Source organism: Sphingomonas sp. (assembly GCF_965227385.1).
In the GTDB taxonomy this organism is placed as follows: Bacteria; Pseudomonadota; Alphaproteobacteria; order Sphingomonadales; family Sphingomonadaceae; genus Sphingomonas.
On the sequence record NZ_OZ245750.1, the window covers coordinates 3,150,217 to 3,250,000 of the forward strand.

A 99,784-nucleotide genomic window follows, 5' to 3' on the forward strand; every position below is an offset into this window, starting at 1 on the left:
GATCGCGGCGGCCGCTTTCGCTGGCGCGATCACGCTCATCCTGTTGCGCGTGATCAGCCCTGAAGAAGCCTATGCCGGCTTGCGTCCCGAAGTCCTGCTGCTCATCGCCGGTATGGTCGTCGTCGGACTGTCGATCGAGGTGACCGGGCTCGCCGCGTCAGGCACTGAATTGCTCATCGACTTCATACGACCGTTCGGCCCCTGGGTCGCCTTGGCCATTCTGTACGGCGTCACGCTGTTCGCCACCGAATTCCTGTCGAATGCGGCAGTCGCTGTGCTGATCACGCCCGTGGCGGTCGCGTTGGCCGAAAGTCTGGGCGTTGAACCACGCCCATTTCTGGTCGCGGTGATGATGGCAGCCAGCGCGGCGTTCGCTACACCCTTCGGATACCAGACGAATGTTCTCGTCTTTCAGCTTGGCAAGTACAAGTATATGGACTTCGTGCGGGTCGGCGTCCCGCTGAACGTGCTGACTTGGATCGCTGGGGTTGTCGCGATCCCTTACTTTTTCCCGTTCTGAACTCAATCAGACTCCAGCCGGAACCTTCGTACCACGAGCGAGTCCTCCTTTCGTACATCGGAGAAAATCATGAATGTGCAGAGCATATTGCAAACGGCGACTGTCTTACTGTTGCTGACGGCGCTTGGCGGCGTCGCGATGGCGGTACAACGTCTCACGCGCAACCAGAACCCGCCGAACTGGTTGGCGATGGCCCACGGCCTGCTCGCTGCCGCGGCGTTCGGCCTGCTACTGTACGCTTCTTTTCAGGATGACGTTCCAGGTAGCGCCGCGACTGGCATTGTCATCTTGTTGGTTGCTGCGGGAGGCGGCATCGTCATGAACCTGCACTATCATCTTGCCGGCAAGCTGATTCCGCAGTGGCTGTTGCACCTTCACATTCTGCTCGGCGTGGTCGGGACCACGCTTGTGGCATGGGGAGCTTGGGGTGCACCCACATTGTAGCCGTATTGAGCACGACTGACCGCTTCCGCCCCGCTCCCCAACTGATGACCACATGATATCCATGCCCGACCGAGCAGAAATGGCGAAGGATCGCACCGACCTTGCCGAGGATCGGACCGTTCTGGCGCACGAGCGCAGCTTCGCGGGCTGGGTCCGGACGGGAATGGCAGCGGTGGGCATCGGCGTCGGGTTCCACGCGCTATTTGAGTCGCTCAACCCGACATGGGTACCGAAGGCAATCGCAACGGCGTTCCTGCTCATAGCGATTTTCATATTTTTGTCGGCCGAGCGCAGAGCGTGTCGCATCCTGGATAATCTGGATCCGCATAACGTGGCTGTGATCAAGCCGATCAGAATTCGGCTACTGAGCTGGGCGCTGGCCGCTGCTACAGCCGCGCTTGGCGCCGCGCTCTGGTTGTTGGTTCGCGTATGAAGTTCACGGCCTACTGTGAATGCCAGCAAGCAATAGATCAGAAGGTTGTCCCTGCCTGCCCCAGGTCCGGGACAACAAGTCCGGCTGCATCCGCGTGCTGCGCGGTCATGGGTCTACGGCCTATCTAAATACCCCGTTTCCCAGATGTTACCGGTGCCCAGCGGCCGATCGTGCCTGCCCGCCCGGGAGCGCTGTGCTGTCCGGATCTCTCTGCTATTAAATTGCTGTCAACTGTCGACAAACCGATTTAGTCTGTTGTCCGACACTCGATGCTCTGGACAACGCTAATGGCGACCGTACTGCTGACCGACATTGCCTGGCCTGATTGCCAACTGGAAGAGGAGTTGCTTGCCGCTACCGGGCACAAGCTGATCTGGCGAGACACGAACGCGCGATCAGAAGGTCATGTCTTGGCCCTTTGCCGGGAGCATCAACCCGACGCCATTATGACCTGTTGGGCCCCGGTAAGCGAGGCCAGCATTGATTCGGTGCCGAACCTGCGATTGATCCAACGGCTCGGCATCGGCCTCGACAATATCGATGTCGAGGCAGCCACGCGCCACGGCTGCTGGGTTGCAAATGTGCCGGGATATTGCGCGGAGGAGGTCTCGGACCATGCGGTGGCGATGTTGATGTCCCTCGCCCGAGATCTTCCTCGGATCAATGCGAGCGTGCGATCCGGCATTTGGGACCCTGCACTGGTCAAAGCCCGGCGGGTTTGTTCTCTCACCATCGGTCTTTTGGGCTATGGCAGCATTGCGCAAGCCATTGCGCGCAAGCTGAACGGGCTTGGTTGCTCAATTCTTGCGCACAACCGTTCCGGCGTGGTCGCAGGTCCTGCCCGCTATGCTCCTCTCGACGAGATGCTCGCGACTTCAGATGCCGTGATTGTGCTTGCCCCGCTTAATGCAGGCACCCGACATCTTCTAGACGAGGCCGCATTCGCACAGATGCGCACGGGCTCGTTCCTGATCAACGTCAGCCGTGGCGCCATCGTCAGTAACGATGCGTTGATTCGCGCGCTAGCTGATGGGCGCATTGCTGGCGCAGGCCTCGACGTCATCGATGGCGAGCCGGATATTCCGCCTCTCCTGCTTGCTGATCCTCGGGTGATCGTCACGCCGCACGTTGCCTTCTCCTCCGCGGAATCGCTGATCGATATGAAGCTGGCGGTCTGCGAGGAAGTCGCTCGCGTGCTCGGCGGGGAGCCGCCGCGTCAAGCTTGCAACCGATTGCAAGAAACGGCGTACTGACCCGGGCTTCGCCCGGCAGACGCCGGGGCAGGCCGTTAACGAAGAACGGCGATGCGCTTCTCGCACGGGTGACTCGACAATCCCAACTCAGGCGGTATTGTTGACAGTCTGCAATTCAGAGCGGGGGAAAGATGTCGCTATCTGCTAGTCAAGAGGGGCAGCCCCCAGCTCCTACCACATCGGGGCAAGGCACGCCCTATCGCTGGCGCATCTGCGCGCTGATCTTCGTGGCGACGACCATCAACTATGCCGATCGTCAGCTATTGGGCATTCTGAAACCCATCCTCGATACCGAAATCGGCTGGTCAGAACGCGAATATGGCTATGTCGTGCTCGCGTTTCAGGCGGCCTATGCCATCGGCTTGACTGGCTCGGGGTGGCTGCTCGACCGCATCGGCGCGCGGCGCGGTTATGCGCTCGCGACTGGCATCTGGAGCCTCGCGATCGCCGCGCACGCGGTTAGCAGCAGCTTTATCGGCTTCGTTGCAGCGCGTTTCGCGCTGGGAGTCAGCGAGGCAGGCAACTACCCCGCCGCGATCAAGTCCGTGGCCGAACATTTCCCCCAGCATCAGCGCGCCACCGCAACTGGCCTGTTCAACGCGGGATCCAATGTCGGCGCAATGCTGGCGCCGCTGCTTGTGCCGCTTGTGCTGGCGGCGCTCGACTGGCGCTGGGCGTTCCTGTTTGCGGCGATCCCCGGGCTGATCTGGGTTGTTGCATGGCTACTGCTGACCCCACGCGAGCATCGCCCGGAGCGGGCCGCGATGCGCCGTGCGACTCCACTGCGGCACCTGGTCCGCACTCGCGGACTCTGGGCCTACGCCATCGCCAAATTTCTGACCGATCCGGTCTGGTGGTTCTTCCTGTTCTGGCTGCCGGATTTTCTGAACAAGAGCCACGGTCTTCAAGTCAGCCAGCTCGGACTGCCGCTCCTCACTGTCTACCTGCTTGCCGACGTCGGAAGCATCGCGGGCGGCTGGTCCTCATCCGCGCTGATCCAGCGCGGCGTCTCGGTCAACAAGTCTCGCAAATTTGTGATGCTGACCTGCGCCATCCTGATCCTGCCAGTGGCGTGGGCCCCCTCGCTTCAGGGGCTGTGGCCCACCGTATTCCTGGTCAGTCTCGCTGTAGCCGGACACCAGGCCTGGTCAGCCAACCTGCTCACGCTCGTCTCCGACCAGTTTCCGGCGGAGGAAGCGGCTTCAGTGGCGGGATTTGGCGGTACGATCGGCGCGGTCGGCGGGATGGCAATGGCCTGGATGGTCGGGCATTGGCTCGACGCCGAGAGCGGCTATTCGGCGATATTCCTTGCCGCGGCCGGAGCCTATCTCGTCGCGTTCGCGGTCATCCATCTGCTGGTTCCAGTCATTGGCGGACAGGAGCACCGCAGCGCATCCCCGCTCGCGTGAGGACGCGCAACGACATCAATCCAGGGCCAAGCCATGCAAGTCTATGATGACACTCCCTGCCAGCTCGGAGAATCGCCCCTGTGGCATCCCGAGCGAGACGAGCTCCTGTGGGTTGATATCCTCGATCAGCGCCTGTTTGCCTCCAACGGCAATGACCAGCGTAGCTGGCGCTTCGAACGCCCGGTTTCGGCGATCGCATGGGTCGATCGCGAGCGCCTTATCGCCGCCGACTCGAATGAACTCTTCGTGTTCGACCTTGCACGAGCTTCGCGAAAGTCGATCTGCGGCCTTGAGGCCGACAAGGTCTCGACGCGAAGCAATGATGGGCGCGCGGACCCGTGGGGCGGGTTCTGGATCGGCACGATGGGCCTGCAAGCGGAAGTCGGTGCGGGAGCGATGTATCGCTGGTATGGCGGCGAACTTCGCCAGATCGCCCGCGGCCTGACCGTACCGAACGCCACTTGCTTCGATGAAGACCGGCACCGCGCCTATTTCGCCGACACCGTCACACATCGCCTGATGACCGTGCCCATGGACGAGGATGGCTGGCCGACCGCGCAGCCTGAGGTTTTCCTCGACACTTCCAATGAAGGCTTGCTCATGGATGGCGCGATCACCGACCGGGCGGGCAACATTCACATCGCTTGCTGGGACGCGAGCAAACTGATCACCGTTTCGCCCGAAGCGGAAATCGCCGCCGAGTTGTTCGTGCCCGTGCAGCGACCTACTTGCCCCGCCTTTGGCGGCCCAGATGCAGCGCGACTTTATTTGACCAGCGCTGCCGTCGATCTCGATGGTGAACTGGACGGCCTCACCCTTTCCGCCACCGCGAACCTGCCTGGTAAATTCGAGCCGCGCGTTGTGCTCGCAAGCTAGCGACAGACACGATCAAGGCATATCGCCCAGCGCTGCGCAGCTGTCTTGGGCAGCAGGTTTGCGCGCGCCAGTGCATGTCCAGGTGCGTTCACGAACTATGGTCGGGCGATGAGCTGATCAAGTTGCCCCGTTTCGCGCGCTCTGCGGCCATAAACCCACTCGAAGACGGGCGTCGCCATGACGGTGGTGATGATCGCCATCAGCACCAGCATCGAGAACAGCGTCGGTCCGATAATGCCCTGTTGCAGGCCGATGTTGATGATGATCAGCTCCATCAAGCCACGCGAGTTCATCAATGCGCCAATCCCGAGCGCGGTGCGATTGTCCTCGCCCGACAGGCGCGCGGCAGCGTAGCATGCCCCGAACTTGGCCAGAATGGACACGGCAAGGATGCCCAATGCGATCAACAGCAATGGGATCGAATTCACCATGTTAAGTTGGGTATTAAGCCCCGAATACGTGAAAAACATCGGAAGCAGCAGGACCACGGCCAGCGGCTCGACCTTCTTCTTCAACTCCTCGACCAACAGACCGCGCGGCATGCACACGCCGATCAGGAAGCCTCCGAAGATCGCATGGATTCCGATTGCGTCCATCAGAAAGGCCGAAAGGCAGAACAGCAGCATGGTGATGGCGAGGATGTCCGTGGTCATCTCGCCGCGCGCTTGTACCGCACGCTCGAGCGGAATGAGCAGGCGGCGACCAAATTTCAGCATGAAAGTTGTGTAAAGCGCAGCCCCCAGGATCGCGATGACGGCAACGCCCGGGCCGGCGCCGAACGCGGCGAGCACGAGCGCGAGCACGCACCACGATGCTGCGTCATCGAAGGCACCCGCGGTAAGCGTCAGCGTGCCAAGGGAGGAATTCGCCAGCCCGCGCTCGTTGATGATACGGGCGAGCATGGGAAAGGCTGTGAGTGCGATGCATGCACCGAGAAACAGCGTCGCATTCGCTTGCGAAATGCCGGCTGCGAAGAGGCCTGGGATGTTGAGCAGCACCGGTGTTATCAGCGCCGCCAAAAGAAAGGGCGCGACAATGCCGGCTGCGGACACGAACCCGGCGCTTTTCGCCTTGCTCCTGAAATGGTCGAGCCGCAGCGTCAGGCCCACCATGAACATGTAGAGCCCGACACCCAGCTGTGCGCCGACGTAAAGGACAGTACGCGATTCTACTGGGAAGATGGCGTTGTGCAGCTCGGGCAGGAAGAGTCCGAGCAGTGACGGCCCGAGCACGACACCTGCGACCATCTCGCCTACCACTTGGGGCTGTCGCAAGAATGTCTGCCCAAGCCTGCCGACGACGCGGCACGTGAATATGATGACGGCGAGCTGCAGGAAAAATCGGATGCTGAAATCCGTCGGCGTGTAACTTCGCGCGGTCACCATGGCCGGCCCGTGGGGATTCAGCACGTCGGTGAGGACCGCCCATGCATCGCTCAACCAGTCCAGCATCGCTTGCCCCCCACAATATTACAGCCCGCCGCGTGCCCGATTGCACCTTGAATCGTCCCGCTACCCGCGCTGACAAGCCTCACGGTAGACAGAAAGCGCAACGCGACGCTGCTTCCGGCCGGCACCTTGACGGTGCCACAAGGCACGAACGGCATGACCTGTCGCCGGCTGGCGCAGGGCATGAGCGTACAAGCCTTGCGCACCAGCGTTGCGGGACAGGAATGGGCAGCGCGACGATTTGGCAGCGCTCGGGTCCACCCGCCCACGCTAACGCAAGCGATTGCGACCGCCATTCTCCTCCTGATGGATCACGACCGGCCAGCCCGGGAACTGGCCGTCGCGGGCGGCCGGATCGGCAAAGAATCGATAGGCGCTCAGCGTATAGGTGCGCGCCTGCGTGTCGAATTCGATCATGCCAAATCCGCTGCCCTTTTGCTGTGCCTGCGCATAGCGGTTCGCCGCCGTGCCGATGTCGGGATTGGCGACGGCGTAGACATAGACGCGATTGCCGAAGCTGTCCTGATACTCACCGGTCTCGGCAAGGCCATGGGCTGGGCGGTTGCGGACCGGCAGGCCCACCGCATCCGGTCGCCACCAGCGCGGCCACCCGGCCGCGATCGCTGGCGTGCAGAAGGCCCAGCTGCTGTCGCGCTGCGCCTCCACCCCATATTGCGTGAGGGTGCCAAGATGCGTGTCGCCGCAGATATGAAGCGCCTTTGCCGTGCCCATGAGTCGCACTGCCCGGTCGCGCGCTGTACGCGGCCAGCCATTGCTGTCGATGTCATATTTGAGGTAGCGGTCCGGCTCTGGCTGGTGCGTCGAGACCCCCGCGAACACGGACTGGCTAATCACGGCCTTCAGCTTATGGCCACGCCAGTCGCTGGCCCAACGTGCCAGGAATGCTTCCTGCCTGGCGCCCAGAAGCTGGAGGTCATCGCGATCCATTGCGGGATTGATCGATCGGGGATTCTCGCCCTGCCCGGTTTCGCCGACGACGAGCTTCAGACGTTCGGGTCCAGACTTCCATTGCCGGTCGGCGATGATGGCGAAGCCGACGCCGCCATAGACGAGTTCGGTATGATAGACGCTGATGCCTTGTGCGACCGGCGCGGGATCGACTGGATCCGGCAGGTGGGAGACGGTGGTGCGATGGACCGCATTCACCACCCGGGGAGGCTCGATATAGCCCCCCGATCCATCGGATCGCTTGGAAGCAAGCGCCGCTTCGGAGAATGCCGCGCCGCCCTCGCCCCACAAATTGCCCTGGAGCACGTCATGGTCGTCGGGCAGGCAAACGGTCGGCGCATGCCGCATCACGTCGCGGAATGCCCAGCCGAACTGGTAGTATTTGCGCAAATAGTTGAGGATCGCCCGATCGGCAGGCGCCCGGATGACGCCGAAGCCGCCATGATTCTCGTAGATCTGATCGCCGGAGAACAGGACAAGATCGGGCTGGAGTCGAAGGACATTGTTGGCCACCGGCTCATAAGGAAAGGCATAGTCGTTCTGGCAGGTCAGCGCCGCCATGCGCAGCGGGCGCGCGGCGGGCGCCGCGCGGATCGTGCCGGCATATTGATCGGTCTCGACCGCGCCACCGCGCAAGCTCTCGCGATATAGCAGGCGATAGCGCAGATCGCGCCCGGCTTCCCAGTTCGCGATACGGAATGTAGCCACCCAAGCGTCGGGATCGAGCCGAGCCGTTCCCAGCGAGCTCCATTTTCCGCCGCGTTGCACCTGCAGCTCGATATCCTTGCTGTCCTGCGGTCCCATCGGTCCCGTCAGCGCACTCAGCTTGAGGACATAGCCCTCGCCCCCACGCGTGTCGCTCAACGTGTACATCGCCCACAAGATAGGCCCGAACCGCTGCTTGGACGCATGAGCAAAGGCATCCCCTGTCAGCCGCCAGTCACTGAACCGGAACCTGGAACTTGCCTGTGCCTTGTCATCGATCGCGGGGGTGGAGAAGTTGCTCACGACGGCGACGTTGCCGAGCACGCGCGCCGATGCCACTTGAGCGGCGAGCTCGACTGGCGCCATCTTGCCGTCCATTGCCTGGACGGTCAAAGTGAGCGCCACGCCGCCGTCGCGCGGCTCACCGCGCAGCAAGAGCTCAAACTCGCCGCTGCCCATCGTCCTGGGCAGCTTCGCCGACCGATCACCCAGGACGATCCGGTCTTCAAGGATGCCGGCATCCAGCCCCTTTTGAACGAAGCAGTTGCTGCGATATTCGTCGATCTCGCTCCTGATGCCGATCCGGAGCGACGCGCCGCCATTGGCATCGGGCGAGCCCAGGTTGCGCACGCGAATTGCCAGGCTGAAACGGCGTTCGGCGTCGACCAGCTGATGCACGAGCGAATGCACGCTGCGATTGCCCCCGGGCGAGGCACACTCGATCGCGCCATCGGCGATCCGCCAATCCTCCATCGGATTGGCCCAGTAATCGCCCCCGATCCACACGCGATCGTGTCGCGAGGACCAGTTCGACTTGGCCGTGCCCGCCAGCCGCTGGCCTTTGGCCAATGCGCCGATTGTTGCTGCGCCAGGCGTGGCGAGCGCGCTAGCGACTGCGCTGGCAGCCGCGGCTTTCAGGCTGCTTCTGCGGGATACGTTGTCAGGCATGATTTTCTCCAAGGTCGTCCAGCAGTGCGCGACGTTCAGTCGCGCGACCGCGCGGCGGCAGGCAGGCGTCCGACAGGCATGATCCGATTTGCCGCCACGTTGGTACGCCGCTCGCGCGTACCGTCTCGCCAGATCACCTCGACGCTGGCAGCGCGCGCAGACGAGCCCAGACCGAAATGCACCCATTCATTCATGCTTTGGCTATGGACTTCACCCGATGAACCTACATGGCGCAGTTGTTCGCCATGCGGCCCGGCAATGCGCACGATCGCGCCGGCGCCATCTGTTCCTTTGGAAGACGCGCCGACGCGGACGACCAGCCAGTTCCCGGTCGATGCCGTCACGTTTCGGTAAAGATGCCAGCCGCCCAGATCGTCGTCGCCGTTCAACAGGTCGAGCTTGCCGTCCCCATTGAAGTCATGCGCCGCGCCCATGTCGCCATGGCTGTTGCCACCGATGCCCGCAGTGGCACTGGGCATGTCCATGCCGGCAAATCCGCCCTTGCCCTGGTTGAGCAGGATCGAGTCCGCGACGCGGCGGCGCAATCCGCCGAAGTGGTGAAGGAAGAAGTCGGAGCGACCGTCATTGTCGAAATCGCCTGCGACAACGCCCCAATTGTTGCGCGCCGCTGCATCGGGCAAGCGAGCGGAGGCGTCCGTGAAGCGGTCGCCATCATTGCGCAGCAAGAGATCTGCAACGCCCATGTCTTGAGGTTTCCAGTCGGGCTTGATCGACGAGACGCCGGTGACTGACGCTCGAATGTCCCAGGCATGATCGCCTGAGAGGTGCCAGTCGAGACGCCACCGGTCATTGCCGAGATGCGCGAGATACCAGCCATCGCGGTTGCGCTCCGTCGCCCGGCCGCGCGCCTGTTCCGCTGCGATGGTCAACGGCTCGACGGGGGTTTCAACCTGCACGCCCTTCGCGCCCAGGAACAGGGGCAGAACCAGCCCCTGTGTGCGCCGCCAATGCCAGAAATCACGCAATACCACCGGACCGGCAGCGGTGAATTCGATGCCGTCGCTGCCTTTGTTTCCCGAATCGCGAAGATCGAGGCGGCCGCTTGCCGGATCGAAGTCGACAGCATTGTCGGCGATCTCGTAATAGACCTTGCCGCGTGCGAGATAGAGGTCAAAATCGCCGTCATTGTCATAGTCCGCTTCAGCGGCGGCTGTGACATAGGAGATTTGCGCCATCGCCTCGCCAAGCCGCGCGCGGGTCACGTCGCGGAAGCGGAAATTTCCGGCATTCTCCAGGAGCGTGAGCGGAGTGAACAGCACCAGGTCGGGACGGTGATCGCCGTTGAAGTCCGTCACGAGTGCGCGTTCGGCCTCGATCGGTTCGAACTGGCCGTTGGCACGATAGCGAAAGCGACCGCCCAGATTTTCGAACAGCAGGTTGCGCGGACCGGTTTCGCCGGGCAGCTGGCGCGCATTGATCGCGACGATATCGAGATCGCCGTCCGCATCGAGATCGACCCAGCGCACCGATCGCCCCCGTGCGCCATATCCAGTCAGCCCGGCTTGCGCGGTGACGTCGGCATAGCGCCTGCCCTCGAGGCGCAGCAAAATTGGGGGCCTTGGTTGCTTGCCATTGCCCCCGCCAACGGCAACCAGCAGATCGAGGTCGCCATCGCCATCATAGTCGCCGGGCGCCATGCCGTGAATGTCGCGATAGATATCCGGGAGCTCACCCGCGACGAAGCGTCCGTCCGCAGTGCCCCAGAACAATTGAAGGGGATCTTCGTCATGATTTCCGAGCAACAGATCCACATGTCCGTCGCGATCGAGGTCGGCGATGACCGGCCCGCCATATTTCCATCCCGGCGTGGAGCGAAGTCCAGATGCCGCGGTTACCTCTTCAAACCGGATTTGACTTCGCTCGGCTTGCTCGGCTCGCTCGCTCGCCTGCGGCGACGGCGCGGCGGCGACACTCGCCATGATCAGCCAACCCAACATCGTGTCTCTCCCGTTCATGCGCTTTTGCTGGAAAGTGCCTGAGCGCTGTAGATTGTCAACATTTGATATTGGCGGCACCCTTGACACTTTCGTCGACAATTGACAATTGGGGAGGATGGCAGGGGTGACGAGCGCGGGCGCCGCGATGGGCGGTGATCAGGTGGTGGCAGCTGGCGAGGCGGCGCGCATCGTGGCGGTGGAGGCGGTGCTGTACCGTGTGCCGCTGGCCGAGGCGCTGGTCGATGCCGGGCACGGCCTGCACACGCATTTCGAGCTTGTGACCTGTCGCATCGTCTGTGCCGACGGGGTCGAGGGTGTCGGCTACACCTATACCGGCGGCACCGGGGGCGGCGCGATCCGCGCGCTGCTGCGCGAGGATATCGCCCCGCTGCTCAAGGGCGCCGATGCGCATGATGTCGAGGCGCTGGCCGCGCGCATGCGCGCCACGCTACACTATCTCGGTGTTGGCGGCATCTGCGGCTTCGCCATCGCCGCCGCCGACATCGCGTTGTGGGACATTCGCTGCAAGCGGCTCGGCAAGCCGCTCTGGCAGGTCGCCGGCGGCACCGATCCTGCCGTCCGCTGCTATCGCGGCCTCATCGACCTTGGCTATTCCGACGACCAGCTGCTCGAGCGCGTCGCCGCCGAGTTCGCCGCCGGCCATACCGGCATCAAGCTCAAGGTCGGCCGCCCCGACATCGCCACCGACATCCGTCGCGTGCGCGCCGTGCGCGAACTGATCGGCACCGATCGCGCGCTCATGGCCGACGCCAACTATAGCTGGGACGCCCCCGCCGCCATCGCCTTTGCCCGCGGCGTCGAAGACATGAACCTGGCCTGGTTCGAGGAACCCGTCGCCCATGACGACCTCGACGCCTATGCCAGCGTCGCCGCCGCCACCGCCATCCCGCTGGCCTCCGGCGAAAACCTGCGCACCCCGGCCGAGTTCGGCCAGGCCATCGCTCATCACGCCATCGCCGTCCTCCAGCCCGACGCCTCCAATATCGGCGGCATCACCCCTTGGCTCGACGTCGCCCGCCGCGCCGCAGCCGCCGGCAAACCCGTCGCATCGCACGGCATGCACGAACTCCACGTCTCCCTCATGGCCGCCATCCCCAATGCCGCCACCCTCGAAATCCACTCCTTCCCCATCGACGCCTACACCACCAACCCCACCACCGTCACAAACGGCAAAACCGCCGCTCCCAACACCACAGGATCAGGCGTCAGCTTCAATACCCAACGCCTCAAACCACATCAGGTGATCTAATGACCGCGATTGACCGTTTTCGCTGCTTCATCGACGGACGCTGGACTGAAGGCTCGTCCGGCGAATGGATGGAGGTGCTCGACCCCGCCAGCAACCGGCCCTGGGCAGAAGTGCCTGCCTGTTCGACCGCCGATTGCGAGGAGGCGCTCGATGCGGCAACACGCGCACAACCTGCTTGGCAGGCGCTTACGCCCATGCAGCGCGCCGAATATCTCGAGGCGCTGAACGCCAAGCTTGAGGAAAACCGAGAGCATTTCGCGCGGCTGCTCGTCCGCGAGCAGGGCAAGACGCTGCGCGAGGCGCATGGCGAGGTCACCGATACGATCGGCTATATGCGCTATGCCGCGCAGTCGGCGCGCTGGCTGCGTGGGGACATCTGGCCGGCCGATGCGCCCGGCGAGCGGCTTATGACGTTCAAGGTGCCCTATGGCGTCTGCGTCGCGATCTGCGCCTATAACTACCCGCTCGCGCTGATCGGCCGCAAGCTTGGGCCTGCGCTGGTGACGGGCAATACCGTGGTGTTGAAACCGCATGAGGCGACGCCAGTCACCGCAGCCGAGTTTTGTCGCCTTGTCGAAGAGGTCGGCATCCCGGCAGGCGTCGTCAACATGGTTACTGGCGACGGCGCCAGCGTGGGCGCTCCCCTCGTGGCGAGTTCCAAGACGCGGGTCATCACGCTTACGGGCAGCATCGCCGCGGGCCAGCGCGTCGCGCGTCTTGCGGCCGACAATCTCGCGGGGTTGTGCCTCGAGCTGGGAGGCAAGGCGCCCTTCATCGTGCTGGCCGACGCCGATATCGACAAGGCGGCGGAGGCGGCGGCGATCGCACGTTTCGCCAATAGCGGGCAGGTCTGCATCTGCAACGAGACGGTGATGGTGGAAGCATCCGTTGCCGACCAGTTTACCGCCAAGCTGTTGGAAAAGGTGAACACGATCCGCACCGGCAATCCAATGGACAATCCCGACATGGGTCCGCTCGCCACCCGCGCCGCGCGTGATCGCGTGCAGCATCTGGTCGAAAGCGCGGTCGCAGCGGGCGCAGAGCTGCTCGCCGGTGGCAAACAGGGTGCGCCCGAAGGACTTGAGGACGGCAACTGGTTCCAGCCGACCGTGCTCGCCTGTGGCGACGCGTCGCTTCCGCTGATCCGCGAGGAGATCTTCGGGCCGGTCTTGCCGATCATGCGCATCGACGACGCTGAACAGGCAATCGCGCTCGCCAATGCCCGCAATGACGGCCTGTCCGCTTATGTCTGGACCCGCGACAGCAGCAGGATCAACCTTTTCATCGACCGCCTCGAGACCGGCACCGTGTTCGTCAACAAGGGCATTTCGGGATCGTTCCATGGCTACCACAATGGTCACAAGCGCAGCGGCATCGGCGGCGAGGACGGACCTTATGGCCTTGAGAACTATCTGCAGAAGCGTACCGTCTATCTCGGATATTGAGCGCAAAGATGGATCGGCTGATCGCCGTCGACTGGGGCACGACCAACCGACGCATCTATGTGATCGACGAGGGCGTCGTTACGCTTACTGAGCGCGACGCGCTGGGAATTCTCGCGGTTTCCCCTGCTGCCTATCCGGCGCTAATCGAGACGCTGCGAACGCGGCACGGCGATCATCCCGTGCTGCTGGCGGGCATGATCGGATCCAATCGGGGCTGGCGCGACGCGGGCTATGTCGAAGCCCCTTGCGGGATTCCCGAGCTGGCCGGTGCCCTTCGCGCTGCCGGGGACCGCATCTGGATCGTGCCCGGCGTGTCGTGGCAAGCGAATGGATGCGGGGACGTGATGCGCGGTGAGGAGGCGCAGCTGCTGGGCGCCATCGCCGCCGGGTTGGCGCCCGCACGCGCCTTGCTTTGTCAGCCTGGCACGCATTGCAAATGGGCAGAGATGAATGAAGGTCAGATCGCGCATTTCGTGACCTCGATGCCCGGTGAGCTGTTCGCTCTGCTGCGAAACCATTCCCTGCTCAGCGCGCAACTTACGGGCGACGTCACGGAAGGTGAGGCCTTTGCCGAGGGCGTCGAAGACGCCAGGTCGGGACATCTGCTCGCACGCTTGTTCGGCATCCGCGCCGCCGGCGTGCTCGGCCTGCGGAGCGACGCCGATGCTGCCTCCTATGCCAGCGGGCTGCTGATCGGCGCGGACTGCGCCGCCCATGCCGCCGGGCGGACCGTCCATCTGCTCGCCGATGAAAAGCTCGGGCCGCTCTATGCTCGCGCGATCGAACAATGCGGTGGCACAGTCGTCATGATCGACAGTCACGCTGCCTTTGCAGCTGGCGCAAATCGAATTTGGGAGTTGGCACGATGAGGCCTTTTGAAGCAGCATTTGAGCGCATGCCATTGATTGCGATCCTGCGCGGCGTCCAGCCCGAGGACGCGGTGGGGATCGGCGCGGCGCTGATCCATGCAGGCATCACGCTCATCGAAGTCCCGCTCAACTCGCCCCAGCCGTTCGACAGCATTGCGCGCCTGGCCCGGGAATTTGGATCGGACGCCGTCATCGGCGCCGGGACCGTCCTGTCGGTCGATGATGTTGCACGCCTTGCCAATGCGGGCGGGACCCTCGCGGTCAGCCCGAACATGAATCCCGCGGTGATCCAGGCATGCGTGGCGACTGGGATCGTCAGCCTGCCCGGCATCGCGACCGCAAGTGAAGCGTTCGCGGGGCTCGAGGCAGGAGCGGCGGCGCTCAAGCTGTTCCCCGCAGAAGGAAGCTCGCCCGCCTGGCTCAAGGCGCTGCGTGCAGTGCTGCCGTCAACCATACCCGTGCTGCCCGTGGGCGGCATTCAGCCCTATACCATGGATCCGTGGCTGCGCGCCGGGGCAAGCGGCTTTGGACTGGGGTCAGGTCTCTTTCAACCCGGACTGGCGCCAGAGGAGGTGGGCGCGCGCGCAGCCAATTATGTGGAGGCGATGAAGAACGCCACGGTCGCCGCGAATGCCTCGGTCTAGCCGACCAAGCCGACCAAGCGTGCTGCTACCGCCATCGCATCGGGGTGTTTTCGGCAGAGCAGCGCTACGCCACTCCCGTTCCCAGCCCCCTGCTTCGTACCTTTCTTAGGCATCGATGCCTAAGGCCCTTCGACTGAGCGCGGGCGAGTACCGAGCCGAGATTTACCCTGACAATGGCGGCAGCCTCGGCCGGCTGTTCTGGCGCGACGAAGCTCTGCTTCAATCGAGCGCCGACCCCCAGCGCCTGCGTGATCCGAGCAGCGTCGGGATGTTTCCCATGGTGCCATTTGGCGGGCGTGTCGCGGACGCGAAGTTCGACTGGCGCGGTAAATGTCACGCGCTTGCCGCCCACCCTGGAGAAAGTCATGCGGTCCATGGCAATGCCTGGATGGAGCAATGGACGGTTGAAGATGCGGGCCGAACACAGGCGAGGCTGACACTCGAATCCACTTGTGGACCGCTCGCATATCGCGCGGATCAGCACTTCAGTCTGGACACAGACGGTCTTCACGTGTTGCTTGGCGTGACCAGCCTCGCCGACATGCCCCTGCCGTTTGGGCTGGGCTTTCATCCATGGTTTCCACGCCGACCCGGCAACAGAATTCGCTTCAAAGCCCGACGCTTCTGGCTCGAGCGCCCTGGCGGTATTCCATCAGATCCCATTAGCTTGCCGCCTGAGCTCGACTTTGCCGCTGGTGCCGAGCTGCCCTCAACCTGGCGCAACAACATTTATGAAGACTGGTCAAGGGCGCTGCAGATCGATTACCCCGACCGCGGGTTTCACGTCGCATTGACTGCCTCGTCAAATCTCGACTGGCTGATGGTTTATGCCAATCCGGCGCTCGATTTCTTCTGTCTGGAGCCGCAATCACATCTCCCAGACGCGCACAATCGAGATGGAGTGCAGGATCGCTATGGGCTCGTCGTGCTTGACCCCGGCCAATGCATCTCCGGCAGAATTTCAATCCGCGCTGGCGAACTCGCTTAATAGGCCTCGCAGCATCAGGTGCAAAACGCGCGCGAACCTCCAACGCTGCAAGTTCTCAATCAGCCTGATAATCACTGCTGAGGCGAGAGAGATTGCCGCATGAGGCGATCAGCAGATGGGCGCCGAACAGATGCCCTGCCCCATGCAGCTGCTCCAGCCGCTCGCCGCGCAACGAGGCAAGCGCCGTGCGATCGACCTCGTACAGACCCGCCACGTCAAGCACCCTATCATCGGAGCATGCGCCAGCCAGCTCGGCCGGACGGATTAACCGTGCCTCGACCAGCGCGGTGATGAAGGCGGCCGTCGGCCGGGCGGCCTGCATGATCGCCACGAGCAGGTCCCTGGCGCGAGCGAGCGCCGCAGTCCCCTCACCTGCATCGTCGAACAGCCGCTCGCCTTCGTTTTGGCTGACCCGACTGCTGTCAAGGTCGATCGCAACTGCGCCCTCCCCCTCCGCCCGTTCGGCGACAAGGAAGGGCTGCCGGCGAATATGAAGCGGGACATAGCGTGTTCGCCAGCGGTCACCCCGGAGAAACGCATTATGGCCGGCCGAGCGGCCGAGCAACGCGCACAGGCCGAACTGGCCGGTCCCCGGATCCTTGACCAGGAATACCGGAAACTCGACCACTGCCTGTCGCAGTTCATTTGCCGTCAGTGGGACGAGGGGAACATCTTCGCCGAACTGCGCGCCATGCCCCTGCCTTATGCGCAGGCCGCGATGTTCCGCCGGATCCAGGATTGCGATGTTGGACACGGATATCCCTTCAGACTGGTTGCAGGCCATAGCGCGCAATCCTGTCCAGCAGGTCGCGAGTGCTGGGCAGCCGCTGGATCATCGCCGCCGCCTCTTGCTTGTTATGCATGAAAAGCTGCTCGCCGTGGGCGCGCGCTTGCGACGACAGGCCGCGGGGCGGGACGCGCGTCTCGAAGCCCATTCCGTAAAGCACATATTGATAGCTCGCGGCCGGGAACACTTCGACGGCGCGGTCGAAATCGTCATGCCATGGCGGCTGCTCGCGCCACAGGGTCAGGAGTTCGGTCAAGCTTTCGGGAATCGACTCCGTCCTGCGATTGTCGGCCCAGAACGGCTCGGTACGCCGGCTCAACAGATAGTGGAGCTTCAGGAAATCGATGATCCGCGCCCAGCGGTAGGCGAAGGTCGTGTTATAGCGTCGTGCAACCGGGTCCATCGCCGCGCGTGTCGCCGGCATCTGCTCGGCAATGAACTGCGCCGCGATCTCGACCAGCAGGATGGCCGAAGCCTCCAACGGTTCCAGGAAGCCTGCCGACAGTCCCACCGCCACGCAGTTGCGCTCCCAAAAACGCGTGCGATGTCCGGCCTGGAACTCGATCTTGCGCATCGGCAGCGCCTCGGCATCGCCGCCGATCGAATGAACATAAGCGCGCAAGTCTGCGCGCGCTGCATCATCATCGATATGCGCGCTGCTGTAGACATGACCGACGCCACGTCGGCTCTGCAGTCCGATATCCCAGATCCAGCCCGCCCGTTGCGCGGTCGAGAGCGTATGCGGCAGAATGGGGCTATCGGCGGCCGGATAAGGCACCTGCACCGCCAGCGCGCGATCGGCGAACAGCACTTGCGTGCAGGGAATGAAGCCGACGCCGAAGTGCTCGCCCAGCAACAGTGCACGAAATCCGGTGCAGTCGATAAACAGGTCGCCCGCGATCTCGCCGGCCTGCATTGTCAGGACGGCGGCAATATCTCCATTCTCCGCCGACCGAATCCCCGTGACATCGGCGGCGACATGGCGGACGCCAAGAACGCGCGTGCAGTGCTCCTGAAGAAACCGCGAAAACGCCCCGGCATCGAGATGATAGGCGTAGTTCGCCACCGCATCATATTCGGCGGTCGTGATCGCTTTGGGTGCGCGTCCCGCTTCGCACAACGCTTCTTGCGGGCAAACCGCGGCGGCGAAAGAGCCATCGGAAACGCCCGCCAGCCATTGCCTGGCCATATTGGTCTCGAAATAGCCCTGCGGCAGCACCAGCGGGTGGTAATAGGCGTCGCCCCGCGAGCCATCGACCCATCCGACAAATTGCGCCCCTTGCTTGAACGAGGCACTACACTGGTTGAGGAAATCGGTCTCGCGGATGCCCATGCGTTTGAGCGTTCGCCGCATCGTCGGCCAAGTTCCCTCTCCCACGCCGATAATCGGGACATTGGGCGATTCAACCAGGGTGATCTCAAGCGGGCGTTCATCGCTCTCGCGCGTCGCTGCAGCCAAGGTTCCGGCAGTCAGCCACCCGGCCGTACCGCCACCGACGATAACGATCCTCGTCACTGGTTCCATCGCAGCCGCCCCGCCCTGGATTCAAGAAAATGGGCCGGCGCAATGCCGGCCCAGTACGAGGCTACCAGCTGGAGGGGACCGGCTTGGCCTGTGATCTTGGCAACCCGGCGGAACTCAAGGCAGCATTCCGGTCGAGCGGTGATGGATCGTTTGAACACGCGACAGGACAGTTGCGTCATCATCGTAGATTGTCAACACATGACGGCCGCAAGTTCGATTCCGTCGGTGGGTAAGACCGGGATGATAGGCTTACGGCAATCGCTCTGAGGTGCCTCTCTTGAGTGTGCCCCGAACGGCCAGCGGTCCGTAATCGACCGGCGCTGACTGGTTTGGTGACACGCGGCAGGGACTAACGCACATTGGACTTCAATGCGGTGACGGCCGCCGCACCGTTTCCGGCGCGAATCGCGGCGACGATCTGCTCGTGCTCTACGATCGCCTGATCCGGCGAGGCCAATCGGCGATAATTCATCCGCATCCGCATGATGATCGGTTGCCACAGATTCACGAGGTCGTCGCCCCCCGCTTCGTGGACGATCAGACGATGCAAGGCGATGTCGGCTTTCGCGACCTCGGCGAAATTGCCGGCACGCAGCTGCATGGACAGGTCGTGCAGCGCCTCGCCGAGCCGTTGCAGAAACTCGCCTGAGGGATTTTGGGCGACGCGCTGCAGGGCGTAGGTTTCGATGTCGAGCCGTAGCTTGACCAGCATCGTCTGCACCTCGGGCGCGGCGACATCGTTGACCCGGGTGTCGCGGTTCGCCCGGGTGACCAGCAGTCCTTCCTTTGAAAGCTCGAGCAGAACGTCCCGGATCGGACCGCGCGATACGCCAAAGCGCTGGGCGAGCGCTTCCTCGGTCACCTTCTGGTTCGGCGCCAATGCTCCGGCGACAATATCGGCTCGCAAGCGATCGGCGATCTGCTGCCGAATGCCAATGACTTCCATTTGCCCCATTCAGTCCTCCCTGGCGGACAATGCCCGGCCTCAAGGCCGATCGCGCTGTCCGGCAATATCCATTCGATGCGCACGCCGCTGTCGGCGATGCGCGTGGGTCGGATCCTATTTCAGCTGGTCGTCCCGACACAGCTGCACGGCCAGGCCATGGTCGGCGACCAGGTCAGCGCCGGTAATGGCTGCGGCGGCATCGGAAATGAGAAACGCGGCGACATTGCCGATTTCCTCGATCGTGGCGAAGCGTTGATCGGCGTGCATCGCATTGAATCCGCGCTCGAGTTCGGGCGCATCGTCTATGACCTTCTGCACTGCTTCTGTCCGGGTAAGGCCGGGGCTCAGCGTGTTCACCCTGATGCCGCGCTGGCCCAGGCTCCAGCACATCGCACGAGTCATCGCGGCGATGCCGCCCTTGGTGGCTGCGTACATCTCATAGCCCGCGACGCTCGCGACCGAATGGTTCGACGAGATGTTGAGGATGGCGGAGCCGGCCGGCATGACGGGGGCCAGCGCCTGGGTCAGCAGGAAGATCGAACGCACATTGGTCGCCCATAGCCGGTCGAGATCCTCGATCGGAAAGCTCAGCAGATCTCCTTCGATCGTCACGCCGGCATTGTTGATCAAGGCGTCGACCCGGCCGTAACGCTGTCGCGCTTCGCCGGCGAAGGCGGCGATGCTTGCCGGATCGGCGACGTCCAGTTGCATGAATGCAGCATCCCCGCCGCGCCCGGCAAGCTCGGCCGCCTTCTCGTCGCCATTGGCGCTGCGTTGGCCAAAGAAGACGGTCGCACCCTGCGCGCAGCAGGCCTGTGCGATGCCCCAGCCGATGCCAGCGCCGCCGCCGGTCAGAACGACGACCTTGTCCTTGAGTGCAGTGGCGGTCACGCGGGCTCCTTCTTCATGGCTAGGGTCGCAGCAATCTCCTCGATCGATCGGCCCTTGGTTTCAGGCAGCATGCGCCACAGCACGACGAAACCGATCGTCACGCACAGCGCATAGGTGCCGAAAACCGACGCAGCGCCGAAACTGACCAGCTGCCAGGGGAAAAGCTGCTGTACGAAATAATTGATCAGCGCGGTCAACAGCGCGCAGGCAGGGATGGCGACACCCCGCACTCCTGTCGGGAAGATTTCCGCCAGGATAACCCACATGATCGGGCCGATCGAGAATTGGAAGGCGGCGACGAACGCCGCAATGCCAATCAGCACGGCCCACAGATTGATCGAGGTGGCAGCCTTTAGCAGTTCCGCTTCATGACGCTCTGCCACGTCGCGTCCGATTGCGCCGTTCAGCGCCTGCTTGAACGCGACATCATTGTCGAACGTGACCCCCACGACCGGCGCGAGCGACGCGCGGTCGATCTCCACCGGCAGCGCTGCAATGCGCGGCGCCTCCAGCCGATAGGTCGCCGTCGCGAAGGAAAGCGAGCAGGCAAGCAGGCTGACCGCAGCGACCGCCAGCCCGCCCAGCAATATCGTTCGCCGTCCGATGCGGTCGATGAACACCAGCGCGAGCGAAGTGGCGATGATACTGAACACGCCGTTCACGACCGGGACCAGGAACGAAGCGTCCGCGCCCACGCCCGATTGCTCGATCACATAAGGCGCATAGAACATGATGGCGTTGATTCCGGTCGTCGGCTGGACCGCCGCGATGACCAGGCCGATGATTGTCGCACGAATGATCGTGGGCGAAAACATCCGCGCCAGACTCTGCCAAGTGCCTTCGCTGGGCCCGGAATTTCCGGCGCGTTCAGCCTTAACCATTGCCTCGATTTCGGCCACTGAGCGTTCCACCTCGCCTGCAGGGGCGAGTTGACGCATTACAGCAGCGGCCTCTTCTCGCCTGCCCTTGAGCAACAGCCATCGCGGGCTTTCCGGGATCTTCAGCAGGAACAGGATCCACAGGATTGATGGCGGGATCTGTACCGCCAACATCCATTGCCAGGTGTAGCGATCCATGCCGGTGGCGGCCGCGATCGGCGCCCCGTCCGCGACCCAGCCCTGGATGAAATAATTGGCCAGGTAAGCTGCGAACAGGCCGACCACGATGTTGAGCTGGTTCACCGCGACCAGCAATCCCCGCTTCGCAGGCGGCGCAATCTCGCCGACATACATTGAGGAAACCGACAGCGATGCGAAGGCCAGGCCGCCAAGGAAGCGAAATGCGACGAGCTGCCACAATGTCTGCGAGAACACCGCGCCGACCGCCGAGATCAGGTAGAGCCAGCCGATAATCAGCAAGGTCGTGCGCCGGCCCAGCCGATCGCAGACGAACCCCGTCACCATCAGAGCGAAGACGACGCCGAGCCCCGGCGCGCTCACCGCATAGCCGAAGCCGATGGCATCCGCGCCCAGATCGCGCATGACATAGGCCTTGGTGCCCGATACCAGCGCAGCGTCGAGGCCGAAGACGAACCCGCCGAAGCACACCATGATGGCAAGCAGCAGCGCGCGACGATTGGTGTCGACGCCGCCCATCTGCGTGGGCGCCGTTGCGATCGGTCCAGCCATGTCAGTTCCCGTACCGGCGACGATAAAGATCGTAGTTGAAGCGCTTTCCGGCAGCGACCAGCTCCGGATACGGCATGTCGGTGTTGCTTACCCAGCCGACATTGTAATTCTCACCGTCATAGGCGCGCCCGGTCACTGGATCATCGACATATTGAAACCAGTGTGCGCCGACCATCATCGGATTGGCGAGGATCGAGTTCATGTACTGCTCATAGATGCGGCCGCGATCGGTTTGATCCGTCGCAATCACCAGGCCAGGGTGATAGAGGCCAGTGTCCGACGTCGAGCCGATATGGAATTCGCCGATGATCGTGGGCCGGTCGACCTTCTTGAGGAACCCCCAGGTATCCTCGTGGAAATCCTCTCGATAGACGTTGTAGCTCAACACGTCGGAATATTTGATCGCCGCCTGGGTCACTTCCTCGGGCATGCCCCACTCCGCCATACGAACGCCCATGTACATATGGTTGGGCATGACTCGCTTGATTTCATCGCGAACCGTCCGGAAGTAGGTGTCGGCATAGTCCGCGAACAGCCGCGCCAGGTCGGGCACCGCCGCTTCCACGTCCGGGAGGGACGCGCCCGCGCCGAACGCATCCCAGGATGCATATTGGCTCTTCCATGCCGCGTTGAGCGCAGCGATGGTCGGGTATCGGCCGCGCAGCATCTCCACGAAACGCGCCTTGGCCGGGCTGTCGGCAGCAGATTTGGCGAGCGCGTTGATCACGGCTGCATAGCGATTACGATTCGTGTCGACCCGGCCCCAGCTCTTTTCATTGTCGACGAACACACCGACGCACCAGGGCGAACCCTTCACCTCGCGTGCGATCTGTTCGATCGTCAGACGCGCCCGGCGCTTGAACTCGGGATCATACACGTCGGGCAGCGGCGACCAGTAATCGAAGCCCGATGACAATGTCTTGAAGTCGCCGATGATCCAGCCATTGGCGAAATAGGGCATTTTCTGGTTATCGTAGTACATCGGGTCGATCCAGTTCCCGAAGGAGGTCATGCCCCAGTCCTTCATACGATCCAGCGTCACCTGCCGCCACTTGGCCATGTAGTTATCGCCGTAACGGCGCTCGAGATTAGCGCCGTAGAAGCTGTAGATCTCCCCATGCTTCAGCGCGCCCTGATGGAAGGTGCGCCGATACCCGTAGTGCTTGCCAAGCGGCTCGTCATAGGACGGCAACCACTGGAACATTTGCCGGCGGATCGGGGACGCAAGGAACCGCGTGCCGCGAACCTCCGGCGCGACCGGCGCGAAGTCGCGCGAGTCCTCGGGCGTCAGCTCCTCCGGATCGATCTTGCGCACCGACGAGTCCACGAAGTCATAGCCCGTCACCGTCTCGAGATTCGCCATACGAACATTGGCGATGCCGCTCGAGAAGAACAGGTGGCCCTCGGGATCGACCAGCCACCATTTGCCGTCGACCTTCTCGGTGCGGAAGTAGCCGGTGCCGCGCACCTTGGGTCCGCTTGCCCAGCCGCCGAAACGCGATCGATCCGGCGGCCCGTTCGACGCCGCGAGCTGCGCCAGTTCCTTTTGCGCCGCGGCCTTCAGCTCCGCTTCGGAATGGATCTTGATTGGGTATTCCACCTTCGCCGCCTGGCCAAACGGGTCGACGATATCGGTAATGAAGAACGGATCGGTCGGTGGATTGCGGCGGAGGCGGAAATTATCGAAGATAAGGCTGCGAGGCGTCGTCATCGCCTGGGTGCGGATGGTGATGCTGACGATGCGCGACAGGTCGATTTTCTTGCTGCCCGTCCGCCAGAACAATTTCGTCTCATCGCTGGCCCAGCCCGGCGGGACTTCGCGCATCCCACTCTGCACCATCGCTTCGAAGCCCGACAGAACGGCATAGGCGGTCACTGACTTGCCTGCTGGCACCACCGCCATGGTGGTCTGAGACGCGCCGTTCGCATCGGTGATGATCAGAAAAATCTGGGTTGAGATTTTCGCCGGGTTCGCGATGTCGAACGCAAGGTTCACATCGCCCTTCCCGGTAAAATCCCAGGGCGTGGCGGGCTTGAGGACCACATCGTCCTCAGCGCGGGGCTGGAAATCGACTCTGAGGCTTTTGCCGGGCCCGTTGGTGGCCGGGACGATTCGCGCCGAGGCATTCTCGGTTTGTGGCGCGATGCTGCGCGACGATTCGAAATCCTCGATCGTCCGGATCACGGTGTCCTGCGCCAGCGCGGACTGCGCCAGCACGGCAATCGCGCCCGATGCGAACAGCATCATCCTAATCGCTTGACCGCGCATATCTCTCCCCTTCGGCATTAGCTTTGCCAGCTTTTCGCCGCGCTTGCCCGTCATGTCAATTGTCTACAATGGTTTATAGCGCCAACGGATCGCTGCCGGTTCTGCAGCGGCTTGCTAAGCCACTGACAACCTGCCTACTGTCGACAATTGACAGAACGGTCGACAATTGACAATTGGGGAGGATGGCAGGGGTGACGAGCGCGGGCGCCGCGATGGGCGGTGATCAGGTGGTGGCAGCTGGCGAGGCGGCGCGCATCGTGGCGGTGGAGGCGGTGCTGTACCGTGTGCCGCTGGCCGAGGCGCTGGTCGATGCCGGGCACGGCCTGCACACGCATTTCGAGCTTGTGACCTGTCGCATCGTCTGTGCCGACGGGGTCGAGGGTGTCGGCTACACCTATACCGGCGGCACCGGGGGCGGCGCGATCCGCGCGCTGCTGCGCGAGGATATCGCCCCGCTGCTCAAGGGCGCCGATGCGCATGATGTCGAGGCGCTGGCCGCGCGCATGCGCGCCACGCTACACTATCTCGGTGTTGGCGGCATCTGCGGCTTCGCCATCGCCGCCGCCGACATCGCGTTGTGGGACATTCGCTGCAAGCGGCTCGGCAAGCCGCTCTGGCAGGTCGCCGGCGGCACCGATCCTGCCGTCCGCTGCTATCGCGGCCTCATCGACCTTGGCTATTCCGACGACCAGCTGCTCGAGCGCGTCGCCGCCGAGTTCGCCGCCGGCCATACCGGCATCAAGCTCAAGGTCGGCCGCCCCGACATCGCCACCGACATCCGTCGCGTGCGCGCCGTGCGCGAACTGATCGGCACCGATCGCGCGCTCATGGCCGACGCCAACTATAGCTGGGACGCCCCCGCCGCCATCGCCTTTGCCCGCGGCGTCGAAGACATGAACCTGGCCTGGTTCGAGGAACCCGTCGCCCATGACGACCTCGACGCCTATGCCAGCGTCGCCGCCGCCACCGCCATCCCGCTGGCCTCCGGCGAAAACCTGCGCACCCCGGCCGAGTTCGGCCAGGCCATCGCTCATCACGCCATCGCCGTCCTCCAGCCCGACGCCTCCAATATCGGCGGCATCACCCCTTGGCTCGACGTCGCCCGCCGCGCCGCAGCCGCCGGCAAACCCGTCGCATCGCACGGCATGCACGAACTCCACGTCTCCCTCATGGCCGCCATCCCCAATGCCGCCACCCTCGAAATCCACTCCTTCCCCATCGACGCCTACACCACCAACCCCACCACCGTCACAAACGGCAAAACCGCCGCTCCCAACACCACAGGATCAGGCGTCAGCTTCAATACCCAACGCCTCAAACCACATAAAATCGGATAAGCGTCATGCCTCTCAAAAGTGCTGTCTATGTTGAAAAGGGCCGATTCGAACTTGCCGAGGGCAAGCGCCTCGAGCCGCAGGCCGGTGAAGTCACCATCCGCGTCGGCTATGTCGGTCTGTGTGGCACCGACCTTCACGTCTATCACGGAAACATGGACCATCGCGTCTGCCCGCCGGGCGTGATCGGACACGAGATGTCGGGCGTTATCGAAGCCGTAGCCAATGATGTCGAGGGCTTTGCCGCCGGTGAGCGCGTCGTGGTTCGCCCGCTCGACTATTGCGGCGATTGCCCGGCGTGCTCGGCGGGTCATTCGCACATCTGCCACAACCTTAAATTCATGGGCATCGACACCGCCGGTGCCCTGCAATCCTACTGGACGGTGAAGGCGCGCACGCTGCACAAGCTTCCCGCGAATGTCGATCTGCGCCGCGGCGCGCTGGTCGAGCCGCTGGCGGTGGCCTGTCACGATGTCGCGCGTGCGCGCGTCGCGGCAGGCGAGAAGGTCGTGGTTCTGGGCGGCGGGCCTATCGGCCAGTTGATTGCACTGGTTGCGCGCGCACGGGGCGCCGACGTGCTGATATCGGAACCGACCGCCGTGCGGCGGGCCTATGCCGCCAATGCGGGCTTCGCGACCTTCGACCCTGCTACAGGCGACCTTGCCGCGCATGTGATGGACTGGACCGGGACCAAGGGCGCTGACGTTGTTTTCGAGGTCGCGGGTGTTCAAGCCACCGTCAGCGCCATGACCGATATCGCCGCCGTGCGCGGCCGCATCTGCATGGTCGCTATCCATTCAACCAAGCCGCAGGTGGATCTGTTCCGCTTCTTCTGGCGCGAGCTCGAACTGGTGGGCGCCCGTGTGTACGAGGCAGTCGATTTCGATGCCGCAATTGCCCTGATCGCCAGCGGCCAGGTCGATGTCGATGCGCTGATCACATCGGTCCATCCGATCGACCAGGTTCAGGCCGCGTTCGAAACGCTCGACAGCCCCGATCCAGGTATGAAAACATTGCTGGAGTGCGAGGCATGAGCGCCGCTGAACTATTCGACCTGACTGGCCAAGTGGCACTGGTAACCGGTTGCCGCCGCGGCATCGGCATGGCCATGGCCCTGGCGCTTGCCGAAGCAGGAGCGGATATCATCGGCGTATCGGCTTCGCTCGAGCCGGGGGACGAGGTGGCACGCGCAATTCGCGCGGCCGGCCGTGACTTCCAAGGCTATCGCTGCGATTTCGCCGATCGGGCCGCACTCAAGTCGACGATCGCAGCGATCGTGTCGGACCATCCACGCATCGACATATTGGTCAACAATGCCGGCACGATCCTGCGAGCCCCAGCCGCCGAACATCCAGACGAGTTTTGGGACAAGGTGATCGAGGTCAATTTGTCAGCGCAGTTCCTGCTCACGCGTGAGATCGGTCGCGGCATGGTCGAGCGCGGCCATGGCAAGGTCATCTTCACGGCATCGCTGCTGTCATATCAAGGCGGGATAACAGTGCCCGGCTACGCGGCCAGCAAGGGCGGCGTTAAACAGCTGACGATGGCTTTCGCGAATGAATGGGCTTCAAAGGGCGTGAACGTCAACGCGATTGCCCCGGGCTATATCTCGACCGATAATACCGAGGCATTGAGAAACGATCCGGAACGCGCGCAATCGATCCTTTCACGGATACCGGCGGGACGATGGGGCGAGCCCCAGGACTTCAAGGGCCCGACCCTCTTCCTCGCCTCGCGCGCATCCGACTATGTGCACGGCGCGACGCTGCTGGTCGACGGCGGGTGGATGGGCCGCTGATCGAAAGCGCCGCACGGGCCGCGCCACCGCGAGGTTGGTCGCGGCCTCCCCAACTCGAGGAAGCGCTGGCTCGTACAAGCTCTCCTGCGGACATGAAGTGACGCGCCCGTGGAAACGTGGGGCGATCCTATCCCCGCAATGCGGTCCTCCAGCGCCCCGTCGGGATTTGGTTGGTCTATCTGATCAAGGCGGGCACGCCCGGACGCGCGTCATCGACGTCTCGACCTGCCGCACGGCACAGCTCAGTCTTGGGATAGCTCCTGTCGCACCGTCGAATTTGGCGCCGAACCCCGTCCGGGCCTCGAAGTCGCTGCCGACGCGGATCAGGCTGGACGAAGAAGATGGCGCTGCGGATCAATTTAAACGCGGTCCCACGGATGCGAACTCCAGTCCGAGACTTGATCACCAACGCGGTATTGCTCCGGCCAAACTATCAACCAGCTCCGCAGTTGCACCGCCGATGGCGGGCATTGCCAGTGACGTGGCAGTGGCCGTCAATGCCACCCACGTCAGATATGCGGCCCGTCACCGCTCCTTCACGCGCTCAATCAGCAAAACCCAGTCCTTGCCGCCGTCTCCGGGCGCGGGGCCGGTGACCAGCAAATCACGATTTGTCTGATGCTCGGAGCGCGCCTCGGTCGCCTTTTCGATTGATTTGACCATCCCGCCCGTGGTCGGGTCGAACCAGGAGATGCGATATGTCGCATTGTCCACCATGGCGCGCTCCCGGATCGATTTGCCATCATGGGCATAGACGATCATCTTCTCGCCCGGCTCGCCGAACCAGAATGGCTGGCGGGTTCCAGACTGGGTATTGAGCGGTTCCATCGCAAGCACGTCGTTGCCGACGTGCTTGCGAAAGAAGTCCAGCGCGATCTTCGCGTCGTGCCACTTGGTCGCACGCGTGCGGTGGTCCTCGCACAGCAGGTCGCTGCAGCCGCTGGCATAACCGTAATAATATTCGACGCCGTAACCACCGCCGGTCAGTGTTGCCCATAGGACCTGTCCACGCACGGCACGGCGATCGTCATCGAACTTGCGCGGTCCGGTAAGCTTGCCGATGGGATAGTCGGCGTCGATCGGGATGCCGGCATCTCCGCCGCCCTGTTCATCACTGGCGATCACCCATGGGCGCCCCGCCGCGCTTGATCGCAGCGCCCATTCGGCAATCTCTGGCCTCACGTCGGAAAAGTCGGCGAACTGACCTTGCATGGAGATGCCGGTCACCGCTGAACGCTCGCCGAGCAGCGGAAAATACCGGACCTTACGGCCAGGATAGCTGTGGCTGACCCGCAGATGCTGATAGGGATCGAGTTCGGCGATCTTGGCCATCGCGGCGATCTCCTGCGGGGCGGTCTGCGTATTCTCCTCACCGGCATTCCAGTTCAGCGCCAGGAAGTGACCATAGCGGGCGATCATTTGCCGCAGATATGCGACCCGTTCGATGCCCGTATCGCCGCCGTCCATGAAATCGTCGTTCTCAAGCTCCTGCAGCTTGAAATGAAGGAACATCCCACGATCGTTGGCATAGCTGAACACCCTGCCCCATTGATCAAGCTTCGACACGTCGAAACGCAGATGTTCGACGCCCTCGTCCCATTGTTGGCGCGGACCAAGCTCGTTGTATTCGGCGATCGACACCTTCATCCGGTGCGGGAAAACATTCTGGTCGTCGCCGCCCAGGCTGAACGTCAAGAAGGAGAACGCATTCATTCCCTGATCGGCGAGGTATGCAACCGCGCCGAGCAGGTTGCGGCCCTTGCCGTTCCAGCCATATTTAACGATGTCGACACCGGCACCGTCATTGGCATGCGGCGCCCAGCGCTTGCGCATGTTCTGGCGGTTGGGCGTGGCGTCGAAATCGCCGTAGGCCAATGCGTTCTCCGGCGCATCAGTGCCGGCTTTGAAAAACACTTCGCCGGTGGCCGAATATCGCAGATAACGTTGTCCTGTATAGAGGAGGCGGCCGCGGTCGCGCGGATCGACCGACCCGGGAACCGTGGGGGCGATGGCGATCGTGCCGCTTTCGCCATCCAACGTACCTATGGAATCTCCTGCCCCGCCCAGGATGATGTTGGCGCCACGGCGAAACACAATCTTGTAGCGCCAGTCGCCCGAAACGTCGGGGGTAAAGTGCACCCGCCACACGTCCCCACTCTCGCAAGATGTCAGGGCCGCCTTGCCGCAGGCTGCGAAATAGCCGGGCACGCGATAGCGCCGGCTGCCATTGCTGAATTCGACATCAAGTCGATAGTCTGTAAACGGGTTCGGCGTCGCCGTTTCTGCCGATCTTGGGCCCTTGAAGTCCAGCGTTACGGTCCGCCAGACCTGTCGCTCCCCGCTCAGCTTGGGCGTGGCGGTTGCCGGCAACACCATCGCGGCGGCGCTGGCTGCGCCCCACAACCAACGCGCCTTCCATCGTCCTGGCGCGTGACGCATTATTCTCGCTCCATCCACACCGGCGTAGAGCGCCGGCCACTCGACGAACACGGCGCTGGCGCAGCGCAAGAAGGGGGCGGAAATGGCCTTCGCCACCCCGCCCCCTCGAAATATCTGACGCGACTTCGTCAGAACTTCGCGCGCACGCCCAGCGAGTAGCGAGCACCATAGGTTTCGTAATCGATCAGCTGCTCCTTGAAGCGGCCATGGCGTCGGGTCGATTCGTTGGTGATGTTGAGGCCCTCGGCGAACACCGTCAGATTGTCCGTGACGTCGTAGCTCGCGCTGACATCGAACTGGCCATAGGCTTCGGTGAATACCGGCTCGCCCGCTCCGGCAAATCCGAGCAAGAACTTGTCGCGCCAATTGTAGGACACGCGCGCCTGAAGCCCGTTCTTTTCATAGAAGACGACGGCATTGGCCGAGTTGCTGAGGCCGGTCAGCGCGAAGGTGCTGCCCGAGACGTCATAGACATCGTATGAGATGTTTCCATCGACCAGCGTCCCGTTCAGGATCACGCCGAAGCCGGTATCGCCGAACACATGCTGCACGGCCGCTTCGAGACCACGCACCGATGCATCGCGCAGGTTGCCGGTCGAGGAAATGTCGAAGGTGACGACCGGATCGCCAGGCTGCGAGACACAGGCCGGGTTCGGCGCGGACCCGTTCTCGGGGCATCCGGGCCGTGGATTCACGCTTGGGTCGGTGATGGGATTGCCAGCCGCGTTACTGATCGGCCCCGTAAGCCGAACCGCGCCGATGAAGTTGGACACCCACTTCTGGAAGGCGCCGACCGACACATAGCTGCCCGGGCGATAATACCATTCCAGCGAGAAATCCAGATTGTCCGACGCATAGGGTAGCAGACCGGGATTGCCCTGGCTCGCATTGAACGGACCCCCCGGACGCCCTGAAATGGTGGTACCGGGGAACATCGCTGAAATTGAACTGCGGGCGATGGTCTTGCTGAACGCGCCTCGCATCAGGAATTTGTCGAACGGCTCGTAACTGACCGCGAAGTTCGGCAGCCATTGCTCATAGTCAGAGGTAAGCGTCTGCGCCGCCACCGTGCCATCAAAGACGGGCTGCAGCCCCTGCGCGTTGAAGTAGCGGAAGCCGACCAAACCCTCGCGAACTGAAGAGCCTTCGACATTGGTCTTTTCATAGCGAAGTCCCGCATTGGCGCGGATCGGCCGGCCGCCAAGCTCACCCTTCATCGTCAGCGTGAAATAGCCGCCATAGGTTTCCTCCTGCACGCCGTTGAATTGCGGCGGCGTGATGGTGAAAAGATTCTGGGCACGAACAATGTCGAGAAAATCCTCAACTCGATAGATCGGAATCTTCGGGAAGACGTCAGGGTTGACCGAGTCTACGAACTGCAGGTCGAGATTGGTAATGGGCACGTTGACCAGCAAGAACGTCGCATTTGACGCCGTATCGACGGAGTATTTCGTATAATCTGATCCGACCTTGATGGTGATATTGTCGTTAGCCCTCCACTCGGCCGAGCCGCGCAGCTGCTTGATGTTGTTGTCCATCGAGTATCCGCGCTTCTGATACAGATCGGATCCGATGTTTGCCTTGTTGTAGGGATCTCCCCCCGGCAAGCGCGAAGCATCAAAGCTCGCCGCCGGAAGTCCGTCGGTGAACTTGCCGTTCAATGTGACGAGGCTACCCGTGTTGAAGAGGTCGACGATGCTTTCGGACGTCTGGCCATCCGGGTTCGACTTCGACGTCGAATCATGCGCATCGAGTTCAAAGGTCAGGCTATCGCTGACTTCCCATTTCAGATTGACTCCGAGCGAGTCATTTTCACCCTTGTGGTAGAAATCCCACGCCCAATAGTTCAGCGTGTCATTGAACGTAGTGATATCGACCAGCGTGCCATTCTTGTCCGCGACACCACGATCTGGCGCGTCGAACCAATAGCTCATCCGATTCATCTGGGTCGTTTCCTTGAACCGCGACATGGTATAGTCGGCAGTCAGGGTGAGCCCATCGACCGGCTCGGCCTGCAGCGTCGCCTGCGCATTGAAGCGCTGGCGCTGCGTATCCCACAGATCCTGATCAATCGTGAAAGGGGCCCACCAGGACTTCGTCGGGTTGACGCTCGTGTCGATCGCGCTCGTATCGATCTGGACCGCGCGCCCCCCGGTGCGGTTGCGGCGCCAGCCGCCCGAGGTGCCGATCCGGTCCTTGTGCGAGTTGCGCTCCGAATAGGAACCAACAAGGAGGACGCCGACGCGGTTGTCGAGGAAGGTTCCACTCACCAGACCCGAGAGTTCGGGCGTAACTTTCGAATCCTTTTCGACGCTCGTGTCGTAGACCGCCTTGGCGCTCACGGCAGCGCGAAAGCCTGGCTGGTCGAACGGACGCGGGGTGCGAACGTTAATGGTGGCGCCAAGGCCTCCGGAATAGATGTCGGCCTGCCCCGTCTTGTACACCTCAACCGCCGCTACACCTTCGGAGCCAAGCTCACGAAAATTGAAGCTCCGCGAGACGCCTTCAGCCTGAAGCGAAGAGGAGTTCGGCATCTGACGGCCATTCAGCGTGACCAGGTTGAAGCTTGGCCCAAAACCACGAACGGTTACCTGGTTACCTTCGTTGTTCGATCGGTCGATCGATACGCCCGAGATGCGCTGAAGCGACTCGGCAAGGTTCGCGTCGGGAAACTTTCCAATGTCTTCCGCCGTGATCGCGTCCACCACACCGATCGCCTGACGCTTGATCTCGGCGGCACGGGCCAGCGACTGACGGAACCCGGTGACGACAATCTCCGGCTCAACAACATCCGTATCAGCCTGCCCTTCGCCTGCGGTCTGCGCACGCGCGGCGTGAATCGGCATGGTTACGGCCAGCGACAATCCGACTGACGCCAGCAATCGTACATGCAAGTTCCGCATGAAACCTCCCCTTCGGTTATATCTACCCTGCTACCGTTACCTTGCGACGGTCGATTGTCAACAGTCTACTTTCTATCGGGCTGCGGTGTGTCGGTGGCTATGATGAATTCTGAAACGGCCGTGAGCCGCAACTCCCTTGACCGGCCGCCGAGCGGACGGAGGTGACGACAGGAGCATGGATCAGTCAGCAGAACGCCAAGGCCAAGCGCTGCGCGACATGCCGCCCGCAAGTCTCCGGTTCCTAGCGCGGGCCTTGCACGCCGACGCTGTCGACGCCCGAACGCCTGCCATAGCCTCGTCCACCACATTGGCAGGTCGGCCCACCGTCAGCGGTTGGGCCCGGGCCGCGTGACGCGCGGCGGGTTGGGAAGCAGCGCTGGCGGAATAGCAATTCGCTTGTCATCTGCACCCCCAGCGAAGTTGCTGAGGTTATAGGCGTTCTCGCGGCCCCAGTCTGCTTCCACTCGCCCATCGCCTAGCACGATGTTGCCGAGCTTCTCGCGGAACCATTGCGCCAGATCGTCATAGTCCAACGTCGTGGCAAGGTTACGCCGCTCACCCGGATCGACGCGCAGATCGTACAGCGCCAGATCCGCCTTCTTTGGCGCCACATCCAACGCCCAGGTGACATCCCGATTGAGGTTAGGACTCCTCCCTTCCGTTCGGAAATCCCGGGTGCGCATCGAGAAGGCGAAATCCTTCGTCCGCATATACGCCCGGTGACCGTTCACCAGGTTCATTTCGCCTAGGATATAGTCGCGCTTGAGCTTTGGATCGACGAGCGCACGGGCAAGGTCAAACCCGTCGAGATAGGCGAATTCAGGCTTTCCGACATCAACGCCTGCCGCCGCCATGATTGTCGGCGCGAAGTCGACATACTCGACGAATTCCCGGAACACCTTGCCGGCGGGGAACGCTGTTTTGTTGGAGGAAATGACGATCGCCGCGCCATGGATGGATTGGTCCCATGGACCGAATTTCCCCATGATCCCCTGCTCGCCAAGTTGCCAGCCATGATCGCCAATGGTGATGACAACCATATACTCGCGTCCATTGGACTTCGAATATTCGACGAACGAGTCGACTGCCTTGCCGATCAGCGTATCGCCATAGGCGGTGAACGCATAATAGTCTCGTACCGCCTGCAGCTTTTCGCTGTCGGTCAGTCTGTCAGACTTCGCTTCATTATAGGTCTCGACGAGCTGGGGAGGCAGCGCAGAGAGCTCGTCCGTATCGAATTCGGGTAGGCGATAATGTTTGCTCTTGAACCGGTCCCTGAAGCTCTTGGGCGGAAGAACCGGCGTATGCGGGAAATGGAAACCCAGATTGACGAACAGCGGCTTCGTACGGTCCGCGCCCTGCAGCGTCGCACCCCAAGTCGACTTGTAGTCGCGGTTGGCGTTGGCGAGATAATTCTGAAACTCCTCCAAGATCCTGCCGTCGATCGTACGGCCGGCCGGCATTGGATTGACGCCGCCCAAAATCAGGGAAGTATGGATCTGGGTGCGGGCGCGAAGGATGTCGAACTCCTTCTCCACCGCAGCCTTGGTCGCCTCCTCTGCGGCGCTCAGTTCGCGGTCGGCCCAAGAGATCTGATAGGTTTTCGTCCGTCCGTCGGGATAGAATACCGTCTCAGTTCCAGCGCGCCGCAGTAGCACCGAATCGGCCAGACCGTAGCTGCCCTCCGAAGTGAAGTCGCCAATGCCATTGCGCTGCATGTCGCGCGCGAAGTCGAGTTCGAGGTCATAGATCGGCTCCGACTTGTCCTTGGGCGCAATAGAATAGTGCCGCTTGCCGATGACGGCCGTGCCATATCCGGCGCGCCGCACAGCCTGCGAGAAGGCCGGCCGCACGAAATCGGCGGTCTGATGCGTATTCTCCCAGCCATATTTGCCGTTGCGGAAGGGATAACGGCCAGTGAGCATCGAAGTGCGCGAGGGCCCACAGGTCGGCGCTTGATTGAACGCGTTCACGAACAGCACGCCTTGACGGGCCAGCCGATCCAGATTGGGCGATTCGACCGGACCCAGCCTGCTCTCGGCGCGTCCCGTCATCGCACGGTTGAAAGCTGCCACCGAATCAGGGCGCTGATCATCGGTCACAATCCACAATATGTCGGGCTGCGACTGCGGCAGGGTCTGCGCCCGGGCCGCGACGCCGGAAAATGAGACAATCAACGCCCCAAGCCAAACGCCGGCGAGCCGCCCCAAACCTCCCATATGATCTCTCCTGTCGCAGCGCGGGTCCGCATGCCAAGCGCCGGAATAAGCTCAGGCACGATATAGATTGTCAAGTGTCGACATTCTGCTACTTTACAGGGCCGATCGCCCACGATCATCGACACACGGTGCTCGATGCCAAATCAGCTCATTGACGTTTGAAACGGGGAAGAGGACGATGCACTGGTCGCGCTGGAGCATGTTCGATGCGGCTGGCAATATGATCGCTGCACTGGCGATATTGTCCCGTGCCGTTCACGTTGAATGCTCCGCCGCCCTTGGAACACGCTCTGATCCGCACCTTGGCCCCTGGATCGATCCGGCCCGTTGCTCACCCGCGAGCGCCTGCCCAGGCGATTGCTGCGACGCGCAGAGGTTGGCAATGTGATGCCGCGAACTTCACCCCGCCCCCTCCTCTCAACCCGGACCGTTGCGAGTGCGCTCGCGATATCGCTTGCTACAGCAGGCTGCGCCCAGACCGCGACGATGGCGCCACGATCGGCGCACGCCGAGCCATCCGATGCCCGCTATTTCGAGCAGCTGCGCAGTGAACGGATCGCCTCCGATCCGCGCGTAGTCTGGCATCCCGTGGGGCCGGGCTTGGCGGGCTATAATGAGGAACTCTGGCCGCATCCTACCGATCCGAAAGCCATCTTCATCGGCCCGGACATGCATGTCAGCTATGGCAGCTGGGACGGTGGCAAGCGGTGGCACAGCCTCAAGGACGCTGACGGCACCGGCGACGAAATGAAGCGCGTCGTCGATGTCGAATTCTCGCGCCAGCGAGCGGACCTGGGCCATGCGATCGATTGGAACGGCTGGCTCTACCGCACGACCGATCGGGGCCGCACCTGGAAGAAGCTCACGAAACTGACACGCAGCTGGAAGTCGTTCGGCGTCAATCCTTACGACCCTGCCGCTTTTACAAAGGGGTGGTATGACGAACAGCTGGGGACGCGGCTGTCGGAACTGACCGTCGATCCGACCGACGACCGCGTCTGGTACATCGGGCCCGGCAACTTCTGGGACGTCAAGAACAATCACCGGTCTGTGGCCCGGCCGGGTGGCAAACCGGAACGGTATGTCGACTATGGCTACATCCTAAAAAGCGTTGACGGCGGAAGGAGCTGGCAAAGGATCACTGCCGGATTGCCCGCTGACCTGGATGTCGGGCGGATCATCGTCAATCCACAGGCGCCGCAGCGGCTGGCCATGGCGTCGAACAAGGGATTATTCCTAAGCGACGATGGCGGATTGAGGTGGCGCCCAGGGGGCGCGGGCCTGCCAGCCAACTTGCCGCGCGACCTCGCAATTCATCACAACCCGTCGCAAGGCCGCACCCGCCTGTTCCTGGTCGAACAGACCGCCTATGTTCCCAAGGATCGGACGGTTCACGCAGTGGGGGGCATTTTCGTCAGCGACGATTTCGGGCGCAGCTGGCACGATATCAGCGGCAACCTGCCTTTCGACCTCGCGCGAATCGATTATCCGATCGAAGTGGAGCGCTATTACCGCACGATCAGCCATTGGCTCGGCATTTCACAGGCGGATGCACATAAGTCGTTTCCCGAGCTGCCGCAATCGACGCTGCCGGTCTTCAACAGGATCGCCGTGAACCCGCGCAATCCGGACGAGATCTATGTCGCACTCAACAAGAAGCACGATCGAACATTCGGCCCGGGCGAGTTGTGGCGCACCCTTGACGGGGGGAAACACTGGCAGGTGGTCGTGCGCTATGGCGATTACTGGGGCAGCGGCAAGGACGCCGACTATTGGCGCGGCCGTGGCAATCCGAGTTCGGCCAATGTCGAGTTTGCGCACCTGCGCCATGAACTCGCCCGACAGGCTGAGCTGTCAGGAAACCGCCTGTTGGAAGTCGGGCCGGATGGCACGGTCTATGTCAGCATCGACCAGCAAACGCACAAGTCCACCGACAGGGGGGAAAGCTGGCACCAGATCGACGATATCGAGATTGACGGCGAACGAAGCCGCTGGATCGGCCGCGGCAATAGCGACCTGCCGGGTCGGCTGATCATTGTCGACACCGGCATTCCCGGGCGGCGCCTGATGGCAAGCGGCGAGCATGGCATCTGGCAGACTGTCCCGCACACCGCTCCGATCGATCCGGCCACCGTCCTGGTCCAGCAGATCGAGGGGCAGGTGCATCATGGCGGGATGGTTTCCATCGCCACGATGGCAGTGCATCCGCGTGATCCGCACATCATCTATGCATTGTCGTGGCGCCAGGCGCATGCGGGCAAGGTTCGCCGGTCCGTCGACGGCGGCAAGAGCTGGACGAACATCGGCACCTTGCTGGAAGCTGGGCGGGACGAACCAGGCCAGCAGGCCGATTTCGGCAAGGGCCCGCCCGGCATGCTGCCCGAACAGAATTCGCTGACGATTGATCCGGTCGATCCGAACAACATGTACGTGCTGGTCACGCGCAACGCGTTCACCGAAATTTACCGGTCGAACATTCGCGCACCATCGGTCGGCGGTTATGGGTTCATGCGGTCACGCGACGCGGGGCGGAGCTGGGCCGTGAGCAATGCCGGGCTGCCGGCGTCCGTCAGCTTGCGTCGCCTGGCAATGGACCCCGATGACCCGGCAATACTCTATGCGGCGGCAAATGATGTCGAAGGGGGCCTCTATGTCTCGACCGACCGCGGGTCGAACTGGCGGCGCATGGTGCTTCCGCCGGAAATTCGCAGCGTCAACAGCGTGTTTATCGATCGAAGGACCCGCGCGTTCTACATCGCAACTGGGTCTCCCTATGACGGTTCGCTTTCTGAGGGCGGTGCATGGCGCAGCCGCGATCGTGGCAAGACCTGGCACCGCATCTTCTCCGCGCCGTTGGTGACCCAGGTCGAATCTTCGCCACTCGACCCTGACCTTCTGCTTGTTACAGTGTATCGCGAGATGAAGCCGGAGGTCACCTTCCGCAACCCCGGACTCTTCCTGTCCCGCGATGGTGGAAATAGATGGGCAAAGATCAACAACGGTCTAAACAGCCATGAAAAGATTATCGACGCAAAGCCCGATGCGCATGACCGGCGACTGCTCTGGGCCGCCGGTTGGGGAAGCGGCTGGAATGTCGGCGTCATCGGCGAATAGCCCGTGACTGGGAGGCGCCGCCCCGCCCCGTCAGTTGCAGGATGGCGCGGGCACCCGTTCGATCTTCCCCACCAGCACCGTGTAGGCGAAGATCCCGATCAGCGTCACAACGCACATATAGATCAGCGCAGGGGTGAAATTACTGCCCTCGATCAGCAGGCCGATCACCAGCGGCGTCACCACGGCGGATAGGCCACCGATGAAGTTGAACACGCCGCCTACGAGCCCGATATGGTTGCGTGGCGCCAGCAGCGAGATGAAAATCCAGGTAATCGACGCCAGCCCATTGCCGAAAAACGCCAGCGACATGATGACCATGACCTGGAGGTCGGTTTCGGCATAAATCGCACTCACCATGCTGGTCGAAAGGGCGATGCCGATCAGGACCGGTGCCTTGCGTGCCAGCCCCTGGTCGACTCCGCGTCGCACCATCCAGTCGGACAGCGTGCCGGAAAGCAGGATGCCGCAGAACGCCGCCAGGAACGGGGCGGAGGCGATGAAGCCCACCTTAGCGAACTCGATGCCGCGGCTCTCGACGAGATAGGTCGGAAACCAGGTCAGGAAAAAGATCGAGACGGTACCGATGCAGAACTGCCCCAGATATACGCCCCACAGCTTCCGGCTCGACAATGCCACCGACAGTCCGCTGAGCGCCGGCGCCTTCGCCGCCTTTGCAGCGGCCCCACCGTCATGCCGGTCGGCCCAGTCGATCAGCGCGCCGCCCGCTGCCATTGCCCTCCGCTCCGGTTCGGTCAGCCGCGCATCCTGGTCTGGATCGCGATACAGAATGTGCCAGATCCATGCCCACACGATGCCGACCGCGCCACAGGCATAGAATAGGGCTCGCCAGCCGAACTCCGCCTGAAACGCCACGAGCAGCGGCGCGAGAAATGCGAGGCCGAGATATTGGCCGGACGTGTAGAATGCGATCGCTCCCGCCCGTTCGCGTTCGGGAAACCAACTGGTCACCACGCGATTGTTGATCGGATAGGAAGGCGCCTCGAACACGCCGACCAGGACGCGGCACACAACCAGCATGATCATGGTGCCAGCCATCCCCTGAACGATCGTCGCGATTGACCACAGCGTCAGCAAAAGGGGGTACAGCAGGCGCGGCCGAACGCGGTCCGCCAACAGCCCGCCGGGAATCTGGAACAGCGAGTAGGTCCAGGCAAAGGCTGAAAAGACGATCCCCATCTCGATCTTCGTCAGCGACAGGTCGCGCGCCAGGTCGATCGCCGCGATCGAGATGTTGGTCCGGTCGAGATAGTTGATCACGACCGTCACGAACAATGCGACCAGAATGGTGAAGCGACGGCGCGGCATCGTCCTTACCAGTTGGTGTAGGAACCGTCCGGCTTATACCGCCGCGGACATTCCCAGAATGCGAAGCTGCCGGCGCGCACCGCTGCTTCATCGACTTCAAGGCCCAGGCCGGGCGCGGTCGGAATGGCAAAGCGGTTCCTGTCCAACTGCGGCCGATTCGGGAACAGGCGGTCATAATCGGCCGTGCTTCGCCCATAGGGATCGACCTCCTGCCAGGACAGGTTCGGCACCGCCGCCGACATATGGATCGTCGCCATCGTGCATATCGGCCCGAGCGGGTCATGAGGCATGATGTCGATATAGTGCGCTTCCGCCATCGCCGCGATTTTCATCGCCTCGGTAAAGCCCCCGACATTGCAGATGTCGATCCGCGCGAAATTGGTGAGGCCGCTTTCGATATAGGGGAGGAAATCCCATTTCGACGCGAACTCCTCGCCGATCGCAAAGGGCATGTCGGTCATGCTGCGCAGCTGGGTATAGGCCGCCGGGCATTGCTGGCGGATCGGTTCCTCGAGGAAATCAAGCGTACCGCTCGGCATGCGCTGGCAGAAGGACGCCGCTTCGGCCGGTTGCAGGCGATGGTGGAAGTCGATACCCAGCGCAACATCGCTTCCTAAAGCGGCACGCGCTTCGATCAGCGCGTCGGCGGCAATGGCGATCGCCTTGCGCGGATCATAAACGTGCGGGCCAGCGACAGACTCACCGGTGGTCGCGCGAATGCAGTCCCACCCCATGTCCTTGAGCCGCACCATGTCGGCGATCATCGCTTCGCCATGCGCTTCGGTCGTGGTGATGAAACATGGAATATGGTCGCGTTGTGCTCCGCCGAGCAATTGATGTACCGGCACGCCCAGCGCCTTCCCGGCGATATCCCAAAGCGCAATGTCGATCGCGGAGATCGCCGCAGTGATCGTGCGTCCGCCCTCAAAGTAAGCGCCGCGATACATTTCCTGCCACAGCGCGCCAATCCTGCGCGCGTCCTGACCAACCAAAAATTGCTTCAGGTGCTCGACCATCGCTGTGACCGCGAGCTCGCGCCCCGACAGCCCGGACTCGCCCCATCCGGCAATCCCCTCATCGGTCTCAACTTTGACAAGGCAGATGTTGCGGTGATCCGCCCACAAGGGAAACGCCGAGATGTCGGTTATCTTCATTTTTAGCCCCTGCAACTGCGCCGCTCGCGCGCGTAGATCGACAGCCTGGCCGCGGCCCCGAGTCCGGGCCGGCGCCTGCTCATTTTTTCTCGAATCGACGCTGATACAGGCCGTAATTCACGCGCCGGGCGGATTCTGCCATCTCCGGATAGGGAATATCGGTGGTCGTGACCCAGCCGACATTATAGTTCTCGCCATCATAGGAGCGGCCGGTCACATCGTCGTCAATATACTGGAACCAGTGCGCGCCGACCATCATCGGATGATCGATGACGCTGTTGATATACTGCTCATAGATCCGCGCGCGATCCTTCTGGTCCGACGCAGCGATCAGCCCGGGATGATAAAAGGGGGTGTCCGATGTAGCGCCGATATGGAACTCACCGATGATGACCGGCTTGTCATAGGCGTTCAGGAAATCCCATTTGTCAGGATGCATGACTTCCTTGTAGTTATTGAAGCTCAGTACGTCCGAATGCTTTAGCGACGCCTCGATAATCTCTTCGGGCATGCCCCACTGCGCCATGCGTACGCCCATATACATGTGGTTGGGCATGACACGCTTGAGCTCGCTTTGGACGGTGCTGAAATATCTCTCGCCATAATCGCGCATCATCCGCGACAGATCCGGTCGCGCCGCTTCCAGCTGTACCGGAACGGCGCCCGCGCCGAACGCTTCCCAGCTGGCGAACTTCGTGCCCCACACAGCGTTGAGCGCCGCAACCGTCTTGTACTGGTCACGCAGCATCTGCGTGAAGCGTGCCTTGGCCGGGCTCTCGGAGATTTTCTTACTCAGCGCGTCCAGTACCACGCCATATCGCGTCGCTGTCGTGTCGCCGCGGCCCCAGCTCTTTTCATTGTCCACGAACACGCCGACGCACCAAGGCGAATTCTGAACTTCGCGTGCGATCTGCTGGATGGTCAGTCGCGCGCGGCGCACAAAGTTTGGATCATAAACGTCCGGCAGCGGCGACCATACGTCGTCGCCCGACGACAGCGTCTTGAAGTTTCCGATGATCCAGCCATTGGCGAAATAGGGGATGCGACCATTCTGGTAGAAGCTGGGATCCACCCAATTGCCAAATGAGGTCATGCCCCAATCGCGCATCCGGTCAATCGTCACCTTGCGCCAGGTCGCCATGTAATCCTTGCCGTAGCGACGCTCGAGATTGGCCTTGTAGAAGCTGAAGATCTCGCCGTGTTGGACAGCGCCGCGCTTCGTCTCGCGGGCATAGCCATAATGGCTGCCGAGCGGGTCGTCATAGGTCGGCAGCCATTCGAACATCTGCCGCCTGAGCGGAGAGGCGAGAAACCGGCTGGCGCGGTATTTCTTGTCGACCGGAACGATGTCAACCGAATCGTCGGGTGTGAGCTCCTCGGGATCGATGAACCGCACTTCGGGATCGTTGAAATCATACCCCGTGATCGTCCCCATGTTCGCCATACGGATATTGGCCAAGCCGTTCGAAAAGAACAGGTGGCCGTCCGGATCGATCATCCACCATTTTCCGTCGACTTTCTCCGCTCGGAAGAACCCCGTGCCCTTGCGCTTCGGCCCATCGGCCCACCCGCCCCATCTGGACCGGCCTGGAGCCCCTTTTGAGGCCGCCAGCACCGCCATTTCCTGCTGCGCCTTGGCGCGAAGCTCGGCTTCGCTTGAAATCTTGACCGGATACTGTTTCTTCGCGGCTTGACCGAAGCGGTCGACGATATCTGCAAGGAAGAAGGCGTCGGCCGGCGGATTGGCACGCACTCGAATGTTGTCGACGACGATCTCGCGCGCAACCGGGTTGGCCTGGGTGCTGAACTCGATCTGCCGGATCTTCGATGGCTCGAGTGGGCCACCGCTGTGACCGCCGATCAGCTTTTGGTCGGGCGTCTTCCAAGAAGGGGGGATCTCACGAAGGCCAGTTTCCACCTTGGCCTCATATCCCGTCAGCACGGTGTAAAGCGTTTCGGTCTTGCCAGCGCCAATTACGCCGCTGGCGCGCTGGCGCGTGCCGTCATCGGTGATCAGCGTCACGAACAGATGGATCGACACGCCGCTTGGGTTGGTCACGTCGAGCGCCAGGTTGGTATCGCCCATCGCGTTCACCTCCGCAGGGATCGAAAGGGGAACCGTGACCATGTCTTCGTCGCGCGGCTCGAACCGCAAGCGCAGCCCCTTGCGCCCCTGGGTCGCCCCGGCCGCGACAACGATTTCTGCAGAGGCATTGCTGGTCCTGATCGGACCGGTCCGGCCCTCGAAGCCTTCCACCAGGCGCTCGGATGGTGCAGCCGAAGCAGCCGCCACGAATGCAGACGAAACCAATAGCGCAGCAGCGCGGCTGAGCCGACCTATCCCCAGCATTACTCTCTCCAGATTATCATTGTTGGATCGCCTGACCCTTGCATGATCGACTCGCCGTCGTTCGTCAACTGTCTACAATGTCCGAAACCCTAGTCCGCTCACTTTGGTTCGCATGCGCAGCAGGATGTCGTCCGATGTGATGAACAGCGTTGATCCGCCGTCGCCGAAGCAGCAATTTCCGGTCGCCCGTCCGGTACGGATCATCCCCAGCAATTGTGCCTCGGGTGTCAGGATCGCGACGCCCCCCGGCGCTGTTGCAAAGACGACCCCGTTGGAAGCTATCGCCATGCCGTCCGGGGCGCCCGGTGTATTGCCTGCCAAAAAGCGGGACATGTCAAACCAGGTGCTCTGGTCGCGCAGCCACCCCGATCCCGCTCGCGCATAGCGCACGATCCACGGACTGGCTGCGTCGGATACGGAAACGTAAAGGTGCTGGTCGCCCGGCGACAGGCCGATGCCGTTGGGAGCCACCAGCGTACCGTCAATTAGAGCGATCTGTCCCGAGGGGGCGCGACAATAAACGCCGTTTACCGAGCGCATACGCGCAATCGACTTCAGTCCTCCATCGAGGCCGAACGGCGGATCGGTGAAAAACAGCCGCCCATCGCTTGCCATGGCGAGATCATTGGGGCTGTTGAACGCCGCCCCGGCGGCGCCACGCACAACCACATCCGGTGCCGCGGGCCGTCCCAGCGCATATTTGAGGATCGAACGCGTATCCTGGTCGCACACCAGCAGGGCATCTTCACCGGGCAGATAGAGCAGGCCATTGGTTCCCGGGTTTGCACCTGGGCCGGCACCCCCGGCCCCTGCGGGTGATCGCCAGACCGATATGCCGGAGCCTGATTTCCACGACATCATCTTGTTGGGCGGAATGTCGGAAAAATAGAGACGACGGCGCTTCTGGTCCCAGGTCGGTCCCTCGGCCCATTCGAATCCGCGACCGATCACTTCACAGGTCGGTGAGGTTCCAAGGACGGCGTCGAGGCGGCTATCGAGACGCTCAATCCTGTTTTGAGGCTCAGCCTCCACTGCCCGCGAGCCTCCAATCAGTCCGGCAACAAGCCCGCCCGCCGTCATCGCCAGGCATCGCCGGCGCGGTATAACGCTGTTCATTGAGACACTCCTTCTGAATTCAAAAGTTCGGCATGACCGAATGTGGCCCGGAAGGCACCGCGATGAAGCCTAAATCAGAGGCACAGATCTCGGCTCGGTCCGGCTGCTCTACCCCGTTGCTTGCAGCTTAGGCCGTCCATGCGCCACTCACTGGCAAACGAAAGAACGCGTCAGTCCGCGCGAGCATCTGTTGTTTGCATGGAATCAAGCCCACGCCAGGTCTCCGAAGGCGTGCGATAATGGTCCATCCACTCGATATCGGATCGGTCATATTCGCCGCGCAACATCCAGAGCGGTCGCTCCAGCTTCGTTTCCCAGGCAAATAGCTTCCGGAACAGCATCCTCAGGATGTCCGGTCGTCGGCTGGCAAGGTCCCGCTGCTCACCGACATCGCGGCGCAGATCGAACAACTCGGCCGGACGATCCGAATGCCGCAGCAGCTTCCAGTCATCGTCACGGATTGCGGCGCGCGCGCCTCGCTTCCAGAACAATGTCCGATGCGGCCGTCCCGCCTTGTTGCCGGTGAGATAAGGAAGCAGCGATGTCCCATCGAGACCGGGAATGGCAGATGGATCGCCGCCTGCGGCGTCAAGGAAGGTGGGCAGGAGATCGAGCAGGCTGACGGGCTGATGATATACCCGACCCGTCGCCACGCGACCGGGCCATCGCATCAGCATCGGGATCCGCAGCCCGCCTTCCAAAAAGGTAGCCTTGGTGCCGGCCAGCGGATAGTTGACCGAGCCGTTATGGGGCACTTCCCCGCCATTGTCGTTTGCGAACACGACCAGCGTTTCCCCCTCGAGACCGCTTGCCATCAACTCCGTCAAGATTGCGCCGCTTGCCCGATCGAGCGCGAGCATCTGTGCGGCCGCGAGCCTGCGGACGCCAGAAAGGGTCCGAAAGGCTGCGAGGTCTTCGGGTAACGCCTCCATCGGGGTGTGCACGGCGTTGAACGACACGAACAAAAAGAACGGTCGCTCACGATTGCGCCGGATGAACGACACCGCTTCCATCGCCAGAGCATCAGTGAGATACCCTTCATGCTCGCGATAGTTGCCGAAGCCTCGCTCCATTTTGTTCTGAGGCGGTGGCTGAAGGGGATCGGAATAAGGCCAGTAGCTGCGGGATCCTCCGCGAAAGCCGTAGAATTCATCAAAGCCACGTCGCAAGGGATGGTAGCGGTCCGCGTCCCCCTGATGCCATTTGCCCAACAGACCAGTGCGATAACCGCGCGCGCGCAGATGGTCTGCAATCGTACGCTCGGCAAGAGGCAGTCCCATTTCCGCCCCGTCCAGCTTGCTGTTAGCACTCATATAGCCGGGGACATTATTCTCCTCAAAGCCGAAACGCTGCTGATAGCGGCCTGTCAACAGGCCCGCCCGGGACGGTCCACAGGTAGGGTCGGTGACATAGGCTTGGGAAAAGCGCGTGCCCTCGCGCGCCAACCGATCGAGATGCGGCGTGCGCATCGTGCGACTGCCCTGGAACCCGAAGTCACGATATCCTGCATCATCCGCAAACAGCAAGACGATGTTCGGCTTCCGCAGCTTGGTCGCATCCCCGTCCCCCGCCAAGGCCGGAAGCGAACTGCAAAGCCCAAAGCCGACCAGCACACGCAAGCAGCTACGGGCGAACACCAGACCGATCATGTAGCTCTCCCCCAACCACTCTGTTTGCACCGCCGGAACATGTCAACACTCGACAATCGCGACACGTTCGTAGCTATAAGCCTCCCATTCGGGAGGGATGCACGATGGCTTCGAGTTTACGGATCATTTCGAAGGTTGCTGCGACCAAGCTCGCACTCATGCTGACTGCCGGGTGGGCGACTCCGGTCACCCCGCATACAGCCGAAAGTCGGAAGAACGCCGATCAGGCGGTGACCGCCTATGCTGCTATGCGCAATAATCCAATGACGTACCGGGATGAACCGCTCGACATGTCCGAATGGAAACTCGCCTGGGCGGACGAGTTCGACTATCCTGATGCGCAGCTCGACCAGTCATGGATCTCGCGGCAGGGCGAATTCGAAAGCGAATGGGTGAAGGGCCGCCGTTGGCGCAAGAACGCGGTAGTGAAAAACGGCGTGCTCGAACTGCAGAACCACAAATCGGCGTCTGACCCGCATGTCTGGTCCTCGGCAAGCATCTGGACGAAGCGGACGTTCGGGTACGGCTATTACGAGGCGCGGTATAAATATGCCGGCGCCTATGGCACCAACAATTCATTCTGGCTCTGGCCCAAGCTAAAGCCGCCGCCCGGTCAGAAGGCTTGTGAGATCGACATCAACGAGGGGCACTACCCCAATGTGATGAACACCAATATTCACAACTGGACCGACACCTGGCGCGCGCCCGATGGCCGCGAGCAGCATCTGGATAGCCAGCTTCACCACACGCTGCAGGGCAAGCGGGGGCACTCGGTCGTGCTCAAGGCTCCCGTAACCACCCGCAAGATCCGGTTGCGCTCCGACAATCCTGCGTCGATCCATATCGAGGAGTTCCGGGTGCTGGCCCCCTCAGCGCGCTATCCTGCCGCGGACGCACGGCACGATGAGGCCGTGCTGAATCTCGCCCGCATGCCAGGTGCCCGGCTAACGACGGTCGGCACCTTCTATCAGCTGCCGTCCAGAGAGGCCTTCGCTGCCGACGGTCGCCTGGAGACGCGCTGGGTTTCATCCAAGCACGGTCCTAAATGGCTCGAGATCGAGTGGGACGAGGCGCAAATCGTCGGCGCGGTTCAGATCATGAATGGCTGGCCGGCCGGCAATGGCACCTACCGGAATCTGATGACGGACTATACGCTTGAATATTGGGATGACGGCAAATGGGCCGAACTCGACCGGTTCGATGCCGCGACGATCGCGGACCACGCCGCCGAATACCACACCTACGGCTTCGAATGGTCGGAAGATTATTTCAAATGGTATCTCGACGGGAAACTCTATCACACCGAGCGCAATGATGTTTGCTTCAGCGCGATGAACATCCTGCTCAGCATGGCCATTCTCAACCAGGAAATTGCGGGGCCCGTGACCGCCAAGATCGACGGGACCAGCATGAAGGTCGATTATGTCCGCTATTATCGCCGCAAGTCGCCGACCGGGCGGAAGTAAGATCGCGGCGGCACGATCCACCGCTTCGCAGCTGCCGCTCGCCCATACGGTCGCAATGCTTTACAAGGGCCTCGATTGCCGACAGATTGTCGACAGATAACAGCGCGATCAGTCGGCTCGGCGGGAGGGCCCCGTATGGCACCGGATATAAAGAATATCCTCATCCTTGGCGGCGGAACGGCGGGCTGGGCCTGCGCAGCCGTCCTCGCTCAACGGTCGGCGGAGCACGGCGTATCGTTGACCGTCGTCGACGCCGCGGACATTCCGACGATTGGCGTCGGCGAAGCAACTATCCCGACAATCTATGATTTGCTGAACCATGTCGGCATGACCGACAGTGAAGTGGTGAAAGCGGCGCAGGCTACCTTTAAATATGGCATTCAGTTCGAAGGCTGGTCGCGCCCAGGCGAGATCTATATGCACGGTTTTGGCACCACCGGCACGCCGCGGGGCGAGGATGATTTCTTCACTGCATGGCTGGGAGGCGGCGCCTATTTTTCCAGTCGCACGCTCGATGCGTTTACGCCTGCCGTGGCGGCTGCGCGAAAGGGCCGGTTCGCCCGCGTGGCCGAGCGGCCGGCAGGTGCCGCGCAGCATCTCTACTATCCGTTGTGCGAACTGAGCTATGCGCTGCATTTTGACGCGGCGTTGCTGGCGCGCGAGTTGCGGGCCAATGCGCTGCGCAACGGCGTCGTTCACCGCTCCAGCAAGATTGTCGCTGTGGAAACCGGCGAACGCGGCATTGCCGCCTTGCGAACCGGGGACGGCGAGTTGTTCGAGGCGGATTTCTTCATCGATTGCTCCGGGCTGACAGGCGTGCTGAGCCGTGCGGCGCTGGGGGGCACGTTCGAAGACTGGCGCGCCTATCTTCCCTGTGATCGCGCCATCGCCGTCCAGACCGCGCGGAGCACGGCGCCCAATCCCTATACACGGTCGATAGCCCATCGGGCTGGCTGGCGCTGGGAAATTCAGCTGCAATCGCGCACCGGCAATGGCTGCGTCTACAGCTCTGACCATATGAGCGATGATGAAGCGACCGATTTGCTGATGAGCGAAGTCGCGGGCGAACCGATCAATCAGCCGCGACGCATCGACTTTCGAACCGGTCGGCTTGCAGAGCCGTGGGAAGCAAATTGTGTTGCGCTAGGCTTGGCCGCCGGGTTTTTGGAGCCACTGGAATCGACCAGCATCCATCTCATCTCGAAATATGCGCTGCTTCTGGAACAGATGCTGTTCGACAATGCCGGAAAAACCGATGATCGCGGCCGCTTCAACGCGATGTGGCGCGCGGAAACGGAAGAAATTCGCGATTTCCTGTCGGCGCATTATGTCGTCAATCAGCGCGATGAGCCTTTTTGGACCGAGCGACGCGACGCAAAGCGACCCCCGTCGCTCGATCGCAAGTTACAGGCGTTCGCACAGACCGGCTGGTTCGATCTGCCGGACCATGCGCTGTTCGGGCATGACAGCTGGTTTCAGGTGCTGATCGGTCAGGGATTCGCGCTCGATTACCCGCAATTTGCCATTCCACGCGCCGAAGCGCCCGGCCTGCTCCAATTTCTCCAGAATGTCGCGCGGGCGGTTGATGTAGAGACCTCAGCCATTCCGCGTTCGCATCAACAAGTGATCCATAGCCTGGTCGAAGGCGGCTGACGCGCCAGTCCTCACCGAGGCGACGCTGCCGCAAAATCGAGCCCAAGCATTCGCTCGAGCGCCAGGTCCGGATCGGTCGCCGCAGCGCCTTCTTCGGCAGGCAACCCCGCCCGCAACCGCGCAAGCGCGTCCGCCTGCGGCAGGTGGTTGAGCGTGCAGCGTTCGAAGAAATCACGAATCGATGCCGGCGGCACCTTGTCCAGCTGCTCCCTACTGGCGGGAGTCAGCGCAACCCCGCGAGGGTAGATGCCCATCCCGCTCAGTAAATAGAGCCATGAGTTCAGCTTGTAATGACGACCCAGCCCCGTCTCGTGAAGCACCGGGGCTATGTCGCCCCCGCTAAACCAGGTTTCGATCACCGCCTTGAGCCGCGGCGAGATGGCGGACCCGTTCGCGCGACAAGCTCGCCAATAGCCGCTGTCGTCGCGGTTCGACGTCAAATAGTGGGTATGGAGATAATCCTTCACGTTGGCATAGGCGTCCGCGATCTCGTCGTTCAGCTGTGAGGCATAGCGCGCGTTCCCCTGGCCTGCGCGCCAGTAACGAATAAACCGGGCCAGCGTGAGTTGTACCAGCGCCAGCGCGGTGGCTTCCAACGGCTCAAGAAACCCCTGCGCGAGTCCGACCGCCAGCGTATTGCGGTTCCACACCGTCGTCGCTCGCCCGGTGCTGAAGCGCAGCGTGCGCGGGGTCATCGCATTCTCCGCCACGCCCAGATGGGCTGCCAGTTCGCTTGCTGCCTGATCTTCAGAGCGATGGGCGGAACTATAGACATAGCCGTTACCGGTGCGTTCCTGCTGGGGAATGTGCCACACCCATCCGCAGGGAAGCGCGGTTGCGGTGGTGTGGCTGGCCGCCACCGGTACTGGCGGCGTGGCAAAGGTGACCGCCCGGTCGTTGAACAGCGCATCACCATAGGTCTCGTAGGAGATGCCGAGCGCATTCTTCGTAATCACCGAGGCGAATCCGCTACAATCGATGAAGAAATCGGCGGCAATCGTTGCGCCGTCATCCAATTCGATTGCGCTGACATCTCCGCGCTCGTCCCGCCGGACGTGCCGCGCCAGCCCGTCGCGGCAGACGACGCCGCGGGCTTGGGCGCTCGCCTTCATGAATGCTGCCAACCGATTGGCGTCGAAATGATAGCCATATTGCACATCGAACGGAAATGAATGTGGCGGCACCGGACACAGCGCGCGATCCGCCAGATAAGCGGAATAGCAGAAGAGATCGGGGTGAGCGTGGACATCGACCCCGCGCCGCCGCAATTCGGAATTATAAGCAAGCGCTCGGATGTGATCGCGGTCGAACTGGGTCAGAAAGGGATGGAAGTAGCTTTCAAACCCCGGAACCCGCGACCAGTCGTCGAAACGAATGCCGGATTTGAACGTGGCGCCGCAGGTGGGCATCCACGCATGCTCATCGATACCGACCGCATCGAAGAAGCTTTTGAGCGCAGGGGTTGAGCCTTCGCCCACGCCGATCGTTCCTATCGCGGAAGACTCAAGCAGGGTGAGGCTGGCATTGGGAAAGGCGCGCTGGAGCAGGAGCGCCGCCATCCAGCCGGCGGTTCCGCCGCCCAGAATCAGGAAACGGGTTGGCGCCCGCGCTGAAGAATGCACAGCATCCATATCGGCCATCCTACCGCGCGACGCAGACAAAGAAAGGCGCCGCGTTCAGGGGAACGCGGCGCCTAGGCTCAGGGAGAGAGGTGTGATCTCCCGATCAGAATTCCGCCCTCACACCGAAGCGGAAAATCCGGCCGGTGTTATACTCCTGAACAGTGCGGGACTTGGGTGCGCCTTCATAGATTGACCCTTCGTCGAAGTTGACCATCGCGCCAGTTGCATCAGGCAAACGGATGATACGACTGGTGAAATAGGTCCGTACGGGCGCATCCGTGATATTGGCTGCGTCAAAGGTGAAGCTGAACTTGGGCGTTACCTGATAAGCTGCCGAGAAGTCCAACGTGCTGCGGCCTTCCTGCCACAAGGCGCCACCAGAGAAGGATCGCTGAACCAGCGAGTCGCTGCTACCTGCGTAGGCCAGACGAAGCTGATGGCCAGCCTTCTGCCAGTATCCGGTCACGTTGTAGGAGTGCCGGGGCGTCCCGGGAATCGGGAACTTGGAGTCCTGGAACTCGGATTTTGAGAAGGTGTAGTTCGCCGCAATGCCGAGGCCAGACAGCAGGCCCGGCAAGAAGGTGAAGCTCTGCACATATTGGACTTCGGCACCCATCACGCGGGCTGATTCCGAATTCTGCCGTCGCGTAACGTTATATTCGTTACACAACGCCCGACCGTCCCCTCCATAAAGCCAGCTGGTGGCCTGCTGGAGCGTCGCCTCGCCCTGCAAGCGACGTGGCATGCACTGGCTGATATCCGGCACAGCCGAGACATCCGAAGATGGCGTCAGCAAAAGGTCGGTCGTACGGCCCGTCGAGTCGGTAAAATTCAGGCCATCGACTGTCGCCCCATTCGGATCTGCAGCGATCCTTCGCAGATCACCAATAAACCAGCGCTGGTCGACCGTTTCGACCAGATCACTGATGTCCTTGTAGAAGAGATTCGCGGACAGCATTGCATCGCGCTTGAAGTACCATTCGACAGCAATGTCGACGTTGTTTGCCTTTAGCGGATTGAGTTGCGCCGAATAGAGGTCGACCGTCGAGGTCGGGCGGAACTGAGTGGTCCCTTCGAAGACAGATCCTTCGCTCATGCGAAAGCCGGCGCGTAGATCGTCAATCGGCGGGCGCGACATTGTACGATATGCCGAGAAGCGGGCAATAAGCTTGTCCGTTGCCAGGAAGCTGAGATTGAGGCTCGGCAGGAAGACATTGTAATCATATGCATCCGCCGCCGCGATCGACGCACGGCTGCGGTCGGTAAGCGTCCGGCCACCGATCGAGCCGAATTGTTCGGTCGACAGGTCGGAGTAACGGATCAGGTTGCGCTCGAGGAAAGCATTCGGAATGGCGCCTGGCTCAAGCAACGGATCGTAGCAGACCCCGCCAGGAACTGCAGGCGAAGTCCCCTGCCCGTCGATACGAGCCTGTCGATTTCGCGCCTGGAAGTTCGAAAGATTGTAATTCCGGCCATCATTGAAGTCTGTTGGGACTGGCCCAGCACCCGTCCAATATGCCGACGAAGGACCCCGACCCAGCGGCGAAGGTGTTTCGCTCAGCACCGGGCAACGGTTACCCTGGTTCGAATTCCGCAGGGTATTGAGCGCGATCGGATCGATGATCCGGCCTTGCCCCTGGGCGTCGAACGCAAAGTTCGCGCCGGCAAAGCCGGTCGTGTCAAGCTTTGTGCGGACATAGCGCAGACCGATATCGCCCTTCAGGCGGTCCTCGAAATAGGCGAAGTTCGCCTTGATATAAGCTGCGATGTTCCGGAACTCGGCTCCGCGCGTTTGCGTGCGGTCGAGCGTGAAATCACGCTCGCCCGTGGTCACTGCCTGAAGAGCAGCGACAGGATCAAAGGTCGCCCAGCCGTCGCTGATATGATCTCGCTGAACGCCCAGACCGCTCAGCAAATTGTTGGCAGAGGTGGTGCCGCTGGAGAAAATGCCGGCGGAGATCAGCGAGATGGCGGCAGGATCCACAAAGATCGTTTGTCCGGTGAACGGGCTAATCGCCTCGACAAGCTGACTGCTGGCGCGCGGCGTGCCTGACTGGGCATCGACGAACTTCTTGCGCTCCGTATATTTGGCGCCGAATTCGAAACTGTTGATTCCGGCAAAGTCGACATCCCAGTCGAAGTCGGCAAACGCCGCCCGCTGCTCGTCACTCACCCGTGTCACACTGGACTGGATATACGACAGCGTGTGCGAATTGAGGTCGTCCGGATTGAATCCGGTACGGCCAACATTGTCCCACAAATCATTCTGGTCGGCCCGAATGTCGATGATTTGGCCAAGATTGGGGGTGGATGTGCCGCCGACGAGACGGCATGCGCTTCCTGAACAATCATAGCCTGCGGGCTGTAAATAGTCCGCCGGGACATGATGCAGGTTCCATGGGCCGACCACGCGGTTCCGGTTTGCCACCATGTAGATGCTGCGTTCGGGCTTCTGCTCGGACTTGGCCAATGAGGCACCCGCGCTCATTCTCAGCCGGTCTGTAAAGCCATGCTCGAATTCCGCGCTGAATAGATAATTCTCGACGGTGTAGTTATTGACCGAATTCGTGGTGCTGCCAGTCGAGAAGCGGTTCAGATATTGCGAATAGGTTCGAGTATCAGTGTCGAGAAGACGCCAGTTCTGGACCGGATCGGTCCACATCAAGCCATTGTTCAGTCCTGGGTTGGTGACCGGGTCACCAGGATTCTGGACAGTTCCCCCGTAAGGAACGGTGTTCGTGTCGTATACGGATGTACGGTCAAGAAAATTCGGTGTCAGGCCGAGATTCGGCTGCTGCACGCCATCGATGTGACCCCCGAAGTTCGACTGGCTGACGGACACACCCGTCATCTGGCCGCGAAATTTCTGCTGATTATAGGTGCCGTTCAGGGTCAGCGACGTGCGATCGGAGAAGCGCCACTGCATCGACGCGTCCGCACCACGCCTGCTATATTCGTTCTCGTAAATCTCATAACCCGCCGTGGTCGGCGCGAGTCCATAGGCGATGTTGGCATAAGGGCCCCGTCCCGCCGCGACGCCTTCTACGCCGGCGAACGCGCTCGGCCGGTTGAACATCGCCGCCCGCGTCGCCTCTGCTGCAATCGCGTCGGCTGCGCCAAACGCCTTGCCGTTCTGGTCGGTGTAGAAGTTCGTGCCAAAGGCATTGTAGTTGGAAAAAGCCACCTGGTCGCGACGCACCGAAGTTTTTTCGTCATAGGCGGTGACAATAACGCCGAAGCGATCCTCGAAGAAACGCTGCGAGATGGTACCCGAGATCTTGTGATCGAACGACTTGGACAGGCCATTGTAGCGCTGTTGCAAGGAGATGGTCCGCACGTCTCGCTTCAGATCAAGCGGTTTGCGGGTAATCAGGTTGACGACCGCGGAGAGCGACCCCTCCTCGTCATCGGCCGAGGGGGTTTTGACCACTTCTACCTTCGCCAGAATGTCAGCGGAGTAAGCCGAAAGGTCGACACCCTGCGAGAAGCCAGTCGAGCCCAGGGCAACACCGTTGAGCGTGACGACAGTCTGATCCGCGTTCGCACCGCGAACTGAGATCGTGGCCCCCTGGCCATCGACGGTGTTGACGCTGACGCCAGAGATACGATTCAGGGCCTCGGCGATGTTCTGATCGGTCGACTTGCCAATGTCTTCGGCATTGATCGTATCGACGATCTGACCCGAACGACGCTTGTCGTCAATGGACTGATTAATGCTGCCTCGAATACCCGTGACAATGATGTCGCCTTCGCGATCAACCGTCTCGTCGTCCTGGTCGTCGGCGGTCGCGACCGGGCCGGACGGGGCAGGTGCGCTGGTCTGAGCAAAAGCGGCATTCCCATGAATGGCAATCGCCATGGTCAGCGCGGCGGTCGTGTGCAGAAAATCATTTTTGGAAAATCGCATCATTTTCCTCCCCCATTTTATACATTCTGGCCGACAATCTGACAGCAGTCGACGACTCGAATGTCGATTGTCGACGCCATCTAGATCGGGCTCCAGGCTACAGTCAATTATTTTGTCGACAGTCGACAACGCATTGCGAGTAGTTAGTTGGTAGCCTGCGCGCTGCTTTTGACCTTGCGGGCGCAGGGCAGCTGCGTCTCGCTACCCGACGCGCGCGTCGTAACCATGTAAGGGCCGAGATCGACGACCTGCTTTGCGCCGGCAACGTGAAGCGTCAAACGACCTTGCTTGTCGCCAACATCAACCGGCGAGATGCCTTCGACGCAATGAAACCGAATTTCGTCATCAAGCTCCACGCGACCCACCGCAGCGGCCTTGAAGGGTGGCGTCACGCTTCCGACGACGGCGTTGACCCAAGCCGGCTTGCCCGGCTCGCCCGATCGCGCAAAGAAGCCGATCGTCACGATGTCGCCTTTCTTTACCGCCTTCGAGATCGCACCTGTCGCCGAACTGTCCCAGAAGTTCGCACCGGCACGCGGCACCGAAATGCGGACCAATGTGCCGCCCGGTGCCTTTGGTTCGCTCAGCCGACTGACCTTTATGTCACCGTAGCTGCCCCAAACCGGACGTTGTGCATCGCTGATGATCTGTTCACTTGAAGCCTGCGCTGCGACGGCACCCATCAGTGCGACAGCGATTCCAATCGAAAGCTGCATGTTCCTGCTCCCCACTCATCAATGTCAAACGATGCCCGGCCGACCGAGCTGCTCCTCCTATTTCAACGCCTTCTTTCCGAACCGGACAGGATAGAGGCGCCCGTTCATGCGCTTCGCCGCAGCGACCATTTCGGGATAGGGCACGTCCGCGACCGACACGAAGCCGACATTGTAGTTTTCACCGTCATAGGAACGGCCGGTCAGGGGTGAATCGACATATTGGAACCAGTGCGCGCCGACGAACCACGGATTGGCGATCACGGCGTCCATGTACCGCTCATATTGCGCGGCGCGATCTTTCTGGTCGGACGCGAGGATCAGGCCAGGGTGATATAGTCCGGCGTCGCTCGCTCCCATGTGGAATTCACCGATCAAGCTGGGCTTGTCGATCTTCGCAAGGAAGCTCCACGCGCCTTCGTGCGGGATCTCGCGATATTCGTTGTAGCTCATGATGTCGACGAACTCGCTTGCCGCCTCGATGACTTCCGGCGTCATGCCCCAGGTCGCAAAACGCACGCCCATATAGAGGTGCTTGGGCAACACCTCATTGAGCGCGCCATCGACGACACGGAAATATTCGCGCGCATATGCCTTGAGCAGCATCGCATAATCGGCCTGTCGCGCGGCGCCATGCTCCTTCAGCACCACACCCTTGGCCAGCGCGTCCCAGGACGCGATGTCTGCACCCCACGCCGTATTGAGCGCGGCCACGGTGCCATATTTCTTGCGTAACAACTTGACGAACACGGCCTTGGTTGGACTGTCGGAGGCGCTGCGCGATAAGGTGTTGATCACGATGCCATATTGGCCTTGGGGCGTGCCCACGCGGCCCCAGCTCTTCTCATTGTCGATGAAGATGCCGGCGCACCACGGACTGCCCCGCACCTCCGAAGCCACCGACCGTGCGGTGACCCGGGCACGTTCGGCAAAAAGCGGGTCGAAAGGATCGGGTAGCGGTGCCCAATAATCGTCGCCGCTGCTCACCGTCTTGAAATTGCCGATGATCCAGCCGTTGGCAAAATAGGGAAGCTGGGCCGTGGCGTAGTAGCTAGGATCCAGCCAGTTGCCGAACGAGGTGAACCCCCAGTCAATCATGCGCTTGGTCGTCACATCTCGCCAAGCCTTCATATAGGACGCGGGCGAGGTCTGGCCGTATCGCCGCTCCAGGTTGGCGCGGTAGAAGCTATAGGCTTCCCCCTTGTCGAGCGGGCCGGAATGGCCTTCGCGGCGATAGTCGAAATGATCGCCCAGCGGATCGTTATATCTGGGAATCCACTGGAACATTTCGCGCCGCAGCTGGGACGCCACGAAGCGGCCAGGCAATGCCGAATCCGGCACCCGATAGAGGCCGGCGGAATCCTCGGGCGTCACGTCGTTCGCATCGCGCGGCTTCACCGACCCCGGCTTGAAATCATAGCCGGTCATGGTCGTCAGATTGGCCATGCGAATATTGTCGATGCCGGTGGCGAAGTAGAGATATCCCTCGGGATCGACCATCGCCCATTTTCCGTCGACCTTTTCGGTGCGGAAGAAGCCGGTCGCCTCGAGCTTGGGTCCATTTTTCCAGCCGCCGTAGCGCGAGCGGTCAGACAGTGCCGCGCCGCGCAGTTGCGCGACCTCGGCGCGCGCCGCCGCCTGCAGTTGGGCATCAGATTTGACCTTGCCCACAAAGTCGATCTTCGCCGCCTGGCCATAGCGATCAACGATGCCCTTCAGATAGCTGGGATCGGTCGGCGGATTGCGTACGATCCGGACCTTGTCGATCGTGATGCTCCGGTCGCTCGCCAGGCTGATCGATCCGATCTTGAATTCGCGAATGGCCGCCAGATCGAGCTCTTTGCTGCCCCACATCCACGTGAATTTACGCCCGACGCCGCGCCAATAATCGGGATCTTCGCGCAAGCCGGTGTCCGCCTTGAGATCCGGCCCCTTGAGCGGCGCATAATAGGTGCCGCCCCCACCGGCGGGAATGACCGTACTGCGGGTTGCGGCTCGTCCCTCTCCATCGACGATGTCGAGATTGAGCTGAACCGATTCACCGCCGGGATTGCGGATTTCCAACGCGAGGCCAACAACATCCCCGCCGCGCCAGTCCCATGGCTTGGCGGGCCGGAAAGTAAGAGAGGTGTACAGATTCTCACGTGACTGGAGGTTGGCTCTCAGCGCATGCCCCTCAGCGGTCTTCGCAATCGAAACCTGCGCATTGGCAGCTTGGAGCGAGGCGGGCACGATGCCATCCTCGAAATCGAAAATCATATCCTGGGCAGCGGCAGAACCGCTTGAAACAGGGGACTGCGAACTGGCGCCGACCGCCATCGTCGATGTCAACAGCGCCAGAACCGCAATACTGCCTCGCTTCACGCACACTCTCCCGTCACACTCGGCGAGCTTCGCCGATCCAGGCTTACAATGTCGACTGTCGACATTGTGTCAAGTAGTGCGTGCGCTGGAGGTCGATAATTCGATCGTCCACCGATCAGCCAATAAGGCTTATCGGTGGCTCCGGGCGCGCGCGTCCCAATGGGAGATCAGCATAAGAAGCCGCGCATGGCCTGTTGATCGGATGCCTTCACTGGCTCGCACGCATCCGCCGCGGGCAAAAGACAACTGCCAGTTCTCTCCGCTGAATATTGCCGCGAGCGGTGACGACTGCCGGTGCCGACAAGTTGCACGCCGTCAGCGCGATACGCATGTCCCCAGCGAGAGCATGGTTCGCCCCTCAGCCTGTTTTGGCGACCAGGCGATCGTCCGCATGCGCCCAACCCTGCGGCGCGGCCTGCTGGTCAATAGGTCGTCCGCCCGCCTGACATATCAAATGTTGCCGCGGTGGAGAAAGTCGCGCGGTCGGAGACGAGGAAGCATATCATCTCCGCTACCTCGTCTGGCGTACCCGTACGGCCCATCGGGATCTTGGAAACCATGTAGCGGATTTGATCCTCGCTCACGTCATTGAGCATTTCGGTCGCGATAACGGCCGGCGTAATGGTATTCACCGTGATGTTCGTGTCGGCCAATTCCTTGCCAAGCGCCTTGGTCAAGTTGATCACCCCCGCTTTCGAAGCGGAATAGGCCGAGGCATTGGGATTGCCTTCCTTGCCCGCGACCGATGCGATCGTAACGATCCGGCCATAGTTCTGCCGGCGCATATGCGGCACAACCGCACGGCAGCACAGGAACACGCCGCCGAGATTAACGCGCATTACCTGGTCCCACACATCGGGGGGAAAGCTCTCGACCGGGGCATTAACACCGGCGATACCCGCCGCTGTGACCAGGATGTCGATCCCGCCCATCAGTGCCACCGCCCCCTCGGTCACGGCGGCGACCTCGTCCGCATCCGCTACATCCACCGTCTGGGTATGAAGGCTTCCCGTCGGAGCAAGCTTGCGCTCCACTTCCGCCAGCTGCTCGCCGTTGCGATCCCACAGGCTCACAGTTGCTCCGCGCGCCAGCAGCATCCGCGCCGCCACAGCGCCCACGCCGCGCGCCCCGCCCGTGATGACCGCACGCTTGCCCGCAAATTCCCGGCTGCTCATGTTGCTCTCCTGCTGCCGCTCGTCAGGCGAGCGGCTCGACGGTCTGGGCCTGTTCACCCAAGCCTTCGATGCCCAGCGTCACGCAATCACCCGCCTTCAGCCATTGCGGCGGCTTCATACCCGCGCCCACGCCCGGTGGCGTGCCGGTGCAGATCAGATCGCCAGGCTCCAGCCGTGTAAATTCACTCATATATGAAACGACGGTTGCGACGTCGAAGATCATCCTGGACGTACTGCCCGTCTGCTTGCGCTCCCCGTTGACGTCGAGCCACATGGACAGCGACTGCACGTCCTCCACGGCTTGGCGCGTCACCAGATGCGGCCCGACCGGACAGAAGTTCGGGAAGGACTTGCCCTTCACCCACTGACCCTCGCGCTCCATTTGCCAAGCGCGTTCTGACACGTCGTTCACCAGCACATAACCGAACACATATTCGAGCGCAGCGTCGGGCGACACGTTCAGCGCCGCTTTGCCGATCACGATCCCAAGTTCGACTTCCCAGTCGAGCTTGGTCATTTGCGGCGACATCAGGATCGGATCGTTCGGTCCGCAATAGGTGACGGCCGCCTTGTTGAAGAGGATAGGCTCCTTCGGAATCGCCATCCCCGCCTCTGCCGCGTGGTCGCTATAGTTCAGGCCGATGCACCAGATCGTCCCTGGCTGCGCCATCGGCGCGTCGATCCGCCGGCCGGTCAGATCGACCAGCGGCAGCGATGTGATTTCAGTTGCCGCAATCCGCTCGATCAGCGCATCGCCAAGCGTTCCTGGCCCAAGATCGGGCACCAGGGTAGAAATATCCCGGGCGCTGCCGTCAGCATCGAGGATGCAAGGCACGACCCTCCCGTCCCCCATGTCTACCCGAAGAAACCGCATGTATAATTCCTTTCGTTCATCTGCCTCAGGGCCGCTTCGCGCCCCACCAAGTTCCCTCGATCGGACGTCCGCCGACGAACGCGCCCATCCCCGCCTGTCCCTGAAAGCGCAGGCATTCGTTCCATTTCGCCATCCGCTCGGATCGCGCGAACGAGCCGACTTTCAGCTGTCCGGCATCAAGCCCCGCCGCCAGGTGACAGATCGACACATCCTCAGTTTCGCCCGATCGTGCGGAGACCAGCGTGCCAAAGCCCCGCTCCTGAGATGCGCGGAGCGCCTCAATCGTCTCGGTCACCGTGCCGGCCTGATTGACCTTGATGAGCGAAGCGTTGCAGCCGCCCGCGTCTGCTGCAGCCTCGATCAGCCTTGCATTGGTGACGAGATAATCATCGCCGACGATCTGGAGCCGGTCGCCCCAGCGCGCGGTGAAGGCGCGCATGCCTTCCGGGTCGCGCTCCGATGCGGGATCCTCGATCGATACAATGGGATAGCGATCGACCCAATTGCCCAACCGCTCGAGCCACTCACCGCTATCCAGTTCAAGTCCGTCTAGGCCAAGGACGTAGCGGCCGTCGCGCTCGAACTCGGACGCGGCGACATCGAGCGAGATGACGACGCGCTCGCCGGGCACCTCACCTGCCGCCTCGATCGCCTGGACCAGCAGCTCGAGCGCCTCCTCGTTGGTCGAAACCGTCGGCCACCATCCGCCTTCATCCGCGACCCCAACGGCCCCGCCGCGCGCCTCCATGAGCCGGCCGGCAGCGTGATAGACCGCGTTGGTGACTTCCATGACCTCCTCGAGATCGTCTGCGCCGGGCACCATGATCATGAAATCCTGGATATCCACGCGCCGCCCGGCATGCGCGCCCCCGCCAAAGATCTGAATCTCCGGCAGCGGGATGGTGGGCGTCGCGTCGTGCCCGTCGGCCAGGTAACGCCATAGCGGCAAACGGGCGCTGGCCGCAGCGGCGTGCAATATTGCGAGCGAAACCGCGACGATCGCGTTGCCGCCAAGCTCCGTCTTGAGCGGTGTGCCGTCCAGCGCGAGCATGGCCGCATCCACGCCGGCCTGATCCGCCGCGGGCATGCCCCGCAGTCGTGCTGCGATCGGCCCGTTGACGTTGGCGACGGCGCGCGAAACGTCTTTGCCACCGAGGCGCTCGCCCCCATCCCGAAGCTCGATCGCCTCGCGCTCGCCGCGCGACGCGCCGGACGGCGCGATCGCACGCCCGATGCTGCCGTCGGTGAGCGTCACTTCGGCTTCAACGGTCGGGTTGCCGCGCGAATCCCACACGCGGCGACCGAGTATCGATTGGATGGTGCTCATGCGCGTCGCGCCTCCAGTCGGGTAGCGATGTGCTCAATGGTGGCAGCTGGACGGTCGATCAGATCAAGTGCAATGGAGCGGACGGTCTGTTTCGCCTCGGCATGCAGATATTCGACCGGCGATTTGCCATCGACTCGCGCCAACAGCAGCAGTGGGGCCAGATCAGCAACACGCCTCTCCAGCGCCGCCACCGGCTCCCAATCGAGATGCTCGCAATAGCCGTCCCATAGCGCCCGCGCGGCGCGGAGCAGCGCTGCATTGCTGTCGGGAATGTGCACCCACTTCAAGAGCAGGTGGTTGAGGCAGAAGCCGATATCAAACGCGGGATCCCCCATCGTGGCGCATTCGGCGTCGAGCAGCACCGGCACTCCGTCGCGCACTAAAATGTTCTTGGGGCTGACATCCCCATGAATGAGCGCGATCCGACAAACGCGGTATTGTTCAGCCAGCGCCAGCACCCGCGCTTCGAGCTGCGGATATGTTGCGATCAGATGGATGAAATAAGGCTCGACGCGGAGCGCGAAGAAATCCTCTGCCGTGCCGAAACGGTCGGGGTCTAGCACGCGGCCCGCGGATGCGGCGTGGAGGCGACCGAGCAGCCTGCCCGCTTCCCGCGCAATCCCGGAATCGACCCTGCCGGCAACCAGTTCATCTTTCCAGTTGCGAGCGCCTCCGGCAACCATCTCCATCGCAAAGCCCTGTTCGCGCTCACTATGGCCATATAGTCGCGGCACCGAGTCCGGCGCCACAGAGGCCGCAAACTTCAGCCACGCATATTCCGTGCGATTGCGGTGGATGGGCGCCTCCCATCGAGCCGCCACTCGGAGCACTTCGAGGGCGAACTTTGCGCAATATGCCTGACCGTCGACATCGACGCGAAGCACGTCCGACGACACTCCGCCCGTCAGGCATGTTGCGGCAATCACGGCCTGAGGCCCTGCGAGGCCGAGCTCTTGCATCAGTCGCCGGCATCGTTCGATCAGTTCCGGGTGAACCATCCCATATCCATTGTTCACGTGAACAATGGCGCTATTGCGTCTTCGCGAATATCATTGCAAGCAAATAGTTCCCCGTCAGAAAGATCTGCTGTGCCGGCCAAGGTAACTGTCAAGACACTCGCTCGGGAGCTCGGCATTTCGCACATGACGGTATCGCGCGCGATCAACGATCATCCCAATGTCAGCGTCGATATGCGCGAGCGGGTCCTGAAACTGGCGCTCGATCGGGGCTACATCCAGTCGTCCGCCGCCAAGGCGCTGCGCGGGATGAAATCCGGCACGATCGGGCTGCTGCTGCCCAATATCGTCAACGACTTCTACGCCCGGTTCGCCCAGGCCTTTGGCGACCTGTGCGCAGCGCGGCGGCTTAACCTCGTTATTCATCTGACAAGCGAGGACCCGGAACGTGAGCGGCAGGCGCTCGAGCAACTGCGCGGGTTGCACGCCGATGCTGCGATCATTGTTCCCACCCTGGCAGATGAGGGACGGGCAGCGGAAACCTCCGGGGAAACCATACGTCGTCTATACTTGATCCGAAGCCCGGCGGTGCCACGGCCTGCGCAATTCGTAGGTATCGATGATACCGCCGCGATCGACGAAGCGGTGGCGCACCTCGTCCAGCACGGGCATCGCTTGATCGCATTCATCGGTCCGTCCTTGGCGCTGTCGTCGGGACGCGGCCGGCGGGAAGCGTTCGCGCGAGCGATGGCTGCTGCGGGCCTCTCGCCCAGCGATGAGCGCACATTGTCCGGACCTGCCGTCTACGATCACGGTCGGGACAGCGTACGTAAATGTCTGGCACTCGAGGTTCCGCCCACTGCAATCCTGTGCGCCGGCGTTGAGATCGCTCGAGGCGCGCTTGAACAATTGCTGGAGAACGATGTGCTCCTCGGCGAACAACTGGCGTTTATCGGCTATGGGGATCCCGCCGTCTATCGTTGGCTCAATGGCGGCGTCTCGACGATCGGCCTCCCGACCGAAGCCCTCGCGCGATCGACGTTCGAACTGGCCCTCTCAGACGACACGACGACCGAAGCTGCAATTCAGCATCGAGCCAGGCTGATCATCCGCCGCTCATCGGGACCGACCGAACCGAGTCACGTCCCACGCGCTGCCTCGGCGGTGTCATAGACCAGACGGAATCCGACATTGCTGGCGCCCATGCCGCTGTCTCGACCCGTCCGCGCAGCGGGGCGATAGCGCCGGCAATAGTTAGGCGCGCAAAGATAGGACCCGCCCTTGATCACGCGCGACGGCATGCCCGGATTGCCCGGATCATAAGCGTCATTCTCGGATGGGCCCTTCGGATCGCGCGTCGGCCTGGCTGGATCGTGACCTGGCGCATAGAAATCGCTGGTCATTTCCCACGCGTTGCCGACCATGTCATAGAGTCCGAGCGCATTGGGCGCGAAACAGCCAACCGGGGCGAGGCCTTCAAAACCATCGGTCTTTTCATTCGCGACCGGGAAGACGCCCTGCCAGCTATTGGCCTCTGCCGGTTGGGCGATGTAGTCGGGCTGGCCGGCCTTGGCCGCGAACTCCCATTCTGCCTCGGTCGGAATTCGGCCGCCGCGCCAATTGGCAAATGCCGCCATATCGGCATAGGCCAGATGCACCACCGGCTCACTGGGGCGATATTCAGCACCGGTCGGACCGTAAGGCTTGCGCCAGCTTGCGCCCGGCACATATGCCCACCAGTCGCTATAGCGGTTACTGGCGCGCGAAGGTTTGGTGAACACCGCCGACCCTGGCTTCAGCATGTCGGGCGGAATCTGCTCCGCTGGAACCTGGAAAATGTCGGGGTCGACTGGCTTCTCAGCCACCGTCACATATCCAGTTGCAGTTACAAACGTTGCGAAGGCGGCGTTCGTCACCTCGCTGCGGTCGATCCAGAAGGGGCTGACCTCGACCATGCGGACCGGCCCCTCCTCGGCGTAAACACCCGATTGTCCCATCTCGAACTTGCCGCCCGCGACCTCAACCGCGCTAGCCGCCTTTTCGCTGGCGCATCGGCGCGCCAACCCTGAGGTTCTGTCCATCTGCGCGACTGCATTGTCCGGTTCCGCGCCGCCGCACGCCGATAGCGCAGCGAAAGCCGAAACAATCGCCACGCCAGCGACGGCCTTGCCATATGCCGTGCACGTGGCGAATGAGCCTGCGAGCGGGAACGAGCGAACAAAGCCGATCAAAATACTCAACATTTATCCGTCAGCGAGCTGAATCTTACCAACCGCCGTTCCACTGAATGCAAGTTCAAACGCCTGCTCGATCTCACTCAGCGCAAACACTCGTGCGATCAACTTGCCAAAGTCAAACTGTCCACCCGCGATCACCTCAACCGCCTCGCGAAATTCCCGATTGAACTGAAATGATCCAATCAAGCTGATCTCCTTGAGCATGATTCGCTGTAGCTCGGGCGCGGTCGAGCCGGCTTGCAGATTGGACAGGACGACGACTCTACCTTGGCGGCGTACTGACTGAAACCCCTGATTGAGCGCCACGATGCTGCCGCTTGCCTCGATCACGCAATCATAGGCGCTGTCGGCCGGGGGCTCGCCCTCGCCGATGACGAAGCCTTGGCTTGCGCCGATTTCACATCCGCGCTCGACTGCCTCCGAGCGTAGGTCGGAGCAGTGAACGGTCGCTCCGCGCGAGGCTGCCGCGATAACGCTCAGCAACCCCATCGGCCCGCAGCCCAATACGAGCACGCGTGACCCCTCACCCACTTCACCCAGCGTGGCGGCGTGGAGCGAGCAGGCCAGCGGTTCGGCAAAGGAGAGATGCTCAGCCGCCACGGGCGACGAAACCGGGATGCAACATTCCGCCGGAAAGTCGATTACGCTGCGGAAGAATCCATCGACATGTGGATAGGTCAGCGCGGAGCCGGGAAAGCGCTTTGCGGTACAAAGATTTTCGTGCCCGCGACGACACGCATCACATTGGTGGCAGGCGATAATGGGGTTAAGCGCTACCAGCGCGCCGCTGGCTAGGTCGCTCCCATTAGGATCGACGACATGGGCGCTGGCTTCATGACCGAGCGTGACCGGGTTTCGCAGTGGAAAACCGGCATTTCCGAAATGCCTGAAATAATGCATGTCGGTGCCGCAGATGCCGGCGCGCGCGAGCTTCAGCCGCACCCAGCCAGGCGGCGGGGGCATGGCCGGCTCACCCGGCATGACGGTGACTTCGCCGGCGGCGACCAACTGGGTGACTTGGTTTTCCATGTTGCTCCGTTTCAAAATCCGATTGAGAATCCGGCGTCCACGGGCAGTGCCACGCCATTGATATAAACGGCCTCGTCGCTTGCCAGGAAGAAGCAGGCATTGGCGACATCTTCGGCCGATCCGAAGCGGCCCGTGGGGATACGTCCTTCGATCTTTGCACGGCGCGCTGGGTCTTTGGCGAGTACGGCGCGCGTCATGTCGGTTTCGATGAAGCCCGGGCAAACCGCGTTGCAGCGGATGCCATGCTGCGCCGCATCCACGGCGATACTGCGCGTCAGGCCGATCACTGCGGTCTTTGAAGTGACGTACGCGGCAGCGCTTGGCAATGCGATCAGTCCGGCCATCGACGAGATGTTGACGATCGCCCCTCCTCGTTTCCGGTTCAGCTCGACGAACCTCGCGCTCGCCGCGAACGGCGCCATCAAATTGATGGCAATCACCGTCTCCAGTTCATCGGGCTCGACCTGTTCAACGGGCTTCTTGAGATGCACGCCGGCATTGTTGATCAGCACGTCGATCCCGCCGGCATCATCGGCGATCCGGTCGAGAAAGTCGGCGTTGCGCCACTCCGCCAAATCGGCGGCCACGAATGACAGACCCTCGCCGGAACCCAGTCTATCCAGATCGCCACGCGAACGGGCCACGACATGGACCCGATATCCGCCCGCCAGGAACCGGCGCGTCTGCGCCAGCCCCAGACCGCGATTGCCTCCGGTAATAACTGCAACGCGGCTCATGCCCGCACTCCTGAATGATGCCGATAAGCGCGGTCGACCATGGCGCAGAAAGCAACGCCGTCGCCGCTGACGATAAGCGGTGAGATATTCTCGCAGACGGTATCGACGAAGTCCGGGAACCACGACTCGCGCGGGCGTATCCAGGCGGCGTCAATCGTTGCGAAGCCGCCGCCGAAAAATCCTCCGGTGCGCGCGTCGTCGCGACGATGTTCCCAGCAATGCCGATGCGCAGGCTGACCATTGCCGGCGAGATACAGCCCGTTCTGCACCGGCAGCGATGCGGCCCATTTGGCAAAGGCAATCGCCGCCTCAGGATCGCGGCAATGGGCGGAGACGGCCAGCCCCGCTCCGCCCAGGATCGCGCGTCGCACGCCGCCCGGTTCGAAGATCGGCAGGTCGTAATACGCCAGCCGACGCCGCCGCACGCCAGGCACGGCGTAGTTTACATAGCCGAATAGACAGGGCGACTGTTCAAACTCACCGTCCCCGTCCGAAAGCAGCTCAAGTATGTGGATCGGGTTCCAGTTCAGCGCCTCCTCCGGTCCAAGCCGATAAAGCGCATGCAAGATCGCAAAGGCGCGTTCGCCAGCGCGCGAGGTGGCGAATGTCTGGCCGGTGGCCGGCAAGGCGCATCCCAGGCTCGCCAGCAACGTCAGCCACATATCGAACGCATCGACAGGCTTGAGCGGCGTCACGGCGCGCAGCCTGGCTGCATCGTCGGCCAAGAACTCGTGCCAGTATCGCGGCAGCGGCGCAGTGGCATGCTCGATGCGCACCGCCATCTGACAGGCGGCATCGATCGCATAGGCCCAGCGCAAACCTTCCCAGACATAACTCTCCGCCGATCCGCCGATCGACGCGGTCGAATCCGGCTCGGTTTCAGGCAGCGGCAACACGCAGCGTTCGGCCGCCACCGCGCCGATATGGGGATGATCAAGAACGATCAGGTCGTAGCGCTCCGCCAACCGGCGGATCGGATAGTCCGCGAAATCCTGAAGCGAGCGCCGGTCCCATTGGATCGTCGTGCCGTGCTCCCGCAGATAGTCTGTCGAGATCACCACCAGCGGATCATATCCGCGGGGATGATCCCAGGTGATGCCTCGAAGCGTGGTCATAGCGCCGGTTTCACGGCTGACACCAGCGGCGCATCATTGCCCGCGAGTTCGCGACGTAGCGCCTCGCTGTGCGCGCCAAGCGCCGGCGCCGGCGCATGTCCTCGCGGTCGGACTCCGTCAATCGAGATCGGCATGCGGGTCGTCCGGACCGAGGCTGCGTCCACGCTTGGCAGATCCTGAAGCATATCGAGTGCCGCAAACTGCTCCGTTCGCAGGAGTGCGGTCCAGTCCATGACCTCGGCGCACCAGATATCATGCGGCTGCAGCGCGGCAAGCCAGTGCGCCGTGCTGCGCATCACGATTCGCTCGGCGATCCGTCGCTTGATCTGGTCTCGCTCGACCAGGAGCGAGAGATGGTCGCCTTCCCAGGCCGGATCCGGATCGAGATCCAGCAGTGGGGCAAGCCGCTGGAGGGGCGTCATCGCCAGTGCGAGATAACCGTCGCTAGTACGATAAACGCCATAAGGCGGTGGCGCGTTGATATTGCCGTTCGAGGCTTCGGATCGGAAACGCATGGTGTTCTGGTTGGCGAAATATTCGGTGATCATCTCGAACTGAAGGTCGACCAGGCTTTCGAGCAGGCTGGTTTCGACCAGCGCCCCCCGGCCGGTCACGCCGCGCCGCACCAGCGCCGCGAGAATACCTTGGACAGCCATCGCGCCAGTATAGATGTCCCCAACCGCCAAGCCGACCGGTGTCGGCGGCGACGCCTGATCCCCGCTTAGCCACATGATACCGGACCGCGCCTGGGCGAGCAGGTCCTGCCCTGGCAGCTTGGCCCAGGGACCGTCCCTGCCATAGCCCGATATGCTGGCATAAATGACACGGGGATTGATCGCGCGCACCGCCTCATAGCCGATGCCCAGCCGCTCAGCGATGCCCGGGCGATAGTTCTGGATCACGACATCCGCGCGCTCCAGCGCCTGACGCAGGACCGCAAGATCATCAGCCAGCTTCAGATCGAGCGCGAGGCTTTCCTTCCCGCGATTGATCGCTTGGAAAAGGGTCGAAATGCGCTGGTCTCGCGTCTTGTACAGATCGCGACATGGGTCACCTCCGTCGGGGCGCTCCACCTTGATCACCCGCGCACCCAGGTCGAGCAGTCTCAACGCCGCATAGGGGCCGGCCAGAAACTGGCTGAGGTCCACGACCAAAAGCCCGCCCAGCGGCAGATCCGCTTCGCTCATCATCCGCTCCTCCCGTCGGGACTCAGACACCCGGCTCTCGTCAATTTGCATAGGTCGAAGTTATTTGCAAATGCCGAAATTATGGATAGGCTGGTGATATGGAAGAAACCGTCGATCTTCAGATCAGCGGGCGCGTCGCAGAGATCGTTCTGAACCGTCCCGCCAAGCACAACGCGCTGACGCCAGCGATGTACGAGCAGATCGCGGCGCATTGCGCGACTGTGAATCGCGACGATGCGGTGCACGTCGCGATCATCTGCGGGGCCGGCGAGCGTGCGTTCTGCGCAGGATCGGATATTGGCGGGCTGGCCACCTATCGAGACCCCTGGGCGTGGCGCAACCGCAACGACTATATCGCGAGCATCCGCAGTTTGCGCAAACCATGCATCGCCGCGGTAAAGGGCTGGGCATTGGGTGGCGGGCTTGAGATCGCACTCGCCTGCGACCTGCGCGTCGCGGCGCGTTCAGCCACATTTGGCGCGCCGGAAGTCCAGCTCGGCTGGACCGGTGCCGGCGGGGCGGCGCAGCATCTGACCCGGTTGGCAGGGTATGGCAGGGCCATGCGCTATCTCCTCACCGGCGACCGTTTTTCGGCGCAGGAGGCATTTGACATGGGGATGATCGAATGGCTGGTCGAGCCAGGGGAAGAGCTTGAAACAGCGCGGCGCATTGCAGCCGCCATCGCCGGTCATTCGTCGATCGCCACGCAATCGGTGAAGGCGGCCGTTCGTAGCGCGATGGATCATCCGGTCGACCACGGCCTCAGGATCGAAAACGAGCTGATGACGATCTGCTTCGCCATGGCCGCAAAGGATCCCGCTTCCAATTTGTTTGGAGGCGCGCAAGAAGCGGGCGAATGAACGACAAAGCTGTTCCCGCCGCCGCACGCCGCGCACGCGTGCACCGCCCCCGGGGCGAGGCAGGTCCGGCGCAGGTACCCGCGCTCGGCAAAGGACTCGATGTCGTCGAGTTGCTGGCGAGTTCGCCCGATGGACTGGCCATGAATGAAATCGCCGACCGTCTCGGTCGCACCATGGGCGAGATCTACCGCATCGTGCTCTACCTCGCCGATCGTGGCTACGTTCAGCAGGATGTGGCGGGTCGATATGGCCTCACGCTCAGATTGTTCGAGTTGTCACATAGGTTCGAACCGACCGAACGGCTGATTTCACTGGCCCTGCCACTGATGGAGAGCCTTTCTCGCCGCGCCGAACAGTCGTGTCACCTGGCAGTTTTGAACGGTGACTCGATCCTGGTCCTCGCTTCGGTGCCAAGTCCCCGACCTGCGGGGTATTCAGTTCGAACGGGCGCCATATTTCCCGCACTTGCTACCAGTTCTGGCGTCGTGATTGCGGCATTTCTGCCCCAAGACCGTCTGGACCTCCTCGTCAATCCAGCGCCGTCCAATGAAGCCGCAAGCTTCATCGCGCGCGTTGCTGCCGCAAGAAGGCTCGGCTTCGAGACAATTGAGAGCGTCCTGGTGAACGGCGTCATCAACAGCAGCGTCCCGGTATTCGGGCGGGGGGGCATTCTCGCCGCGCTCAGCATGGGATATGTCAATCAGGCGGGCGACTCGATGCCGCTCAAGGACGCCATCGAAGCGATCAGGGACACTGCCGCCCGTATCAGCGCCGCGATGGGCTCGTCTCTCGCACCAAACCCTGGTTGAAACTGATCCTCAGCTAAGGCTCGCTCCCAAGGCATCGCTACCGTCATTTCGGCCTTGAAGCCTGTGGCACCCCGCTCTTGACGTTGTCTATCGCTCAAGCCAACGATGGTTCGCGAACAAATTATGGACAATCGACAATGGCCGATGGCGACAACATGATCATCGCGGTACGGGAGCAAATCGCGGATCGGCTCCGATCAGATATCATTTCAGGCGCACTCGCTCCCAACCAGAAGCTTACCGAGGAGGCGTTGGCTCAGCGGTTTGGTGTCTCCCGCGGCCGCATCCGCGACGTATTGCTGGAGCTTTCCAAGGAAGGGCTTCTCATTACCCGAGCCCATCGGGGAACGATGGTCAATGATATCCCAGCGCCCGACCTTCAGGCGCTGATGATCAAATTGCGACGGCAGATCGAGATCTTTGCCATCAAGCGAGTGATCAAGGATCGGCCAGAAGGATTGTTTGATCAGCTTCAGGCGGCATTTCAGGAATTGACCAAGCGCTTGCGCGAGCATGATTTTGCCGAGGTCACTAAGGCGGACATTGCGTTTCATCGGGTGATCCTCCTCGCCGCCGGCGGCGAGGACCTGGTCAATCTCTGGCAGCCTGTCATCTTGCGCATGCGAATGAACTATCAGCGCATCAGCACGCCGGAACAGGCGATCGCTGAGCATGAAGCGATAATCCATGCCATCCAGACAGGTGATGCCAAGGCAGCCATAGCCGCCATGGAGGGCAACATCCGCTAGTTCGTCCAACCCTGCCTTAGGCGACGCTATTGTCTTGCCAATGACCGGGTGGAAACTGAGTTGTCGAGAACAACGGAGGAAATGGCGCCTCCTGAGTCTGGGAATCGAACTCCGATATTGTTGCTTGCTCTCAAGGCGCTGAGGGGCACCGGTATTTCCAGCACTCCAAAAAAACGAGACCGCCCCTTTCCGCCATTATACTGATCGTATCCACGATAGTCCGTGGGTACGCTTAGCGTCACTCCGTTGAATGTGATGACCGGCTGTAGCGACTTGCCATGCTCGCGACCGACGCCCAGCCGAAGAACGGCCTCCCCATTCGCGCCCGGAGTAACGTTGGGAACCGTGAAATTATGCGTTGATCCGGCGACGATATTCGTCAACACCGTTGACGAACCTACCGTCGCGTAATGCCTGGATTGAGACAGCGTATGCGGCTGCGCCGGCGCGGTGCTGTAGCGAATTCGCAAGACCATCGTCGCTTCGGACCCAAGCACGACGGAACCAGGAACCGAAGCAGACGTGCTCGTACTCAATATCGGGCGACCGTTTGCGTCCGGGTATAGATGCCGTTGCTCGACTTGGGTAACGGTGCTCCCGGCTGGGATCCCAAGAAGCTTGAGATCGACCGTGCGGGGGGTGGACTCAAGGCTGTTGATGATAACGTACAGATCCTTCGCCGCTCCATCGACATAAGCATCGACGAGGAAGTCTCGATCCGCTGCCCAACTCTCCAGCCGCGTACCTTTTACGCCGTTCCATAGCCGGTAAAAATTGACCATCTCGGTGTACACCCAAGTGCCATTGCCGGCGTTTGCCGGGGTACCGTCCTCGAATGCCTGGCGCAGCAGGCGCCAGTTATAGGGTACGCTGGTCCTCCCCCACTCCCCTTTAAGGACTACAAAGGGTATAGCCTTGGCAATTCGGTCCGGCCGCTCCATGAATTGAAGCATCAGCGAATTCATCGCTTTCAGATAGAACCAGTCGCGTTGCGGGGTCCATGCATTCGGCTCCATCTGATGTGCTCGGGCACCATATTCCGAGATCACCAAGGGCTTTAGCTGTCCTCCATATGCCCAGTTCATGGCGTAATCGAGCATGTCGAAGGTGGCCTCGACGTTGCTGCCCTTTCGGTACTGTTTGTAGACGTTTCCGTTCTTTGGAATTCCCTCGAAATCATACAGATGCAGGGATACGAAATCCATGTTTCGGCCAGCCCCACCGAGCCAGGCGCCATCGCGCGCGTTCCAGCGCGCAAACAATGCGGCATTGGAGGGTTCGGCTTCTTCGAAGTCCGGAAAGGCGGGCGTATAGCCGCCAACCTGAACCTGGCGGGCCGTATTCAAAGGCCGAACCTGGTTTCGGACGCCGTCATGATAGCGAAAAACATCATTGTAGGTCGGGCGCGGGTATCCCGCGAGATGGGGAGCCGGATCGTCGATCAAGGTGTATAGCGGCTCGTTGATTGCTTCCACGAACTTGGGCTTGATGATGCCGGCGCCAGCTCCAACCGATCCGCTCTGATTGAAGTAGCGGGCGAGATAGTTGCCGATGAAATGGCCAGTGGATGAACCAAACGGTGCAGCCTGCGTATCGGTGCGGGAAAAGGCCCAACCCTGATTGGCGATGGGATATCCGTTCGGAAAGAACGGCCGTTCTTGAGCGACCAGAACCCAGCTCGCCATGCGCTTTTCGAATTCAGCGCTACCGACCACGGTGCGTTGCGCAGCTGTGTGATAACCATAGGTGCGCGGCAGCGCCGACAAGGATGCCATCGCATTCGCATCAGCATAACCAGGTTGAGAGCCCTGCGGCACCCGAGTGAGTTCATACGCCATCGACCCTGAATCACGGCCGAAATAGACATCCAAGTTTTTCACGAACCCGTTCAGCAGATCCGGAACTTCCTGGGGTTGGTTGAGGCTTTGAGCATTGCCGCCCCACCACTCCAGGTCAGAATTGATCGCGTGAATGTTTATGAACTTCTCGCGTGAAAAGCTGCTGACGCCGCCGACGACGTGGCGAACGTCGGCATTGACGTTTATCGATACGTTCACCGCAAGTGGCGCGGCCTGAGGCGGAGCCGCGACCATGGTCATAACATCTGCCGTCCTGGTCTCGCCGCTACCGGACTCCTCATAACATCCAGCTAGAAGCAGGGCCTGACTCAAGGCCAGGGGCGTGATCCAGAAGCGCACCATTGGCTCTCTCCATACCGATAGCATCAAGGTCGTTATAATTCGGCATTTGTCGACAGTCGACATTTTTAAGTGAGTGCTTCGCGAAGCAATGAAGCGGTTGACCCGCGCTATGCCGCGGTGCAGCAACGGCGCATGGCCAGCACACCGATTGCGAACAATTCCGACATCCGCTTTTTGGGCAAGGTGCTCGGCGACGTCATCCGCGACTATGGCGGCGAGGCGCTGTTCCGGCGGATCGAATATATCCGCGCCGCCTCAGTCGATCGCCATCGCGGGGTCGCCGGGGCGGACAAGATCGACCCCGGCCTCGATCGGCTGAGCCTCGATGAAACGCTCGAGTTCGTGCGCAGCTTCATGCTGTTTTCGATGCTCGCCAACCTCGCCGAAGACCGCCAGGGCATCGCCGCCGAGCCGGGCGCGGACGTCGAACACGCCATCGCCAGGCTTAAGGCGCACGGCATCGGCGCCGATCAGGTCGCGCAGTTGCTGGACAATGCGCTGATCGCGCCGGTCCTCACCGCGCACCCGACCGAAGTGCGCCGCAAGTCGATGATCGACCACCGCAACCGCATTGCCGAACTGATGCGGCTGCGCGACGAGGGCGTCGCCGAAACGCCCGATGGCGATCTGGTCGAGGAAGCGATCCTGCGCCAGGTCGCCTTGCTGTGGCAGACCCGAGTTCTACGGTTCGAGCGACTCTATGTCGCCGACGAAGTCGAAACGGCGCTCAGCTATCTGAGCGACGTGTTCCTCCCCACTTTGCCCGCGCTCTATGCTCGCTGGGACCGCGCGCTGGGCAGCCGCGTGCCGCCCTTCCTCAAGCCCGGCAACTGGATTGGTGGCGACCGCGACGGCAACCCGTTCGTAACCGCCGACTCGCTAAGGCTTACCCTCGCCCGCTCGGCCGAAGCGGTGCTCAGCCACTATCTCGACGCAGTGCATGCGCTCGGCGCCGAGCTGTCGATCTCCAACCATCGCGCCAAGATCGACGCCGCCGTCGCAGCGCTCGCCGACATGAGCGGGGACAATGCTGCCAGCCGTTCTGACGAGCCTTATCGTCGCGCGCTTTCTGGCATTTATGCGCGGCTCGCCGCGACCTACCGCTACCTGACCGGCAAAACGGCGCCGCGTCCGGGCGCGCTCAAGGGTCGGCCCTATCACGATCCTGCGGCTTTCCGCGCCGATCTTGCCACCGTCGCGCACGGCCTCGCCGCGCGTGGCGGCGAATCGCTCGCCTCAAGCGGGGCGCTCGGGCGGCTGATCCGCTCGGTAGATATCTTCGGCTTTCACCTCGCCACGCTCGACTTGCGCCAGAACAGCGCGGTGCACGAACGCGTCATCGCCGAACTGCTGAAGATCGCGGGAGTCGAAGCCGACTATGCCGCGCTGGACGAGGACGCCCGTATCGCCTTACTGCGCCGCGAGCTGGCAAGTCCGCGCCCGCTCGCCAGCCGCTATGCGAGCTATTCCGACGAGACCGCCTCCGAGCTCGCCATCGTCCATGCGGCGGCAGAGGCGCACCAGCGCTACGGTGTCGCCGCGATCCGCCAGTACATCGTGTCGATGGCGCAGTCGGTGTCGGACCTGCTCGAAGTCCATGTGCTGCTTAAGGAGGCCGGGCTCTACATTCCCGGCGACGCCCCCCAAGCGCACATCATGGCAGTGCCGCTGTTTGAGACGATCGGCGACCTCGACGCCGCGCCAGCGATCATGCGCGCCTGGTTCGCGCTGCCCGAGGTGGCGGCAATCGGCCAGGCGCGCGGCCACCAGGAAGTGATGATCGGCTATTCCGATTCGAACAAGGACGGCGGCTATCTCACCTCGACCTGGGGTCTCAGCAAAGGCTCGACCGCGCTGAAACCGGTGTTCGAAGAAGCTGGGATCGGCATGCAGCTGTTCCACGGCCGCGGCGGCGCGGTGGGACGCGGCGGCGGCTCGTCGTTCCAGGCAATTCAGGCGCAACCCGCCGGCACGGTGCAGGGCCGCATCCGCATCACTGAACAAGGTGAGGTGATCGCAGCCAAATACGGCACGCGCGAAAGCGCGGCGACCAATCTCGAGGCGATGGCCTCGGCGACGCTTCTCGCCAGCCTCGAGCCGCAGCGACTGAGCGAAGCCGATGCAAACCGCTTCGAAGCCGCGATGGAACAGCTCTCCGGCACCGCATTCAAGGCCTATCGCGACCTTGTCTACGGCACCGATGGTTTCCGCAGCTTCTTCCGCCAGATGACGCCAATTGCTGAGATTGCCGGGCTAAAGATCGGAAGCCGTCCCGCCAGCCGCAAAAAGTCCGACGCCATCGAGGATTTGCGGGCAATCCCTTGGGTATTCAGCTGGGCCCAAGCCCGGGTCATGCTACCCGGCTGGTTCGGCGTCGGCGAGGCGCTGGCGGCATTTCCCGATCGCGGTCTGCTGCGCGAGATGGCGTCGGATTGGCCGCTGTTTGCCTCGACTCTCGCCAATCTCGAGATGGTGCTCGCCAAGTCGGACATGGGCATCGCCGAACGCTATGCCGAATTGGTCCAGGACCGCAGCTTAGCCGATTCGATTTTTTTCCGCATTCGCGAAGGCTGGCACGTGACGCACGACCAGTTGCTCGACGTCACGGGCCAGGCCCGGCTGCTCGAAAAGCACCCGGCGCTCGAATCGTCGATCCGCCTACGCCTACCCTATATCGAGCCGCTCAACCTGCTCCAGGTCGAGCTGCTTAAGCGCCATCGCGCGGGCGAGTCCGATCCCAAGATCGAGCAGGGCATCTTGCTGTCGATCAACGCAATTGCGACGGGGCTCAGGAACTCGGGTTGAGCGGCACGGGAAAGTCGAGTTCGGCAACAACACCAGATGAGTTCACCGCATCGGCATCGCAGACGAACGCCTGCCCTACCCAATCCGACTGCCACACACTGTCCGTCGGCTCCGTCTTGGTCATACCTAACACTTCGCGGGGATAGCCATCAGGAACGCGATCAGGCGCGCAGCGACGATGAAGTGGACATGCGCCGTTGCTTCCTTAGTCTCGGTGGCCGAACAAATGTTTCAGCGATGCAGCGTATCACCGTCATCCCCGATCAGTTGGAGCAGCCGTTGCTGTCGCGGAAGTCCGCCTCATGCGCATCACACTATGTGCAGGGCCGCTTTCTCGGGGTAGACGACAGTGGCCTGACGCGCTGACCCGGGCATAGCTGAGGAGACATTATGGCTGGCCGTATCGTTTGTTTCGGGGAATTATTGCTTCGTCTCACTGCCCCTGGACGCGAGCTCCTGATGCAGACCGGCAATCTCGATGTGCATGTTGGCGGCGCTGAGGCAAATGTCGGCATCGGCCTCGCCAATCTGGGCCATGCCGTTTCGATGGTCAGCGCGGTACCCGACAATCCGCTTGGCCGGGCGGCGATCCGCTTCGTGCGAGGACAGGGCCTGAATACGCATAATGTACAGTTACGCGACGGGCGGATGGGGCTGTACTTCCTTTCGGCCGGCGCAGGGCTGCGCGCATCGGACATCGTCTATGATCGCGCGGCATCAAGTTTCGCGGCCGCGCCCGCAGACGCATTTGACTGGCGCGCGATTCTAGACGGCGCAGCGATGCTGCATCTGTCGGGCATCACCCCCGCGCTCGGTCCAGCAACCGCACAGGCCGCACTCTCCGCCGCACGCGCTGCTAGAGGACTTGGGGTGCAAGTGAGCTTCGACGGCAACTACCGCGCGCGCTTGTGGGAAACTTGGGACAGCGATCCGCGCGCGGTCCTGACGGAACTGGTCAGCCTCACCGACACAATGTTCGGCAACCATCGAGACATCTCGCTGCTGCTGGGCGAGCAATTCTCAGGTGATGGCCCTAACCGTCGGCGCGAGGCCGCTGAAGCCGCCTTTGCCGCCTTCCCCAACCTACAGCGAATCGCCTCGACCGCGCGGCACATCGATGACACTGACCGTCACCGCATTGCTGCGCGCGTCGATACGCGCGAACGAGGATATCAGACCGAAGATGTGGTTGTGGCCGGCATTGTAGACCGAATTGGTGGGGGCGACGCATATGCCGCGGGAATTCTTCACGGTGTGCTGTCGGGTCAGGATCTGGAGGCGACCGTCGCCACTGGCCTCGCGCTCACCTGTCTCAAACACTCGCTGCCGGGCGACGCGAGCTTGTTCAGCCAAGCGGATATCGCCGCCTTCCTTCAAGGCGCATTAGATGTACGCAGATGACAGGGCCGCGAAGGCTAGCGGCAGCTTAATCCACCGCCCCGGTTGCCTCACCTGAGCACCGGTCGTCTCTAGTGCCATGTAGTATCCCACCATTCCCGATGGCTGGCGCTCCATCCTGCCAGGAAGGTCGGCGGACTCTTGGGCAATCGTTGCACGCGCGTCCGCGATTCGGGCTTGCATGACAAAGTCCGTGTGAGGTTTAATGAATTCCGGAATCCTGAGCAGCTGATAGATCCCGGTGGACCACCGCCAACATCTATGGCTTCATAGCCCTTTCCCAGACAATCTGTTCGCCCGCGCTCTTGCTCCTCGCAGGAGGGGAGCCGGTGCAGCCCTTCAGAGCAGCGGGGATGAAAGATTTTTACGGCGTGAACATCAAATATCTATTGCGGTCGGACTATTAATCTCAAACGAAGTGGTTGGATCCACTTACCTCCCTTCAAAGCCAACACTGTCATGCGGGTATTTGGAGGCAACGACCAACTTCGCTCGATTCAACGTTCGTAGCCGCGCGGATTACTTCGCGGGTCACCAAGTCAGCCCAAGCGTTCAAAGCTTCCCGTCGCTGTTCGAAGAGTTCGGACTTATTGTAGACCCGCATGACCTTCGACCTCGTCGCCGTCGCGACGTGATTCAGTATCCGATCCGCTACATGCGGCGGCACTTGAAGAATTTCGCAGGCATGCGTGTTGAACGTCGTGCGAAAATCGTGGACTACCCAATGCGGCATCGAAGATTCGCTATCTCCGGGTGACTGCTTGATCCGAGCTGCGGCTATCGCGGCGTCGAGCCGTCTTTTTGCCTTGTTGTACCCTGAGATCGGAGTATCTCCAGTTGTAGTGAATACGTAACGAGACTTTGCTGGCCGTTCTCCAGCATTAAGTGCCTCGATGATCAGACCTCGCGCCAAAAGTGAAACAGGGATTCGAAGGGCATTGGCCATCTTGGTTTTGTCGCGTGGCAGGAGCCATACACCTTCCACTTCGGACGACAGGTCGCCCAGCGTGAGATCGTCAAGTGACATGCTGGCAATCTCCTGTCGGCGGTTCGGCAGCACGATCAGCAGTTTGTAGAGCTGCTCAAATGGGTAACCGAGCGTACCAGCCGCCGCCCAGATCTCCCGCAGTTCCTCAAGAGTGTGAAAGCGCTCGCGCTCACGTTCCCGCGAGGGCTTACGGATGGTCGCCACGGGGTTCGCCGGGACATAGCCCGCGTCCACACACCAGTTGAAAAACGCCGAGGCGTAGGCGAGCTTGCGGTTAGCTGAGATCGGTGACTTGATCGCCAACTTCTTCACAAGCGGAAGAATCTCGTCCTTCATTATTGAAACGGGCTTTCGCGAGGCGAACGGCTTGAGCAGGCCTTTCGGTCCATCGAGGGCACGGCGAGTCGCCGCGCCTGTGCGATTCTGATCGAGCACAGAAGTCTGGTAGTCGTCGAGAACGCTGGTAAGTGTCATCCGGCTCATCGCTTCACTTGCCGCCGCGCGACGCTGCTTTCGCTTCTCCTCGTTAGGATCAGTACCTTTCTCCACATCGAGTCTCGCTGCCCGGGCAGCGGTGCGCGCATCGGCGAGTCCCATCGCAGGCCAGGTGCCGAGCTTGATGCGGGACTTCTGCCCATTTTTGAGCCGCACGAGCAACGACCAGCTTGCGGTGCGCTGTCCTGCCCGGAAGCGCAGCCCGGGCTCCCGATCATCGAGTAGTTCGAGCTGCCCAGTGCTGGCTTTTCTGGCTTTAGCGACCAGCGCCTCGAGGGCTACTTTCGTGAGGGTTCCAGTCATTTCGAGCTCGCTATAGGTTCCGTATAGGATCCTTATCGGGCGTGATGGCCCGCGATCCTGTATAGATCGAGTTGGAAGCTGACGGAAGAGACCCTCTGCTTTTATTGAAGGGTATCAGCATGTTACACGACGATCGACCGCCAGTGGTGGACAATGACGGACGTTGATAGACGCGCTGAAAAGCCGTTGGGAGCGCCTCTTAATCAGCGGGTCCTAGGTTCGAGCCCTAGTGCGTCCACCACCGCAAAATCAAAGACTTAGCCCCGCCTCCCGGCACCCGGTTAAGCGGGCCATTCCGCGTCACTTAATCGCCACGTAATCCGCAGGATGAATGTCACGCCGCTTGCGGAGGTGCCACCCTACCCCTGTGCAGTTAGTGCAGTTAGTGCGGTTAGGTCAGGCGTCGTCGGCTGGCAGGTTGCGGGTGCTGAAGCGGCGGATGTAGTCGGCGTCAAAGAGTATGCCCAGCAAGACCGGCCCCCAAAGGGCGACCGCGAAGATCGCGAGCGCCCCGCCGACGCCCTTGTTCATCCCGACCAACCCCGCCACTTCACCGAGGATGACGTAGCTAAATGCGAATATCGTGGGGCCGCAAATTGCGAGAATGAAGAAGGCCGGAAAACCCCGCCGCCAGTTCTCGGCCACTCGACTCAACGAACCGTTTGCCATCGTCGCCTCCCTTGTTGCCGGGTGACGTTACTACGGCTCTACCAGTTCGTCACCAACCCACCACGGAGCGCCCGCTAGGCCGGGAGGTGGAGCCTTCGGACGGGGGCGCGGGGCCTCGCCCAACATCAAAGTCTTCCGAGCCTGTTTGCGGGCATCGCGAATGATCTTTTCCGCCGCGTCCTTCCTCTCTTCCAGCGTCATTGACGGATAATCTGCCAATCCAACAAAGTCCGTCACCTCTTGCCGGAGAATGTCCCCAGCCAAGGTCTGATAGTCGGTGTATTGCTGGGGCGTCAGTTGAACCGTCTTACCCCCTACCTGTAGCTTATCGTTCGGTTTGCTGATCGTGACGCCCATTTCCAGCAGCGCGTTGGCTACCAGATCGTGCTTCCGCTCCGAGACCAACAGCGGGGAAAGCGCGGCGAGACCGCCGCCATTGAAGCCCACTCTCTCCCGGCCAAGCACGTCGCGTCGCGCGGGGAGACCTTCCGACCAAACCGGCACCCTCGACCGGATACGCCCATACCAATCGCTCGCCTCGCGCTCGATAGGATCGTTCATCTTGGCAACAGAGTTGACCGCGCCCGGGACTGCATTGCCCGCCAGCGACCCCAAGAACGATTCGCCGTAGCGCCCCCAGTCGCCCAGCGCTTCCCCAAGGTTCGACACGCCGGAGAGCCAGGTCTTTGAGGACAGATTCTGCATCGCGCTACCCACGAGGATCGCAGCTGTCTTTTCTTTCTCGCGGTCGCTCATGTGCGATTGCAGATCGACATAATCAGCCGCCATTCCCAGCGTGGTCGAGAATGGATCAAGGCGGCGATAGGAATAGTATTTGTCACCGACCTTAACCGAATAGGGCTGCCAGCCATCGGCCTCTAGCAGCCGCTTGGCGCTATCGTTCGCGGGCCCGCCGCCGGTAATCAGACCTTGGCGCGCGGCCTCCACGGCCAGCATCGTTGCGCCAGTCCCGACGACCCAGCGCGCAATAGCCATATCCCGCCGGGTGCCGCCCGCTTTAAAGTCGCGGCTCCACTTCCACAGCAGAGGCGCGATTGGCGACCGCTCCGCTGCGAATTTCAAAAGATTGGTTGGCGTCCTGACATAGGGGACGAAGACCCGCAGGCCCCATGCTTTGTTGAGGAATGCCATCCCCGTATTGCCGATGTCGCCTAGCGGGCGCTGGAACGTGACATATCGAGCGTAATCGAAAGCCTGTTCCAGCATTTCCGGCGTAGGGCTGGCCTTCAACTCCGCAGCGCGGTCGCGAGCAGCTTGCCCGCGCAAACCCTCCTTGCGTGCCTGCCTGACTGCCATCCCGGCGATGTCCATGTGGCGCGCCATCGCCTTGAACAACTCGTCCTCAGCTGCAAGCATGAGCGTGGGGAAGTCGATCACCGCTCCGGTCTTTCCAGTGAACGCGCGTTGCCTCGTTTCTACCTTGGTAATACCGTCCGAGGTGTCTCCTGTGCGGAGAGTGCGGGCGAACTGCCCAAAGCCCTCCTTGGCACCAGCCAGCCACCCAACAACACGCGCGCCGGTCTCGCTGAAAAGGATGCGGTCGGTGTCCGCCTGCCCCGGCAGCGCCTTCCTGATCGCGCCGACGCCAGCGCCGACGAAATGCTCGGGGATCTGCGCCAGTGAGGTCATGGTGTTAGACACGACATTCACCGCGTGAGTGGTGACACCCGACAACTGCGAGAAATAGAGCAGCGCCAGCGCTTTATCGCGGAACTGTGGCGATGCCAGCGCCTTCGCCTTCGTATTCAGGCGCTGAGGCGTATCTGAATGCTCAAGGATCGCGCGGGCCGCGTCGAGAATGCCGCCTTCCCCGCCGCCCTTGTCGATCAATTCGCGCAGCACATCGCCTTTCACACTGCGACTGTCCGCCGTGACCCGGAACGCTGACAGCGCTCGGCCAATCTCGGCGGTGAGCCCCGCAACCTGTTCTTGGATAGCCGCGTGTCGCACGATTGCTTGACGGAACGCGACATAATCGGCTGGCGACGCCTCGGCATCCGCCGCCTTGCGTTGGAGGCGCTTCGCGATGTTGACCAGTTCGTTGCCCGACTTCGCGAGGATTTGGCGCGCGGCCAACGCCTGTTCGGCATTGAAGGCCTGCCCCTTGCGGCGCGCGAGAAGGTCTTTCGGCGTCATGCCCAGCTCGCCCGCGAGGCGCTCGGTTTCCGCTTGGCTGATCCGGCCCCGGCGTGCGGAATCAAAGCCGCCCGTCACCCGCTCGATTTGCGTCAGCGCCCGCTTGATCTCCTGCGGACTGTCCAAACCGTCCAGGCGCACGTTGCCCGCGAAGTCAGGGGCATTCTCGCCCCACTCCATATAGGCATCAACCGGCGCAGCGTTCGCGTCCAGATCATCAAGCGAGGCCGGTTCGCTCCGGTCGCGCATGAGCGTTGCGCCATCCTGTTGCGCCGCCTTGACCGCCTGAAACTGTGCGTCGGCGGCGCGGTAGCGATCCAGCTCGAGCAGATCGTCGGGATGGAACACGCGACCAGACCCGCCGCGATGCGTCGCTACGAGCGCGTCCATAAATTCAGCAATCGTCGGGCGCTCAGGAAGGTCAGGGAAATAGCCCGCCTCCCATGCGCGCATCGCCGCATAGTCCAACGGCATCCCGCGTTCGTCGTCCAGCAGATTGCCTAGCTTGTCCTCGCCCTTGGCAAATTCCAGATCGTTGCGGGGCCGGTTATCAATGCCCGATTGGCGGAACTCGCCAATGTCCTGATCCGACAGCGCCAGCCCGCCTTGCGTGCGGAGCCACGTCACAAGGTCAGGCGGTCCCTTGCGGCGAATGACCTTCTGCCCGTTTTCGGGATCGCGATAACCGCGCGTTTCCAGCGCGGCGCGGGGATTGCCCGCCGCCTCTCGCCCATAGCGCCCGCGATCGATCGCCGCCGCCTCTTCCACGTCCGCAATCCGGCTGGACGGCACCGGCAACAGATCGCCGGGAGCGACACGCTCAGCCGCGCGCATCCTTTCCATATCCGTTGCGGGATCGAGCAGAGGCCGAGGCCGTGCGTTCACGTCGATAACGTCACGCTGGCGCGGCTCAGGAGGCACAGAGGGACCAGCCAGCACTTGCCGCCCGGTGTCAGCTTCCATCGGTGCATATTTGGTCCGAATGTCCTGCACGGCTTGCGCGTAGGGGTATTCAGGTCCGACGCTGTTGAGCGTTGCCCGAATGTCTGCCTCAGCTTCAGGACCGCGCGCGGCGTAATCCATCAATTCAGGCATATCAGCTGCTAGCGCGGCGCGATCATCGGCCACCGGGGGCGCGACAGGTTCAGGCGGTAACGCCTCAGGTGCGTTACCCGCGTTACCCGGCACAGGCTGGGCCGCGTCAGGCGCGCCCATCGGGCGAGGCGTCGCAGCGTTCAGCCGGTTGGCAAGGTCGCGATAGGGGCTTGGCAGCGCGCCGGGGATATTCTGCGGACCATACTGTCCCGCGCCATCCGGCCCGACCTCTAGCAGTGCCTCCCAGCCGTTTGCCGTCCATGTGACACCCGGCTTGCCCGAGGGATCAACCGGGATAGGCACCTCCTGCCCATCGGCCAGCTTGGCGAACAGCGCGCCGTCGCGCTCGACCATCGGCGCGGCATCGTCCAACATCGCCGCCTCTGGCGCGTCAGGACTGCGAGCCGGGGCCATCGTGTCACCCGATGACCTGGCACCCATCCGACGCGCAGCAGCACCAGCAGCGAAGCCACCACCCAGCCCGCCGACCAACTGTCCCGCCATCGCCGCGTAGGGATTGCCGGGGGCCACATCGTTCGCGACTTCCTCGCCCACGTAGGAGCCAGCGCCCGCGCCAACTTCCAGCGCTACAGCCGTGCCGGGGGAACGCGCCGCATCAACCAGCGACTCCCGAAAGGCCGTGCGCGCGGCAGACGCTTGCGTTGCGAGCGAGGGCGAGCGCGTGGCCAGCTTGGAGCCAAACCCGACCGTCCCGCCGACAGGGATCAGCGCCGAGCCAGTGCCGCGCAGGAAAGCTTGCCCATACCGTTCAAGGTCCGAGCGCGGGGCCGATCCTTCATCACGCTGGCCCAGCCCGAGGCCGTGCCAAGTGTCGCGAATCCCTGCCGAGAATGGCGACCCCGCAGACATATCGACGCCAGCGGCTTCAGCGAACGGAGTAGCGATTGCGTGCGACAGGTCAAACGGAGCCGCCACAATGTCGATAATCCCCTCGTTCAGCGCATCGAGCGAGCGGAGGGTAAGGCCGCGCGGTTCAGGTTGAACCGGGTTGCCTTCCGCGTCCTGCTGCTGAAATGCCGGGTTAGGTTCCGCTTGCGGATTGCGGGACAGGAAGCGAACCAGATTGCGGACGTTCTCTGCCTTGTGACCCTGCGACGCGAGCCACGCACCGGCCTGCTCTGGCGTCGTCGTCGGGTCGCGGACGAGCTGCGCCCATGCCGTCGCCTGATCCGGCGTCATCAAAATCTTGCCCTGCCACGGGGCGTCCTCGCCCTTGGCGCGAAAATCGGCCGGCGACTGATAGCGGCCAGCGTAAGCGCCGGTCTCGGACGCAATCGCGTCCCGCTGTGCCGCCATGTAGGAGCCGCGCTGATCCGGCGTCATGTATTGCGGGTCAGGGATTGCCAGCCCGTCCGCGATGATCGAGGCCCCCGCGTCCTGTCCATCGCGCGACAGCGCCACTTGCGGACGCCCCCACGCGGCTTGCCCCTGTGGCGTCGCGCTGGCGCTCGGCACCGCGAATTGAGACAGCGCATTGCGCCCCATGACACCCACAGGAAAGGGGGTGCCGGGAACACCGAGGAGCGCGTTCTGGCGCAGCTCGAAAGCATCGACGCCACCCAGCCGCGCATTGGCACCGGCTTGCGTCCGATAGGTGTCGCCATCGTAATTCTGCCCCGATGGCGTAAGGGTTGCCGGATCAACAGGACGACGCGGGGAAGCGGGGCGACGGTCGCGGCGGCTCTCAGGCTGGCGACGCTTGCGCGGCTCCACCACTTCATCCCCGGCCCACCAGTCGGCGGACTTGTTCGACGGCTCGACAACCTCGTCACCAGCCCACCACTCTTGCGCCATCCTACTTCTTTCTCATTCGCTCGCCGTTGGGATTGATGTATTCCGCGCCCTTCGGGAGCCGGTCGTATTCAGCCTTGGTCGCAATGCGTGGCAGCGTGGCAGGAGCTTTGTTCCCGCGTCTCCCGCCCGACGATCCAAAGCCTTCGCGAATCCGTTTGTCGGTCACATCCTGCCCCCGGCGACGGTCGGAGCTTGTCCGGTCAGTCGAATAGCGCCGGTCACGGCTGGCAACGTCCTGCCCCCGCGCCGCCAGATCGCGGCGCGCCGAGCGGTCAGCAATCAGGCTGTCAGTGTTGCGATCAGCACGGGCGTTGTCCCGCTGATCGTCCTCAATCATCCAATCAAGGCGACGGTCGGCCCGTTCGTTGTCCAGCAGCGAGGCGAGGGTTTGCCCCACGACCGTATAACGGGATAGCCCTTGGTCGGTCAGATCGGCTTGCGCGACCATTTCCGGCGTCATCCCCAAGGCGACCAGTTGCGGGGCCATCGCCTGAAGCTCCCGCGCGCGGCCCTGCATATCCGGTGAACCGTCAGGCAGCTTAATGCCCTGCAAGTGCGTAGCGGCGCGGGCCATTAGCTCGCCCGAGCGCTGTGTGTTTTTAAAGGTGGCTTCATCTGCCTTGAAAATCATCGTTTGCACATCGAACGCAGCTTGAGGATCGAGCTGGTAGAGATCGCGCAGCGCGGCTTGATTGATGCGCAGCCCGTCCGTTCGCTGCGGCAGCTTGGCGGGATCAATGAGCGTCGCGGGCGCGCCAGCATCCGGCGACGGGGTGACAGGGGCAGCGGTTGCGCCCGGTTGTGGCTGCGACGGCTCGGGAGCGAACACTTGCCCGATAAGAGCATTGCGCTTGGTTTCGCGCTGGCGCTGTCCCATGCGATAGGCAAGGTCGGGATTGTCCGCTGCTACCACGCGCATTGCGTCCGGGTTGTCGGGATTGGTCGCAAGGTCGGTTAGGGCGTTGCGCAGCTTCATCTGCCGCCCCATTTCCATTCCCGATTGGAATGCGCCCAGCGCGTTGCCGATGTAATTCGGGGTTTGCGCCATGCCCCAGTTAATGTCGAAACCAGCCATCGCCCTCGCCCTCAGTAAATGTTGCCAGCGCCAGAAATGCCGTACGCATTGGTTTGACCGCCGAACGGATTGTAACCACTACCGGCGATGACCCCGCCAAACTGGCCCAGCGCATTGCCGACACCGCCCCACAACTGCGCGTTTCCTTGACCACGCGCCAAGGCACTGTTTGCGATGGTCGAAGCCATAGCGTTGTTTTGCGATGCCATGTTGTTGGCGTAATTCTGGCTAACCCCAGCAATCGCGGAGCCAGCCGAAAGGCCAACGCCCTGCTGGTTGCCGAGGTAGGCCATGTAATTTCCGAACTCGTTGCTCGCCATGTTCTGGCGGTAATCGTCCAGTGCGCGGAGAGCGGCACCCGACTGCAACAGGCCCGACCCCGCATAGCCGCTGTTGAGCGCGTTCTGACCCTCATTGACCCGGAACTGGTAGCCGGTCGAGTTCTTGACGATATTGAACGCGTCGTTAGCCGCCTGCTGGGCAGTCTGCGGCGCTGGCTGGCCTTGCGTCCCCACGGTTGCAGGCGTGCCGTTGGCGTTGAATGTGCCGCCACCGATCCCGCTGACCACGCCGGGTGCCATGACATCGCCACCGATCCCCATGACGTTGCGCGCGAAGTTGCCATCGTTCGACCGCACCTGGATCTGATCCAACACGTTGCCGCCGCCGCGAATGAAGTCCTGCGGATAGGGGCCAGCCGTCGCGCCGGAGTTGTCGAGCGTGCTGGCGCTGGCGGTCCCGGCGTTATTGGTCGCCCTACCGCCCAGCCCCAAGAGCGCATTGATCTGATTGCCCGCCGCGTTGCCTCGACCCACAAACGGACTCAGGACCTGCATGTTTTCGGCGCGAGCCTCACGAAACAATGCGGCATTTTGCGCGGTCGAATCCTGCGCCGCCTGTGTGGCATCACGGCTTGCGCGGCTTTGCGCGCTGGAACCGATCGCAGCCGCGCCGATCCCGCCCGCCGCCACAATCGCGCCGCCGATCACTGCTGCTGGCATTGGTCTAATCTCCGTTCATAGAGCTGATAAGTGACCGGGCCAGCGCCGAGGTCGAGGGTGCGGACCCCGGCAGGCGTGAAGCCAGCGCGGAGAGTGTAGGAGCGGACATTTTCCGCATCGGGTGCAACGCGGGTCCAAAGGTGCCGCGCGCCGTGCTGTGCCATGAGCGCAATTCCGTCCGCCGCCGCTTGCGCCGCCCATGGTCCCCGCCCTTCCGGCAGGATGAACGTATGGACTTCAAAGACGCTCGGGGCCGACCAGCAGCACGCAAACCCGCCATGCTCGCCCAGCAAAAAAAAGTTATCGCAATCAGCCACCGCCGCCGACAGATCGAGCGGACGCGCCACATCGCCGCCGACATGCGGACGGATAGCCGGGTGGTTGACCAGTGCGTTTATCCGCTCACCATCGCGCGACGGCTCTAGGATCGTCGCGCCGGTCAATGCGTCCTGACGCCACGGTCAGCGCCCCCTATCACGATGCGCTCAAGCTCGGGCCAAGTCCCCTTGCGATAGACAAGACTTAGCGCGTCATCGGGCAGGGACAGGAGCGCGTCATAAATCGCTCCCGGTGTCATTTCGCAGCGTTCCGCCATTGCGTGAGCGAACTGCAAGGCGATGCGCGTTATCTCCTGATGCGGAGCCTCAGCCTTCAGGCGAATGACAGCAGCGCCACCCGAGACAAGGGCCGAGAGCGTCGCCCAGCCCTCAGGAGAGCGCAGATCATCCAACGAGCAAGGAGGCAGATCAGCCAGCTTGTCCCACACCGCTGCGGGATCGAACCCGCGCCGCCCCATTTCGGCGCAGAACTGCTTAGCGAGGCAGATCAGCGCCAGCCCGCCCGCGTTATCTATCGGCCAATCCGTCAGCGACAGGGCGAACGGGTGCAGCCGTTGCGGCGCGTCAGGACAGCGGACCACGGATGCCCCCGGGTTGTCGCGCTGGGCATCGAGCGCCGCCCCGAGGATCGCGCCGAGGCTATCGGGATCGACCGGCGCGGCCTTGGCCCAAGGCAGGGCCGAACGGAGGCGGGCAAGTAGGGCCATCATGCCGCTTCACGAACCTTGTCGCGGATCGCCGCACGCATGAACTCCGAAAGGCCCATGCCCTCCCGCCGAGCGGTTGCCTCAGCCCTTTCAAGCATCCAAGCGGGAGCGCGAAACGCAATTTGGCGGTCGTGGACTTGGCTTCGCATAGGCCGCACTATCCCCTAAAAATAGGACAGCACTACTGCCATAATGTCATGCAAAAGTCAAGCAAGAAGGGCCGGAGCGGACCTATTGCCCGTCGCTGTCAGGGGGCGGGAATCTCACCGCTCGCACGACTGCCGCAACCTTCGCCATCAGATCAGCGTCAGCCCCAAATTCGGCCCACAACTCGGGATCATCCTCATCACCGTGCAGCCGCCGCCATTCCTCCACACCCTTCCGAGTGCGCCAGTGATTTAGCTTGTCCTCAAAGCTGCCGGGATCGTTGCCAGTCCCTATGTCCTGTTCCCGCAGATAATCCCACATGAGCCGCGCCGCCCGCACAATGTCATCGGGGGTAACGCCGCTGTTTGCCCGCGCCTTCAACCGCTCACGAAAGCGGCGCTGTTTCTCTGCGTTGCTCAACACCATGCGGTCATCACTACGCCGACCATCGAAATAGAGCAAGCGGTTACGTAACCCTATTGACGCGCTTAACCATATCTGGTTACGTAACCAACGAGCCGAGGGAAGGCGGCAACCTTCACCCCGGCTCTGATCGCAACCCTGTTAGCGAGGGAACGACTATGACCACACATACCCGCCGCGCCGCGTTCGGCGCAATCGGCAGCATCGCCGCCGCTGGACTCATTGCCGCACACACCGCCAGCGCCCGCCCTTCCCTTGAATGGGATCGGCTTATGTCGGCACGCGACGCGGCCAAGGCGAGATTTGACGCCTACACCGCCGAGGACGAGCGCCTCGACCAGCTTTGCGACCGGTATTGCAAAGCCGAGGCGCGGCTAATGGCGATGCCCGCGCCGAACGCCGCCGCGCTGCGCTGGAAGCTGGAAAACCTGCTTGAGGCAGACACCGGCGGCTCAACCGCGCCTTGGTCCTACGACTACGTTGCGCAGACCCATTGCGACATTGCGCGCCTTCTTGGCGGGGAGGCGTGAACATGGCCCGGATCATCGACAAGACCGCTTTCAACGGCGGCACCTTCACCGGCTGGCGCGTCAGCATCGAAGGCCCTTGCGTCGTTCAGGCCGAGGCGCTCGCTGCACCGCTTGGCCATATCGCGGACATTCAGCCGACCGCACAGGGCTTTGACGTGCTGGTGATTGCGGACCCGAGCCGCAGCGCCGTCCTGTCCATTCATGAACGCTATGAGGCGGCAGGGACCGAATACACCCGCCTTGATCACGCCCGCGCAGCCATGAGCGCCGAAATGAAGGCGAAGGCCGGGGCCATCACCGACACGGCGCAACACGCCCTGTTGAAGGAACAGGACGCGCTCCGGCTGGCGATCCTGCGGCAGACCCCCGGCACATGGGAGGACGCCGCGACGCTCGCCTTCCACGCGGCCAATTCTTACGACCTGATCGCGGACGCCGAGGGCGAGGAATGGAACAGGGCCGAGGGCGAGGCGCTGCGCTACGGCCTTAACAGCCTGTTCGCGTTCATCGTCGCGCAGAAGGTTGAACAGCCCGACGCGCTAGGCGAGGCGTTCGCCGCCGAAGTTGCGCGGGTGCGTTGGTTGCGCAACCCCACCGCCAAAGCGGAGGCGTGACTAATGGCACACGTAAACGATAACACGGGGGCCGCGCAAGCGGCCCCCTTCGATGCCGCGCGCTGGTTCGCCGACTGGAGCGATAACGGGGGCGTTGTCATCGTGACGGGCGAACGCCTCTTTGTGTCGCGCATCGCAGCGATCGATTGCAGGGCCGCACAGCGCCTTGACACGCTCCGGGCGCAGATCATGCACCCCGAGGCCGCACAGGCCCTTGCGGGCCTTCTTCGGGCCAAATCAGGGGAGGTGGACGCATGACCGCCCTTATCGTGCGCTACGGACGCCCGGAGACGCTACCGCTGGACGTTCTGCTGTCATCCATCCCCAGCCTTCCCCGCCGCGCGCTCGACCGCCTCGCACAGCGAGCGATTGACCGCCTGGACGAACTGGACGCCTCGACCGAGGACATGGAGGCGAACGGGGACGAGCAAGACCACAACTTTGCCGAGGATGACTTTTGCGACCACCGCTTGACCGTCTGGAGCGGACCCGGTTGCCCGGTCAGCGACCCGGGCGAGGAGGAGGGCCACGACGAACCGGACTACAACAGGGAGCCGCCGATATGATCGCAGAGCTATACCTGTGCGGCCTCGCCGTGTTCGTCGTCTGGATGGTGCGGGACGCCTAGGCGACCCGCATTTCCGTGCTATCGTGTCACGATGACCGACGCGGCTGCAGCAGAAACCACCGGCGATTCTCGGCAACCAAGGAGGCACTGGCAAGCCCTGTGAAGCATAAGTGGGTAGAGAAGCCGGAGTGAGCGCGCACCTTCAGCGCTTGTTGCCGACCGCAAGAGCGGTGGCCACAGTCTTACTGCTAGGGACTGTAGTGAATTTCGTCATCAGCCTTCTGAACGGCTCGGTTGAAGGCGGCAGCGCCACGAATATCGCAGCTCGCATCATCGGCGTTTTGGCCGTTATCGGAGCGGTGAGTTTCCTCGTTGCCGCCATAATAGACTGGTATGTTCAGCGCCAACAAATTGGCTCGTAACCTACATAATCGCTCTTGCGCGAGCATGACAAAATCAGGCCCCGCTGGCTTGGGCCGGCAGGGAAATGTCTACGCCCGTCCCGCGCACCAATCCCTAACCCAATTCAGCGCCCTTGGCGAACCTCCGCGAGGAACTCCTCCACCGCCTCTTCGTGTCCAGCGAGGATAACCTTTTCGGCGTACTTCAGGTCCTGCTCTGTCGCTTCATTAAGGCAGGTGATGTGGCGCTTAGCCTGTTCGATGTAAGCCTGTTGAGCATAGCGATCGCTGCCATAGGGCCGCATGGGCTTGAAGCACGAGCGTGACGGGTCGTACTCAAGCTTCCCGAGAAAAGTTCGAAACTCGCCCTCCGGCCTAGTTAAGAACTGCGCACTATCTGCGCTTGTACATCCGAACGCTATCAGCGCGCAGCACGCCAGTAATCTCCGCATTCTGTGCCCCCCGACCGTCTAGGCCGTTGGAATGCCATGCGGCGCTATCTGTGTCGAGAAACGGGCGTTACCTCGACGGCGGCACATATCCCGCCCGCGTCTTGCACCACCGGAGCAGACCTTTGCAGCGGTGCAGAGCCTTGTTCAGTCGCTTCCGGTCTGCCCGGTCCACAGCAGACTCCAGCGCCGCCGTCATCTTGGCTATGTCGTCCTCTAGCTGGACGGCGAGCCGGTTAGGTCCGCTCACAGACATTGTTCGCCCGCGATTGCCTTGAGCAGACGGCCAGCAGCGCGGCGCATTGCAATTGCCTCTTTCGTCCGGTTGCCGTGGACATAGGCACCGTTGGCCTCGCCTTTGGGCGCACCCGGAGATTTGCCCCCGTGGAGTCTACACACCCGCTTTCCCCGAACGGCGGGGGAGCGGCACGACTTGCCCGCCCGGTTCTTGGCTTGGCAGCGCGGGGCGTTGTTCATGGGGTTGCTGTCCGGTTTCTCCTGCTCCCCGGTGGTCATGATAGTGGACATGGGTCTCCTTTCGGACCTTGATCGATTGCGTCGGTGACTTGCGCCCGCGAAGCCGCGCGAAGGCGTCCACCTGCATGGTGTAGGTTCGCGCCAGCTTGCCCGCGATTGCGGCATCACGGGGATCGACCCAGCCGCTTCCGAGAGCCTGCGCTGATACCTTCATCTGCATGAGGTGGACGGCCAGCATCTGCGCCGCCAAAGCCGCTTCCATCTCATTGCGGGGGCGCGTCCCGCTGATGAAGTTCAGCGCCATGTTGAGTTCGGTCTCACTCGGCTTCCATTGCTGGTCTGCGTCGTTCCATGCCTTGCCGCACAGATCCTGAAGATGGCGAATGAAGGTGCGGACGGTGGATTGCGAGCGCGTGCCGAAGGCGTCGTGGATTTGAATTTCCCACGCGGCCAGATTGTCATGGGGCGAGGTTGCCAGATACCCGATCGCTTCGCCCTTGCCGACAGGTTCAAACATGATGCCAGGGGAGGCAGGGCGCTTGAGCATCCGGTCTTTTGCCCGCTCGGTTTCCGGCCCCAAAAACTCAGGCATCGGCGAGGTTTTGCGCTTGCGGGGTTTCGGCTTTGGCGCAGCGGCAACGTCCACTCGTGCCGGGTCGATGTCGCCCAGATCGGTCACCCTGTTACGCATCACGCGCCCCCCGCATCTCAGTCCAATAGGTAGGAGCGAAACGCAGCGCGCGCCCGTTTCCGTTCGTCCACTCGCCATTGTCGAACAGCGCCACGCATGGCCGGCGCGTCCAGCCCGAGGCGTCGCCATCATCAACAAAGCAGAGCGTGCCGCTCGCGGGCGCGTCCGACACGGGCCGACGCTCAAATGAGAACCCTGGCAAGTGAGATAGGCTGTAGCGCTGCACCATGTCAGTTGCCCCCTAGTTCCGCATCGAGCGCCGCCTGTGCGTCGGCCTCGTTCGCGAATGGCTTCAGCCGAGCCGCGAACCGCGTCGCCTCGACCGCTGGCGTCACGAACCGCGCAGCCGGATCGACGGCGGCGAACAGATGCCCGCGCGTGGGATGCTCAGCCGTCAGGACAGGACCGCGCATCATGCCGCAGCCTCCACGATCTCGCCAACTTCCCACCCGAGATAGTCCACCGTCTCGGAGAGGCGCATGGCCCATGCGGACAGAACACCGTCACCCTCGCTTGCCGCAAACTCAGATTGATCGGCCAGCCAGTCGCGCCACTCTACCAGCTTGCCACGGTATGCGGTCCAATCCTTCTTCCACTGGCGCTCGAACTTGGCGAGCGTTTCGTGGAGCGGCTCGCCGTCGCGATGAAGGGCCTTCCTGCCAAGCCTTTCAGCCTCGACCGCAAGGGCATTCCGATTTGAAGCGCTATCGCGCGAAGTAAGGCGCGCACCTTCAGGTGAGTTGTATTCCCCTGTTTCTACAGAATGTATTCCCCCGTTTAACGGAATATATTGTGAGGGAGTTTCCGTTGCAGTTTCAGAGCTTTGCCGAAAATCGCGGTCACATGTCGCGGCCTCTCGCTGCACCGTTTGGTCACATGTTGCGGCGCGCGAAGTGTGACCAAACAGGCACTTGTCATCATCGCTGTAGATGATCCGGTAAACGGTATGACGGCCCAGCTTTTCGCGCTGGAGGAAGCCCGCGTCGGTCAGGCTCGACAGCGCCGCGCACAGCTTGCCATAGCTGCACCCGATCATTGCGCTCATGCGGTCGTTGCTTGCTCGGCACCCCTGACCCTTGCCGGTCACAAGGCTTAAGCGATCGTGCGCGGCGACGCACAGCAGGACGCGCAATTGCAGCCCTGACATGTCCGCCGCCATCGCCCGCAGGGGCATGGGTGCAAAGAGTTGCTTATCACCCGCCATCGACCTCGCCCTCCACCCTGGAGGCGAATTCAGGCAGTACCCACACGATCGCCCGGACGCCGGAAGGATTGCGACGGCGCATACCGCTGTCCACGATCTTTCCCGCCGTCCGAAGCTCGCTGAAACGCGGCTGGATGCCGTGGCGATCATAGCCTTGCGCCGCCATCTCAAGGACCGTGGACCCGCTCGGACCCGCAGCCGCGACGGTGCGCAGCACCTTCTCGCGCAGGACGTTTGCGGCAGGCTCGATTTTCGCCGCTGCCTCAAGCGAGGTATCGACGGGATACGACCACGGGCCGTTCGCGAATTGCTGGAGTGCGTTAGCCATTACGCGGCCTCCCGCTGTTCGTCATCTACGAGGCCCGCCCGACGCTGGAGCGTGGCAAACCAATCCGCCTGCGCCGCAGTGAGCGGGGCGGGTTCGCAGACGAGCTGTCCGAGGAACGACCCAGCTTTGCGGGTTAGCTTGATGTCGCCCTGCCGATGCTTAGTCAGCATCGCATAAGCCAGACCGGCCACCGCCGAGGGGTCAGGAGCCATAGCGCGCGCCTCCCTGATAAGCAGTGCGCACAGGTTCGCGCGCCGGTTCACGGAGGGGGTTCCGTCGCCGGTTCTCAGCGCACCAAATATCGAGCGAACGGACCAGCGCATTGCCCCATGCCCGCACCTCCATTATAGTCCCTGCGTCGTGCTTTCCGGTGCCTGCCAGCGTGGATTCGACAATGGGGTTACTCGCGGCGGTCAACGTCCCCGAGTAACCCCGCGCCTTTTGTGGCGCGGTTCCGATGCCTGCCATGTTACGCCGCCTCCAGTTCGGAGGTGGAGGTAAACCGGCGCTGGTTCGCTACCCACTGGCGATAATCGCCCAAGCGATAGCGCACGGAAAATCCGTCCTTGATGAAGGGTGGCCCCTCCCCTGCCAGCCGCTCCTTCTCGACCTTGCTACGCGAGCATTGGCGAAACTCGGCCAACTGATCCGAAGTCAGCAACCTATCGTCGTCGTATGCCATATGAACCTCCACTCGCGCCGCCCGATGCGGCGCTGTGAAGCCCATTGAAAGGACAGGAAGGCCCGCGTCTTTGACGCAAAAAGGCCGGAAAAGAATGGAAACTAATTCGCTAGATCGGCGCGAAGTGCGATTACCTTGGGCCGAATGCGTTTGATCTTGGCCTCATCGTCAAGCGCGGGCGGCTCGATCTCAGTTACCAGCGACTGGATAGCGTGTCGAAGCCGGGCTTTTCCGGTAAATTCGCCCTCATCACATAGGGCAATGACGCGCTTAACTATTTCCGTATCACTAGGGTAGTTGGTCGCACCGGTCGGACGCCCTAATTTTTTCGGTTTCTCAGAAGACGACTCCGGCGCGCGTTGCTCGCTCCCCGGTCGGCGAGACCGCGCGATGTAGCCCCGCCAATTGATATTTCGCAGCGGTTCCCATACTCGGGCTTGTGCGACCCAGCCCAAGCTTTGCAGCGCCTCGAATAGCGATTTTCGGTCAATCTGGACGCGCCGGAAGCGGAAAACATCGGGCGGCATCGTTGCCTGAAGATGTCCTCCATTCCAGTCGCTGCGGGCGTCGTCAATTAGGCCGTCCCAATGGCCCGCAGGGATCGGCCAATTCGGAACCGCTTCTACATCGCGTCCGTCCCCGACTGTCCGGTACATGTGACCGGCATAGGCCTGGACGACGCCGGTCGCGCACAGGTTCACGAGGATCGCCGCCGCCGCTGCAACTTGCCCCGCTGGGACTGCATCGGCGATCACTCCCACCGCGTCGCGCAACGGGATCGCATCGAGCTTCAAGAACTCGGCGTTAGGCATTCCGGGTGCCGGGAACGCGGAGCAGTGTTCGTTCGGAATACGTGCAAGGATAGTCTCTAGGCTGTCGGCGGCGACCCAAATCCAGAATGGCAAAGAGGGGCCATCGGCGAGACGGTCAGCGGGATCGATACTGAAAGAGCGGAATCGCAACAGCGGATCCTCGACGTCCCACCACTCGCGCGGCATCCCCAATACGGCATCCGCGCCGCCTACACGGCGAAGCCCGGTAATCAGGTTGCCATCGCGCGCTTGCTCGCAGAAGCGGTCAGCGATTCTCCACGCCAGCCTCCGCATCCACGGGCCATATTCAGGGTCGCCGGGTTCTTCGATCTCATCCAGCCGGTCGAACATCAGAACGAAGCGCAGGGCCTCAACAAACCCACCGTCATCTGGAAGCCACGCATCAATCATCCGCGCCGCAGCCACCGGCATCGGCAACCATCCGGGGGGCCACCGAACCGGTATGCGCTGACCGTCTGACCGTTGCGCGTCAAGCTGCTCTAGCGCTTGCTGGTATTGATCCAAATTCGCCTCCGCTGGCGATCCGCAGTTGAAGAATGAGGCGCGGCGGGCCGGTGCGGAACCGGCGTTCGGGAGCTAACCTAGCCGCGCCCCTATCACGCCGCCCTTTCGGCCAGCGCGATCACGTTGGACGCCGATCCGGCGTCCTTGAGCAGCCGCGAGAGGTACGCGCTCCACGCATCCAGCGCCCTGCGCTTCTCGTCGGTATAGGCGTGCAGGTTATAGACCCCGCGTATCCCTGCGGTTTCGCCGCTGGTGTGATTGATGACCTTCTCCGTCACCTCGATAGGCACGCCGAGCGCTTGCATCTGCGTCGTGCCGGTGCGGCGAATGTCATGAAAGCGCCAGGGCGGCAGGAACACGAGTTCGCGCGCTTCGCCCAGCGCGTCGGCCCGCTTGTCCGCCAGCTTCTGCAGGATCGGCAGCATCTCGCGGTCGAGCTTGGCTTTGACCTTAGAGAAGCCGGAGATGGGGGTTTCCCCGGTTGTGGTGAACAGCAGCCCCTTGCGCGGCCACGCCTTAGCCCCGCCCTCAACCGGTACGGGACCGGCAGCCATATCGGCCAGCACCTCCAGAGCGAGCGCGTTCAACGGAACGAGATGGTCATTCTCGTTCTTCACCCGCTCCCCCTCTAGCCGCCACATGGCTTGCATCTCGGTCAGCTCGGCCCACGGCATTTCAGCGACCTCGCTTCGGCGCTGGAGCGTGGCGAACAGGAGCCGCACGAACTGGCCCATCGGACGGTCGAGTTTGTAGCTCGCTTGCCATGCGGCAACCATTTCATCGGGTGTCAGGACGCGCTTGCGGGCCTTCACGGTCGGCGGGGCGCTCGGCATGGGGCTGGAGAGCAAGTCCCCCTGATCCACCGCCCATGCGAACAGCTTGCGCAGGACCGCATGAGTGTTGCGCGCGAGCGCCGGTCGATCCTTGAGCTTCTGGATTATCTTGGCGATCTCATGCTTTTCGATCTCCGGCAGTGGGCGACCCTTGAGCACCGGCAGCGCATGGTTCTCTAGCTGGCGCTTGGCGTCCGCCCACGAATCCTTCCATTCATGCTTCAGATAGCCATCGGTGAAGGTGTCGATGTAGCGGGAAAACTCCAGATCGATCGCCGCGCGAGCGCGCTTCTTCGCCGCATGGATCGGATCATCCCCGCGCGCCACGTCCATCAATATCTCTTCCGCGCGATTGCGGGCCTTCTCCGGCGTCCACGGCGACCCGTGGATACCAATCGTCATTCGCTTGGCTGGCTGCTTGTGCTTTCGGTACTGGACCACATAGGAGCGCACCCCCTTGGGCGTGACGCGCAGGCCGAAGCCGCGCAGCTCGGTATCCCAAAAATAGGCGTCCTTCTCGGCAGGCTTCGCGTCGTCCACGCTGCGCTTTGTGATCTTCATCCGGGCCATCGCCGCACCTCGCTTAATCGCCGCGTAATCACTACACGTCAAAGCGGGTCCATTGCAATGCAAAGCGATGCGAGAACAGATCGGGAAGGGCGGCAGATTTGTGCGGTCCAATGAAAGGCACTGAAAAGCGCTGAAACGAGGGCCACAAAACTCTTAATCAGCGGGTCCTAGGTTCGAGCCCTAGTGCGTCCACCATCCTTTATCCTTCTAATTCAACGGTTTGACAGGCAGCCTGTCATTCGCGTTTTAGCGTCGCAGGGCTCAGTGTGACCGTCTTTGTGTCCTGCGCCGGACCGGCTCTCTGGCAGGTAAGTGGGATCGATATCGCTTCCCCAAAGCAGGTCCGCATCAGGCTGCAAAAGCTTCACCGACATATGCGCATATCTTGAGACAGCTCCGCCACAGCGGCTGTACAGGTTCCGCGCGGCCAACGTTGGATGTGTCGCAGTGCAAGCCACCGCGAGAACTCGCTGTCGGACACCCTCAAACGCGGTCTCCTTGGCTCTGACGAGGAGCCGGTCAAACCGGGCAGGACGATTCCGAACCAGCCCATTCCGATGGTGGCAGCAGATCATCCGCGAACCGGCAGGGAGTGGATCGCAAGGATCGATGTCGCAACCGGACGGCACGTTGCTTGCGCGCACCATCACCGCTAGTACACGGCCAGCGCCTTGGCTGAGGTTTGCGACAAAACCCCGCGGGAGTAGCGGGGCCCCGATCGGCAGGCTGAGACTGGCTTGTGGCGGCTCCCTGAAGTCGGACAGCAAGGCGCCCGCTAGGTCTCAAAGTACGGCGGCATTCTGGGCGTGCTCAACTGGTGCCGACTGGGTCGGACCGGCATCATTCGCCAGCGGAGACCGGCGGGTAGCGCGATCCAAACGCGCACGCATGACCGATGAAAAGACTGCTCCGTAAGGTAGACTGGCGTGCCGCAGGTGGCCGGCGAAGAGTCACTGCACCGGTCAGCAACTGGCCGGTTGATCTGCGCTGGGCGCGAGAAAGCTGCCTGGAGGCGGGGATGTTGGGATTGGATGGTTGCGGGGGTTGGATTTGAACCAACGACCTTCAGGTTATGAGCCTGACGAGCTACCGGGCTGCTCCACCCCGCGCCATCGGTGGGGCAAGGATCGCGCGAAGCGATGGGCCCCGAAAAGCAAAACGCGCCGCGCCGGTTAGCGCGACGCGTGCTGCGTTTCTGACAATGTGAATGGGTTTTTCCTGATTACACCGGCTTCAATGCCTGGCGACGACCTACTCTTCCAGTGCTTGAGCAATAGTACCATCGGCGCAGTCAGGTTTCACGGCCGAGTTCGGGATGGGATCGGGTGGGTCACTGACGCTATGGTCACCAAGCAATGAAGCAGGTGTAATCGGGTTTCAAATCGATGCGTGCACCAAGGCTCGAGGTTCACAACCTCAATGCAGCCAAAGCTGTCATTGATGGTGGGACTCATCAAGCGCGAATAGGACAATTAGTACTGGTTAGCTCCACACGTTACCGCGCTTCCACATCCAGTCTATCAAGGTGGTGGTCTACCACCGTCCTAAGAAATCTTATCTTGAGGGAGGCTTCCCGCTTAGATGCTTTCAGCGGTTATCCCGTCCATACATAGCTACCCAGCTGCGCTCCTGGCGGAACGACTGGTACACCAGAGGTATGTTCAACCCGGTCCTCTCGTACTAGGGTCAACTCCTCTCAAATTTCGACGCCCACGGCAGATAGGGACCAAACTGTCTCGCGACGTTCTGAACCCAGCTCACGTACCACTTTAATTGGCGAACAGCCAAACCCTTGGGACCTGCTCCAGCCCCAGGATGTGATGAGCCGACATCGAGGTGCCAAACGATTCCGTCGATATGAGCTCTTGGGAATCATCAGCCTGTTATCCCCGGCGTACCTTTTATCCGTTGAGCGATGGCCCTTCCACGAGGGACCACCGGATCACTATGACCGACTTTCGTCTCTGCTCGACTCGTCAGTCTCGCAGTCAGGCTGGCTTATGCCATTGCACTCTAACGGTCGGTTTCCAACCGACCTGAGCCAACCTTCGCACGCCTCCGTTACTCTTTAGGAGGCGACCGCCCCAGTCAAACTACCCGCCACAGAGGGTCCCTGTTCCGGATAACGGAACGAGGTTAGACATCAGAAATCAACAGGGTGGTATTTCACCGTAGGCTCCACACCAGCTGGCGCCAGTGCTTCAAAGCCTCCCACCTATGCTACACAATTAATTCCTAATGCCACTCTGAAGCTGCAGTAAAGGTGCACGGGGTCTTTCCGTCTAACCGCGGGTACTCCGCATCTTCACGGAGAATTCAATTTCGCTGAGCATGTCCTGGAGACAGTGGGGAAGTCGTTACGCCATTCGTGCAGGTCGGAACTTACCCGACAAGGAATTTCGCTACCTTAGGACCGTTATAGTTACGGCCGCCGTTTACCTGGGCTTCGTTTCGGAGCTTGCACCCCTCCACTTAACCTTCAGGCACCGGGCAGGCGTCAGGCCCTATACGTCGTCTTGAAGCCGACTTAGCAGAGCCCTGTGTTTTTGCTAAACAGTCGCTACCCCCTGGCCTGTGCCCCCTCAATCTGCTTGCGCAAAATGAGGGCCTCCTTCTTCCGAAGGTACGGAGGCAATTTGCCGAGTTCCTTCAGGACACTTCTCTCAAGCGCCTTGGTATACTCTACCTGACCACCTGTGTCGGTTTCGGGTACGGTCTATACGGTGGAGCTATTTCCTGGGACTTCGTCGAAGCACGTTCAATCCGATAAGAACGTACAACACAAGAAATCCGTCACTACCACCAGGCCCACGAATATTAACGTGGTTCCCATCGACTACCCCCTTCGGGCTCGTCTTAGGGGCCGGCTCACCCTGCTCAGATTAGCTTTAAGCAGGAACCCTTGGTCTTTCGGCGAGAGGGCATCTCACCCTCTTTATCGCTACTCATGTCTGCATTCGCACTTCCGATATCTCCACCGTCGGTTACCCTTCGGCTTCACAGACTTACGGAACGCTCCGCTACCGCGTGGATAAATCCACACCCTAAGCTTCGGTGCATCACTTTAGCCCCGTTA

Annotated in this window: 78 protein-coding genes, 1 tRNA gene and 2 rRNA genes (2 of these 81 running past the window's edge); 28 read left to right on the top strand and 53 right to left on the bottom strand. The window is 62.1% G+C overall.

The window, feature by feature from the left end; genetic code table 11:
- The 6 genes from ACO05N_RS15545 to ACO05N_RS15570 all read left to right on the top strand — a co-directional run.
- Window positions 1–520, top strand: partial view of an SLC13 family permease gene (locus ACO05N_RS15545; RefSeq protein ID WP_069319403.1) — the 3' end only. It extends 779 nt beyond the left edge of the window; the window shows 520 of its 1,299 coding nt (coding positions 780–1,299); its start codon lies off the left edge, out of view; it ends in the stop codon at window positions 518–520.
- Between the two features lie 69 nt (window positions 521–589).
- The gene (locus ACO05N_RS15550) at window positions 590–964 is read left to right on the top strand and encodes a hypothetical protein (protein ID WP_069319404.1); all 375 of its coding nucleotides are present in this window, start codon (window positions 590–592) and stop codon (window positions 962–964) included.
- A gap of 79 nt (window positions 965–1,043) precedes the next feature.
- Complete coding sequence (locus tag ACO05N_RS15555; RefSeq protein WP_241527208.1) at window positions 1,044–1,397, top strand: YidH family protein; 354 nt, start codon at window positions 1,044–1,046, stop codon at window positions 1,395–1,397.
- A 287-nt stretch (window positions 1,398–1,684) separates the two neighbouring features.
- A complete protein-coding gene (locus tag ACO05N_RS15560; RefSeq protein WP_069319406.1) occupies window positions 1,685–2,650 on the top strand; it encodes a C-terminal binding protein in 966 nt (321 codons plus the stop codon).
- A gap of 227 nt (window positions 2,651–2,877) precedes the next feature.
- Entirely contained in the window at window positions 2,878–4,059 is a 1,182-nt protein-coding gene (locus ACO05N_RS15565; protein ID WP_422057921.1) for an MFS transporter, read from the top strand.
- 33 nt (window positions 4,060–4,092) lie between these two features.
- Complete coding sequence (locus ACO05N_RS15570; RefSeq protein ID WP_422057922.1) at window positions 4,093–4,935, top strand: SMP-30/gluconolactonase/LRE family protein; 843 nt, start codon at window positions 4,093–4,095, stop codon at window positions 4,933–4,935.
- 95 nt (window positions 4,936–5,030) lie between these two features.
- Here ACO05N_RS15570 and ACO05N_RS15575 read toward each other — a convergent pair whose 3' ends face one another.
- The 3 genes from ACO05N_RS15575 to ACO05N_RS15585 all read right to left on the bottom strand — a co-directional run bounded on the left by ACO05N_RS15575 (window position 5,031) and on the right by ACO05N_RS15585 (window position 10,963).
- Window positions 5,031–6,386, bottom strand: coding sequence for a cation:proton antiporter (locus ACO05N_RS15575; RefSeq protein WP_069319408.1), 1,356 nt, complete (start codon window positions 6,384–6,386; stop codon window positions 5,031–5,033).
- A 267-nt stretch (window positions 6,387–6,653) separates the two neighbouring features.
- Window positions 6,654–9,005, bottom strand: a complete 2,352-nt coding sequence (locus ACO05N_RS15580) for an alkaline phosphatase D family protein (RefSeq protein WP_422057923.1) — start codon at window positions 9,003–9,005, stop codon at window positions 6,654–6,656.
- A 35-nt stretch (window positions 9,006–9,040) separates the two neighbouring features.
- Window positions 9,041–10,963: a CRTAC1 family protein gene (locus tag ACO05N_RS15585; protein ID WP_173655674.1), complete on the bottom strand. Its 1,923-nt coding sequence runs from the start codon at window positions 10,961–10,963 to the stop codon at window positions 9,041–9,043.
- A 115-nt stretch (window positions 10,964–11,078) separates the two neighbouring features.
- Between ACO05N_RS15585 and ACO05N_RS15590 the strand changes: the two genes are divergently transcribed.
- The 5 genes from ACO05N_RS15590 (at window position 11,079) to ACO05N_RS15610 (ending at window position 16,179) form a co-directional block, all read left to right on the top strand.
- Window positions 11,079–12,233 carry a mandelate racemase/muconate lactonizing enzyme family protein gene (locus ACO05N_RS15590; RefSeq protein WP_422057924.1) on the top strand — a complete coding sequence of 385 codons (1,155 nt, stop codon included), beginning with the start codon at window positions 11,079–11,081 and terminating at the stop codon, window positions 12,231–12,233.
- Window positions 12,233–13,678, top strand: coding sequence for an aldehyde dehydrogenase family protein (locus ACO05N_RS15595; protein WP_069319411.1), 1,446 nt, complete (start codon window positions 12,233–12,235; stop codon window positions 13,676–13,678). The genes ACO05N_RS15590 and ACO05N_RS15595 overlap by 1 nt, the downstream gene beginning before the upstream one ends.
- A gap of 8 nt (window positions 13,679–13,686) precedes the next feature.
- Complete coding sequence (locus ACO05N_RS15600) at window positions 13,687–14,547, top strand: 2-dehydro-3-deoxygalactonokinase (protein ID WP_069319412.1); 861 nt, start codon at window positions 13,687–13,689, stop codon at window positions 14,545–14,547.
- Window positions 14,544–15,191, top strand: a complete 648-nt coding sequence (locus ACO05N_RS15605; RefSeq protein WP_069319413.1) for a 2-dehydro-3-deoxy-6-phosphogalactonate aldolase — start codon at window positions 14,544–14,546, stop codon at window positions 15,189–15,191. The genes ACO05N_RS15600 and ACO05N_RS15605 overlap by 4 nt, the downstream gene beginning before the upstream one ends.
- A gap of 115 nt (window positions 15,192–15,306) precedes the next feature.
- Window positions 15,307–16,179 (top strand): aldose 1-epimerase, encoded by an 873-nt coding sequence (locus tag ACO05N_RS15610; RefSeq protein ID WP_422057925.1) that lies wholly within the window; start codon window positions 15,307–15,309, stop codon window positions 16,177–16,179.
- A 55-nt stretch (window positions 16,180–16,234) separates the two neighbouring features.
- Here the strand turns inward: ACO05N_RS15610 and ACO05N_RS15615 are convergent, their stop codons facing one another.
- From ACO05N_RS15615 to ACO05N_RS15640, 6 genes are all read right to left on the bottom strand, one after another.
- Window positions 16,235–16,933 (bottom strand): SapC family protein, encoded by a 699-nt coding sequence (locus ACO05N_RS15615; protein WP_069319415.1) that lies wholly within the window; start codon window positions 16,931–16,933, stop codon window positions 16,235–16,237.
- A gap of 10 nt (window positions 16,934–16,943) precedes the next feature.
- A complete protein-coding gene (locus ACO05N_RS15620; RefSeq protein ID WP_422057926.1) occupies window positions 16,944–18,491 on the bottom strand; it encodes a tryptophan halogenase family protein in 1,548 nt (515 codons plus the stop codon).
- A gap of 349 nt (window positions 18,492–18,840) precedes the next feature.
- Window positions 18,841–19,446 carry a GntR family transcriptional regulator gene (locus ACO05N_RS15625; protein ID WP_422057927.1) on the bottom strand — a complete coding sequence of 202 codons (606 nt, stop codon included), beginning with the start codon at window positions 19,444–19,446 and terminating at the stop codon, window positions 18,841–18,843.
- A gap of 105 nt (window positions 19,447–19,551) precedes the next feature.
- Window positions 19,552–20,328, bottom strand: a complete 777-nt coding sequence (locus tag ACO05N_RS15630; RefSeq protein WP_422057928.1) for an SDR family oxidoreductase — start codon at window positions 20,326–20,328, stop codon at window positions 19,552–19,554.
- Window positions 20,325–21,956: an MFS transporter gene (locus ACO05N_RS15635; protein ID WP_422057929.1), complete on the bottom strand. Its 1,632-nt coding sequence runs from the start codon at window positions 21,954–21,956 to the stop codon at window positions 20,325–20,327. The genes ACO05N_RS15630 and ACO05N_RS15635 overlap by 4 nt, the downstream gene beginning before the upstream one ends.
- Window position 21,957: 1 nt before the next feature.
- Window positions 21,958–24,225, bottom strand: coding sequence for an agarase (locus tag ACO05N_RS15640; protein ID WP_069319437.1), 2,268 nt, complete (start codon window positions 24,223–24,225; stop codon window positions 21,958–21,960).
- A gap of 182 nt (window positions 24,226–24,407) precedes the next feature.
- On the opposite strand from ACO05N_RS15640, the gene ACO05N_RS15645 reads away from it, so the two are divergent.
- Genes ACO05N_RS15645 through ACO05N_RS15655 form a run of 3 tightly spaced genes read left to right on the top strand, consistent with a single transcriptional unit; the run spans window position 24,408 to window position 27,357 of the window.
- Window positions 24,408–25,562: a mandelate racemase/muconate lactonizing enzyme family protein gene (locus tag ACO05N_RS15645; protein WP_206599072.1), complete on the top strand. Its 1,155-nt coding sequence runs from the start codon at window positions 24,408–24,410 to the stop codon at window positions 25,560–25,562.
- A 5-nt stretch (window positions 25,563–25,567) separates the two neighbouring features.
- On the top strand, window positions 25,568–26,593 hold the full coding sequence (locus ACO05N_RS15650) for a zinc-dependent alcohol dehydrogenase (protein WP_069319419.1): 1,026 nt from the start codon (window positions 25,568–25,570) through the stop codon (window positions 26,591–26,593).
- Window positions 26,590–27,357, top strand: a complete 768-nt coding sequence (locus ACO05N_RS15655; protein WP_069319420.1) for an SDR family NAD(P)-dependent oxidoreductase — start codon at window positions 26,590–26,592, stop codon at window positions 27,355–27,357. Before ACO05N_RS15650 ends, ACO05N_RS15655 begins: the two co-directional genes overlap by 4 nt.
- Window positions 27,358–27,882: 525 nt before the next feature.
- On the opposite strand, the gene ACO05N_RS15660 is transcribed toward ACO05N_RS15655, so the two are convergent.
- The 3 genes from ACO05N_RS15660 to ACO05N_RS15670 form a co-directional block, all read right to left on the bottom strand.
- Window positions 27,883–29,892 carry a DUF5060 domain-containing protein gene (locus ACO05N_RS15660; RefSeq protein WP_422051125.1) on the bottom strand — a complete coding sequence of 670 codons (2,010 nt, stop codon included), beginning with the start codon at window positions 29,890–29,892 and terminating at the stop codon, window positions 27,883–27,885.
- 32 nt (window positions 29,893–29,924) lie between these two features.
- Window positions 29,925–32,642, bottom strand: coding sequence for a TonB-dependent receptor (locus tag ACO05N_RS15665; protein WP_422057930.1), 2,718 nt, complete (start codon window positions 32,640–32,642; stop codon window positions 29,925–29,927).
- Between the two features lie 383 nt (window positions 32,643–33,025).
- On the bottom strand, window positions 33,026–34,918 hold the full coding sequence (locus ACO05N_RS15670) for a sulfatase-like hydrolase/transferase (protein WP_422057931.1): 1,893 nt from the start codon (window positions 34,916–34,918) through the stop codon (window positions 33,026–33,028).
- A 486-nt stretch (window positions 34,919–35,404) separates the two neighbouring features.
- Here ACO05N_RS15670 and ACO05N_RS15675 point away from each other — a divergent pair, with 486 nt between their 5' ends.
- Window positions 35,405–38,032 (top strand): VPS10 domain-containing protein, encoded by a 2,628-nt coding sequence (locus ACO05N_RS15675; RefSeq protein WP_422057932.1) that lies wholly within the window; start codon window positions 35,405–35,407, stop codon window positions 38,030–38,032.
- A 30-nt stretch (window positions 38,033–38,062) separates the two neighbouring features.
- Here the strand turns inward: ACO05N_RS15675 and ACO05N_RS15680 are convergent, their stop codons facing one another.
- From ACO05N_RS15680 to ACO05N_RS15700, 5 genes are all read right to left on the bottom strand, one after another.
- Window positions 38,063–39,358 (bottom strand): MFS transporter, encoded by a 1,296-nt coding sequence (locus tag ACO05N_RS15680; protein WP_422057933.1) that lies wholly within the window; start codon window positions 39,356–39,358, stop codon window positions 38,063–38,065.
- Window positions 39,359–39,363: 5 nt separating this feature from the next.
- Entirely contained in the window at window positions 39,364–40,512 is a 1,149-nt protein-coding gene (locus tag ACO05N_RS15685) for a mandelate racemase/muconate lactonizing enzyme family protein (protein WP_422057934.1), read from the bottom strand.
- A gap of 79 nt (window positions 40,513–40,591) precedes the next feature.
- Window positions 40,592–42,769, bottom strand: a complete 2,178-nt coding sequence (locus tag ACO05N_RS15690) for a beta-galactosidase (protein ID WP_422057935.1) — start codon at window positions 42,767–42,769, stop codon at window positions 40,592–40,594.
- Window positions 42,770–42,934: 165 nt separating this feature from the next.
- Window positions 42,935–43,942, bottom strand: coding sequence for an SMP-30/gluconolactonase/LRE family protein (locus ACO05N_RS15695; RefSeq protein ID WP_422057936.1), 1,008 nt, complete (start codon window positions 43,940–43,942; stop codon window positions 42,935–42,937).
- Between the two features lie 206 nt (window positions 43,943–44,148).
- A complete protein-coding gene (locus ACO05N_RS15700) occupies window positions 44,149–45,627 on the bottom strand; it encodes a sulfatase-like hydrolase/transferase (protein ID WP_422057937.1) in 1,479 nt (492 codons plus the stop codon).
- A 104-nt stretch (window positions 45,628–45,731) separates the two neighbouring features.
- On the opposite strand from ACO05N_RS15700, the gene ACO05N_RS15705 reads away from it, so the two are divergent.
- Entirely contained in the window at window positions 45,732–47,093 is a 1,362-nt protein-coding gene (locus tag ACO05N_RS15705) for a family 16 glycosylhydrolase (protein WP_422057938.1), read from the top strand.
- Between the two features lie 135 nt (window positions 47,094–47,228).
- Window positions 47,229–48,746, top strand: coding sequence for a tryptophan halogenase family protein (locus ACO05N_RS15710; RefSeq protein WP_422057939.1), 1,518 nt, complete (start codon window positions 47,229–47,231; stop codon window positions 48,744–48,746).
- 11 nt (window positions 48,747–48,757) lie between these two features.
- On the opposite strand, the gene ACO05N_RS15715 is transcribed toward ACO05N_RS15710, so the two are convergent.
- The 8 genes from ACO05N_RS15715 to ACO05N_RS15750 form a co-directional block, all read right to left on the bottom strand.
- Window positions 48,758–50,386: a tryptophan halogenase family protein gene (locus ACO05N_RS15715; RefSeq protein WP_422057940.1), complete on the bottom strand. Its 1,629-nt coding sequence runs from the start codon at window positions 50,384–50,386 to the stop codon at window positions 48,758–48,760.
- Window positions 50,387–50,471: 85 nt separating this feature from the next.
- The gene (locus ACO05N_RS15720; RefSeq protein WP_422057941.1) at window positions 50,472–54,278 is read right to left on the bottom strand and encodes a TonB-dependent receptor; all 3,807 of its coding nucleotides are present in this window, start codon (window positions 54,276–54,278) and stop codon (window positions 50,472–50,474) included.
- Window positions 54,279–54,418: 140 nt separating this feature from the next.
- Window positions 54,419–54,991: a hypothetical protein gene (locus ACO05N_RS15725; protein WP_422057942.1), complete on the bottom strand. Its 573-nt coding sequence runs from the start codon at window positions 54,989–54,991 to the stop codon at window positions 54,419–54,421.
- Window positions 54,992–55,048: 57 nt separating this feature from the next.
- Window positions 55,049–57,247, bottom strand: coding sequence for a hypothetical protein (locus ACO05N_RS15730; RefSeq protein ID WP_422057943.1), 2,199 nt, complete (start codon window positions 57,245–57,247; stop codon window positions 55,049–55,051).
- A 527-nt stretch (window positions 57,248–57,774) separates the two neighbouring features.
- A complete protein-coding gene (locus ACO05N_RS15735; RefSeq protein ID WP_422057944.1) occupies window positions 57,775–58,527 on the bottom strand; it encodes an SDR family NAD(P)-dependent oxidoreductase in 753 nt (250 codons plus the stop codon).
- A gap of 22 nt (window positions 58,528–58,549) precedes the next feature.
- Window positions 58,550–59,401, bottom strand: a complete 852-nt coding sequence (locus ACO05N_RS15740) for a fumarylacetoacetate hydrolase family protein (RefSeq protein ID WP_422057945.1) — start codon at window positions 59,399–59,401, stop codon at window positions 58,550–58,552.
- A gap of 25 nt (window positions 59,402–59,426) precedes the next feature.
- Window positions 59,427–60,728 (bottom strand): phosphopyruvate hydratase, encoded by a 1,302-nt coding sequence (gene eno, locus ACO05N_RS15745; RefSeq protein WP_422057946.1) that lies wholly within the window; start codon window positions 60,726–60,728, stop codon window positions 59,427–59,429.
- Window positions 60,725–61,744 carry a phosphotransferase family protein gene (locus ACO05N_RS15750; RefSeq protein ID WP_422057947.1) on the bottom strand — a complete coding sequence of 340 codons (1,020 nt, stop codon included), beginning with the start codon at window positions 61,742–61,744 and terminating at the stop codon, window positions 60,725–60,727. The genes eno and ACO05N_RS15750 overlap by 4 nt, the downstream gene beginning before the upstream one ends.
- 72 nt (window positions 61,745–61,816) lie before the next feature.
- Here ACO05N_RS15750 and ACO05N_RS15755 point away from each other — a divergent pair, with 72 nt between their 5' ends.
- Window positions 61,817–62,857, top strand: coding sequence for a LacI family DNA-binding transcriptional regulator (locus ACO05N_RS15755; protein ID WP_422057948.1), 1,041 nt, complete (start codon window positions 61,817–61,819; stop codon window positions 62,855–62,857).
- Here ACO05N_RS15755 and ACO05N_RS15760 read toward each other — a convergent pair.
- The 5 genes from ACO05N_RS15760 to ACO05N_RS15780 form a co-directional block, all read right to left on the bottom strand.
- Complete coding sequence (locus ACO05N_RS15760; protein ID WP_422057949.1) at window positions 62,824–63,765, bottom strand: formylglycine-generating enzyme family protein; 942 nt, start codon at window positions 63,763–63,765, stop codon at window positions 62,824–62,826. The two genes, ACO05N_RS15755 and ACO05N_RS15760, sit on opposite strands and share 34 nt — an antisense overlap.
- Before the next feature lie 162 nt (window positions 63,766–63,927).
- Entirely contained in the window at window positions 63,928–64,950 is a 1,023-nt protein-coding gene (locus ACO05N_RS15765; RefSeq protein ID WP_422057950.1) for a zinc-dependent alcohol dehydrogenase, read from the bottom strand.
- A gap of 11 nt (window positions 64,951–64,961) precedes the next feature.
- The gene (locus ACO05N_RS15770) at window positions 64,962–65,687 is read right to left on the bottom strand and encodes an SDR family NAD(P)-dependent oxidoreductase (RefSeq protein WP_422057951.1); all 726 of its coding nucleotides are present in this window, start codon (window positions 65,685–65,687) and stop codon (window positions 64,962–64,964) included.
- Complete coding sequence (locus tag ACO05N_RS15775) at window positions 65,684–66,802, bottom strand: hypothetical protein (protein WP_422057952.1); 1,119 nt, start codon at window positions 66,800–66,802, stop codon at window positions 65,684–65,686. Before ACO05N_RS15775 ends, ACO05N_RS15770 begins: the two co-directional genes overlap by 4 nt.
- Window positions 66,799–67,989, bottom strand: a complete 1,191-nt coding sequence (locus tag ACO05N_RS15780; RefSeq protein WP_206599136.1) for a CaiB/BaiF CoA transferase family protein — start codon at window positions 67,987–67,989, stop codon at window positions 66,799–66,801. The genes ACO05N_RS15775 and ACO05N_RS15780 overlap by 4 nt, the downstream gene beginning before the upstream one ends.
- Before the next feature lie 98 nt (window positions 67,990–68,087).
- On the opposite strand from ACO05N_RS15780, the gene ACO05N_RS15785 reads away from it, so the two are divergent.
- From ACO05N_RS15785 to ACO05N_RS15795, 3 genes are all read left to right on the top strand, one after another.
- The gene (locus ACO05N_RS15785) at window positions 68,088–68,849 is read left to right on the top strand and encodes an enoyl-CoA hydratase/isomerase family protein (protein WP_422057953.1); all 762 of its coding nucleotides are present in this window, start codon (window positions 68,088–68,090) and stop codon (window positions 68,847–68,849) included.
- On the top strand, window positions 68,846–69,658 hold the full coding sequence (locus tag ACO05N_RS15790; protein WP_079247215.1) for an IclR family transcriptional regulator: 813 nt from the start codon (window positions 68,846–68,848) through the stop codon (window positions 69,656–69,658). Before ACO05N_RS15785 ends, ACO05N_RS15790 begins: the two co-directional genes overlap by 4 nt.
- Before the next feature lie 137 nt (window positions 69,659–69,795).
- Window positions 69,796–70,407 (top strand): GntR family transcriptional regulator, encoded by a 612-nt coding sequence (locus ACO05N_RS15795; RefSeq protein WP_069321520.1) that lies wholly within the window; start codon window positions 69,796–69,798, stop codon window positions 70,405–70,407.
- Window positions 70,408–70,433: 26 nt separating this feature from the next.
- On the opposite strand, the gene ACO05N_RS15800 is transcribed toward ACO05N_RS15795, so the two are convergent.
- Window positions 70,434–72,608, bottom strand: a complete 2,175-nt coding sequence (locus tag ACO05N_RS15800) for a hypothetical protein (RefSeq protein WP_422057954.1) — start codon at window positions 72,606–72,608, stop codon at window positions 70,434–70,436.
- 132 nt (window positions 72,609–72,740) lie between these two features.
- Here ACO05N_RS15800 and ppc point away from each other — a divergent pair, with 132 nt between their 5' ends.
- Complete coding sequence (ppc, locus tag ACO05N_RS15805; protein WP_422057955.1) at window positions 72,741–75,413, top strand: phosphoenolpyruvate carboxylase; 2,673 nt, start codon at window positions 72,741–72,743, stop codon at window positions 75,411–75,413.
- On the opposite strand, the gene ACO05N_RS15810 is transcribed toward ppc, so the two are convergent.
- The gene (locus ACO05N_RS15810; RefSeq protein WP_422057956.1) at window positions 75,397–75,537 is read right to left on the bottom strand and encodes a hypothetical protein; all 141 of its coding nucleotides are present in this window, start codon (window positions 75,535–75,537) and stop codon (window positions 75,397–75,399) included. The genes ppc and ACO05N_RS15810 overlap by 17 nt on opposite strands.
- 266 nt (window positions 75,538–75,803) lie before the next feature.
- Here ACO05N_RS15810 and ACO05N_RS15815 point away from each other — a divergent pair, with 266 nt between their 5' ends.
- Window positions 75,804–76,814 (top strand): PfkB family carbohydrate kinase, encoded by a 1,011-nt coding sequence (locus ACO05N_RS15815; RefSeq protein WP_422057957.1) that lies wholly within the window; start codon window positions 75,804–75,806, stop codon window positions 76,812–76,814.
- Between the two features lie 454 nt (window positions 76,815–77,268).
- On the opposite strand, the gene ACO05N_RS15820 is transcribed toward ACO05N_RS15815, so the two are convergent.
- The 8 genes from ACO05N_RS15820 to ACO05N_RS15855 form a co-directional block, all read right to left on the bottom strand.
- On the bottom strand, window positions 77,269–78,597 hold the full coding sequence (locus tag ACO05N_RS15820) for a tyrosine-type recombinase/integrase (protein ID WP_079247216.1): 1,329 nt from the start codon (window positions 78,595–78,597) through the stop codon (window positions 77,269–77,271).
- A gap of 396 nt (window positions 78,598–78,993) precedes the next feature.
- Window positions 78,994–79,266 carry a hypothetical protein gene (locus ACO05N_RS15825; RefSeq protein WP_422057958.1) on the bottom strand — a complete coding sequence of 91 codons (273 nt, stop codon included), beginning with the start codon at window positions 79,264–79,266 and terminating at the stop codon, window positions 78,994–78,996.
- Between the two features lie 30 nt (window positions 79,267–79,296).
- Entirely contained in the window at window positions 79,297–84,333 is a 5,037-nt protein-coding gene (locus ACO05N_RS15830; protein WP_422057959.1) for a hypothetical protein, read from the bottom strand.
- A gap of 1 nt (window position 84,334) precedes the next feature.
- A complete protein-coding gene (locus tag ACO05N_RS15835; RefSeq protein WP_422057960.1) occupies window positions 84,335–85,408 on the bottom strand; it encodes a hypothetical protein in 1,074 nt (357 codons plus the stop codon).
- Window positions 85,409–85,419: 11 nt separating this feature from the next.
- A complete protein-coding gene (locus ACO05N_RS15840; protein ID WP_422057961.1) occupies window positions 85,420–86,409 on the bottom strand; it encodes a hypothetical protein in 990 nt (329 codons plus the stop codon).
- A complete protein-coding gene (locus tag ACO05N_RS15845) occupies window positions 86,394–86,852 on the bottom strand; it encodes a hypothetical protein (protein WP_422057962.1) in 459 nt (152 codons plus the stop codon). The genes ACO05N_RS15840 and ACO05N_RS15845 overlap by 16 nt, the downstream gene beginning before the upstream one ends.
- Complete coding sequence (locus ACO05N_RS15850; RefSeq protein WP_422057963.1) at window positions 86,849–87,457, bottom strand: hypothetical protein; 609 nt, start codon at window positions 87,455–87,457, stop codon at window positions 86,849–86,851. The genes ACO05N_RS15845 and ACO05N_RS15850 overlap by 4 nt, the downstream gene beginning before the upstream one ends.
- Before the next feature lie 228 nt (window positions 87,458–87,685).
- A complete protein-coding gene (locus ACO05N_RS15855) occupies window positions 87,686–88,027 on the bottom strand; it encodes a hypothetical protein (RefSeq protein WP_422057964.1) in 342 nt (113 codons plus the stop codon).
- Between the two features lie 269 nt (window positions 88,028–88,296).
- Between ACO05N_RS15855 and ACO05N_RS15860 the strand changes: the two genes are divergently transcribed.
- The 5 genes from ACO05N_RS15860 to ACO05N_RS15880 all read left to right on the top strand — a co-directional run bounded on the left by ACO05N_RS15860 (window position 88,297) and on the right by ACO05N_RS15880 (window position 90,158).
- On the top strand, window positions 88,297–88,554 hold the full coding sequence (locus ACO05N_RS15860) for a hypothetical protein (RefSeq protein WP_422057965.1): 258 nt from the start codon (window positions 88,297–88,299) through the stop codon (window positions 88,552–88,554).
- A 2-nt stretch (window positions 88,555–88,556) separates the two neighbouring features.
- On the top strand, window positions 88,557–89,168 hold the full coding sequence (locus tag ACO05N_RS15865) for a hypothetical protein (protein WP_422057966.1): 612 nt from the start codon (window positions 88,557–88,559) through the stop codon (window positions 89,166–89,168).
- 3 nt (window positions 89,169–89,171) lie between these two features.
- Window positions 89,172–89,426: a hypothetical protein gene (locus ACO05N_RS15870; RefSeq protein ID WP_422057967.1), complete on the top strand. Its 255-nt coding sequence runs from the start codon at window positions 89,172–89,174 to the stop codon at window positions 89,424–89,426.
- Window positions 89,423–89,734, top strand: coding sequence for a hypothetical protein (locus ACO05N_RS15875; RefSeq protein WP_422057968.1), 312 nt, complete (start codon window positions 89,423–89,425; stop codon window positions 89,732–89,734). The genes ACO05N_RS15870 and ACO05N_RS15875 overlap by 4 nt, the downstream gene beginning before the upstream one ends.
- Before the next feature lie 262 nt (window positions 89,735–89,996).
- Window positions 89,997–90,158: a hypothetical protein gene (locus ACO05N_RS15880; protein WP_422057969.1), complete on the top strand. Its 162-nt coding sequence runs from the start codon at window positions 89,997–89,999 to the stop codon at window positions 90,156–90,158.
- A 104-nt stretch (window positions 90,159–90,262) separates the two neighbouring features.
- Here ACO05N_RS15880 and ACO05N_RS15885 read toward each other — a convergent pair whose 3' ends face one another.
- From ACO05N_RS15885 to ACO05N_RS15945, 13 genes are all read right to left on the bottom strand, one after another.
- Entirely contained in the window at window positions 90,263–90,442 is a 180-nt protein-coding gene (locus tag ACO05N_RS15885) for a hypothetical protein (protein ID WP_422057970.1), read from the bottom strand.
- A gap of 390 nt (window positions 90,443–90,832) precedes the next feature.
- Complete coding sequence (locus tag ACO05N_RS15890; protein WP_422057971.1) at window positions 90,833–91,063, bottom strand: HGGxSTG domain-containing protein; 231 nt, start codon at window positions 91,061–91,063, stop codon at window positions 90,833–90,835.
- Window positions 90,978–91,742 (bottom strand): hypothetical protein, encoded by a 765-nt coding sequence (locus ACO05N_RS15895; protein WP_422057972.1) that lies wholly within the window; start codon window positions 91,740–91,742, stop codon window positions 90,978–90,980. Before ACO05N_RS15895 ends, ACO05N_RS15890 begins: the two co-directional genes overlap by 86 nt.
- 242 nt (window positions 91,743–91,984) lie before the next feature.
- Window positions 91,985–92,170, bottom strand: a complete 186-nt coding sequence (locus tag ACO05N_RS15900; RefSeq protein ID WP_422057973.1) for a hypothetical protein — start codon at window positions 92,168–92,170, stop codon at window positions 91,985–91,987.
- On the bottom strand, window positions 92,167–92,958 hold the full coding sequence (locus ACO05N_RS15905) for a hypothetical protein (RefSeq protein WP_422057974.1): 792 nt from the start codon (window positions 92,956–92,958) through the stop codon (window positions 92,167–92,169). The genes ACO05N_RS15900 and ACO05N_RS15905 overlap by 4 nt, the downstream gene beginning before the upstream one ends.
- A complete protein-coding gene (locus ACO05N_RS15910) occupies window positions 92,948–93,286 on the bottom strand; it encodes a hypothetical protein (RefSeq protein WP_422057975.1) in 339 nt (112 codons plus the stop codon). The genes ACO05N_RS15905 and ACO05N_RS15910 overlap by 11 nt, the downstream gene beginning before the upstream one ends.
- Complete coding sequence (locus ACO05N_RS15915; protein WP_422057976.1) at window positions 93,286–93,498, bottom strand: hypothetical protein; 213 nt, start codon at window positions 93,496–93,498, stop codon at window positions 93,286–93,288. Before ACO05N_RS15915 ends, ACO05N_RS15910 begins: the two co-directional genes overlap by 1 nt.
- A 257-nt stretch (window positions 93,499–93,755) precedes the next feature.
- On the bottom strand, window positions 93,756–93,968 hold the full coding sequence (locus ACO05N_RS15920) for a helix-turn-helix transcriptional regulator (protein WP_422057977.1): 213 nt from the start codon (window positions 93,966–93,968) through the stop codon (window positions 93,756–93,758).
- A gap of 101 nt (window positions 93,969–94,069) precedes the next feature.
- Window positions 94,070–95,212 (bottom strand): hypothetical protein, encoded by a 1,143-nt coding sequence (locus ACO05N_RS15925; RefSeq protein ID WP_422057978.1) that lies wholly within the window; start codon window positions 95,210–95,212, stop codon window positions 94,070–94,072.
- A 185-nt stretch (window positions 95,213–95,397) separates the two neighbouring features.
- The gene (locus tag ACO05N_RS15930; protein WP_422057979.1) at window positions 95,398–96,708 is read right to left on the bottom strand and encodes a tyrosine-type recombinase/integrase; all 1,311 of its coding nucleotides are present in this window, start codon (window positions 96,706–96,708) and stop codon (window positions 95,398–95,400) included.
- Between the two features lie 1,032 nt (window positions 96,709–97,740).
- Window positions 97,741–97,817: transfer RNA gene (locus tag ACO05N_RS15935), tRNA-Met, on the bottom strand.
- A 129-nt stretch (window positions 97,818–97,946) separates the two neighbouring features.
- Window positions 97,947–98,061, bottom strand: a 5S ribosomal RNA gene (gene rrf / locus ACO05N_RS15940).
- 99 nt (window positions 98,062–98,160) lie between these two features.
- Window positions 98,161–99,784 (bottom strand): 23S ribosomal RNA (locus ACO05N_RS15945) (it continues 1,166 nt past the right edge of the window).

Coding starts and splice junctions, on each gene's coding strand:
- ACO05N_RS15550 (WP_069319404.1), top strand. CDS start 590: ATGAATGTGCAGAGCATATTGCAAACGGCGACTGTCTTACTGTTGCTG.
- ACO05N_RS15555 (WP_241527208.1), top strand. CDS start 1,044: ATGGCGAAGGATCGCACCGACCTTGCCGAGGATCGGACCGTTCTGGCG.
- ACO05N_RS15560 (WP_069319406.1), top strand. CDS start 1,685: ATGGCGACCGTACTGCTGACCGACATTGCCTGGCCTGATTGCCAACTG.
- ACO05N_RS15570 (WP_422057922.1), top strand. CDS start 4,093: ATGCAAGTCTATGATGACACTCCCTGCCAGCTCGGAGAATCGCCCCTG.
- ACO05N_RS15575 (WP_069319408.1), bottom strand. CDS start 6,386: ATGCTGGACTGGTTGAGCGATGCATGGGCGGTCCTCACCGACGTGCTG.
- ACO05N_RS15580 (WP_422057923.1), bottom strand. CDS start 9,005: ATGCCTGACAACGTATCCCGCAGAAGCAGCCTGAAAGCCGCGGCTGCC.
- ACO05N_RS15585 (WP_173655674.1), bottom strand. CDS start 10,963: ATGTTGGGTTGGCTGATCATGGCGAGTGTCGCCGCCGCGCCGTCGCCG.
- ACO05N_RS15590 (WP_422057924.1), top strand. CDS start 11,079: ATGGCAGGGGTGACGAGCGCGGGCGCCGCGATGGGCGGTGATCAGGTG.
- ACO05N_RS15595 (WP_069319411.1), top strand. CDS start 12,233: ATGACCGCGATTGACCGTTTTCGCTGCTTCATCGACGGACGCTGGACT.
- ACO05N_RS15600 (WP_069319412.1), top strand. CDS start 13,687: ATGGATCGGCTGATCGCCGTCGACTGGGGCACGACCAACCGACGCATC.
- ACO05N_RS15605 (WP_069319413.1), top strand. CDS start 14,544: ATGAGGCCTTTTGAAGCAGCATTTGAGCGCATGCCATTGATTGCGATC.
- ACO05N_RS15610 (WP_422057925.1), top strand. CDS start 15,307: ATGCCTAAGGCCCTTCGACTGAGCGCGGGCGAGTACCGAGCCGAGATT.
- ACO05N_RS15620 (WP_422057926.1), bottom strand. CDS start 18,491: ATGGAACCAGTGACGAGGATCGTTATCGTCGGTGGCGGTACGGCCGGG.
- ACO05N_RS15625 (WP_422057927.1), bottom strand. CDS start 19,446: ATGGGGCAAATGGAAGTCATTGGCATTCGGCAGCAGATCGCCGATCGC.
- ACO05N_RS15635 (WP_422057929.1), bottom strand. CDS start 21,956: ATGGCTGGACCGATCGCAACGGCGCCCACGCAGATGGGCGGCGTCGAC.
- ACO05N_RS15640 (WP_069319437.1), bottom strand. CDS start 24,225: ATGCGCGGTCAAGCGATTAGGATGATGCTGTTCGCATCGGGCGCGATT.
- ACO05N_RS15645 (WP_206599072.1), top strand. CDS start 24,408: ATGGCAGGGGTGACGAGCGCGGGCGCCGCGATGGGCGGTGATCAGGTG.
- ACO05N_RS15650 (WP_069319419.1), top strand. CDS start 25,568: ATGCCTCTCAAAAGTGCTGTCTATGTTGAAAAGGGCCGATTCGAACTT.
- ACO05N_RS15655 (WP_069319420.1), top strand. CDS start 26,590: ATGAGCGCCGCTGAACTATTCGACCTGACTGGCCAAGTGGCACTGGTA.
- ACO05N_RS15665 (WP_422057930.1), bottom strand. CDS start 32,642: ATGCCGATTCACGCCGCGCGTGCGCAGACCGCAGGCGAAGGGCAGGCT.
- ACO05N_RS15670 (WP_422057931.1), bottom strand. CDS start 34,918: ATGGGAGGTTTGGGGCGGCTCGCCGGCGTTTGGCTTGGGGCGTTGATT.
- ACO05N_RS15675 (WP_422057932.1), top strand. CDS start 35,405: ATGGCGCCACGATCGGCGCACGCCGAGCCATCCGATGCCCGCTATTTC.
- ACO05N_RS15680 (WP_422057933.1), bottom strand. CDS start 39,358: ATGCCGCGCCGTCGCTTCACCATTCTGGTCGCATTGTTCGTGACGGTC.
- ACO05N_RS15685 (WP_422057934.1), bottom strand. CDS start 40,512: ATGAAGATAACCGACATCTCGGCGTTTCCCTTGTGGGCGGATCACCGC.
- ACO05N_RS15695 (WP_422057936.1), bottom strand. CDS start 43,942: ATGACGGCGGGCGGGCTTGTTGCCGGACTGATTGGAGGCTCGCGGGCA.
- ACO05N_RS15700 (WP_422057937.1), bottom strand. CDS start 45,627: ATGATCGGTCTGGTGTTCGCCCGTAGCTGCTTGCGTGTGCTGGTCGGC.
- ACO05N_RS15705 (WP_422057938.1), top strand. CDS start 45,732: ATGGCTTCGAGTTTACGGATCATTTCGAAGGTTGCTGCGACCAAGCTC.
- ACO05N_RS15710 (WP_422057939.1), top strand. CDS start 47,229: ATGGCACCGGATATAAAGAATATCCTCATCCTTGGCGGCGGAACGGCG.
- ACO05N_RS15715 (WP_422057940.1), bottom strand. CDS start 50,386: ATGGCCGATATGGATGCTGTGCATTCTTCAGCGCGGGCGCCAACCCGT.
- ACO05N_RS15720 (WP_422057941.1), bottom strand. CDS start 54,278: ATGATGCGATTTTCCAAAAATGATTTTCTGCACACGACCGCCGCGCTG.
- ACO05N_RS15725 (WP_422057942.1), bottom strand. CDS start 54,991: ATGCAGCTTTCGATTGGAATCGCTGTCGCACTGATGGGTGCCGTCGCA.
- ACO05N_RS15730 (WP_422057943.1), bottom strand. CDS start 57,247: ATGATTTTCGATTTCGAGGATGGCATCGTGCCCGCCTCGCTCCAAGCT.
- ACO05N_RS15735 (WP_422057944.1), bottom strand. CDS start 58,527: ATGAGCAGCCGGGAATTTGCGGGCAAGCGTGCGGTCATCACGGGCGGG.
- ACO05N_RS15740 (WP_422057945.1), bottom strand. CDS start 59,401: ATGCGGTTTCTTCGGGTAGACATGGGGGACGGGAGGGTCGTGCCTTGC.
- eno (WP_422057946.1), bottom strand. CDS start 60,728: ATGAGCACCATCCAATCGATACTCGGTCGCCGCGTGTGGGATTCGCGC.
- ACO05N_RS15760 (WP_422057949.1), bottom strand. CDS start 63,765: ATGGACAGAACCTCAGGGTTGGCGCGCCGATGCGCCAGCGAAAAGGCG.
- ACO05N_RS15765 (WP_422057950.1), bottom strand. CDS start 64,950: ATGGAAAACCAAGTCACCCAGTTGGTCGCCGCCGGCGAAGTCACCGTC.
- ACO05N_RS15770 (WP_422057951.1), bottom strand. CDS start 65,687: ATGAGCCGCGTTGCAGTTATTACCGGAGGCAATCGCGGTCTGGGGCTG.
- ACO05N_RS15775 (WP_422057952.1), bottom strand. CDS start 66,802: ATGACCACGCTTCGAGGCATCACCTGGGATCATCCCCGCGGATATGAT.
- ACO05N_RS15780 (WP_206599136.1), bottom strand. CDS start 67,989: ATGAGCGAAGCGGATCTGCCGCTGGGCGGGCTTTTGGTCGTGGACCTC.
- ACO05N_RS15785 (WP_422057953.1), top strand. CDS start 68,088: ATGGAAGAAACCGTCGATCTTCAGATCAGCGGGCGCGTCGCAGAGATC.
- ACO05N_RS15790 (WP_079247215.1), top strand. CDS start 68,846: ATGAACGACAAAGCTGTTCCCGCCGCCGCACGCCGCGCACGCGTGCAC.
- ACO05N_RS15795 (WP_069321520.1), top strand. CDS start 69,796: ATGGCCGATGGCGACAACATGATCATCGCGGTACGGGAGCAAATCGCG.
- ACO05N_RS15800 (WP_422057954.1), bottom strand. CDS start 72,608: ATGGTGCGCTTCTGGATCACGCCCCTGGCCTTGAGTCAGGCCCTGCTT.
- ppc (WP_422057955.1), top strand. CDS start 72,741: ATGGCCAGCACACCGATTGCGAACAATTCCGACATCCGCTTTTTGGGC.
- ACO05N_RS15810 (WP_422057956.1), bottom strand. CDS start 75,537: ATGACCAAGACGGAGCCGACGGACAGTGTGTGGCAGTCGGATTGGGTA.
- ACO05N_RS15815 (WP_422057957.1), top strand. CDS start 75,804: ATGGCTGGCCGTATCGTTTGTTTCGGGGAATTATTGCTTCGTCTCACT.
- ACO05N_RS15820 (WP_079247216.1), bottom strand. CDS start 78,597: ATGACTGGAACCCTCACGAAAGTAGCCCTCGAGGCGCTGGTCGCTAAA.
- ACO05N_RS15825 (WP_422057958.1), bottom strand. CDS start 79,266: ATGGCAAACGGTTCGTTGAGTCGAGTGGCCGAGAACTGGCGGCGGGGT.
- ACO05N_RS15830 (WP_422057959.1), bottom strand. CDS start 84,333: ATGGCGCAAGAGTGGTGGGCTGGTGACGAGGTTGTCGAGCCGTCGAAC.
- ACO05N_RS15835 (WP_422057960.1), bottom strand. CDS start 85,408: ATGGCTGGTTTCGACATTAACTGGGGCATGGCGCAAACCCCGAATTAC.
- ACO05N_RS15840 (WP_422057961.1), bottom strand. CDS start 86,409: ATGCCAGCAGCAGTGATCGGCGGCGCGATTGTGGCGGCGGGCGGGATC.
- ACO05N_RS15850 (WP_422057963.1), bottom strand. CDS start 87,457: ATGATGGCCCTACTTGCCCGCCTCCGTTCGGCCCTGCCTTGGGCCAAG.
- ACO05N_RS15855 (WP_422057964.1), bottom strand. CDS start 88,027: ATGGTGTTGAGCAACGCAGAGAAACAGCGCCGCTTTCGTGAGCGGTTG.
- ACO05N_RS15860 (WP_422057965.1), top strand. CDS start 88,297: ATGTCGGCACGCGACGCGGCCAAGGCGAGATTTGACGCCTACACCGCC.
- ACO05N_RS15865 (WP_422057966.1), top strand. CDS start 88,557: ATGGCCCGGATCATCGACAAGACCGCTTTCAACGGCGGCACCTTCACC.
- ACO05N_RS15870 (WP_422057967.1), top strand. CDS start 89,172: ATGGCACACGTAAACGATAACACGGGGGCCGCGCAAGCGGCCCCCTTC.
- ACO05N_RS15875 (WP_422057968.1), top strand. CDS start 89,423: ATGACCGCCCTTATCGTGCGCTACGGACGCCCGGAGACGCTACCGCTG.
- ACO05N_RS15885 (WP_422057970.1), bottom strand. CDS start 90,442: ATGCGGCCCTATGGCAGCGATCGCTATGCTCAACAGGCTTACATCGAA.
- ACO05N_RS15890 (WP_422057971.1), bottom strand. CDS start 91,063: ATGAACAACGCCCCGCGCTGCCAAGCCAAGAACCGGGCGGGCAAGTCG.
- ACO05N_RS15900 (WP_422057973.1), bottom strand. CDS start 92,170: ATGATGCGCGGTCCTGTCCTGACGGCTGAGCATCCCACGCGCGGGCAT.
- ACO05N_RS15905 (WP_422057974.1), bottom strand. CDS start 92,958: ATGGCGGGTGATAAGCAACTCTTTGCACCCATGCCCCTGCGGGCGATG.
- ACO05N_RS15910 (WP_422057975.1), bottom strand. CDS start 93,286: ATGGCTAACGCACTCCAGCAATTCGCGAACGGCCCGTGGTCGTATCCC.
- ACO05N_RS15915 (WP_422057976.1), bottom strand. CDS start 93,498: ATGGCTCCTGACCCCTCGGCGGTGGCCGGTCTGGCTTATGCGATGCTG.
- ACO05N_RS15920 (WP_422057977.1), bottom strand. CDS start 93,968: ATGGCATACGACGACGATAGGTTGCTGACTTCGGATCAGTTGGCCGAG.
- ACO05N_RS15925 (WP_422057978.1), bottom strand. CDS start 95,212: ATGCCGGTGGCTGCGGCGCGGATGATTGATGCGTGGCTTCCAGATGAC.
- ACO05N_RS15930 (WP_422057979.1), bottom strand. CDS start 96,708: ATGGCCCGGATGAAGATCACAAAGCGCAGCGTGGACGACGCGAAGCCT.